At 65.1% G+C, this 115,343-nt stretch carries 102 protein-coding genes and 2 tRNA genes (1 of these 104 only partly in view); 58 read left to right on the top strand and 46 right to left on the bottom strand.

The features are described from left to right. Positions 1 to 480: the 5' portion of a helix-turn-helix transcriptional regulator gene (locus tag C477_RS20155; RefSeq protein WP_008896409.1), read on the bottom strand. It extends 171 nt beyond the left edge of the window; the window shows 480 of its 651 coding nt (coding positions 1–480); the start codon lies at positions 478 to 480; the stop codon falls past the left edge of the window. Between the two features lie 349 nt (positions 481 to 829). Here C477_RS20155 and C477_RS20150 point away from each other — a divergent pair, with 349 nt between their 5' ends. Genes C477_RS20150 through C477_RS20135 form a run of 4 tightly spaced genes read left to right on the top strand, consistent with a single transcriptional unit; the run spans position 830 to position 6,276 of the window. After that, positions 830 to 2,224 (top strand): nucleotide sugar dehydrogenase, encoded by a 1,395-nt coding sequence (locus tag C477_RS20150; RefSeq protein ID WP_008896408.1) that lies wholly within the window; start codon positions 830 to 832, stop codon positions 2,222 to 2,224. Beyond that, positions 2,221 to 3,330: a DUF354 domain-containing protein gene (locus C477_RS20145; RefSeq protein ID WP_008896407.1), complete on the top strand. Its 1,110-nt coding sequence runs from the start codon at positions 2,221 to 2,223 to the stop codon at positions 3,328 to 3,330. Before C477_RS20150 ends, C477_RS20145 begins: the two co-directional genes overlap by 4 nt. Continuing rightward, positions 3,327 to 4,286, top strand: coding sequence for a glycosyltransferase (locus C477_RS20140; RefSeq protein ID WP_008896406.1), 960 nt, complete (start codon positions 3,327 to 3,329; stop codon positions 4,284 to 4,286). Before C477_RS20145 ends, C477_RS20140 begins: the two co-directional genes overlap by 4 nt. Further along, the gene (locus tag C477_RS20135; protein ID WP_008896405.1) at positions 4,276 to 6,276 is read left to right on the top strand and encodes a hypothetical protein; all 2,001 of its coding nucleotides are present in this window, start codon (positions 4,276 to 4,278) and stop codon (positions 6,274 to 6,276) included. The genes C477_RS20140 and C477_RS20135 overlap by 11 nt, the downstream gene beginning before the upstream one ends. Positions 6,277 to 7,260: 984 nt before the next feature. On the opposite strand, the gene C477_RS20125 is transcribed toward C477_RS20135, so the two are convergent. Continuing rightward, positions 7,261 to 8,253 carry a DUF1616 domain-containing protein gene (locus tag C477_RS20125; protein ID WP_008896403.1) on the bottom strand — a complete coding sequence of 331 codons (993 nt, stop codon included), beginning with the start codon at positions 8,251 to 8,253 and terminating at the stop codon, positions 7,261 to 7,263. Between the two features lie 390 nt (positions 8,254 to 8,643). Between C477_RS20125 and C477_RS20120 the strand changes: the two genes are divergently transcribed. After that, positions 8,644 to 9,246, top strand: a complete 603-nt coding sequence (locus C477_RS20120; RefSeq protein ID WP_008896402.1) for a DUF7344 domain-containing protein — start codon at positions 8,644 to 8,646, stop codon at positions 9,244 to 9,246. 46 nt (positions 9,247 to 9,292) lie between these two features. Here C477_RS20120 and C477_RS20115 read toward each other — a convergent pair whose 3' ends face one another. Together C477_RS20115 and C477_RS20110 are read right to left on the bottom strand one after the other, a co-directional pair. After that, positions 9,293 to 9,796: a hypothetical protein gene (locus C477_RS20115; RefSeq protein ID WP_049914706.1), complete on the bottom strand. Its 504-nt coding sequence runs from the start codon at positions 9,794 to 9,796 to the stop codon at positions 9,293 to 9,295. A 141-nt stretch (positions 9,797 to 9,937) separates the two neighbouring features. Beyond that, positions 9,938 to 11,629 (bottom strand): asparagine synthetase B family protein, encoded by a 1,692-nt coding sequence (locus tag C477_RS20110; protein ID WP_008896400.1) that lies wholly within the window; start codon positions 11,627 to 11,629, stop codon positions 9,938 to 9,940. 248 nt (positions 11,630 to 11,877) lie between these two features. Here C477_RS20110 and C477_RS20105 point away from each other — a divergent pair, with 248 nt between their 5' ends. After that, positions 11,878 to 13,215: a polysaccharide deacetylase family protein gene (locus tag C477_RS20105; protein WP_008896399.1), complete on the top strand. Its 1,338-nt coding sequence runs from the start codon at positions 11,878 to 11,880 to the stop codon at positions 13,213 to 13,215. Positions 13,216 to 13,314: 99 nt separating this feature from the next. Here C477_RS20105 and C477_RS20100 read toward each other — a convergent pair whose 3' ends face one another. The 3 genes from C477_RS20100 to C477_RS20090 form a co-directional block, all read right to left on the bottom strand. Further along, positions 13,315 to 14,658, bottom strand: coding sequence for a succinylglutamate desuccinylase/aspartoacylase domain-containing protein (locus C477_RS20100; RefSeq protein WP_008896398.1), 1,344 nt, complete (start codon positions 14,656 to 14,658; stop codon positions 13,315 to 13,317). A 150-nt stretch (positions 14,659 to 14,808) separates the two neighbouring features. After that, a complete protein-coding gene (locus tag C477_RS20095; protein WP_049914705.1) occupies positions 14,809 to 15,975 on the bottom strand; it encodes a sugar-transfer associated ATP-grasp domain-containing protein in 1,167 nt (388 codons plus the stop codon). Positions 15,976 to 16,111: 136 nt separating this feature from the next. Continuing rightward, a complete protein-coding gene (locus tag C477_RS20090; RefSeq protein WP_008896396.1) occupies positions 16,112 to 17,110 on the bottom strand; it encodes a glycosyltransferase family 2 protein in 999 nt (332 codons plus the stop codon). Between the two features lie 195 nt (positions 17,111 to 17,305). Here C477_RS20090 and C477_RS20085 point away from each other — a divergent pair, with 195 nt between their 5' ends. Together C477_RS20085 and C477_RS20080 are read left to right on the top strand one after the other, a co-directional pair. Further along, positions 17,306 to 18,565, top strand: coding sequence for a polysaccharide deacetylase family protein (locus C477_RS20085; protein ID WP_008896395.1), 1,260 nt, complete (start codon positions 17,306 to 17,308; stop codon positions 18,563 to 18,565). Further along, positions 18,565 to 19,620, top strand: coding sequence for a glycosyltransferase family 2 protein (locus C477_RS20080; RefSeq protein WP_008896394.1), 1,056 nt, complete (start codon positions 18,565 to 18,567; stop codon positions 19,618 to 19,620). Before C477_RS20085 ends, C477_RS20080 begins: the two co-directional genes overlap by 1 nt. Before the next feature lie 263 nt (positions 19,621 to 19,883). On the opposite strand, the gene C477_RS20075 is transcribed toward C477_RS20080, so the two are convergent. The 8 genes from C477_RS20075 to C477_RS20040 form a co-directional block, all read right to left on the bottom strand. Beyond that, on the bottom strand, positions 19,884 to 21,524 hold the full coding sequence (locus tag C477_RS20075) for a flippase (RefSeq protein ID WP_008896393.1): 1,641 nt from the start codon (positions 21,522 to 21,524) through the stop codon (positions 19,884 to 19,886). Between the two features lie 178 nt (positions 21,525 to 21,702). Next, a complete protein-coding gene (locus C477_RS20070) occupies positions 21,703 to 23,217 on the bottom strand; it encodes a hypothetical protein (protein WP_008896392.1) in 1,515 nt (504 codons plus the stop codon). A gap of 437 nt (positions 23,218 to 23,654) precedes the next feature. Then, on the bottom strand, positions 23,655 to 24,311 hold the full coding sequence (locus tag C477_RS20065) for a helix-turn-helix domain-containing protein (protein WP_008896391.1): 657 nt from the start codon (positions 24,309 to 24,311) through the stop codon (positions 23,655 to 23,657). A 103-nt stretch (positions 24,312 to 24,414) separates the two neighbouring features. Continuing rightward, a complete protein-coding gene (locus tag C477_RS20060) occupies positions 24,415 to 26,103 on the bottom strand; it encodes an alkaline phosphatase family protein (RefSeq protein WP_008896390.1) in 1,689 nt (562 codons plus the stop codon). A 386-nt stretch (positions 26,104 to 26,489) separates the two neighbouring features. Then, positions 26,490 to 26,562, bottom strand: a tRNA-Gln gene (locus C477_RS20055). A gap of 1,011 nt (positions 26,563 to 27,573) precedes the next feature. Next, positions 27,574 to 28,719: a pyridoxal phosphate-dependent aminotransferase gene (locus C477_RS20050; protein ID WP_008896389.1), complete on the bottom strand. Its 1,146-nt coding sequence runs from the start codon at positions 28,717 to 28,719 to the stop codon at positions 27,574 to 27,576. Between the two features lie 8 nt (positions 28,720 to 28,727). Further along, positions 28,728 to 29,159 carry a 6,7-dimethyl-8-ribityllumazine synthase gene (ribH, locus tag C477_RS20045; protein WP_008896388.1) on the bottom strand — a complete coding sequence of 144 codons (432 nt, stop codon included), beginning with the start codon at positions 29,157 to 29,159 and terminating at the stop codon, positions 28,728 to 28,730. A 130-nt stretch (positions 29,160 to 29,289) separates the two neighbouring features. Then, positions 29,290 to 31,323, bottom strand: a complete 2,034-nt coding sequence (locus C477_RS20040; RefSeq protein ID WP_008896387.1) for a methyl-accepting chemotaxis protein — start codon at positions 31,321 to 31,323, stop codon at positions 29,290 to 29,292. A gap of 182 nt (positions 31,324 to 31,505) precedes the next feature. On the opposite strand from C477_RS20040, the gene C477_RS20035 reads away from it, so the two are divergent. The 18 genes from C477_RS20035 to C477_RS19955 all read left to right on the top strand — a co-directional run bounded on the left by C477_RS20035 (position 31,506) and on the right by C477_RS19955 (position 49,286). Continuing rightward, on the top strand, positions 31,506 to 32,669 hold the full coding sequence (locus tag C477_RS20035; RefSeq protein ID WP_008896386.1) for a 5-(carboxyamino)imidazole ribonucleotide synthase: 1,164 nt from the start codon (positions 31,506 to 31,508) through the stop codon (positions 32,667 to 32,669). Between the two features lie 56 nt (positions 32,670 to 32,725). Continuing rightward, on the top strand, positions 32,726 to 33,358 hold the full coding sequence (locus tag C477_RS20030; protein ID WP_008896385.1) for an AIR carboxylase family protein: 633 nt from the start codon (positions 32,726 to 32,728) through the stop codon (positions 33,356 to 33,358). Positions 33,359 to 33,707: 349 nt separating this feature from the next. Continuing rightward, positions 33,708 to 34,121: an NADH-quinone oxidoreductase subunit A gene (locus tag C477_RS20025; RefSeq protein WP_008896384.1), complete on the top strand. Its 414-nt coding sequence runs from the start codon at positions 33,708 to 33,710 to the stop codon at positions 34,119 to 34,121. Continuing rightward, a complete protein-coding gene (locus C477_RS20020; protein ID WP_008896383.1) occupies positions 34,118 to 34,825 on the top strand; it encodes an NADH-quinone oxidoreductase subunit B in 708 nt (235 codons plus the stop codon). Before C477_RS20025 ends, C477_RS20020 begins: the two co-directional genes overlap by 4 nt. Beyond that, positions 34,822 to 36,483, top strand: coding sequence for an NADH-quinone oxidoreductase subunit D (locus C477_RS20015; RefSeq protein ID WP_008896382.1), 1,662 nt, complete (start codon positions 34,822 to 34,824; stop codon positions 36,481 to 36,483). The genes C477_RS20020 and C477_RS20015 overlap by 4 nt, the downstream gene beginning before the upstream one ends. Positions 36,484 to 36,485: 2 nt before the next feature. Continuing rightward, positions 36,486 to 37,580 (top strand): complex I subunit 1/NuoH family protein, encoded by a 1,095-nt coding sequence (locus C477_RS20010; RefSeq protein ID WP_008896381.1) that lies wholly within the window; start codon positions 36,486 to 36,488, stop codon positions 37,578 to 37,580. Next, positions 37,577 to 38,038: a NuoI/complex I 23 kDa subunit family protein gene (locus C477_RS20005; RefSeq protein ID WP_008896380.1), complete on the top strand. Its 462-nt coding sequence runs from the start codon at positions 37,577 to 37,579 to the stop codon at positions 38,036 to 38,038. Before C477_RS20010 ends, C477_RS20005 begins: the two co-directional genes overlap by 4 nt. Positions 38,039 to 38,040: 2 nt before the next feature. Then, a complete protein-coding gene (locus tag C477_RS20000) occupies positions 38,041 to 38,322 on the top strand; it encodes an NADH-quinone oxidoreductase subunit J (protein WP_008896379.1) in 282 nt (93 codons plus the stop codon). Then, a complete protein-coding gene (locus C477_RS19995; RefSeq protein WP_008896378.1) occupies positions 38,319 to 38,789 on the top strand; it encodes an NADH-quinone oxidoreductase subunit J in 471 nt (156 codons plus the stop codon). Before C477_RS20000 ends, C477_RS19995 begins: the two co-directional genes overlap by 4 nt. Beyond that, on the top strand, positions 38,786 to 39,091 hold the full coding sequence (nuoK, locus tag C477_RS19990) for an NADH-quinone oxidoreductase subunit NuoK (protein WP_008896377.1): 306 nt from the start codon (positions 38,786 to 38,788) through the stop codon (positions 39,089 to 39,091). The genes C477_RS19995 and nuoK overlap by 4 nt, the downstream gene beginning before the upstream one ends. 1 nt (position 39,092) lies before the next feature. Further along, entirely contained in the window at positions 39,093 to 41,138 is a 2,046-nt protein-coding gene (nuoL, locus tag C477_RS19985; RefSeq protein WP_008896376.1) for an NADH-quinone oxidoreductase subunit L, read from the top strand. Then, positions 41,138 to 42,664 carry a complex I subunit 4 family protein gene (locus tag C477_RS19980; protein WP_008896375.1) on the top strand — a complete coding sequence of 509 codons (1,527 nt, stop codon included), beginning with the start codon at positions 41,138 to 41,140 and terminating at the stop codon, positions 42,662 to 42,664. The genes nuoL and C477_RS19980 overlap by 1 nt, the downstream gene beginning before the upstream one ends. Then, positions 42,664 to 44,199 carry an NADH-quinone oxidoreductase subunit N gene (locus tag C477_RS19975; RefSeq protein ID WP_008896374.1) on the top strand — a complete coding sequence of 512 codons (1,536 nt, stop codon included), beginning with the start codon at positions 42,664 to 42,666 and terminating at the stop codon, positions 44,197 to 44,199. The genes C477_RS19980 and C477_RS19975 overlap by 1 nt, the downstream gene beginning before the upstream one ends. A gap of 60 nt (positions 44,200 to 44,259) precedes the next feature. Beyond that, positions 44,260 to 45,801 (top strand): DHH family phosphoesterase, encoded by a 1,542-nt coding sequence (locus C477_RS19970; RefSeq protein ID WP_008896373.1) that lies wholly within the window; start codon positions 44,260 to 44,262, stop codon positions 45,799 to 45,801. A gap of 91 nt (positions 45,802 to 45,892) precedes the next feature. After that, complete coding sequence (locus C477_RS19965) at positions 45,893 to 46,699, top strand: CBS domain-containing protein (protein ID WP_008896372.1); 807 nt, start codon at positions 45,893 to 45,895, stop codon at positions 46,697 to 46,699. 99 nt (positions 46,700 to 46,798) lie between these two features. Continuing rightward, the gene (locus tag C477_RS19960; protein WP_008896371.1) at positions 46,799 to 47,206 is read left to right on the top strand and encodes a hypothetical protein; all 408 of its coding nucleotides are present in this window, start codon (positions 46,799 to 46,801) and stop codon (positions 47,204 to 47,206) included. A gap of 110 nt (positions 47,207 to 47,316) precedes the next feature. Next, positions 47,317 to 47,472: a hypothetical protein gene (locus tag C477_RS24245; RefSeq protein ID WP_008896370.1), complete on the top strand. Its 156-nt coding sequence runs from the start codon at positions 47,317 to 47,319 to the stop codon at positions 47,470 to 47,472. 113 nt (positions 47,473 to 47,585) lie between these two features. Next, entirely contained in the window at positions 47,586 to 49,286 is a 1,701-nt protein-coding gene (locus tag C477_RS19955) for a methylmalonyl-CoA mutase family protein (protein ID WP_008896369.1), read from the top strand. A 37-nt stretch (positions 49,287 to 49,323) separates the two neighbouring features. On the opposite strand, the gene C477_RS19950 is transcribed toward C477_RS19955, so the two are convergent. Then, positions 49,324 to 50,148 carry a hypothetical protein gene (locus tag C477_RS19950; RefSeq protein ID WP_008896368.1) on the bottom strand — a complete coding sequence of 275 codons (825 nt, stop codon included), beginning with the start codon at positions 50,146 to 50,148 and terminating at the stop codon, positions 49,324 to 49,326. Between the two features lie 155 nt (positions 50,149 to 50,303). On the opposite strand from C477_RS19950, the gene C477_RS19945 reads away from it, so the two are divergent. Genes C477_RS19945 through C477_RS19930 form a run of 4 tightly spaced genes read left to right on the top strand, consistent with a single transcriptional unit; the run spans position 50,304 to position 55,072 of the window. Next, on the top strand, positions 50,304 to 52,364 hold the full coding sequence (locus tag C477_RS19945; protein ID WP_008896367.1) for an AMP-binding protein: 2,061 nt from the start codon (positions 50,304 to 50,306) through the stop codon (positions 52,362 to 52,364). Positions 52,365 to 52,419: 55 nt separating this feature from the next. After that, positions 52,420 to 52,926, top strand: a complete 507-nt coding sequence (locus C477_RS19940; RefSeq protein WP_008896366.1) for a DUF4212 domain-containing protein — start codon at positions 52,420 to 52,422, stop codon at positions 52,924 to 52,926. Then, on the top strand, positions 52,923 to 54,611 hold the full coding sequence (locus tag C477_RS19935; RefSeq protein WP_008896365.1) for a sodium:solute symporter family transporter: 1,689 nt from the start codon (positions 52,923 to 52,925) through the stop codon (positions 54,609 to 54,611). The genes C477_RS19940 and C477_RS19935 overlap by 4 nt, the downstream gene beginning before the upstream one ends. A 2-nt stretch (positions 54,612 to 54,613) precedes the next feature. Then, complete coding sequence (locus C477_RS19930) at positions 54,614 to 55,072, top strand: universal stress protein (protein ID WP_008896364.1); 459 nt, start codon at positions 54,614 to 54,616, stop codon at positions 55,070 to 55,072. Between the two features lie 174 nt (positions 55,073 to 55,246). Here the strand turns inward: C477_RS19930 and C477_RS19925 are convergent, their stop codons facing one another. Together C477_RS19925 and C477_RS19920 are read right to left on the bottom strand one after the other, a co-directional pair. Then, entirely contained in the window at positions 55,247 to 55,462 is a 216-nt protein-coding gene (locus tag C477_RS19925) for a hypothetical protein (protein WP_008896363.1), read from the bottom strand. 164 nt (positions 55,463 to 55,626) lie between these two features. Next, positions 55,627 to 56,127, bottom strand: a complete 501-nt coding sequence (locus C477_RS19920; RefSeq protein ID WP_008896362.1) for a cupin domain-containing protein — start codon at positions 56,125 to 56,127, stop codon at positions 55,627 to 55,629. A 275-nt stretch (positions 56,128 to 56,402) separates the two neighbouring features. Here C477_RS19920 and C477_RS19915 point away from each other — a divergent pair, with 275 nt between their 5' ends. Next, positions 56,403 to 56,951: a tRNA (cytidine(56)-2'-O)-methyltransferase gene (locus C477_RS19915; protein WP_008896361.1), complete on the top strand. Its 549-nt coding sequence runs from the start codon at positions 56,403 to 56,405 to the stop codon at positions 56,949 to 56,951. Positions 56,952 to 56,958: 7 nt separating this feature from the next. On the opposite strand, the gene C477_RS19910 is transcribed toward C477_RS19915, so the two are convergent. Together C477_RS19910 and C477_RS19905 are read right to left on the bottom strand one after the other, a co-directional pair. Then, on the bottom strand, positions 56,959 to 57,615 hold the full coding sequence (locus tag C477_RS19910) for a hypothetical protein (RefSeq protein WP_008896360.1): 657 nt from the start codon (positions 57,613 to 57,615) through the stop codon (positions 56,959 to 56,961). Between the two features lie 95 nt (positions 57,616 to 57,710). Continuing rightward, the gene (locus C477_RS19905; protein WP_008896359.1) at positions 57,711 to 58,385 is read right to left on the bottom strand and encodes a hypothetical protein; all 675 of its coding nucleotides are present in this window, start codon (positions 58,383 to 58,385) and stop codon (positions 57,711 to 57,713) included. A 208-nt stretch (positions 58,386 to 58,593) separates the two neighbouring features. Between C477_RS19905 and C477_RS19900 the strand changes: the two genes are divergently transcribed. From C477_RS19900 to C477_RS19880, 5 genes are all read left to right on the top strand, one after another. Continuing rightward, positions 58,594 to 60,177, top strand: coding sequence for a class I adenylate-forming enzyme family protein (locus C477_RS19900; RefSeq protein ID WP_008896358.1), 1,584 nt, complete (start codon positions 58,594 to 58,596; stop codon positions 60,175 to 60,177). A 69-nt stretch (positions 60,178 to 60,246) separates the two neighbouring features. Then, positions 60,247 to 60,480: a hypothetical protein gene (locus C477_RS19895; RefSeq protein WP_008896357.1), complete on the top strand. Its 234-nt coding sequence runs from the start codon at positions 60,247 to 60,249 to the stop codon at positions 60,478 to 60,480. A gap of 108 nt (positions 60,481 to 60,588) precedes the next feature. Further along, a complete protein-coding gene (gene tfe / locus C477_RS19890) occupies positions 60,589 to 61,107 on the top strand; it encodes a transcription factor E (protein ID WP_008896356.1) in 519 nt (172 codons plus the stop codon). After that, complete coding sequence (locus tag C477_RS19885; protein WP_008896355.1) at positions 61,107 to 61,808, top strand: DUF2110 family protein; 702 nt, start codon at positions 61,107 to 61,109, stop codon at positions 61,806 to 61,808. Before tfe ends, C477_RS19885 begins: the two co-directional genes overlap by 1 nt. A gap of 1 nt (position 61,809) precedes the next feature. Then, positions 61,810 to 62,589, top strand: a complete 780-nt coding sequence (locus C477_RS19880) for a DUF5803 family protein (RefSeq protein WP_008896354.1) — start codon at positions 61,810 to 61,812, stop codon at positions 62,587 to 62,589. A gap of 61 nt (positions 62,590 to 62,650) precedes the next feature. Here the strand turns inward: C477_RS19880 and C477_RS19875 are convergent, their stop codons facing one another. Further along, entirely contained in the window at positions 62,651 to 63,109 is a 459-nt protein-coding gene (locus tag C477_RS19875; RefSeq protein ID WP_008896353.1) for a chemotaxis protein CheW, read from the bottom strand. Positions 63,110 to 63,254: 145 nt separating this feature from the next. Here C477_RS19875 and C477_RS19870 point away from each other — a divergent pair, with 145 nt between their 5' ends. From C477_RS19870 to C477_RS19830, 9 genes are all read left to right on the top strand, one after another. Continuing rightward, positions 63,255 to 64,055 (top strand): chemotaxis protein CheW, encoded by an 801-nt coding sequence (locus tag C477_RS19870; RefSeq protein WP_008896352.1) that lies wholly within the window; start codon positions 63,255 to 63,257, stop codon positions 64,053 to 64,055. Between the two features lie 144 nt (positions 64,056 to 64,199). Further along, complete coding sequence (cheY, locus tag C477_RS19865) at positions 64,200 to 64,562, top strand: chemotaxis protein CheY (RefSeq protein WP_008896351.1); 363 nt, start codon at positions 64,200 to 64,202, stop codon at positions 64,560 to 64,562. Beyond that, the gene (gene cheB / locus C477_RS19860; RefSeq protein ID WP_049914702.1) at positions 64,559 to 65,767 is read left to right on the top strand and encodes a chemotaxis-specific protein-glutamate methyltransferase CheB; all 1,209 of its coding nucleotides are present in this window, start codon (positions 64,559 to 64,561) and stop codon (positions 65,765 to 65,767) included. Before cheY ends, cheB begins: the two co-directional genes overlap by 4 nt. Then, a complete protein-coding gene (locus C477_RS19855; RefSeq protein WP_008896349.1) occupies positions 65,760 to 69,767 on the top strand; it encodes a chemotaxis protein CheA in 4,008 nt (1,335 codons plus the stop codon). Before cheB ends, C477_RS19855 begins: the two co-directional genes overlap by 8 nt. A 34-nt stretch (positions 69,768 to 69,801) precedes the next feature. Next, positions 69,802 to 70,407 carry a chemotaxis protein CheC gene (locus C477_RS19850; protein ID WP_012942163.1) on the top strand — a complete coding sequence of 202 codons (606 nt, stop codon included), beginning with the start codon at positions 69,802 to 69,804 and terminating at the stop codon, positions 70,405 to 70,407. Beyond that, positions 70,404 to 71,657, top strand: coding sequence for a chemotaxis protein CheC (locus C477_RS19845; RefSeq protein WP_008896347.1), 1,254 nt, complete (start codon positions 70,404 to 70,406; stop codon positions 71,655 to 71,657). The genes C477_RS19850 and C477_RS19845 overlap by 4 nt, the downstream gene beginning before the upstream one ends. Beyond that, entirely contained in the window at positions 71,654 to 72,175 is a 522-nt protein-coding gene (locus C477_RS19840; RefSeq protein ID WP_008896346.1) for a chemotaxis protein CheD, read from the top strand. Before C477_RS19845 ends, C477_RS19840 begins: the two co-directional genes overlap by 4 nt. Next, positions 72,172 to 73,017 carry a CheR family methyltransferase gene (locus C477_RS19835; protein WP_008896345.1) on the top strand — a complete coding sequence of 282 codons (846 nt, stop codon included), beginning with the start codon at positions 72,172 to 72,174 and terminating at the stop codon, positions 73,015 to 73,017. The genes C477_RS19840 and C477_RS19835 overlap by 4 nt, the downstream gene beginning before the upstream one ends. Before the next feature lie 91 nt (positions 73,018 to 73,108). After that, a complete protein-coding gene (locus tag C477_RS19830) occupies positions 73,109 to 74,395 on the top strand; it encodes a hypothetical protein (RefSeq protein WP_008896344.1) in 1,287 nt (428 codons plus the stop codon). A 23-nt stretch (positions 74,396 to 74,418) separates the two neighbouring features. Here C477_RS19830 and C477_RS24865 read toward each other — a convergent pair whose 3' ends face one another. The 8 genes from C477_RS24865 to C477_RS19795 all read right to left on the bottom strand — a co-directional run bounded on the left by C477_RS24865 (position 74,419) and on the right by C477_RS19795 (position 83,470). Further along, positions 74,419 to 74,616 carry a hypothetical protein gene (locus C477_RS24865; protein WP_008896343.1) on the bottom strand — a complete coding sequence of 66 codons (198 nt, stop codon included), beginning with the start codon at positions 74,614 to 74,616 and terminating at the stop codon, positions 74,419 to 74,421. Then, a complete protein-coding gene (locus tag C477_RS25075) occupies positions 74,613 to 75,212 on the bottom strand; it encodes a DUF7289 family protein (protein ID WP_008896342.1) in 600 nt (199 codons plus the stop codon). The genes C477_RS24865 and C477_RS25075 overlap by 4 nt, the downstream gene beginning before the upstream one ends. Then, positions 75,212 to 75,724, bottom strand: a complete 513-nt coding sequence (locus tag C477_RS19820) for a DUF7266 family protein (RefSeq protein ID WP_239641907.1) — start codon at positions 75,722 to 75,724, stop codon at positions 75,212 to 75,214. The genes C477_RS25075 and C477_RS19820 overlap by 1 nt, the downstream gene beginning before the upstream one ends. After that, on the bottom strand, positions 75,721 to 76,263 hold the full coding sequence (locus tag C477_RS19815; RefSeq protein WP_049914701.1) for a hypothetical protein: 543 nt from the start codon (positions 76,261 to 76,263) through the stop codon (positions 75,721 to 75,723). Before C477_RS19815 ends, C477_RS19820 begins: the two co-directional genes overlap by 4 nt. Next, the gene (locus tag C477_RS19810) at positions 76,257 to 76,904 is read right to left on the bottom strand and encodes a DUF7288 family protein (protein WP_008896339.1); all 648 of its coding nucleotides are present in this window, start codon (positions 76,902 to 76,904) and stop codon (positions 76,257 to 76,259) included. The genes C477_RS19815 and C477_RS19810 overlap by 7 nt, the downstream gene beginning before the upstream one ends. Before the next feature lie 4 nt (positions 76,905 to 76,908). After that, entirely contained in the window at positions 76,909 to 77,445 is a 537-nt protein-coding gene (locus tag C477_RS19805) for a DUF7287 family protein (protein ID WP_008896338.1), read from the bottom strand. Positions 77,446 to 77,447: 2 nt separating this feature from the next. Next, complete coding sequence (locus C477_RS19800) at positions 77,448 to 79,529, bottom strand: type II secretion system F family protein (protein ID WP_008896337.1); 2,082 nt, start codon at positions 79,527 to 79,529, stop codon at positions 77,448 to 77,450. Next, on the bottom strand, positions 79,526 to 83,470 hold the full coding sequence (locus C477_RS19795; protein ID WP_008896336.1) for an ATPase, T2SS/T4P/T4SS family: 3,945 nt from the start codon (positions 83,468 to 83,470) through the stop codon (positions 79,526 to 79,528). Before C477_RS19795 ends, C477_RS19800 begins: the two co-directional genes overlap by 4 nt. A 296-nt stretch (positions 83,471 to 83,766) precedes the next feature. Between C477_RS19795 and C477_RS19790 the strand changes: the two genes are divergently transcribed. Next, positions 83,767 to 84,531 (top strand): SDR family NAD(P)-dependent oxidoreductase, encoded by a 765-nt coding sequence (locus tag C477_RS19790; protein WP_008896335.1) that lies wholly within the window; start codon positions 83,767 to 83,769, stop codon positions 84,529 to 84,531. Between the two features lie 182 nt (positions 84,532 to 84,713). Then, entirely contained in the window at positions 84,714 to 85,955 is a 1,242-nt protein-coding gene (locus C477_RS19785; RefSeq protein WP_008896334.1) for an acyl-CoA dehydrogenase family protein, read from the top strand. A 365-nt stretch (positions 85,956 to 86,320) separates the two neighbouring features. Here the strand turns inward: C477_RS19785 and C477_RS19780 are convergent. Together C477_RS19780 and C477_RS19775 are read right to left on the bottom strand one after the other, a co-directional pair. Then, positions 86,321 to 86,393 (bottom strand) — tRNA-Arg (locus C477_RS19780). Between the two features lie 12 nt (positions 86,394 to 86,405). Then, the gene (locus C477_RS19775) at positions 86,406 to 86,711 is read right to left on the bottom strand and encodes a twin-arginine translocase TatA/TatE family subunit (protein ID WP_008896333.1); all 306 of its coding nucleotides are present in this window, start codon (positions 86,709 to 86,711) and stop codon (positions 86,406 to 86,408) included. A 250-nt stretch (positions 86,712 to 86,961) separates the two neighbouring features. Here C477_RS19775 and C477_RS19770 point away from each other — a divergent pair, with 250 nt between their 5' ends. Together C477_RS19770 and C477_RS19765 are read left to right on the top strand one after the other, a co-directional pair. Further along, positions 86,962 to 87,441, top strand: coding sequence for a redoxin domain-containing protein (locus tag C477_RS19770; RefSeq protein ID WP_008896332.1), 480 nt, complete (start codon positions 86,962 to 86,964; stop codon positions 87,439 to 87,441). A gap of 123 nt (positions 87,442 to 87,564) precedes the next feature. Further along, complete coding sequence (locus C477_RS19765) at positions 87,565 to 88,380, top strand: HD domain-containing protein (RefSeq protein WP_008896331.1); 816 nt, start codon at positions 87,565 to 87,567, stop codon at positions 88,378 to 88,380. Between the two features lie 358 nt (positions 88,381 to 88,738). Here C477_RS19765 and C477_RS19760 read toward each other — a convergent pair whose 3' ends face one another. Beyond that, positions 88,739 to 88,963 carry a hypothetical protein gene (locus C477_RS19760; protein WP_008896330.1) on the bottom strand — a complete coding sequence of 75 codons (225 nt, stop codon included), beginning with the start codon at positions 88,961 to 88,963 and terminating at the stop codon, positions 88,739 to 88,741. Between the two features lie 265 nt (positions 88,964 to 89,228). Between C477_RS19760 and C477_RS19755 the strand changes: the two genes are divergently transcribed. Further along, positions 89,229 to 89,423 carry a XapX domain-containing protein gene (locus C477_RS19755; protein WP_008896329.1) on the top strand — a complete coding sequence of 65 codons (195 nt, stop codon included), beginning with the start codon at positions 89,229 to 89,231 and terminating at the stop codon, positions 89,421 to 89,423. A 25-nt stretch (positions 89,424 to 89,448) separates the two neighbouring features. Here the strand turns inward: C477_RS19755 and C477_RS19750 are convergent, their stop codons facing one another. The 6 genes from C477_RS19750 to C477_RS19725 form a co-directional block, all read right to left on the bottom strand. Further along, positions 89,449 to 89,637, bottom strand: a complete 189-nt coding sequence (locus C477_RS19750) for a hypothetical protein (protein ID WP_008896328.1) — start codon at positions 89,635 to 89,637, stop codon at positions 89,449 to 89,451. Between the two features lie 83 nt (positions 89,638 to 89,720). Beyond that, on the bottom strand, positions 89,721 to 91,559 hold the full coding sequence (locus tag C477_RS19745; protein ID WP_008896327.1) for an FAD-binding protein: 1,839 nt from the start codon (positions 91,557 to 91,559) through the stop codon (positions 89,721 to 89,723). Positions 91,560 to 91,561: 2 nt separating this feature from the next. Next, the gene (locus tag C477_RS19740) at positions 91,562 to 92,443 is read right to left on the bottom strand and encodes a succinate dehydrogenase/fumarate reductase iron-sulfur subunit (protein WP_012942141.1); all 882 of its coding nucleotides are present in this window, start codon (positions 92,441 to 92,443) and stop codon (positions 91,562 to 91,564) included. Between the two features lies 1 nt (position 92,444). Beyond that, on the bottom strand, positions 92,445 to 92,810 hold the full coding sequence (locus C477_RS19735; protein WP_008896325.1) for a succinate dehydrogenase hydrophobic membrane anchor subunit: 366 nt from the start codon (positions 92,808 to 92,810) through the stop codon (positions 92,445 to 92,447). After that, a complete protein-coding gene (gene sdhC / locus C477_RS19730) occupies positions 92,810 to 93,205 on the bottom strand; it encodes a succinate dehydrogenase, cytochrome b556 subunit (RefSeq protein ID WP_008896324.1) in 396 nt (131 codons plus the stop codon). Before sdhC ends, C477_RS19735 begins: the two co-directional genes overlap by 1 nt. A gap of 193 nt (positions 93,206 to 93,398) precedes the next feature. Beyond that, positions 93,399 to 94,505, bottom strand: a complete 1,107-nt coding sequence (locus tag C477_RS19725) for a succinylglutamate desuccinylase/aspartoacylase family protein (protein WP_008896323.1) — start codon at positions 94,503 to 94,505, stop codon at positions 93,399 to 93,401. A 173-nt stretch (positions 94,506 to 94,678) separates the two neighbouring features. Between C477_RS19725 and C477_RS19720 the strand changes: the two genes are divergently transcribed. The 4 genes from C477_RS19720 to katG all read left to right on the top strand — a co-directional run bounded on the left by C477_RS19720 (position 94,679) and on the right by katG (position 101,146). Beyond that, positions 94,679 to 95,428: a GNAT family N-acetyltransferase gene (locus tag C477_RS19720; RefSeq protein ID WP_008896322.1), complete on the top strand. Its 750-nt coding sequence runs from the start codon at positions 94,679 to 94,681 to the stop codon at positions 95,426 to 95,428. Between the two features lie 370 nt (positions 95,429 to 95,798). After that, a complete protein-coding gene (locus C477_RS19715; RefSeq protein WP_008896321.1) occupies positions 95,799 to 97,268 on the top strand; it encodes a flippase in 1,470 nt (489 codons plus the stop codon). 150 nt (positions 97,269 to 97,418) lie between these two features. Next, complete coding sequence (locus C477_RS19710) at positions 97,419 to 98,804, top strand: RimK family alpha-L-glutamate ligase (RefSeq protein WP_008896320.1); 1,386 nt, start codon at positions 97,419 to 97,421, stop codon at positions 98,802 to 98,804. Between the two features lie 203 nt (positions 98,805 to 99,007). Beyond that, on the top strand, positions 99,008 to 101,146 hold the full coding sequence (katG, locus tag C477_RS19705) for a catalase/peroxidase HPI (RefSeq protein WP_008896319.1): 2,139 nt from the start codon (positions 99,008 to 99,010) through the stop codon (positions 101,144 to 101,146). A gap of 91 nt (positions 101,147 to 101,237) precedes the next feature. Here katG and C477_RS19700 read toward each other — a convergent pair whose 3' ends face one another. The 3 genes from C477_RS19700 to C477_RS19690 form a co-directional block, all read right to left on the bottom strand. After that, complete coding sequence (locus C477_RS19700) at positions 101,238 to 102,617, bottom strand: hypothetical protein (RefSeq protein ID WP_049914700.1); 1,380 nt, start codon at positions 102,615 to 102,617, stop codon at positions 101,238 to 101,240. Between the two features lie 246 nt (positions 102,618 to 102,863). Further along, positions 102,864 to 103,454, bottom strand: coding sequence for a DNA-3-methyladenine glycosylase family protein (locus C477_RS19695; RefSeq protein ID WP_008896317.1), 591 nt, complete (start codon positions 103,452 to 103,454; stop codon positions 102,864 to 102,866). A gap of 75 nt (positions 103,455 to 103,529) precedes the next feature. Further along, a complete protein-coding gene (locus tag C477_RS19690; RefSeq protein ID WP_008896316.1) occupies positions 103,530 to 105,410 on the bottom strand; it encodes an L-aspartate oxidase in 1,881 nt (626 codons plus the stop codon). Positions 105,411 to 105,553: 143 nt separating this feature from the next. Between C477_RS19690 and C477_RS19685 the strand changes: the two genes are divergently transcribed. Together C477_RS19685 and C477_RS24240 are read left to right on the top strand one after the other, a co-directional pair. Beyond that, positions 105,554 to 106,078, top strand: a complete 525-nt coding sequence (locus C477_RS19685; protein ID WP_008896315.1) for a metal-dependent hydrolase — start codon at positions 105,554 to 105,556, stop codon at positions 106,076 to 106,078. Positions 106,079 to 106,163: 85 nt separating this feature from the next. Beyond that, complete coding sequence (locus C477_RS24240) at positions 106,164 to 106,322, top strand: hypothetical protein (RefSeq protein ID WP_008896314.1); 159 nt, start codon at positions 106,164 to 106,166, stop codon at positions 106,320 to 106,322. A 14-nt stretch (positions 106,323 to 106,336) separates the two neighbouring features. On the opposite strand, the gene C477_RS19680 is transcribed toward C477_RS24240, so the two are convergent. Both C477_RS19680 and C477_RS19675 read right to left on the bottom strand, forming a co-directional pair. Next, the gene (locus C477_RS19680) at positions 106,337 to 108,943 is read right to left on the bottom strand and encodes a heavy metal translocating P-type ATPase (protein ID WP_008896313.1); all 2,607 of its coding nucleotides are present in this window, start codon (positions 108,941 to 108,943) and stop codon (positions 106,337 to 106,339) included. Between the two features lie 422 nt (positions 108,944 to 109,365). Continuing rightward, positions 109,366 to 110,112, bottom strand: coding sequence for a helix-turn-helix domain-containing protein (locus C477_RS19675; protein ID WP_008896312.1), 747 nt, complete (start codon positions 110,110 to 110,112; stop codon positions 109,366 to 109,368). Positions 110,113 to 110,174: 62 nt separating this feature from the next. Here C477_RS19675 and C477_RS19670 point away from each other — a divergent pair, with 62 nt between their 5' ends. After that, positions 110,175 to 110,702 (top strand): hypothetical protein, encoded by a 528-nt coding sequence (locus tag C477_RS19670; RefSeq protein WP_049914699.1) that lies wholly within the window; start codon positions 110,175 to 110,177, stop codon positions 110,700 to 110,702. Positions 110,703 to 110,870: 168 nt separating this feature from the next. On the opposite strand, the gene C477_RS19665 is transcribed toward C477_RS19670, so the two are convergent. The 3 genes from C477_RS19665 to C477_RS19655 all read right to left on the bottom strand — a co-directional run bounded on the left by C477_RS19665 (position 110,871) and on the right by C477_RS19655 (position 113,169). Further along, positions 110,871 to 111,074, bottom strand: coding sequence for a helix-turn-helix transcriptional regulator (locus C477_RS19665; protein WP_008896310.1), 204 nt, complete (start codon positions 111,072 to 111,074; stop codon positions 110,871 to 110,873). Positions 111,075 to 111,076: 2 nt separating this feature from the next. Next, on the bottom strand, positions 111,077 to 111,460 hold the full coding sequence (locus tag C477_RS19660; RefSeq protein WP_152423356.1) for a hypothetical protein: 384 nt from the start codon (positions 111,458 to 111,460) through the stop codon (positions 111,077 to 111,079). Positions 111,461 to 112,017: 557 nt separating this feature from the next. Then, the gene (locus C477_RS19655) at positions 112,018 to 113,169 is read right to left on the bottom strand and encodes an acyl-CoA dehydrogenase family protein (RefSeq protein WP_008896308.1); all 1,152 of its coding nucleotides are present in this window, start codon (positions 113,167 to 113,169) and stop codon (positions 112,018 to 112,020) included. Between the two features lie 115 nt (positions 113,170 to 113,284). Between C477_RS19655 and C477_RS19650 the strand changes: the two genes are divergently transcribed. Next, positions 113,285 to 115,258 (top strand): 3-hydroxyacyl-CoA dehydrogenase/enoyl-CoA hydratase family protein, encoded by a 1,974-nt coding sequence (locus tag C477_RS19650; protein WP_008896307.1) that lies wholly within the window; start codon positions 113,285 to 113,287, stop codon positions 115,256 to 115,258. Positions 115,259 to 115,343 lie beyond the last annotated feature (85 nt).

Genomic DNA, 115,343 nt, shown 5'->3' with positions numbered 1-115,343 from the left:
GATCCGGTGCTGACGGAGCCGACCGTCGTTTGCGACGAGCAGGCGGACGACCTCCCCCTCGTCGCTCAGCAGTACTGATGGTGTGTCAGGTGCGATATACCGATCGAACGACTGGTGATCGTCGGTGGGTGAGCGGTCCGTTCCTCGCCGTTGATCCGGTTCTGACGACCCGTTTGCGATCGCTGATCGCGACTGGAGTGCGGCCAGATTGATGTCTCGGTCGGACAACCCCTCGGCGACGCGGATCGCGACGAGGCTACTGACCAGCAAGAACAGCACCGTGATCAGGGCCACTTCCAGAGCCGACGTCCGCCCCAAGAGTGACGTCCCGGACGAGAGCACATCGTTATCGCCGACGAGAGCCGAGACGATTGCACGCGTGTCGAGTCGGTAATCCGGCGTGCGGATCGCACCGAGCCGAACTGGCGCGTGCATCGACGCGAGCGGGACGGAAACTCCGAACTGGGGCAGTGAGACCATGGGTATTCGGTTCTGTGACGGTCGGCGGTGGCCTATCGACGTTGGAACGTCATGGAATCTCGCCGACCGTATTGGTGCGTGGGCGCTCTTCCCTCTTCATTATAGATCCGTATAAGTCCGTTTAACACCCTTCTAAGCCGCTGTCATCCCAGTTCCCGTGAGCGGCGGTTCGTCGGCGGGAAGAGGCCCAGCAAACGGGTCGCTCGTCGGATGTGGCTGTTGCAATCGTTTATCTCGGCTATAGTAAACCGCCCCAGCCGTCTTGGTTCGCTCGAAGACCAAGAGCTGTACAGGTCCTGACAGCCACCGTTTCACGCAGTCGTGCAACGGTCCAGAACCCGTCTCAATCATGACTACGACACTGAGCGACACGACGAACCGAGCGGACGAAGCACGCAGCGAGTACTCGTTCTCGGACAGCGAGGGCGCGACCGAGGAACACGCCGACGAACAGTCCAGTCGAGCGGCGACGATCTGCGTCGTCGGCCTCGGCTACGTCGGCCTTCCGCTCGCGGTCGGTTTCGCGCGGTCGGACTACCGCGTTATCGGCTACGACGTCGACGAGTCGACGGTCGAGCAGCTGCAGGCCGGCGTCGATACGACCGGTGATCTCTCTGACGAGGCGGTCCAGAACGACGACATCTCCTACACGACCGACGCCAGCCAGATCGGCGACGCGGATTACGTCATTATCGCCGTCCCGACGCCCATCGACGAGGACGATCGGCCGGACCTGAACTACGTCGAGAGCGCCGCGACCACCGTCGGCTCGAAGATGAAACCCGGGACAACGGTGATCCTCGAGTCGACCGTCTACCCGGGGACGACGCGCGAGGTTCTCGTACCCACACTCGAGGACGCCTCCGATCTGACCGCCGGCGAGGGATTCTTCGTCGGCTACTCGCCGGAGCGCGCGACGCCCGGCGACGAGGAACACGGCCTCGCGGACGTCGTCAAGGTCGTCGGCGCTCAGGACGAGAAGGTCCTCGAGGACGTGGCGGCGCTCTACGAATCGGTCGTCGACGCCGGCGTCCACCGCGCGCCGTCGATCGAAGTCGCCGAGGCCAGCAAGGTCGTCGAGAACACCCAGCGTGACCTCAACATCGCCTTCGTCAACGAGCTCTCGATGGCCTTAGAGCGGATGAACGTCGACACGCAGGCGGTCCTCGAGGCCGCGGGAACGAAGTGGAACTTCCACGACTACCGGCCGGGACTGGTCGGCGGCCACTGCATTCCGGTCGATCCGTACTTCCTGGCCCACCGCTCGGCTCGCGAAGGGTTCGAACCCGAACTCGTGCGCACGAGTCGGACCGTCAACGAGTCGGTCCCCGACCACATCGCCGATCTGACGATCAAGGCGCTGAACAACTGCCACAAGACGCTCCGGGACAGTCGCGTGCTCGTCCTGGGGCTGTCGTACAAGTCGGGCGTCGGCGACATCCGGAGTTCGAAGGTCGCGGATGTCGTCGATCGCCTCGCGGAGTACGATATCGACATCGCCGGCTTCGATCCGTTCGCGGACGACGATGCGGTCCGCGACGCGTTCGATCTGGACGTCCAAGAGCGTCTCTCGTTCGAGGGATTCGACGCCGTCGTGGTCACGACGCCGCACGCAGAGTTCGAGGAACTCGACCTCGAGGCGGTAGCCTCCGAACTCGCCGAGGACCCGGCGCTGGTCGACGTGACGGGATCGTTCGACGAGGATGCGGCCTGCGAAGCGGGGTTCGTCTACCGTCGGTTATGACGGCACACTCCCACCCGACCTCGACGGGGACGAAGCGGATCATCGTGACGATCCAGCACCCGGGTCACGTCCACTTCTTCCGTCACCCCATCACGGAGCTTCGGGCCCGCGGCCACGAGGTCCACGTCTTCGCTCGCGAGAGCGACGTGGCGATCGACCTCCTCGAGGCCTACGACATCGACCACGAGGTGCTCGCCGGCGCGTCTGACTCGTTAGTCTCGATGGCCGCGGTCCAGGCGACCTACGAGGCGAAACTACTGGCCCGGGCCCGTCGGATCGATCCGGACGTAATCACGGCTATCGGCGGCGCTGCGGCCGCCCACGTCGCGTCGGTGTTGCGGACGACGAGCGTCGTCTTCTACGACACCGAACACGCGACGCTCGTCACGAAGCTCGCCTACCCGTTCGCGGACGTGATCTGCACGCCGTCGTGCTATCGGGGGGAAATCGGGTCGAAACAGGTTCGCTACCCGGGCTACCACGAGCTCGCCTACCTCCATCCCGACCGGTTCGAGCCGGATCCGACCGTCCTCGAGTCGCTCGGACTGTCGCCCGACGATCGGTTCGCCGTCGTTCGACTCAGCAGTTGGGAGGCGTCCCACGACGTCGGCCACGGCGGGTTCGACGACCCCCGAGCGGTCGTCGACCGGCTCGAGGACGCCGGCGTAGAGGTCCTGCTCTCGGCCGAAGGCACACCGCCCGCGGAGCTCGCGGACTACGCGTTCGAGACGGCCCCCGAGCGGCTACACGACCTGCTCGCGTACGCCGACGTCGTTCTGAGCGAGGGCGCGACGACCGCGGCGGAAGCCGCTGTCCTCGGTACGCCGGCGGTCTACGTCAATCCGCTCTCGCTGGGATACACGACGGAGCTCGAGTCGGAGTTCGGCCTCCTGTTCGAGTACACCGGCGAGCGGCGACACGTCCGCGGGCTCGAGCAGGCCGTGTCGGTCCTCGAGGAGCCGTCCGAAACGTGGACGCAACGCCACCAGCAGTTGTTGTCGGAACGGATCGACGTAACCGAGTTCGTCGTCGCCCAGTTAGAAACGCACGCGAAAACGCCCGAACCGGGCCGCTCGACCTCCACAACGAATCCGACCGAATCATGAATGTACTCCAGTTGGTCACCTCGCCGCGGCCGTTTTTCGACCACCAAGTATCGGTCCTCGAAGCGCGCGGCGTCGACTGCACGGTCTGTACCGTCCCCGGAGTGGACGACGCCGGCGGCCGATCGCCGTCGGACTACGCCCGGTTCTATCCGGCCGTCCTCTCCGAGATCCGATCGGGAGAGTACGATCTGATCCACGCGAACTACGGACTCACGACGCCGTTCGCGTTCACCCAGCCGGTCCGACCGGTCGTGGTGAGTCTCTGGGGCACGGACCTGATGAGCGACCACTCGTGGCTCCGGTGGCTCAGTCGACGCGCGGCCCGCAGCGCCGACGCTACGATCGTTCCGAGTCAACCCATGTCCGACGCGCTCGAGACCGACCACCACGTGATCCCGTTCGGCGTCGACACCGAGCAGTTCAGACCGATTCCACAGGCGGAGGCTCGCGAGCGCATCGGCTGGGAGACCGACCGACCGATCGCGCTCTTCCCGTACGACACCGAGCGCGGAGTCAAGGACTTCCCCCGGGCGCGTCGACTCGTCGAACGAGCCGACGCCGATCTCGAGTTGCGCCCGGTCTGTGGCGTCGACTACGAGGAGATTCCCTACTACATGAACGCCAGCGACGTCCTCCTCGTCACGTCGAAACGCGAGAGCGGACCGATGGTCGTCAAAGAGGCCGCCGCGTGTAACCTGCCGATCGTCTCGACCGACGTCGGCTTCGTCCGCGAGACGATCGACGGCCTGGCCAACTGCGTCGTCAGCGACGACGACGACGACCTGGTCGCCGGACTCGAGCGGGTCGCCGCCGATCGCGGGCGGTCCGACGGCCGCGACGTCATCGACGGACTGCGCCTCGAGGCGCTGGGGGACCGTCTTCACGAAGTGTACCGGCGCGTCCTCGAACGCCCCGACCGCTCGGGGCAGCCCACGGGGGTGAGCCATGGGACGTAATCCGGTCGAGCGGCTCTCGGAGCTCCGACCGCTGCGACTCGACACCGTCGCGGCGATCGGCGGGCTCCTGATCGCACTGGTGTTGTTCCCGCTGCGATTTTTCGCGTCGCAGGTCTACCTCAACACCGTTCCAGTGGTCCTCGGGACGGCGTGTATCCTGTATCTCGTCCGCCTGTATTACCAACAGCAGGCGATCGACGACGTCCGCTTGACGCTCCCGTCCCGGGTGACGATGGCGCTCCCGACGGCCGTCCTCCTCGGGCTCGCGGCGCTGGTCGTTCTGGCGGTCCACCAGGGCGCCCGAACGATTTCGTTTTTCGTCCTCGCGAGCGTCGTCGGGACCCTCGTGGTCGGCCAGATCTGCTTCGCGAGCGACCGGGATTTCAACGCCCGACTGTTGTTGCTCCAGATCGTCCTCTTCGCGCTGGTCGTTCGCGGCACCGCGCTGTACGTAACGCCGGGGTTCATCGGGATCGACGTCTGGACGCACATGGGGGAGCTGACCGAGCAGATCGTCTCGGAGGGGCGAGTCGGCGCGATTTCCCACGACAAGCACTACGCCTCGCCGTTCTATCACCTGCTGGTCACCGCCTCGTCGATGCTGTTCGACGTCTCGCTGCGGAGCGCGCTGTACCTCACGCTGGGTCTCGTGATGCCGATCTCAGTGCTGCTCGTCTACGCCGGGGGGAACCTGCTCGTCTCGCAGCGATGGGCGACGCTGGCGGCGGCGCTGTACGCTCTCGCCAGCCACGTCTCGATGTGGGGGGTGCACCTCATCCCCACGAGCATGGGACTGGTCTTCTTCCTCGCGATGCTGTACGCGTTGCTCCGGGTGATGCGCATCGAGTACACGACCCGGGACTTCTCGCTGTTGCTGCTCTCGAGCGTCGCGGTGATCCTCACCCACCAAGTGTCGACGTTCATCATGCTCGTGTTGTTGCTCGCGGCGTTCGTCGCCCAACTGGTCTTCGAGATCGGCCCGCTCGGGTTGACGCGCCTCGATGCGAGCGTGTTCCGGACGAAGAAACCGGTCAACCTCCTCGGCCTCGTCGTCTTCAACGTCGGGCTGACGATCTTCGTCTGGTCGCTGACGCCGTACCGCGACGACTCGTTCCTCGAGACCGTGCTGAGGTACTTCAGTGAAACGGTCAGGGAGAGCGCCGGCTTCCTCAACATCGCGAGCGGCTCCAGCGGGGACGCGGCCGAGGGCGGGGCCGCGGAAGCGGCGACGACGCTGCTCGACGAGCTCGTCCCCTACATCGATGAGCTCGGCTTCCTCATCCTGCTCGGGGCGACGTTCGTCGGCTGCCTGTACATCGTCCACCGGCGCCGGGCCGAGCAGTCGGTGTTCACGCTGCTGCTGGCGACGGCGTTCATGCTCGTGTTCGTCATGGGCTTCCCGATGTTCGGGATCCACTCGTTCATCCCGAACCGCTGGTTCGCGTTCCTCTATGCGCCGATGGCGATCCTCGGCGCGATCGGACTGCGGACCCTCGACCGCGGACTCGCGCCGGCGCTCGTCGTCGCCGTCCTATTGCTGTTCACGCTCGTCTATCCGGGCGCGATGCTCTTCGCGACGGAGAGCAACATCGACAACCCGGTCTTCGAGGAGCACCACGAACAACTCGCCTACACGGAGTCGGAACTGGCTGCGGTCGGCTCGATCGGCGAGATGACCGGTTCGCCCGACGGCGACGAGATCCGACCCGACCAGGGGCTGTACACTGACCATCCGTATCAGACGCTGTTCAGCCGCACAGGAGCCTATCCGTCGACGGACATCGCGACGGTCCCAGAGGGCGGGACCGCCGATCACAACTACGCGGTCTATCGGACGACCGCCGCGAACGAGGCGGTCTACTTCAATAACGCCGACGGGCAGGGTCGGATCGAACAGGCCACCGTGGACCGCCTCTGTCGCCCGGACCAAGCCACCGTGTACACGAACGGCGACGTGACGATGTGTACGCCCTCGCCGGCCACCGAGTAAGCGACCGACGTTACCGCGACTCTCGCCGTCCCTTTTTTCGACCGAACCGACATCGACGTCACAACGGAAGCGAGCGTTGGCATCTCGAGGCAAGCGAGGACGGACGACACCGGACGCTCATCGAGTGTCGGTAGGATTCGATCGCAACGAGCACCCACGGCGACCTCGAGTCCGTCCATCCTCCGGTCGCTTTGCTCGTATCCGTTCGAGGGAGCGAGTGGCGTCTCCCGGACGCGGCCACCAGATACGGTTCCGGTGATCCGCTGTGTAACTCGAGTCACGATCGACTACGCTGAGTCGCGGACTCTCGAAAACGGCGTCCCCGATCAAACCAATCGCGGCGATCGCAGCGCGGTCAGCGCTCGTCGACGACCGACGGAGCACGACTGTTTCGGCGTCAGGGTGAGGCGCCTGTTACGATTCGTGATAGCCGTACAGCTAGCACCGGATTCAGCGATGGTCAACACCCATTCGGACAGCCACAGCACGGTGAGGGCAATCACGAGCTCGATCTGACGGAGGAGCTGCGACGTCAGTCCGCCCGTGACGAACCGGCGGACCTTTCGGAGAGATAGACGACGTGGTCGAAACAGCCGCCGTAATTGGCCGGCGGCGCCGAGGCGAACGCCCGCAGGACGACCCGAACCACGATCCCGTGTTCCGGTCGCGTCGACGTACACGTCAGTAATCAGGTGAACGGTGAGCGAGCGCAAACGCACCCGTGCGCCGCGGCTCTCGGCGCCACGCCGGCCGGCGACGGCGGCGAGAGCGAGCTAGAACAGCGGCGCGACGAACAGTAAGTGGGCGATTCCCGTAGTTAGTCTTCGTGACGCCAGCCGTCCGGAACGGTGGCTTGTCGACAAGAACGGACAGCAGAGCGCCGACGACAGTACCGATCGCCTCTGGCGCCGACGGCGATCGGTGATCGATCACGCACGTTCGTAGCGCGTACGCGAGGTGAGTGCTCCCGGGGCTACACCTACTCTACTCAACCACGACCGGGAGGTGCATCGTTCGGTAGGCGTCTCCTGCTGCGGGCTCCGACGGCGCCTCCCCCTGGTAGAGCAACACCGTGATCCGAAGGTCGTCGCCGGACATCGTCGGCGTGATTTCGAGCGACTGCTCGCGTGTCTCTCCGTCAGCGACCGTCGCGGATGCTCGAGCGAGTTCGTCGCGGTCCGTAACGTTCACTTCGTCACCGTCACCCTGTTCGATTCGCTCGAGCAGGACGACCGTCGTGTAGTCGCGCTCGGCGTTCTCTTGATTCGTGATCGACACCGTCAACGGCTCGGTCTCGCCGGCGGCGTACGTCGACTCGTACATCGTGTCAGTGTCGCCCGTGACGTTCTCGGTTTGGACCGACAGTTCGGTGAAGCTCTCGCCCTGTGGCGGGTTGGTGGCAGCGAAGCCGGCGCTCGCGAGCAGTACTACCAGTCCGATGACGATCGCGACGTTGTACGGCCGCGGATTGACTCGCTCGTAGACGTTCGGTCGCTCCCGGGAGAAGAACAGCGATCCGATCGAGAGCGACGGCGCGAACCGTTGCTCCGCCGGACACCGGTAGCGAGACACGACCGCGAGCAGCGACAGCACGACGGTCAGCGATGCAAGCCCGAGGAGCACCGTTTCCGGGGTGATACCCCGTGGGGTAACGGACGCGAAAAGGGTGACCGTCGGAACGAGGGCGATACTGAAGACGACCGACAGGACGAACCGTTCGACAGACTCGAGTCCGCCGGTTACCAGACGCGGTGTCTCGAGCCCGCTTTTCAGCGCATCGAACGACTGGTACTCGTCGCTCGGTTCGGACGGAAACAGGATCGAGACGAGCGCATACCCGGGAAAACAGAGAATCATCGGGAGTGCTATCGCGGTTCGTATCACGCCGCCGACTCCGGAAACAATGCCGAACGTGAAGGCGCCGGTGAACGCGATCACCGCTGCCAGGTCGAGGAACCACCATTGACTGTCGCTCATTACCGGCGTTATTCGACCGTCGTGCGGTTTATTATCGTCCCGATAAGCCGCTTTGACCCGGTCGATGGGGTGGTTCCTACCCCCTTACCTACCAGATGTAGGACAATAATTTGCAATAAGTATCTTTCGTCGGTTCTAGAACGTCCTATCCGACACAACAGTGAGAAATTTATCGTAACCCGCCAGATATATTTACGGAATTAAATACGAGTAACAAAATAATCGTCTATTCGTGAATGGCCCGAATTATGACCTGAATCTCCCGATATTGCTATTTTAAAATAACGTAAAAAGATCGATCCCGTCTATGAAAATAGTTAAAACGAATTCGGTTGAGAGATACGGTTTCCACCCTTTATTACACACTTCTGATTAGGGGAGATTGGCGCAATGAACGCAGCACATATCAGCTCCGAAGGAGATACTACGGAGGAGACGGCCGATGCGGACCGCTCGTCCGCTGACGAGCGGCCCGCTGACGAGGAGGACCTCTCTAAGGACGAGATCTTCCACCTCCTGCAAAACGAACGCCGTCGGCTGGTTCTCAGGTACCTTCGCGACACTACCGAGCCCGTGCGTATGCGAGATATCGCTGAGCAGGTCGCGGCGTGGGAACACGATACGACTGTCGAGGAACTCACGTCGAAACAACGCCAGCGCGTCTACATTCCGCTCTACCAGTCTCACCTCTCGAAGCTCGACGAAGCGGGACTCATCGACTACCAGAAGAACCGCGGCATCGTCGAACGGCAACCGCGCGCAGATATGGTTGATCAGTACCTGCAGGACGCCCCTGAGACGGACTCGAGCGACGGGGACGAGTCCAACGCGGGGCTGGACGATTACTACGTCGGCTCGACGGTCCTCGGCTTCGCGCTGCTGCTCGGCGCGGTGCTCGAACTGCCGTTCACGACGTTCCTCTCGGGAATCGCACTGAGCGCCTGTATCCTACTGCTGTTTACGGTATCGACGATCAAACGGCTTCTTGAGTAATATCTGACGTCGCCCCAGTGCGATACGGCGTGTTTCTCGAGTCGGTTCAGACGAGCAGTACGACCGCGAGGAGCGCGACCGCCAGCCCCGACGTAACCAGTGCTGTGAGTCCCGCGAGTCGAACCAGTCTCCGGAGTCCCAGCCCGTTCGAGCCGTTCCTGTTAGCGGCGTCCGATCGGACTGTTCGACGCTCGACGATCCCCTGTTCCGCGTCGAATTCGACGTGGCCCGTCGCGTCGAGTTCCGGAAGGCGATACTGGTGGAGTTGCTCGTGCACGGCCGCCCACGTTTCCACTGAGGGCCGAGCCGGATGGATCAGTTCGTCGGCGACTTCGTCGACGGTGACGGGCGTCTCCATCCCGTCCAGAACGGACAACAATTCGGTATTGGAGTCCGGGACAAACTCGGTCGCGGAGTCGGCGTTCGAGAGGTCGGTCGATGGGTCCCGGTAGATGGTGACACCCGAAACCGTCTCGGCTTCGGCGTCGTCGGGCCCGTCTTCGGACGGCTCCGACGGTGTCGCGAACAACCAAGACGGCGTCAGACGCATATTCCGCGGTAGTCTTGCGTGGTATATAAGTATTGTTACGGTTGAGCTGGGCAAACGATTTGTCGTAGGCCTAAATGAGTGGAAACGACTGTTCGAGTCGTTAAAAGTGAGGGTACCAGCGGCCGAAATCTGTGCCAACAGTCAAACAGTCGCGAATTCCGGCGGGGCGAGCCACGGAAGCGACGCCTCGGACGGCGCGGTCCAGCACTCGAGCCACGTTCGGAGATCGACGAGCCGCAGCTTGTGTCTGACCGGCAGGTCGTGGACGTGCTCGAGGTCGTCCAGGTACCGCTGGTCGAACTCGTAACGATCGAACAGCGTCCGGCGATCGGGCCACGGCGGCTGGAACGACTCGAGAAGCGGCGTCTTCCGACGGACGAAGCGTTCGACCTCGTTGAGAATCGTTTCGTCGTGTGGCCGGTCCGGCGGTCTGTGTCGCAGGATGTCGTCGTCGATCCGCGTACAGGCCTCGAGGAACGTCTCCGTCGTGCGGTGTTCCGGCGGCGCTCGAAGGTGCCAGTCGAGTAGCTCGCGGTCGATGGCGGGAAACGACGCCACGAACTGGTCGGCCAAGTGCGTGTGAAACGGCATCGAGGGCTGGTTCGAAATCCCGACGCAGGTCAGCGCGTTCTGGACGGAGTCCGCGCGGGCGTCCTGTGCGTCGAGTTCGTCGGCGATCGCGTCCCTGACGAACGTCTCCGGATCGACGCCGAACGACGTTCGTTCGGCGAGGTCGCGACTGGCATCTCGGCTGTAGCCGAAGGTCGCGAGCAGTTCCTCGACCGGATCGGGATCGGATTCGAGTCGACCGGTCGGAATGCGCTTGTCGAGGACGTCGACGGTCTTCTCGGCGGTGAAGTGACCGCGAAGGAACGTATCACAGAGCAGTCCGTGATACATCGTGTCGACGGCCATCTCGTCGGCGTAACCGGCGTGGTGGATGTGCAGTGATTCCTTGATTCCCTGCGAGTAGCGGACCTTCGATTCGTCGGGACGGAGATACCGTTCGTCCGGCGGAAACGCCGTGTGTGTCGCCCCGTACTGGTCGGCGAGCTGACCCGCGACCTCGACTTCCCGGGCGTCCGGTGCGCCGACGGTGAAACTCCGCTCGATCTCGGGAATCCCCGTGAGAAGGACCCGCGAGTCGTAGCCCGCCGACAGGAGGAGACCTTTGGTTCCGGGTAGCATCGAACGCCGCCGGAACGCCCGCTCGAGGCGCTCGGCGAGCTCGCCGACGTAATCGAACGACTCCGAACGGTAGACGAACCGCTTGAGAGGTTCGATCGAGTCGGCCTCGAGCACGCTGTCGATGGGCAGTCGACGCAGTTCCGAGACGGCGGTCTTCTCGCCGAGGGCCACGCCGAGGTGGAGGAATTCGAGAACGCCGTCTCGATTAACCGTCGGATCGGGGACCGTGCGCCCGACTTCGGCGGCGTCGGTTCCGAAGACGCGAGTTCCCGGCGCGTCGGTGTAGAAGCACTCGCGAGACCGGACGGGATCCGTCGCGACGAACGTGTCGCCCCTGTCGGCGTCGACGAGGGCTAGATACGATCCGTTGAGCAAGTCCAAGGCATCGCGACCCACGTTCTTGTAGCGCTCGAGCAGCCAGCGCGCGGCGTTTGACTCGTCGCCCGGGACGTACGCTTCGCCCCAGACGACACACCGGTCGTCGCCGTCCGCGTAGCTGGCGGTCCAACCGGGCGCGCCGAGCGCGTCGTCTCTGATGCCGACGGTGACGAACGGCCCCGTCAGTACCCGATCGAATTCGTCGCTCGCTCTGTGTCGCTCGAACGTCTCTCTGTCGCCGAATACGCCGAAGAGTTCCCTGTTCATCGAAGACCACCGTCGCGACCCACGATCGAGGGGACGACGCCGAGTCGACCGATCGGCGGTCGACCAGCGGTTCGCTCGTCCACATCGCCTCGACCGCGCACGCGGCTCTCCTCTCTTCTACCGAGACGACAATTACTATGCCATTGTTAAGGGCTGAAACGTCTGTATAGCGGCGATCTAGGCAACCGGAGATTTCGGCCTATCGGATCCATAATAATGGGCTGACTGTCAGTAACTTCGGGTCGACAATGTCACAGCAGCGACCAACCCGCCGACGAGTTCTCGCCCTCTCGAGTGCAGCCGCGGCCGCCGGCCTCGCGGGATGTACCGATCAGCTCAGTTCGGTCCTCGGCGGATCGGACGACGACTCGGAGGAGGAAGAAGAGACGGACGACGAATCGTCCGGACAGGCGGCGGCGCTAGCCGACGGCGTTCCGTCGCTCGAGACGGAGTACAACAGCCGCGAGAAGTACAGCCAGCCCGGCGAGTCGCTCGACGACTTCAGCGACCTCTCCGAGTGGGAGGTCACCCGTGGGTCGGGAAGCGCCGACCAGGAAACCGTCTTCACCGGCGACCAGAGCTTCAAACTGGAGTCGAACGGCGAGCAAAACGTCGTCGCCCAACTGGACGTGTCGGACAAGGACTTCACCGATACGGACTTCTCGTTTGCGATCCGAACGACGACTCCACAAAGCATCACGATCAACCTGCGGCTGGTCGACCAGTTCGGCGGCTGGAAAGCGTACTCGCTGCGGGAGATCACCTGCCGGAGCCCGGACGTCGCCTGGTTCCGCTCGAGTCCGGGCGTCTTCTCACAGAGCGACTACGAGCCCTCGCTCGACGCCCTGGATCGCCTCGAGATTCAGGTTTTGCACACCATGGACCAGGCCGAGGTCTGGATCGACGACCTGCGGACCCACGACAAGCCCGAAAAGGGGTACGTCATGCTGACCTGGGACGACGGCACCCGCGACTATTACGAGACGGCCGCGCCGATGCACGACGAGTACGGGTTCCCGGCCGTTCAGGCCCCGGTACCGCGCTGGGTCGAACGAAGCGACGGTGGCAGCGTAACGGCTGCGGAGCTTAAGGAACGTCAGGACGCTGGCGACCAGATCGTCGTCCACGGGACCCACAGCCCGCTCCACGAACTCGACGACGAAGAGCGGATCCGGAACCGCTTCAAGCACGACAAGCAGTGGTACATCAACAAGGGGTTCGAGGGTGCAGACTACATCATCTACCCGAACAACAGCTACGATAAGGCGAGCCTCGAGATTGCGTCCGACTACCACTACTGCGGCGGCTTCAACCAGGCCGGTAACATCAACACGACCAGCGTCTACGGCTTCGACCCGCTGGCGTTACCGCGGACGATCGGCCACGATCTGGACATCGCGAAACAGTGCGTCAATCGCGCCGCCCAGCACCGCCAGTGTACGATTCTGAACTTCCACGCGTTCTCCGAACAGAACACGATGCCCGAATCCAACTACGCGGAGCTGCTCGAACACATAGACAACGCGAACGTCGAGGTTATCACGTTCGACGAGCTCTGGAAGCACCGGACCGAACAGTTCTACTGAGTCCGCGTCGTCTGTTGATTCCATTCTTGCGGTAACGAACGGTTCTATCGCATCCCTCGTCCGGAGAGGAAGCCCGCAGTAGCGCGAGTTCCGGACCGATCAGTTCGTCGAGAGCGTGATCGAGTCGGTGTCGGTCGCACCGTCAGCGGTAGTCACGCGCAACACGATCGTGTCGCGGACGTTCGTACCGACCGTCACCGTGATCGTCTCACCGGTCTTGTCGAACTGCGCCGTCTGGCCGACGTCCCACTCGTAACGGACGATCTCGCCGCCGCGCGCCTCGGATCCCGACGCGTCGAGTTGAACCGTCTGCCCGGACTCGAGCGCCGACCCGATGAAGTTCCGGGGACAGGCGGTAATGGACGCGACGGGCGCGTCCGCCGCCGTCTCGTCTTCGGCGGACTCGTTCTCGTCGGCACTGTCGTCCGTCTCGTTCTCGTTGGCACCGTCGTCCGACTCGCTCTCGTCGGCACCATCGTCCGACTCGCTCTCGTCAGCACTGTCGCCCGACTCGCTCTCGTCGGCACCATCGTCCGACTCGCTCTCGTCAGCACTGTCGTCCGACTCGCTCTCGTCAGCACTGTCGTCCGACTCGCTCTCGTCAGCACTGTCGTCCGACTCGCTCTCGTCGGCACCGGAGTTCGCATCGGCTGCCTCGAGTCGGAGATCGTCCGTCAGGAGCCGCTCGACGATCGCCGAGTGCCACTGCACGCGGGTCTCGAGGGGGACGCCGGTCGAGAGCGTCTCCGCGAGGAACGCGTCGGCGCCGAGGTCGCGAGCGGCCTTGTGGACGAGCAGTCCCCTCGGGTCATTGTCGGGACTGGAGAACGGCCCGGTCTGAAACGCGAGCGCCTGGTCGTCGATGTAGTTCCGGGTGACGTACTCGGCCGCATCGGCCGCGGCCGCAGCGGCTTCGCCGTCGGAGTGGAAGATCGCCTGCCCGACGCCGTCGACGGGATCGTTTGCGTAGATGCCCGTCGACTCGTGGAGGTCGATCACAACGTCCGGATCGTACTCGACGACAACACTCCAGAGCGCCCTGGCGAGGTCGGTCTCCGGCTCGCGCCCCTCCAGGAATTGTCGATTGAGGTCGACGCCGTCGTCGGCGGTCCGCGTCCCGTTCTCGACCGCGGCCGCGTTCGCTTTGGGGATGGTAACGAGGGTTCCGGCGCCGATCTCCCAGTCGGCGATCGAACCCGTCGCCGTATAGCCCGCGACCTCGTTGCCGTGGACGCCGCCGATGACGACGACCGTTGGGCCGTCGACGTCCGCGCTCGTGACGTAGACCGTCGTCTCCTCGGCCGTTCCCTTGCGAATCGTGAAGGACTCCCGTGATGTTCCGTCTGCCTGTGCCCCATCGACTGCCGTCGCGCCGGCGCCAGCGATCGCGCAGGCGCCCGCGAACGACAGTACCGATCGTCGTGAAAGCGCATTCCGCTGCATTCCACCGCCCGATTCGGAATAGGATGTGTTTACTATCGCGAGAATAACGTCAGCAGATATTCTTTTTCTTCTTTCGAAACCGTCATGAAACGGTTGTAGAGAGCGAATCCATCCGGAAGACCCGAGGTAGTTGCGCCCCGTTCGACGCCGTTACCGAACACCGTGTTGCTCGTAGAACCGCCGGATGCGGTCGTCAGTCAGCAAGGGTCCGTGGACCTGAATGGATTTGAGGCCGGGATAGCTGTTGGCTTCGATGACGGTGAAGCCGCCGTCGTCGTCGGTTACGATAACGTCCCAGCCGACGTACGGGAGGTACGAGCACGCGTCGGCCATCTCGAGGACCCGCGATCGAATCCGCTGCCAGCCGGGGATCTGTTTCCCCTCGATTGCCATTCCGGTATCCGGGTGCTCCGAGTGCCACTCGACACCGTCGCCGTCGCCGTCGCTGTCGGGGGGTTGCGCGCCCGGGCCGAGTTCGCCCGTCCTGCGGTCGATCGACGCGGAGAGGCCGCCCTGCGTGAAGTTGTCCAGCGGCACGGAGTCCGTCGTGCCGATCCGCTGGATCGCCGCGGCGATGAACGGTTCGTCGAGGACGTCGTCGTACATCGTGATCAGCCGGATCGTGTTCGGCGTCGCCGGGTACAGCGCGGCCGGGAACGTTCCTTGGTCGACGAACTCGCAGACGAGGTAGTCCTCGAGGTCGGCGACCAGCGATCGGAACTCCGCCTCGGCGTAGTGGTCGCCGTCGACCCGGTAGCCATCGTCGGCGCGCGAACACAGCATAACGTTGTTTCCGCCGCCGCCGTGGACCCACTTGAGGACCAGCCGCCCCTCGACCTCGAGTCGATCGACGACTCGCTGGGCGGCGTTTCTCGTCTCCGTCCGCGGCGACGACCGGGCCGGCTCGGACGCCGGTCCACCGATGCCGATCGGCTCCGGGACCGTCGGCCCCCCGTCGGCCATCTCGCGGCCGCGTCGGCCGTCGACGGGGTGGTAGGTCCCGTCGCGGAGCAGCCCGTAGACGGTCATCTGCTCGGCGTCGAACGACTGCATGAACCGGTGAAAGAGGAGCTTGTTCGAGAGGGCCACCGACCACGTTCCGTTGATCTGTTTCGTGCCCACGAACCGCTCGTAGTCGCTCACGTAGTCGCGGTAGTTCTCCGAGTCGAGGTCGTAGACCGCGTCGGATCTGCTCAGGAAGCCGCGCCGCCAGAGCCAGAGGCGTCGGCGAAGCGGTCGCGAGACGTCCGACTCGTACTCGGACCCGACGAGTCCCTGCACCGCCCTGGCCGTGTGGTAGAGCGTTCTGACGTTCACGAATGAGCCTGCCACGCGGATCCTGTTAGTTATCGAACTACCAAGACAGTTGCAGTCAGAGCGCGGACGATATGACCAACAGAAATCGTGCAAATCGGGCGGGCTCGCCGCTTGAGAAGCGGAGATACGGTGACGGCTATTCGGTCAGTACGCGACGGACGATCGCAGTCCGCTCGAGTGCCGTCACGGCGAGGACGCCGAAGACGAGCGCGACCGTTGCGACGATCGGGAGCGGACGCCGTCGGACACCGCTCCCGGCGGCCCAGCAGAGGCCGGGGTACTGCCGAGCGGACGCGGCGGCGCCGCGCAGGTACCACAGCCCGCGGAGGAGACGCCCCTCGGAGAGGTAGGCCTTCGCGATGACGAGCCGGTGGGCGGCGCGGATCTCGTACCCCTCGGCTTCGAACCGTTCGACTTCGTCCTCGTAGATCGAAAGGTACTGCTCGCTGGCCGTTCGGATGACGGCCGCCGGCGGCTGGCCCGTCTCCTCGCGGACGACCAGTGGTTCGTCGACGTACGCGAGCTTGCCAGCCTTGAGCACTCGCAGGCAGAATTCGGGGTCCTGGAACCGGTCGAGTTCCTCGTCGAAACCGCCGATCTCGCGGACCACGTCGGTCCGGACGAGTAGGGTCGAGCCGGCGTCCGGCTGCACCTCGTCGGACAGGATCGGCCCGATCAGTTCCTCGCCACCCTCCCGGACGGGTTCGTCGTCCGACCGCGCGAGCGCGGACGCGGCGACTCCGCGGAGGCGGTCGTTCGCCCCCGACAGTTCGTAGGTCGAGTCGCAGTAGACGCCGACCCACTCCTCGGATCGCCCCTCGAGGGCGGCGAGCTGGCGCTCGAGTTTCTCGGGGCGCCACTCGTCGTCGGAGTCGAGGAAGGCCACGTACTCGCCGCGGGCGTGCTCGATGCCGGTGTTCCGGGCCACGTTGGCCCCCTGGTTGGTTGCGTGGACGACGGGACGGACCCGGGGATCGTCGTAGTCGGCGAGCACGGACGGCGTCTCATCGGTCGAACCGTCGTCGACGACGACCACCTCGAGGTCGTCGATCGTCTGCGCGAGCGCACTATCGATCGCGCGCGGAAGCGTCTCGGCTCTGTCGTAGGTCGGGATCACGACGCTGACTCGTGGCATTTTTCCCACCTCCGAACGGTCGAGCCATTATTATCGCGTCGCTAAACGCCGGGGACGACGCCGCGAGGGATCGACTCGAATCGATTGCCGGCTGCGACCGACGCGGAGCGCGGCTCCGGTCGCGACCCCTGATCTGACGTCGCTCGTGGGCTAATAGCTGTATAAGAAAGGTAGAACGGTTCGTCGCCGCAGCCAATGACCCACCGGAACCGACGAACGTTCGTGACGACGATCGGCACCGCCGGAGCGATCGGGCTCGCCGGCTGTCTCTCGAGCCTGCGCGGCGACGACGATGACGAGTCGACGCCGTCACAGGAACAGGAGGAAAACGGTGGCGGCGCCGAGACCGACGGACTCGACCTGCCAGGTGAATCGATCGACGACTTCGAAGCCCTCGACGACTGGTCGGCAATGATCGACGCCGGCGACCTCGAAGCCACCGCGGACGACCCCTACGCGGACTCGCAGTCGGCGCGGCTAACGGCCGACGAGGGCACCGAGGCCGCGTCGATCTATCGGTCCGTCGCCGACGGACTGGACCTCCGTGACCGGAACCTCTCGCTGGCGGTCTCCTTCTCGGAGCGCGACCAGTTGCGACTGACGCTCGAGCTGTACGCGCCCGACGCGCGCAGCGCCGTGCGGATGCACCGGACGCTGACCGGCCCGACCGATCGCTGGGTGCGCGTCGACTTCGGGACGATTGGCGTCGACGGAACGCCGGACCTGAGCGACGTCCGCGAGATCCGACTGACCGCCCGCCGCCGAGGCGACCAGACCGGCCCGATCGACTGTCGGATCGACGACCTCCGAACGGTCGACCGCCCCGACCGCGGCGCAGTGATGCTCCTGTTCGACGCCACACTCGAGGATCACTACAAACGCGCGCTCAAGTACCTGGACGCGTTCGAGTTCGCGGGCGTCGAGGCCGTCATCCCGGAGGCCCTCGGTGAGTCCGGTCGCCTCTCGATGGGGCAGCTCGAGACGCTGGGCAACGCCGGCTGGGAGGCCATCGCACGCCCCCGGACCGGCGCGCGGTTCCTCCACGAGTTCCCCCGCGAGCAGCAGGCGGAACGCATTCAGCGGACGAAGCGCTTCCTCGAGAGCCGTGGCTTCGAGGACGGCGCGAGACACTTCATGACGCCGCGGAACATCCTCGGATCGGAGACGCTCGACCTCGTCCGGGAGCACCACGAGACGGCGTTCCGGTTCGGCAGCGCCCCGAACGGGCTCCCGCTGACGGACTCCCACGACGTCGGGTTCTTCTCGGGAACCGCCGGCCAGACGACGCGGGACTACGTCGACTACGCGGCCGAATACGGCCAGTTGGCGGTCCTGCACTTCGAACACATCGGTGACGACGGGATCTCGGAGTCGGCGTTCGCGGACCTGCTCGCACACGTCGATGCCGCCGACGTCGACGTCGTTACCCCGTCCGACCTGCTGGAGGGGTACTGATGTACCGCGGTGCCTCGATCGGCGTCGTGGTGCCGGCGTACGACGAGGAGGGGTTCGTCGGCGACGTGATCCGCGAGATGCCCGACTACGTCGATCGGATCTACGCCATCGACGACCGCTCGACCGACGGGACCTGGGACGAGATCCTCGAGGCGGCCCGCGACGACGCCAATGCGAACGCGGGACGCGACGCGGCCGACGACGCGGCGCTCGTGACCGACGGCGGCGCGTCCATGCTGACCGAACGGGCGTCCGTCCGGGACGCGATCGGACGGGTCGTCCCGATCCGCCACCGCGAGAACCGCGGCGCCGGCGGAGCGATCAAAACCGGTTATCTCGCCGCGCGCGCCGACGGCGTGGACGCGACCGTGACGGTCGACGCCGACGGGCAGATGGACCTCTCGCAGATGCCCCGGCTGCTCGACCCGCTCGTCGAGAACGAGGCCGACTACGCGAAGGGGAACCGCCTCCTCTCGCGGGAGTACCGCGCGGCGATGCCGCGGTTTCGGTTCGTCGGGAACGCGATCCTCTCGTTCCTGACCAAGATCGCCTCCGGCTACTGGAAGACGATGGATCCCCAGAACGGCTACACGGCCGTCTCCGGCGACGCCCTCGAGGCGATCGACTTGGAGAACCTCTACGAGTACTACGGCTACTGTAACGACCTCTTAGTGAAGCTGAACGTCCACGGGATGCGCGTTGCCGACGTGGCTATGCCGGCCGTCTACGGCGACGAGGAGTCGAGCATCACGTACTCGGAGTACATCCCGAAGGTGTCGACGATGCTCCTGCGGAACTTCCTGTGGCGGCTGAAGACGAAGTACCTCGTGCTCGATTTCCACCCGCTGGCGTTCTTCTACCTCGTCGGCGCCGGACTGGCCGCGACCGGCATCCTCGCCGCCGTCGTGACGCTGTTCGCGACGCTCGCGACGGTCGGTCCGTCGGTGCAGGGGTCGACGACCGTGTTCCTGCTCGTCGCCGGCATCGCGTTCCTCCTGTTCGCGATGGTGTTCGACATGGCCGAGAGCGAACACCTCGAGCGCCAGGTCCGCTAGTCCCGCGTTCGTCGTCGAGATCGCTCGTCGCGTCTCCAGTTCCGTTGTCGCGATTCGCCCAGCTGTCCGGTTTCTGCTTTCATCGACTTTCGCTGTTCTCGAGTTCACTTCGCGTCAGGTTCCGACCCGTCGGTCGCAGCGTAACTAGCTCTCACTCGGCCTAAGGGTCAGCGTCAACTCGAGCGGTTCATTCGAGGAACAGCAACGGCGTTCCGTGTGAATCGAGATCGAACCCGATCGGTCGCATTCACTCCGCCGATCGATCAGGGAAGGAGACTCTGGATGCCGGTGCCGAGAATGCCCAGCGCGAGTCCGGAAACGAACAGCGACAGCCCGGCGACGAACAGCAGGCTCTGAAGCCAACTTCGCGTTTCGCCGTCCTCGTCACCCTCGCCCTCGAACGACACCTGTATCGCGGCCGCCCGGGAGCCGATCGGATCGGGAAACACCGAGAGGATCTCGAACGGTTCGGACGAGTCCAGCGCGCCGACTAGCAGCGCGAAGCCGACGAAGATCACGAACCCGACCGGCGGGACCACCGCGAGCGCGAGCCATGGATTCGTGATTACCGTCGCGAGGGCGATGATGGGACCGGCCGCGAGGACGGTCGTCAACGCCGCTCGAGCGAGTCGCGCGTCGGCGAGTGGATCGAAACCGACGCGACGGGCGCTCCAGCAGTGACAGACGAACATCGTTCCGTAGCCGATACTGGTCGCGACGGCCGCACCGTGCATGCCGTAGCGCGGAATGAGCGCGGCGTTGAGGACGACGTTGAGCAGCGCCGCCACGCCGGTGGCCGCGATCGGATACCGGAGGTTCCCTTTGCCCTGCGAGACCGCGAGGATCGGTCGTGCGAGCGCGAATCCGAGCGCCCCCGGCAGCAACAACAGGAGGGGTTCGATCGCCGGAACGGCTTCGTCGCCGAAGTAAATCGGCACGGCGACGTCGGCCAGCGCCGCCAGCCCGACCGCCATGACGGCCGTCAGGAGGAACGTGTACCGCGTCGCCCGCGACGCCAGTTTCGAGATCTTTCGGCGGCGGTTCTGGGACCACAGCTCCGACGTCGAGTGGACGAAGACGGTCTGGATCGCCAGCGGGACGAACCAGAGGAACTCGGCCAGCGTCAGCGCCGCCTTGTAGTTCCCCACGTCCGCGCTCGTCCGGAACCGCTGGAGCATCACGATGTCGATGTGGTACAGCGACATCAGCAGGAACACGAGCACGATGCTCATCGTGTTGAACGTGAGCATCTGCTTGCGCGGGAACCGTTCGGTCGGCGTACTCGAGAGACACGTCAGCGGAACCCGGCGGTTGACGATGGTCAGTCCGGCGACGGCCACGAGCAGACTCGCGACCAGATGGCCCGCGAGGACCCCCATCACGCCGACCCCGACGTACGCCAGCGGGACGGCGACGACGATGAACGCGACCGTATCGAGAATCTTCAGCGGCTCCGAGTAGCGCTCGAGACCGAAGCCCATCAGCGTCTTTCGGGCGTAGTCGCGAAACTGCGCCGTCACGACGAGGGCGGCGAGCGCGTAGAAGTAAATCGCGAACCCGTCGCCGAACGCGCGGTCGACAATTCCCAATCGGGCGGCGAGTATCAACAGGAAGGCGCCGACAGCGGCGAGACCGATGGCCAGCCGAAAGTAGAAGCCGACGACGTGTTCGCTCCAGTTCGCGTCGTTGCGATCCTCCGCGAGGAACTTCCGGACGCCGTCGGTGACGCCGGAGCTCACGAAGATCATGTAGATGGCGAACACGGACAGCAGGAACGCGTAGTCCCCGTACTTCGACGGGCCGAGAAACCGATAGAGGAGCGGCGTCGAGAGGGCAGTGAGGAGCTGCACGACGACCTTCACACTGACAACCGAGAAGACGCCGCTCGCGATACTTCGATTCACGCTCTCACCGGGGAGCGTCCGTGCTGAGGGTCGGCGGCTCCCCTCGCCGACGCCCGTTCAGCATCCAACGTGCTCACAGTAGTGCGACGTAGCGACGGCGAAGACTTATTATACGGGTGTTAAACCCCGGTGAGTGGCCGATACAGTCGATCTCGTCTCGCAGGGGAGACCGTCTCGACTATTCGATCGTGTTCTCCCAGGTCGTGACGCCACTCGCGCCGAGGTCGCGGATCCCGCCCGCGAGGCGATTCTTCTTGAAGGTCGGGTTCTCCGAGGACGCGTAGAGACAGACGGCTTCCTCACCGCCCGTCGACTCGAGGTCGGAGTCGCGAACCAGCGCGTCGGTCCCGACGTCGAGGTACGGATACTGGCTGGCGCGCAGCTCGCTCTTGTAGACGGTCAGGTCCGCGCCCGTGTTGACGATGGCGTTCCGGTCGGTCCCGTCACGACCCTCCTGGGTGACCGAGATGTGGCTGAACCGGCAGTTGTCCCGTTCACAACGGATCCCGTCGCGGAAGCCGCTGGCGTCGCCGGATCGGCCCGAGATCGTGAGGTGTTCGGCGAGGATCCGATCGGATCTGTCGCTGTCGCGGATCCACAGCGGATACCCGCCCGCGGTCTCGTGGCTGATCGACGTGTCTGCGATCGTCGTCTCGCCGGAGTCGGGCGAGAGGACGATACCGTGGTTGACGCTCGACCCGCTGATCCGAATCTCAGTGTTCTTGATCCGAGCCTTTTCGCAGGTGTTCATCACCGAGATCGCGTGGCTCGTCGGCATCGGCGAGGTGATATCGACGAGTGCACCGTAGATTTCGATGTCTCGACCTTTCTCGATTCGGATCCCACGCTGGGATCGATCCTCCGGTCGCGACTCGTCGACCTCGACCGTCGGCCACTGGATCACGCTGTTCGCGCCACCGACGCGGATGTTCGCTCCGTTACTGTTCCGGTAGAGACCGCCGCTGACTACGATCTGTCCCTCGCTGCCCGCCGCGTAGAGCCCGTTGTTCGGGAAGCCGCCGAGCCAGCAGTGTTTGAACTCGAGGGTACCCGCGTTCTGGTTGGCCTCGATCCCGATCGGGCCACGCCAGCGCTGGCCCGCGTTCGGCGTGTTCTCGACCCACGCACCGCCGTCCGGTGCCCGAAACCGCTCAACGAGTCCCGTCCCGTCGGGATCGGTGATGTTGAACAGTCCCGGACCCCACGTCCCGCTGTCGTGCTGGCCGCGAACGGTGATGTCGCGCACCTCGAGCCGATCGGAGACGTAGGCTTCGATCGCTCGGATCCCGGTATCGGGGGCCGTCTGATCGACCTTGAACCCCTCGAATCGGAGGCGACTGCCGGGGTTGTAGGTGACGCCGAGACGGAACAGCCGAAACTGCGGGCCGTCGAAGGTGTGGTAATCCGCCGGGACGAGCGTCGCGCCGTCGCCGACGAAGCCGATGTTCTCGAAGCCCGTGTATCTGAACTGCTCGTCCATGTAGTAGCGCCCCTCCGGGAAGACGAACAGCGTGTCGTCGGCGCGCAGGTCCTCGAGGACGGGCGTGATCGATTCCGTTCCGGTGTTGTCCGCGCCGGCCTCGACGACGTCGACGACGTTCTCGTACTCGTCGTGGTATTCCTCGTACGGGGCCGCCGCGCTCGAAGCGCCGGCGGTCGTCGACAGACCGAGACCAGCTGCACCCGCAGCCACGAGCCCACCGAGCACCGTGCGTCGTGTTTGTCCTGTATCTGTTCGTCCGTCGTCAGTAGATCGATCGGCACCGTTCCCATCCGACTGAAACTGCGGCGAGTTCATCCCATCCGAACGCCGCAGATCGCTTCGTTCCACCATTGATATTCACTTCTTTCTGAGTGATGACGGGGTCCAGTAACTATGGCTTCGGATAGCAAGCTTTTAAGTCCGAAACCCTATGGGATAGTGGTAGATTACCCAACACTTGCAGCAGCCACAACTGATTGCCGGGGTAATAATCTCCGGTTTGAAGCGCACTCGTGCCGATATTCGGCGCCTCCCTGAATTACTAATTCGTTCAGCAATGCTGTCAATAAGATATCTAATACCCCGTCTGACGCTCGTCCGACATCGATAGAACACCTCCTCGAGTGCCCGCTCATTTCGTTCCCCAGTTACTGGTTCGGCATCCGATCGTTCTCGATCGTCGCCGCGATCAGTTCCGCAACGGCGCGTCGGATTCGCTGGGAGACCGCCGAGTCCGAAATGCCGAGCCGTTCGGCCAGATCGTCCTGCGTGATTCCGCGGGGAATATCGAAGTAGCCACCGTAGTAGGCCATCATGAGGATCTCGTGTTGCTGGTCGGTCAGGTGGAAGGTGCCGCTGTCGGAGACCGACGTGTCGTACAGCTGCGTCACGCGAAAGGAGATTCCGCGGTCGCGACACCGCGCTCGAAACGCGATCAGCGCGTCCCGGTTCGGCAGGTAGATGCGAGCGACCCAGCCGCGTTCGCCGCTCGTGACCGTGAACACGAACAGTCCGTGCTCGCCGCCCCAGTCGGGGAGGACCGCGAGGTCGGTCTCGAGTGCGACGCGGAAGATCGTCCGGTTCTCGAACGTCGCGATGCGGGTCGGGTCCGAGACCGTCGGGTCCGACGCCATCGAATCCTCGACGGCCGTCTCGTCGTCGCTGAACACGGAGACAAACTGGTATCGACGGTCGTCGGTCGACGCCTCGTACTCGTACCGGAACGTCGTCTCGGGATGGTTTGCGATCGTCGATGCCAACGCGAGCTCGTCGTGAACGAGATGAACTTCAGCGATAAATCCCATGCGATGCCCGTTTCCTATCGCGTGGTCGGGAACGGCGTCCAAACCTATACGGAGACTAAGCGACCGTTGCAGTACCCGGGACGACCTCGAGCCGGTCGGCGACTCAGTTCAGATACCCCAGATCGGCAAGCCGGTCTGTCACGTCTTCGTCGGGCTCCGACCGATCAGAACCGTCGCCGTCGTCCTCGTAGGTTGCATACGATATCGGGTCGACCGGATCGGCGACGGGCGCGACGCTCCCGTCCATGCGATCGCTGTACGGGACGCCCATCGAAGACAGGACCGTCGGTGCGACATCGAAAATGTGGACGCGATCGAGCGCCGCCTCCTCGTCGATCCCCTCGCCGGCGGCCACGAAGATCCCGTCGAGCTTGTGGTTCCACGGTTCGGCCGGGCCGAAGTACTCCCCGTCGCGTAGCTGTTCGGAGATCATGTGGTCGAAGCCGTTGGGGATCGTCACGATATCGACGGTATCCTCGACGCGGTCACCGTGGAAATACCGCTCGCGCGGTGCGACCGTCTCGAACAGCGCCTCGCCGTCGGGAGTCTCGACCGACTGCAGGCGCCGGATCAGCTCCTCGCGAAGCGACTCGTACTCCTCGGGCGGGACGACCCCGTTCGGATCCCGCCCCTCGAGGTTGATCCGAACGCCGAGTTCGGTTCGGGCCCGGACGTAGGCCGCGGAGTTAACGAAATCGACCTGCTCGTTGGCCGTCCGCGAGACGCCACTCGGCGCGTACTCCCTCGCGAGATCGGCGAGGCCGACCCGCTCGAGGGCGACTCTGATGCGACTGGCAGTGATCCCGAACCGGGCGGCGATCGACGCCGCGCGCGCCGTCGCGCCGGGTTCCCAGGACTCGCACTCCTCGCCTTCGCGGAGCCGCCTGCGCATCGGCGTCCACGACGGCATCCCCTTGCCGCCGGTCGTCGTCTCGAGGTAGCCTTCGTCCCGCAGAAACTCGTTGATCCGGAACTCGTAGCCGTCGTACGGCCCCATCCCGTGATCGCTCACGAGGAAGACGCGATTCGGATCGCAGTCCTCGAGCACCGCCGCGAGCTGGTCGTCGGTCGCCTCGTAGACCCGGTTGACGAGTTCCTCGTCGCCGGCGAACTCGTGGAAGACCGTGTCCGTCTTCTGGAACTGGAGAAAGCCGAGATCGGGATCGAACTCCTCGGCGAGGTACCGAAACGCCTCGCCGCGCATCTGAATTAGGTTTCGGTACTCCGCGATCTTTTCGTCGTCGGACAGCGAGTCGTCGCCGCGCGTATAGGCGGGGTAGACGCGGTACTCGCCGATTTCGTCGCGGACCTCCTCGAGGAGCCCCTCGGGGTGGCAGGGCGGATCCTCCGGGCCCAGAAAGCCGGGGATCACCGCGCCGTCGAACTCGTCGGGCGGGTGCGTCACCGGCGCGTTGACGACGACGCTCGAGCGGTCGTGTCGGTCCAACAGCGTCCACAGCGGGTGCGCCTGGATGTCGTCGTTGCTCGTCACGTGCCAGTCGTAACCGTCGTAGCCGACGAAGCCGACCACGCCGTGTTTGCCGGGGTTGACGCCCGTGTAGATCGATGGCCAGGCGCTCGGCGTCCACGGCGGAATCTGGGACTCTAACGGCGCGGTTGCGCCCTCGGTACACAGCCGCTCGATGGTCGGAATCCGGTTCTCCTCGAAGAGTCGCTCGAAGACCGGTCGACACCCCGCGTCGATCCCGATGACGAGCGTATCTAGCCCATCCGCTTCGCCCTCGGTACGCTCGGTCGGTGTGGTGTCGTCACGGTCAGACGTCCGTGTCATCGTTGCAGTAAATTTGGTTGTCGTCGGTCGCTTCGGTCGACCGCTGCCGACTTCCTCCCGGCAGCGGTTTCAGTCGATACGGCACAGCTATCTACTTACTGAAAGAGTGATCAACCACTTCATTATCGTTCCGTTAAACGGTCGGAGACGCCCGAAATGCGGAGAATTCCCGTCATGTCTCTTACGGGTGGAACCGTCGGAATCGACGGGAGCAGATCGGCAGTTCCAGCGACCGCAGCGAACGGCGATGCTCTCACGAGGAGAGACGTCCATTGGGATCGGACAAACTCTCGAGTTCAGTGCTTGTCGTTTCGTGGTATCTAATTCATATCGGACTGGGACTCGAGATGTCGTATTGCCGGCCGCGAAGTGCGAAATTATTTATATAGTCCCGGGCGGATTCGAACCGCCGTCCTGAGCTCCAAAGGCTCAGATGATTGGCCACTACACCACGGGACTTGATCGGCAGATGTAGGTTGACGACAGAACGGCTTATGAGTTATTGTTTACTCCTGCTCGACTGGCGAGATGCTATCGATCGATTCGATTTCGGCATATCGATGACAACTACGACAGAGGCAGATCACGTTGTCGAGTGTGTGTGTGTGTGTGTGTGTGTGTGTGTGCAAGTTGTGGGTCATTGAATTCTCGTACCGGAGTTATATGATGAACGTCCNGTGTGTGTGTGTGTGTGTGTGTGTGTGTGTGCAAGTTGTGGGTCATTGAATTCTCGTACCGGAGTTATATGATGAACGTCCGGTTCATGGCCTATTTCCTCACGAGTCTTTCCACAGTGCTGGCACATGTGATCGTCTCGGTCTAGCGCTTTGCGTTTTACTTTTCTCCATTTTCCATTGTAGGGATTATCGGTGTTTCCCCACTGTTCAGACAACCAGATCCGAAGACAATTTTGACTGCAAAACTTCACCGGTTCCCGTTTTGCTTTAGATTTGAGAACCGTTCTAATCCTTCCACAAACCTCACAGACACGTTTCACGCGTTCAATATCGTGAACCTCGTAGTATGGCGTCCCGAGAAATTCGTCGGCTTCTTCGACGCAACCCGGCCAATATATCCCGGGCTTGTCGGATAGATAGTATTCGAACGTCGAGTCACATCGTTTACACGAGGCCGTTTCGGTTCCACCGTTTCAGTTCCCGTTATGTTTTCCACCGTTTGCGTTACAGTCATCACAGAACTCCCGACGTGATTTCGGATCGTAAAAATTCGCTCTACATCCCTTGCATGTTCGGTTTGGGAGAGGTTCGTCGTGGATTTTCGTATGATGTTGACGCATACCTTGTTCCGTATTCAGCGACTTTTCACACGTCGGACAGTCCATAAATACTGTTTCTGACCAGATCCAAATAAGAGGCGGGTAACCGCAGTGAAAGTAATCAGCGCATCAAATCTAAACGGCCGACGACCAGTTCGCCAAAGAAATCCCAGACAGTTCGTTACTGTCTTAATCTACAGGTAGCCTTCGTCGGCCAGCCGCTCGATGCCTTCCTCAAGTCGCTCCTCGCTCGCCGCGTACGAGATCCGCGCGTAGCCGGGGGTGCCGAACGCGCTGCCGGGGACGGTCGCGACGTGGGCGTCCTCGAGCGCGCCCTCGCACCAGGCCTGGTCATCGTCGTCGACGGGGACCATCATGTAGAAGGCGCCCTCGGGTTCGGCGACGTCGATGTCGTGCTCTTCGAGCAGGTTGATGACGAGGTCGCGGCGGTCCTCGAAGGCGTCGACCATCTCGGCGACCGGGTCCTCGGTCTCGAGGGCCTCGAGACCGGCGTGCTGGACGAAGTTCACAGCCGAAGAAACCGAGTGGCTGTGGAGTTTGCCGGCCTGGTTGATCAGGTCCTCGGGGCCGGCGAAGTAGCCCAGCCGCCAGCCGGTCATCGAGTAGGCCTTCGAGAAGCCGTTGACCGTGATCGTGCGGTCGGCCATCCCCTCGAGCGTGCCCAGGCTGGTCGGCTCGACGCCGTAGGTGATCTCCTTGTAGATCTCGTCGGAGATCACGGTGATGTCGTGTTCGACGGCCAGATCGCGGACGCCCTCGAGGGCGGCGTCGGAGTAGACGGCGCCGGTGGGGTTCGACGGCGAGTTGACGATCAGCAGTTCGGTCTCGTCGGAGACGGCGGCCTCGAGGTCGTCGAGTGCGGGCTCGAGTTGGAAGTCGGTCTCGGAGAGGTCGACGCGGGTCAGGTCGCCGCCGGCCATCTTGACCATCGCCTCGTAGGAGACCCACGCGGGATCGAGCAGCGCGACCTCGTCGCCGTCGGAAATCAGCGCCTGGATGATCTCGTACAGCGCCTGCTTCGCGCCGGGCGTGACGATGATCTCCTCGGGGCCGTGGTCGAGGCCGTCGTCGGCGAGTTTCTCCGAGATGGCCTCGCGGAGGTCGATGATCCCCGCCGAGGTGGTGTAGCCGGTGTGGCCGGCGTCCATCGCGTCCTTGCCCGCTTCGACGATGTTCTCGGGGGTCGGGAAGTCGGGCTCGCCGACGGAGAGGTCGACGACGTCGACGCCGTCGTTCTCGAGCTCGGTGGCGAGCGCGGAGATGGCAAGCGTTGCGGACGGTTCGACTCGGGTCAGACGGTCGGTGAATTCCATGGTCATCGCTGGTATTACGCTGAATCTGTAGTCGGATCGGAACCGGGAAGCTGGTCGACGAGGTCGAGCGCGCCGTCGACGGCTTTGCCCGCGTTCTCGACGCGTTCGCGCGCTTCGGCGGCGGACATCCCGGGGCCCGTCACGCCGAGCGTTACGGGTGTATCACGCTCGAGACTGACGTCGGAGAGCCGCTGTGCGGTCGCGTCGGTGATCACCTGATCGTGGTCGGTGTCGCCGGTGATGACCGTCCCGATGACGGCCACGGCGTCGACCGCGTCGCGGCGGGCAAGCCGATCCGCGGCCAGCGGCGCGTCGTACGCGCCCGGGACGCAGACCGTCTCGTACACCTCGGCGCCCGCGGCCTGGGCCGCCTCGAGGGCTTCCTGCTCCATCTGCTCGGTGATCGGCCGGTTGAACTCCGCGACCACCAGTCCGAGCGTGGTCATACGCCAGCGGTGGAGAGGGTGGGTAAAAGAGGTACCGTTCTCGACCGCTCCGCGACCCGGCGTTCGGCGTCACCCGCCGTCGAACGGCGACTCGACGCGAGCGACGCGTCGCGTACTCCCGCGGTCGACCCTACTGGCCGGCCGACAGTTCGTGGATGCGATCGGTGAGTTCGATGACGGCCTGCTCCTGTTTCTCGAACTCGACGACGATTTCGTCCGTCGTCTCCGCGACCGTGTCGGCGTGCCGTTGGACCTCCTTGACCGTGGCCATCACCTCTTCGACCGTCGCCGCCTGATCGTCGTTCGCGTCGGCGACCTCTTGGATGCCGTCGGCGGCGGTCTGGACGCTATCGGAGATGGTGCTAAACGACTGGACCACGTCCCGAATCTCCGACTCGGCGGTGCGAACCTGTTCGTGGGAGGTTTCGACCTCGTCGACGGTCTTGCGGGCCTGCTGCTGGACGTGTTCGATCCGCGTCGCGATCTCCTCCGTGTGCTCTTGGGTCTCCTCCGCGAGGCGTTTCACCTCGTTGGCGACGACGGCGAAGCCGGCCCCGTCGTCGCTGGCCTTGGCCGCCTCGATGTTGGCGTTGAGCGCGAGCAGGTTCGTCTGGTCGGCGACATCGGCGATGACCTCGGCGACGTCGCCGATCTCGTCGACCGACTCGTCTAAGGTCTCGACGGTCTCGACCAGTTCCGCGCTGCTCTCGAGGATCTCGTCGGTGACGTCCGTGGCGTCTTCGATGGCCGCGACGCCTCGATCGGCCTCCGAAAGCGCCTCGTCGGCGGCGTCGGCGACCTCGCCCGAGGACGCCGCCACCTCTTCCATCGTCCCGGAGAACTCCTCGAGTTCCGTGGCGACGGCCTCGAGGGACTGGTTCTGGCTGGTCACCTGGCCGTCGATCTCATGGGCGGACTCGGTCGTGCGCTCGATCGAGGCCGCGAGCCCGTCGGTCTGCCGGTTGACGCGTTCGACGAGCTCCTCGAAGTCGTGGGCCATGTCGTTGACCTCGCCGGTCAACTCGAGGAGCGTCGGATCGACGACCCCGTACTGGTCGTGGAAGTCGGCTCGGGCGGACAGGTCGCCGTCGCCGATGCTGCGGAGCGTGCCGGTCACTTCGCCGATCAGCTGCTCAACCGACTGCTGGCGGCGCACCGCGTCGGTCTGGTCGTAGATGAGTTCCAAGACGGTCGCTAGTTCGCCGTCGGCATCGAACAGCGGCATCGCGAGGAACTCGATGTGGGTCTCCGCGCCCGTGTGGTCTTTCATCGTGCTCTGGTCTCCATAGACGATGCGATCCGCGAAGCCGTAGTCGTCGTCGACGCGCTCGACGTCCCAGGCCGCGTCCGCGTCCCGCGGGTTCTCGGCGACCTTGTCTGCGAGGGTGTGGTGGCGTCGCCCGTCCGAGTACGTCGCCGCGGCCAGGGTCTCGCGGCAGTCGTCGCCGAGGAAGTCGCGGTGATCGGCGTCCAGATTGAGCAGTCGCCTGTAGGGCCGATTGTAGTACAGCACCGTGTTCTCGTCGTCGATGAGGAAGGCCGGGTTCGGAATCGCGTCGAACACCGTCTCGAGGCCGACCGACTCGAGGTGTTCGTTGTCGGCGTTCTCGTCCTCGTCCGACGCCTCGTTCGGATCCGACTCGGGCTCCGTCGCGGCGAACTCGTCGACGCCGATCTGGACGTCGACCAGCGTCGACTTGAGACCGGCGCGAAGCGTCTCCCGGACGGTCTCGAGGTCGGCGTCCGATTCGTCTTCGCCGTCGATCGACGCGAACGCGTCGTCGATCAACTGATCGATCGCGGGGGCGTACGTCGCGACGTACGCTGATGGGGCGATCTCGTGGTCGGCGTGGTCCCTGGCGGCCGCTGTGACGTCTGCCGCCCGGTCCGCCGCGGTGGGATCGAGCAGCCCGGCCGTGAGATCGGCCTGTGTCGCGACGAGGGCGTCCGGCACGGCCGTCGCCTCGCCGTCGGTGTCGCCGTCGCCCGCGGCATATGCAGCCTCGAGATCGGTCGCGGTGACGTCGAGCGTCGGAGATTCCGTCTCGTCGGCGAACGATTCGAGTCGATCGATCGTCTCGGACGTGTATTCGACCCGTCGTTCAGCCGACTCAGTCCTCGATACTCCGGGTTCGGGTTCATCTCGAGAGATCCGCTGTGCCATGTGGGTTGGCGGACCAAAGCACCCCTCTGTAAATTTGTTATTGGCCGCCAAGTGACACGTATCGGGAACCCGCCGATTCGCCGGGTTCCGCCGGATGCATCGACGGGGCTGCGACCGGACGGTCAGGACCGCGGGTAGCGGAGTGAGAACCCTTAAGCGGGGCGAACGTCAACCGCCGCGCAATGACAACGCTACGGACGCCGGGACCGACGCTCGGGGTCGTCGGCGGCGGACAACTCGGACGGATGCTCGCCGAGGCGGCCTCGCCGCTGGGGGTCGAGGTCGTCGTGCTCGATCCAACGCCGGACTGTCCGGCGGCGCCGGTCGCCCGCGACCAGATCGTCGCCGACTTCGACGACGAGGCGGGGATCCGCGAACTCGCCGCGCGCGCGGACGTGCTCACCTTCGAGATCGAACTCGCCGATCAGGACGTCCTCGAACGCGTCAGCGAGGACTCCGGGACGCCGGTCCACCCGAAGCCGTCGACGCTGCGGACGATCCACGACAAACTCGTCCAGAAGCGCGAACTCGAGGACGCGGGCGTTCCGGTGCCACCGTTCCGCGAGGTCGAGGGCGCCGACGACATTCGCGACGCCATCGACGACTACGGCGCGCCAGTAATGTTGAAGGCTCGTACGGGCGGCTACGACGGCCGCGGCAACGTCCCGGTCGAGTCGAAAGCCGACGCCGAGGACGCCCTCGAGTCGGTCGCCGGCCCCGCGATGGTCGAGTCGTTCGTCGACTTCGAGCGCGAGGTCTCGGTCATCGCCGTCAAGGGAGACGACGAGGTTGCGACCTTCCCGCTGGGCGAGAACGTCCACGTCGACGAGATCCTCCGGGAGACGATCGTCCCCGCGCGCTCGAGCGAGGCCGCTGCCGAACGCGCCTATGACGTCGCGCGGGACGTCCTCGAGGTAATGGACGGCCGCGGCGTCTACGGTATCGAGTTATTCGAAACGCCCGACGGCGAAATCCTGCTCAACGAGATCGCGCCGCGCCCGCACAACTCCGGCCACTGGACGATCGAGGGCGCCCAGAGCTCGCAGTTCGAACAGCACACCCGCGCCGTGCTGGGCTGGCCGCTCGGCTCGACGGAGCTGCGCTCGCCGACCGTCCTGACGAACCTGCTCGGTGACGTCGACGAGGAACAGCGCGCGGAGCTGGGCGATATCGACCGTCTTCTCGAGACCCCCGGCGCGAACCTCCACTGGTACGGGAAGCGCCAGGTTCGGCCGCTGCGCAAGATGGGTCACGTGACGGTGTCGGCCGAAGACGAGGACGCCGACGTCGAGGCGCTCCTGGAGACCGCGCGCGAACTCGAGGACGCGGTAACGTTCCGGAACTGAACCCCGATCGGCTCGTTTACCACCGTTTCAAGTCATCCGCCCGCACACCACCACGCATGAGCGATAGCGTCAGCGACCTCATCGACCGCCTGCACCGCGAGGCCGACCAGGACCGCCCGGACGCGGAGACGCCAGACGTCGGCATCGTCATGGGCAGCGACTCCGACCTCGAGACGATGATGACCGGCGGCCGGCGTCGCGGCGCCTACGACGCCTTCGTCGACGAACTCGGCTTCGCCGAGCAGACCGATTACGAGGAACCGCCCGAAGAGCGCTTCACCTTCGAAACCTACGTCACTTCGGCCCACCGGACGCCGGACTTAATGACCGCTTACGCCGAGACGGCGGCGGACCGCGGCCTCGAGGTCATTATCGCGGGCGCAGGCGGGAAGTCCGCGGACCTACCGAACATGACCGCCTCGATCGCCTACCCCCTGCCGGTGATCGGCGTTCCCGTCCAAGAGAAGTCGGTCGACAGCGTCATCGGCATGCCGACCGGCGCGCCGCTCGTGGCGGTCGACGCCGGCAAATCGTTCAACGCCGCGCTGTCAGCGGCCCAGATTCTCGCCCGCCAGCACGAGGCCGTCCGCGAGCGACTCGTGGACTACCACGACGGACTCCGAGAGGGGGTCGGCGACGTATCGCGACGGCTTCACGACCAGGGTACCGCGAACTTCTCGAGCGAGTAATTGGCCATCGAATTGTACAGCCGTCATTACAGACGGGACGCCGTTCGTTTTTCTGCCAAATTATCATTCTGATAGTATATTTAGTGCCGGAATAGTGACCGTTCGGTCGACTTTGAAGTCGATTATCAGCCGTTGATACCGTCGAAAACGACCGTCCCGTCTCTCGAGCGCGAGTGGTCGTAATCAGTTACTACCGATTCGTACAGCCTTCATATGCAGAACTATCACATACGATTCCGATTTGCTGTCGGAATTCATCACGAACGTCGGTGGAAGATACCTGATTTTGCCGAAAAACGAACAATCAACCCTTATATGCGTGCGGTTGGAACCCTCGAACGTTACGGAGATGAATGACTGGATCGCTATCGGGGCGCTGGCGCTCGTGGGACTGTTGATACCGCTCGGAATGATGGCGGTATCCTACCTCCTGCGGCCGACCGTTCCCGAAACGAGCAAACGCGCCACCTACGAGAGTGGCGAGATCCCCACCGGCGGGACGCGCGTCCGGTTCAACATCCAGTACTACACGGTTGCACTTCTGTTCCTCGTCTTCGATATCGAGACCGTCCTTCTGTTCCCCTGGGCGGTCGTGTACCTGGATGCCGTCGAATCGGATTCCGTCTCGCTACTCGAGATTCTCGGGCCAATGTTGCTGTTCGTCGCCATCCTGTTGGTCGGACTCGCGTGGGCGTGGCGCAACGGCGCAGTACAGTGGGCACAGACACCCCGTCAGGCAGCGGCCGACTCTGACCGACAATGAGTAGCAACAATCCACGGCAACAGATCCACGGCAGCACCGCACCGTCGACGGACACCCGCGACTCGCGGATCGGAGAGGGGCCCGACGACCGGTTCAACTCGAAGCTCCGGGAGGCGTTCGGTTCGACGCCGTTCATCCTCACCAAGTTCGACAAGTTCATGAACTGGGTGCGGGGCAACTCGATGTTCATGCTGCAGTTCGGGATCGCTTGCTGCAGCATCGAGATGATGCACACCTACGCGATCAAACACGACCTGGATCGCTTCGGCGCCGGCGTCCCCCGCGCCTCGCCGCGACAGGCCGACGTGATGATCGTTCCGGGAACGATCGTCTCGAAGTTCGGCCCCCGCATGAAGCGGGTCTACGACCAGATGCCGGAACCGAAGTTCGTCGTCGGGATGGGCTCGTGTACGATCTCCGGCGGCCCCTTCCAGGAAGGGTACAACGTCGTCAAGGGCGCCGAGGAGATCATCCCGGTCGACATCCACGTCCCGGGCTGTCCGCCCCGCCCCGAGGCGCTGGTCTACGGCATCGCCAAACTGCAAGAGCGGATCCGGAACGGCGAGTCGTCACCCGTCGTCGTCAAACCCTACGAACTCGAGGAGTTCGGCGACCTGCCACAGGACGAACTCGTCCAGAAACTCGCGAGCGAGATCGACGAGGAGGACCTCGTCATGCGATACAACTGGGCTGATTCGCCATGAGCACGGGACTCGAACGCGATCGAGTGCCGGTCGAGCTCTCCGAGGACGATCTCGAGGCGATCGTCGGTGATCGCGCGCTCGCGCGAGACGATCACCTGAACGCGCCCGGATTCGTCGTCCGCCCAGACGACGTCCAGAGCGTCCTCTCGGATCTGAAAGAGCGGGGCGGGTTCGATCACCTCTCGAACCTGACCGCCCAGCAGTACGAGGATCGGTACGAGTCGGTCTACCACCTGAAGAAGTACGCCGATCCCACCCAGGAGGTCTCGATCGTCGTTCCGACGCCGATCGACGACCCGGTCAGCGAGTCCGCCGCGCCGGTGTTCTCGACGGCCGACTGGCACGAGCGGGAGGCCTTCGACCTCGTCGGCATCGACTACGAGGGCCATCCGGATCCACGACGGATCCTCCTGCCGGAAACCTGGCAGGGACACCCGCTCTCGCAGGATTACGACCAGGAGAAACCGCAGCTGGTCACCCTCACGGACCACGCCAATCCGATCCAGCCGGACCACCACGACGCCGAATCGGACACGATGTTTCTGAACATCGGTCCCCACCATCCGGCGACCCACGGCGTGCTCCACCTCGAGACGGNGGTACTCGACGGGGAGACGGTCGTCGACGTCGACCCCGACATCGGCTACCTCCACCGCTGCGAGGAGCAGATGTGCCAGAACGGAACGTACCGCCACCAGATCATGCCCTACCCGGACCGCTGGGACTACGTCTCGGCGGGGCTGTTAAACGAGTGGGCCTACGCGCGCGTCGCGGAGGATCTGGCCGACATCGAGGTGCCCGACTACGCCCAGGTCATCCGAACCATGGGCGCCGAACTCTGTCGAATCGCCTCCCACATGCTCGCGCTGGCGACGTTCGCACTGGACGTCTACGGCGACTTCACCGCTATCTTCCAGTATGGCATGCGCGATCGGGAGGTCGTCCAGGACATCCTCGAGGACCTCACCGGCCAGCGACTCATGTTCAACTACTTCCGGCTGGGCGGGGTCGCCTGGGATCTGCCGGAACCCCGCGACGAGTTCGTCGCGAAGACGCGGGACTTCCTCGACGAACTGCCGGCCAAGGTCGACGAGTACCACGACCTGCTCACCAGCAACGAGATCTTCCAGGTCCGGACCCACGACACCGGGGTTCTCGAGCCCGAGGTAGCGAAAGACTACGGCTGTACGGGTCCCGTCGCCCGCGGCTCGGGCATCGACTACGACCTCCGGCGCGACGACCCCTACGGCTACTACGACGAACTCGAGTGGGACGTCGTCACTGAGCCGGGCTGTGACAACTACAGCCGCGTCCTCGTGCGCATGCAGGAGGTCGAGGAGTCGGCCAAGATCATCGAGCAGTGTCTCGACCTGCTCGAGGACTGGCCCGAAGACGAGCGAGAGATCCAGGCCAACGTGCCGCGGACGCTGAAGCCGGACGCCGACACCGAAGTGTACCGCGCCGTCGAAGGCGCGAAGGGCGAACTCGGCATCTACATCCGGGCCGACGGCACCGACAAGCCGGCCCGATTCAAGATCCGCAGCCCGTGTTTCCACAACCTCTCCGCGCTGCCGGAGATGGCGAACGGCGAGTACGTCCCGGACCTGATCGCGTCGCTCGGTAGCTTGGACATCGTTCTCGGAGAGGTGGACCGATAGCCATGGTGGGTGGATACGCGACGGCACCGCTCCAGAACGGCGACACGATCCTGCTCCCCGAGCGGATCGGCGAGCTAACGGGGCTGGACGGCTTCGGCGTCGGGGGCGAACTGCTCGCGACGTTCCTCGCCGCGTTCGTCATCGGGAACCTAATGCTGGCAATGACCGGCGTCGCCGGCCCGTGGGCGAAGCGGAAGATCACCGCCGCCTTTACCGACCGGATCGCGGTCAACCGGCTCGGACCGGGCGGAATCTTCATCATCCTCGCCGACGCCGTTCGCCTCCTGTCGAAGGAGTTGGTCGTTCCCGAGAACGCCGACCGACCGGCCTACGACCTCGCGCCGATCGTCGTCGCGGGCTCGGCCCTGCTCGGCTTCGCTGTGATCCCGATGGGCAGCGGCGTCCACCTCGCCGATCCCGAGGTCGGGCTGGCGTACGTCTTCGCCGTCTCGGGGATCGCGAGCCTCGGACTGGTGATGGCCGGCTACTCCTCGGCGAACAAGTACTCGCTGATCGGCGGACTCCGCGCGGTGGCACAGAACATCGCCTACGAGATCCCGCTGGTCGTCACCGGGATGTCGGTCGTGATCTTCGCCGGCACCCTCCAGATGAGCGAGATCGTCGCGGCCCAGGCCGAGCCGCTGGTTTCGTTCGCCGGCCTGGACATCCCGCGGTGGTACGCGCTGGTCAACCCGTTCGCGTTCGTCCTCTTCCTGGTCGCGAACTTCGCGGAAGTCGGCCGTAACCCGTTCGACACGCCGGAAGCGCCGACCGAGATCGTCGCCGGATACCAGACCGAGTACTCCTCGGTCTACTTCGTGTTGATCTACCTCGGGGAGTTCCTCCACATCTTCCTCGGGGGCGGGATCATCGCGACGATCTTCCTCGGCGGTCCGGCCGGGCCCGGGCCGGCGGCACTCGGCATCGTCTGGTTCATCGTCAAGATCTGGGCGATATTCCTCCTGACCCAGTGGCTCCGCTCGGCGGTGCCCCGGGTCCGGATCGACCAACTGATCGAGATCGGCTGGAAGGGACTGCTCGTCCTTTCCTTCGCGAACCTCATCCTCACCGCAGTGATCGTGGGGGTCCTAGCATGATCGGAATTCTCAAATCAATGGCCACGACGATGAAGCACGCACTGGACGGGTCGACCTTCACGGTCGAGTACCCCGAGACAGCACCGGACGTCTCCCCGCGGTTCAGGGGCGTCCACAAGTTCAGTCAGGAGCGATGTATCTGGTGTCGGCAGTGTGAGAACGTCTGCCCGAACGACACGATCCAGATCGTGACGAACGACCAGCGACAGGGCGAACAGTACAACCTCCACATCGGGCAGTGCGTCTACTGCCGGCTCTGCGAGGAGGTCTGCCCCGTCGACGCCATCCTGCTGACCCAGAACTTCGAGTTCACGGCGGACACGAAACACGACTTCGTCTACAACAAGGAGCAGCTGAAAGCGGTACCGTGGTACAAGGACATCGACCCGCTCGAGTCGCGCGAACCCGACCGGGGCGCGTGGATCGGCGAGGGTGAAGGAGAGGTCGACTACCAGTAACCATGTTGGAAACGATCGCCTTCGTGGCCTTCGCGTTCGTGACGATCGCCAGCGCGCTGGGCGTAGTCCTCATCGAGGAGCCCTGGCACGCGGCGTTGTTACTCGGCGTCGCGCTGATGAGCATCGCGGTCCACTTCGTGATGCTCGCCGCCGAGTTCGTCGCGATGATGCAGATCCTCGTCTACGTCGGCGGGGTGTTGGTCCTCATCACGTTCGCCGTGATGCTCACCCAGCGCGAGGACACGGCGTCCGATTCAGACTCCGAGGAGGTGGTGCGGACATGACGAACCGACCGCGACTCCGACTTGGGAAGACGCTCGTCCCCGGGCTGCTCGCCGTCGGGCTGTTCGCGCTGATGGCACTGATCGTCCTCAACACGCCGTTCGAGTCGATGGCCGACGGCGGCTTCGAAGCCGAATCGATCACCGCTGCCATCGGCTACGCGCTGTTCGACCTCGAGGCGCTCCAGCAGGACGCGGGCGTGGTGGGCACCGAACCGTTCCTCGCGGCGTTCCTGCTGATCGCGGTCGCGCTCGACGCGGCGCTGGACGCCTCCCTGGTCCTCGCGAAACGCGAGGAGTCGGGCGAACCCGTCTCGCCGCTCTCGAGTACGAGCCCCGACGACGCCGGCACCGGCGCCCGTCCGGCGACCGACTCGAGCGGGTTCGGCGACTCGGAGCCGACGGCGACCGATGGCGGCCGATCCGAGACCGCGGCAGGCGACGACTCGAACGGAGGTGACCGTCAGTGACGGTCGCCGTCGAGTACTACGTCCTGCTGTCGATGGCCGTCTTCTGTATCGGACTCATGGGAGTCCTGACGCGTCGGAACGCACTGCTGTTCCTGATGTCCGTCGAACTCATGCTGAACGCAGCGAACATCAATCTGATCGCGTTCGCGTTCTACCACGGCAACCTCACCGGACAGGTGTTCGCGCTGTTTACCATGGCGCTGGCCGCCGCGGAGGTCGCCGTCGGACTCGGGATCATCCTGGTGCTGTATCGCAACTTCCGTGACGTCGACGTCACGGTCCCAACGACGATGAGGTGGTAAGATGGTAGGAACTGGTGCAGGCCCATTCAGTTACGCTCCGGCGATCGCACTGTTCCCGCTCGCGGCGTTCGTCATCTCGCTCGTCTTCGGCCGACAGTTGCCGAAGAAGGGCGCGATTCCGGGTATCTTCGCGACGGCAGCCTCGCTGCTGTTCTCGCTGTGGATGTTCGCGACGGTCGCGGGCGGCGAAACGTATCACGAGACGCTCTACGAGTGGTCGGCCGGCGCGGTCACGACCGAGGTCGGCGCCGAGGAGATCGCCTTCTCCTTTGGCCTGCTGATCGATCCGCTGTCGGCGCTGATGTTGGTCATCGTCTCGCTGGTCGCCTTCCTCGTCCACGTCTTCAGCCTCGGGTACATGAACGACGAGGGAGAGACCGGGCTGCCGCGGTACTACGCCAGCCTCGGGCTCTTCACGTTCAGCATGCTCGCGTTCGTCTACGCGGACAACCTGCTGATGGCGTTCATGTTCTTCGAACTCGTCGGCCTCTGTTCGTACCTGCTGATCGGGTTCTGGTTCCGGACGAAGTCGGCCCCCTCGGCCGCGAAGAAGGCGTTCCTCGTCACCCGCTTCGGCGACTACTTCTTCCTGATCGGGGTCGTCGCCATCGCGTCGACGTTCGGGACGGTCGCCTTCGCCGGCGAGGAATCGTTCGTCGTCGCCGCCGAGACGGCCATCGAGGACGGAACGACGCTGTTCGGCTTCGACGCCCAGACGTGGGTGACGATCACCGGGCTGCTCGTGCTCGGCGGGGTCATCGGCAAGTCCGCGCAGTTCCCGCTGCACACCTGGCTGCCCGACGCCATGGAGGGCCCGACGACCGTCTCCGCGCTCATCCACGCGGCGACGATGGTCGCGGCCGGCGTCTACCTGGTCGCCCGGATGTTCGGCTACTACGCGCTGTCCCCGACTGCACTGTCGATCATCGCCTTCGTCGGCGGCTTCACGGCGCTCTTCGCCGCGACGATGGGCGTCGTCAAGGACGACATCAAGCAGGTGCTGGCGTACTCGACGATCAGCCAGTACGGCTACATGATGCTGGGGATGGGCGTCGGCGGCTACGTCGCCGGGGTCTTCCACCTCATGAACCACGCCTTCTTCAAAGCCCTACTCTTCCTCGGCTCCGGCGCCGTCATCGTCCTCATGCACCACGAACAGGACATGTGGAAGATGGGCGGCCTGAAGGACAAGGCGCCGATCACCTACTACACGTTTCTTGCGGGCGCGCTCGCGCTCGCGGGAATCGTCCCGTTCTCCGGCTTCTGGTCGAAAGACGAGGTGCTGTTCGACGCGCTGATCGTCGGCTTAGAGGAGCCGGTCATCCTCGCGGCCTACGCGATGGGGCTGCTCGCCGTCTTCTTCACCGGCTTTTACACCTTCCGGATGGTCTTCCTGACCTTCCACGGCGAGCCCCGCACCGAGACGGCCGAGGACCCACACGGCGTCGGCTGGTCGATCAAGGCGCCGCTGGTCGTCCTCGGACTCCTCGCGGCCCTCGTCGGCTTCGTCAACCTCGCGCCGATCGCCAAGGTCGCGGGGATGGACATCACGTTCCTCGAGTACTGGCTCGACGGCGAGTACGGCTACGTCGAGGGACTGACCTACCACCACTACCACGAGATGGTGGCCTTCGAAGAGGGGTACATCGGCTCCGAGACGACGACGATGCTGCTCAGCGCCGGCCTCTCGCTGGGACTGGCGCTGGCCGGCGCGTTCGCGGCGCACACGCTGTACAACGTCCCCGAACCGAAGCGACACACGACGAAACTCGGCGGCGCCTACACCGTCCTGCGGAACAACTACTACCAGGACGAGTACCAGGTCTGGCTCGCCGAGGGACTCACGCTGCCGCTGGCCCGAACGGCCGACCTGTTCGACCGGTCGGTTATCGACGGCGCCGTCGACGGCGTCTCGGGCGCCAGCCTGTTCGGCAGTAGCTGGGTGAAACGCATCCAAACCGGACTCGTGACGAACTACGCGGCACTGATCGTGGCCGGGTTCATCGCGTTGCTCCTCGGTCTCGGACTCTACGGAGGGTGGTTCTGATGATGATCGAAGCACTGATCGCGGTCGCACTGATCGGCGCGCTCGTCACGTTCGTCGCGCCGAATCGCGTCGCCGGCAAACTGGCCTTCGCCATCAGCCTCGTGCCGGCCGCGCTCAGCCTGTGGATGTTCACCGCCTTCGACGGCAGCGGCAACGCCTTACTCGACGGCGACCTCGCCTTCGAATCCCACCTCGAGTGGATCCAGCTGGGCGAGTACTCGATCGAGTGGTTCGTCGGCCTCGACGGCATCAGCCTGCCGCTCGTGGTCATGACGACGATCCTCTGCTCGCTGGCGATCCTGAGCTCGTGGACGCCGATCGACAGCCGCGAGTCCCAGTTCTACGGGCTCGTGCTGTTCATCGAGGCGAACCTGATCGGCGTCTTCTCGGCGCTGGACTTCTTCGTCTGGTTCATCTTCTGGGAGGCCGTCCTCATCCCGATGTACCTGCTGATCGGGGTCTGGGGCGGTCCGGACCGGAAGTACGCCGCGATTAAGTTCTTCGTCTACACGAACGTGGCGTCGCTGGTGATGTTCGGGGCGTTCATCGCGCTCGTCTTCGGCCTCGGCGACGCTGTAACGAGCTTCGCGATGCCGGAGATCGCCGACGCGATGGTCAACGGCGGCGTCCAGTCGAGCGTCTTCGGCATCGATCCGGGCACGTTCACAGCGCTCGTGTTCATCGCGATGTTCCTCGGGTTCGCCGTGAAGGTGCCGGTGGTCCCGTTCCACACGTGGCTGCCCGACGCCCACGTGCAGGCCCCGACGCCCGCCTCCGTGCTGCTGGCGGGCGTGCTCCTGAAGATGGGGACCTACGCCCTGCTGCGGTTCAACTTCACGATGTTCCCGGAGCAGGTCGAGACCTTCGCCGTGCCGATCGCGGCCATCGCGGTCATCAGCGTCATCTACGGCGCGATGCTGGCGTTGGCTCAGACGGACCTCAAGCGGATCGTCGCCTACTCCTCGGTGTCTTCGATGGGGTACGTGATCCTCGGACTGATCGCCTACACCCAGTTCGGGGTCGGCGGAGCGACGTTCCAGATGGTCTCCCACGGGCTGATCTCCGGACTGATGTTCATGTCGGTCGGCGTCATCTACAACGTCACGCACACCCGCAGCGTCGAGGAGATGTCCGGGCTGGCCGACCGGATGCCGATCGCCGTCGGCATCCTCGTCGCCGGCGCCTTCGGTTACATGGGGCTGCCGCTGATGTCCGGCTTCCACGGCGAGTTCACCATCTTCTTTGGCGCCTTCCAGGCCGACTTCGCCTACGCGCCGCTGTTTACGGCGCTGGCGATGTTCGGCATCGTCATCGTCGCCGGCTACCTGCTCTTCGCGCTCCAGCGGACCGTCTTCGGCCCGTATCACCTGGAAACCGACTACGACGTGGGCCGCGCGCCGCTGCACGACGTCGCGCCGATGTTCGTGTTGCTCGCGCTCATCATCGCCCTCGGCGTAGCTCCCGAACTGATATTCGACATGATAACCAACGCAGTCGATCCGATCCTGAACGGAGGTGACCTGTAATGGCGGCCTACCAACTCCCACAGTGGGCCGCGCTGGCCCCGGCGCTACTCTTGGCGCTGACCGGGCTGGTGTTGTTCCTCATCGACAGCATCTCGCCGCGGTCGACCGATCGAACGCTGCTGGCCGGCACCGCCGCCGTCGGCGCGCTGGCCTCGCTGGCCGTCGCCGTCTGGTTTACCGCCGCCGGTGTCGGCACGCCGACCGTCGACGGCGGCGAGGGCGTCATCGAGATCTTCGACGGCCAATTCGTCGTCGACCAGTTGGCGCTGTACTTCATGATCGTCGTCACCATCGTGACGGCGCTGATCGTCGTCGCCAGCTACGACTACCTGGCGGGCCACACCTACCAGGCCGAGTACTACTCGCTGGTCGTCCTCGCGGCGACCGGGATGGCGACCGTCGCGGCCGCCAACAGCCTCGTGACGATCTTCATCGCCCTCGAGCTGACGAGCCTGCCGTCCTACGCCCTCGTGGCGATCTTGAAGGACAACCGCGGCAGCGTCGAGGCCGGGCTGAAGTACTTCCTGATCGGCGCGCTCTCCTCAGCGATCTTCGTCTACGGAATCTCGCTGGTGTACGGCGCGACCGGCGTCCTCCAGTTGGACAGCATCGCGGAGGTCATCGCCGACGGCGGCGCCGACGGCTTCGGTGGCCTGCTCGGACTGGGCATCCTCATGTTGCTCGGCGGAATCGCGTTCAAGACCGCCAGCGTGCCGTTTCACTTCTGGGCGCCCGAGGCCTACGAGGGCGCGCCCGCGCCGATCAGCGCGTTCCTCTCCTCGGCCTCGAAGGCCGCCGGCTTCGTGATCGCGTTCCGCGTGTTCAACGTGGCCTTCCCGCTCGGCGAGATCGGGAACGTAATCGGCTTCGACTGGACGGTTGCCTTCGTCGTGCTCGCGATCGTCACCATGACGGTCGGGAACTTCGCGGCGGCGACCCAGGAGAACGTCAAGCGGATGCTCGCCTACTCGTCGATCGGCCACGCCGGCTACGCTCTGATCGGGCTGGCGGGCCTCTCGGCCGACGGCGGCGAACTCGTCATGGGCGCGGCGCTGATGCACCTGCTGGTCTACGGCTTCATGAACACGGGCGCGTTCCTGTTCGTGGCCCTGGCCGAGCACTGGGGCGTCGGCCGCACCTTCGAGGACTACAACGGCCTCTCGTCGCAGGCGCCGGTCGCCTGCGGCGCGATGGCCGTCTTCCTCTTTAGCCTCGCGGGGATCCCGCCCTTCGGCGGCTTCTTCAGCAAGTACTTCCTCTTCACCGGCGCCCTCCAGGCGGCGACGGCGAACACGGCGATGCTGGCCGTGGCCGCCGCGCTGGTGGTCAACAGCGCGCTCTCGCTGTACTACTACTCGCGGCTGGTCAAGGCGCTGTGGATCGAGGACCCGCCGGCGACGCGCGACCGGCTCGGACAGCCGACGGGGCTCTACGCAGCGATCGTCGTCGCCGCCGTGATGACGATCGTCATCCTCCCCGGCTTCGGTCCGGTCGCCGAGGCCGCCACCGGCGCCGCGGAGGCACTCGTCAACTGATCGCCGGGCCGTCGCTGGCGACCCGGTAGCTTTTCCCGCTCGGAATCGCAACTGCGATACATGGTTTTCCGGCTCGTGCTCGGCTGTGGAACGGTCGGCCGACAGGTCGTCGAACGGTTCCCCGAGCGCGACGCACGCACCGGCGATCGCCTGCTCGTCGTCACCGACGACGAGAGCGTCGCCGAAACACTTCGCGACGAGAGCCTCCCGGCGCGGCGAGCCGACCCGACCGACCCGTCCGTGATCGCGAACCTCGAGACGCCGGACGTGATCTTCGTCGCCGGCGACCGGACCGATCGGAACCGGCTCGCGCTCGTCCAGGCTCGGGAGCGGTTTCCGACGAGCTCGATCGTCGCCTACATGGGCGGGAACGCGACCGAAGCGGACCGAACGCGGTTCGAGGAACTCGCGGATTGGGTCGTCGACGCCCGGCAGTCGATGGTCGATCACATCCTCGAGGGGGCCGTGAGTCCGTCGGCCGGCGCCGCGATCGGACTCCGGAAACAGCTGGCGGAAATCGACGGCCGGCTGGCGGTGGTGATGCACGACAACCCCGATCCGGACGCGATCGCAAGCGCCGTCGCGCTGGTCGATATCGCCGCGGAGATGGACGTCGACGCCGACGCCTGCTACTTCGGCGAGATCTCCCACCAGGAGAACCGCGCGATGGTCAACCTGCTCGATCTCGACTTGCGAAACCTCTCGTCGTCCGACTCTCTCGACGACTACTCGGCCTTCGCGCTGGTCGATCACTCCCGACCCGGCGTCAACGACCAACTACCCGAGGGGCTCCACATCGACATCGTCATCGACCACCACCCGCCCCGTGGTCCGGTTCCCGGCGAGTTCGTCGATCTGCGCGAGGGGGCCGGAGCGACCAGCTCGGTGCTGACGGAGTACCTCGACCGGTTCAGTCTCGAACCGCGGCGGCCGACAGCGACCGCGTTGCTGTACGGGATCCGGATCGACACGAACGACTTCACCCGCGAGGTCTCCCCGGCAGATTTCAACGCCGCCTCGGTGCTGTGGCCCCACGCCGATACGTCGATGCTCGAACAGATCGAGCAGCCGACGGTCGAAGGCGACACGCTCGAGACGATCGCCCGGGCGATCAAGAACCGCATTCAGCGGGACTCGGTCGCCGTCGCGAGCGTCGGCGAGATCACCAACCGCGACGCCCTCCCGCAGGCGGCCGAGCAGCTGCTGTCGATGGAGGGGATCGAAACGACGCTCGTCTTCGGTTTTCGCGACGAGATGGTCTTCGTCTCCGCGCGCTCGCGGTCGGGCGACGTCGACCTGGGCGAGACGGTCCGGGACGCGTTCGATCGGATCGGCAGCGCCGGCGGCCACGCCGATATGGCCGGCGCCCAGCTCGAGCTCGGCATCCTCGGCAACGCCGACGACGCCGACGAGGTCGAATCGATCGTCAGCGTCGTCGAGGAGGTCATCACGAACCGGTTCTTCGAGGCGATCGACACCGGCCCGGGAACGTCCGTCGGCGTCTACACCCAGACCAGCGAGCGGCTGTTCTCGGTCGACGACGAGTCTGAGTCTCCCTCGAGGAACCGAACGTCGGCCGACGAGAACGGGGAGTCGGTCTAGGGTCAGGGGTCGTCTCGAGACCCGCGCCCCGCGAGTGGTCCGAGCGGTCGCGGAAGACACGTTTTTGCGCGCGGGGCTCGTTGACCCGCCTATGGAGGTCCTGTCGGACCGGAGCAAGCCGAAGGTCAAGGAGTACATGACGCGCGACGTCGCGACGGTCGCTCCCGACGAAACCGTCGGCGACGTCGCCACGCGGATCGCCGAGAGCGAGGAGCACAGCGGCTTTCCCGTCTGCGAGCGGCGCCGCGTGGAGGGCTTTATCAGCGCCCGCGACCTGCTGTTGGCCGACGACGACGATCCGATCTTCAAGGTGATGGCCACCGACCTGCTCGTGGCCCATCCCGATATGAAGGTGACCGACGCCGCCCGCGTCATCCTCCGGTCGGGCATCCAGAAACTCCCCGTCGTCGACGACGCCGGCAACCTCGTGGGGATCATCTCGAACGCCGACGTCATCCGCAGCCAGATCGAGCGCGCCACGCCCGAGAAAGTGGGGAAACTCGTCCGGACCCTAGAGGAGATCCACGACACCCACCTCGAGCAGGAGCGCCGAACCGTCGCCCTGGCGGAGCTGACGCCCACGCAGGGCCGGGTCTACGCCGACGAACTCGAGGGGCGGCGATACGAACTCGAGCACGGGCTGGCCGAGCCGCTGGTGGTCATCGACAACGGCGGCACGCTGTTGCTGGCCGACGGCCACCACCGCGTGCTCGCGGCCGATCGGCTGGGGATCGACGAGATGGACGCCTACGTCATCGTCGTCGATCAGACGATCGAGCTCGGGATGGCCAAGACCGCGGAGAAGGAGAACCTAGAGCGGATCGACGACATCGAGGTCGTCGACTACGCACACCACCCGCTCGTCCAGACGACCGAGCGGCTGCAGTCCAACAACTGAGGGGAGCCGACGGCTCGCCGGCGACGGGTCCGATCAGCGTATCAGATCTGATAGCCGCGGCTGAATAGTTACAAGTACCGTGGGAAAAGACCGCAATATATGACAACGAAGGTAGTAGAACGGACGGACGACTACACCGTGGAACTGGAGCCGGAGCTCGGTATCCCCGTTTTCACGTACAACCGGTTCGTCACGGGCGAGGAGTTACGGGAGGCCGCGCTCAGGTGGGCCGAGGTTATCGAGGCGGAGGGCGCCGACCGCTACGTCGTGAACACGGCGGAGTTCATGGCGCACAAAGACGAGGATAAGGAGTGGCTCGGGGAGACCTGGATCCCGAAACTGCTCGACCTCGGCGTTCGGGTGGGTGCCGGCGTACACGCGGACTCGGCCGTCGCGTCGCTCGAGAAGCGACGCATCGAGACAGCGCTGAACGAGATCGACCCCCGATTCGAGTACCGGACGTTCACGAGCGACGCGGATGCGCTGGCGTGGCTGGCCGAGCAGTAGCGGACGTCCGGCTACCGATCGAGTCGTTTCGAGTCCCCGGTCCGTCGAGCGCGGACCCACTGTATTTTGGAGACGGGTTCAACCCTGCCTAGACCCTTCGAGCGGATACGATGAAACGCGCAAACGTCCAGCGGAAGACCGCCGTTCGGTGTGGCGACTGTCAGTCCATCTTCACGGCCGAAATCGAAGACGACGGTGCGGTCTTCCTGATCGGGATGGGCGACCGCTGTGGCTGTGGTGGCACCGAATTCTCGAGTTTCGCCTGATCGTCCCGTCCGGATCCGAACCTGACCGGTCGTCGGTCGCTCTCGCGACCGCCTTCGTCACACGCTACCATTCCCCGGAATCCTTAATGCCGCGTCCGGCAAATCGTGTGCGTATGTACGACGAGGAGGACCTCGAGTCGATCCGGGAGGCCACAGAGGAGTGGGAACGGGAGACGCTCGAGCCAGCCCTCGACGCCCACGGGGAGCGCAGCGAGCGGTTCGCGACCGTCTCGAACCTCGAGGTCGACCGGCTCTACACGCCCGCGGACGTCGCCGACCTCGACTACCTCGAGGACCTCGGCTTTCCGGGCGAGAAGCCGTACACCCGCGGCCCGTATCCGACGATGTACCGCGGGCGGACGTGGACGATGCGGCAGTTCGCGGGCTTCGGGACGGCCGAGGAGACCAACGAGCGCTTTCACTACCTGATCGACGAGGGGCAGACCGGCCTCTCGACGGCGTTCGACATGCCCTCCCTGATGGGACTCGACTCGGACGACCCGATGAGCGAGGGCGAGATCGGCAGGGAAGGGGTCGCGGTCGATACACTCCGGGATATGGAGATCCTCTTCGACGGGATCGACCTGGCGGAGATCTCGACCTCGTTTACGATCAACCCCTCCGCGCCGGTGATCTACGCGATGTACGTCGCGCTGGCCGACCAGCGGGGCGTCCCCCGCGAGAACCTCCGCGGGACCCTCCAGAACGACATGTTCAAAGAGTTCATCGCCCAGAAGGAGTGGGTGATTCCCCCGGAGCCGTCGCTCGATCTCGTCACGGACGTCGTCGAGTTCAGCACCGAGGAGACGCCGAAGTTCCACCCCATCTCGGTCTCGGGCTACCACATCCGCGAAGCCGGCTCGACCGCCGTGCAGGAACTGGCCTTCACTCTCGCGGACGGCTTCGCCTATGTCGAGGACGCGATGGAGCGAGGGCTCGACGTCGACGCGTTCGCGCCGCGGCTCTCCTTTTTCTTCAACTGCCACAACTCCTTCTTCGAGGAAATCGCGAAGTATCGGGCGGCCAGACGGATCTACGCCCGCGTGATGGACGACTGGTACGGTGCTGAGAGGGACGAGTCCAAACGGCTCAAGTTCCACACCCAGACCGCGGGCCAGTCGCTGACGGCCCAGCAGCCGCTGAACAACGTCGTCCGGGTGACGATTCAGGCGCTTGCGGGGGTACTGGGCGGCACGCAGTCCCTGCACACCAACAGCTTCGACGAGGCGCTGGCGCTCCCCTCGGAGAAGGCGGTCCGGGTCGCCCTGCGCACCCAGCAGATCATCGCCGAGGAGTCCGGCGCGGCGGACATCGTCGATCCGATGGGCGGCAGCTTCGCCGTCGAGGCGCTGACCGACGAAACCGAGCAACGTGCCATGCGCTACATCGAGGAGATCCGCGAGATGGGCGACGGCTCCGTCCGGGACGGCATCCTGAAGGGTATCGAGGACGGCTACTTCCTGCGGGAGATCCAGGACGCCTCCTACGAGTACCAAGAGCGCGTCGAGCACGGGGAGGAGGTCGTCGTCGGCGTCAACGAGTACACCTTGACGGAGGACACCAGTCCGGACACCCTCCAGATCGACGAGACGACGGCCGAACGGCAGCTCGCGCGCCTCGAGGACGTCAAGGCCGACCGCGACGACGCGGCCGTCGAAGACGCGCTCGAGAATCTCCGCGAGGCGAGCGAGCGCGGGGAGAACACGATGCCGTACATCGTCGACGCGGTGAAGGCGTACGCGACGATGGGCGAGATCATGCAGGTGTTCGAAGCACAGCACGGCGCCTACAGCGAGGAGATCGGACTGGCGTAAGCGGCGCTCGAACCGAGAGTCGGGTCACGGCGGCCACTCAGAGCACGAACGTCGACACCAGGCCGACGATCCCGGCGAGCGTAAAACCCAGTCCCGGGATCGCGAGCAGCCCGCCGAAGATCACGTAGAGCGAGCCCGATCGGTGGCGATCGGGGATCACCGTCGATCGCTCGCCGGCCGACACCTCGAACCAATCGTCGCCGCCGACGGTGACGGGAGCGTCGTCCGGGCGACCTCGAGCGTCGTCGACGACGGAGCCGCCGAAGACGTGGACGTCGGTTCCTGGCTCGAGGCGAAGCTCGCGGTACTGGGTGGCCGCGTCGCTCGAGGCGGACGGATCGTCCGTCGGCTCGGCGTCCGTACCGGGGAGACCGACCGCCGCGAGCCGATCGCGCGCTCGAGCGGAGAGGTCGGCGCGGTCCGTCCACGCCGTCGCGTCCGGCTCCCAGTCGGCGAGCGAGAGGACGGCGTTGCTCGGGTCGACCGCGACGCGGTCGCCGCCGTCGGCGACCACGAAGGGGACGCCGGCTGAGACGCGTCCGTCGTGGGTCCACGTCTCGTCCGCATCCACGTCCGCGTCGGCGCGGGTCCGGGAGCGAGACTGCACTGCGTAGGCCAGACAGTCGGTTTCGGAGAGCGGCGCCTCGAGGGCCCCCTCGGCGCCCGCTCGCGCGATTCCGTCGAACGCGACGAGTCCGGTCGCGTCGGGAACCTCGCCGAGCGGCGTCGGCCCGGCCTGCCGGAGCCGTCGGGCGAGGCGGACGCGGCCGACGCCGATCGAGGCGACGAACAGCCCGGCCCCGAGGATCGCCAGTCCGACCAGGAGCGCTCCGCTCATGACGAGCAGATTCGTCGGCGGCATATCGGTCGATTACGGATCTGGATGGATAATACCCGCGACCCGTCGGCTCTCACACCATGCGCGGGAACTGAGGGGACGGTGGACCCGCGAAACCGCCGGACGGGACGCCGACAGGGGAACGTTTATCCCGATCTTGTCCGATGGTAGCAGTGTTTATGAGCGACGACACCGGCGAGCCCGAAGTCGAACTCGAGGCCCGCCTCGAGGAACAGGAGACGTTCGAACCGCCCGAGTCGTTCGTCGAGCAGGCGAACGTCTCGGATCCGGACGTCTACGAGGAGTTCGAGGAGAACTGGCCGGACTGTTGGGAACGGGCGGCCGACCTCCTCTCGTGGGACGAGGAGTACGACACCGTCCTCGAGGACGGGGACGCGCCGTTCTACGAGTGGTTCACGGGCGGGGAGCTGAACGCGTCGTACAACTGTCTCGACCGCCACGTCGAGGAGGGCGCCAAGAACCGCGCGGCGATCAAGTGGGAGGGCGAACTCGGCGAGACGCGAACCTACACCTACGGCGATCTGTTGAACGAGGTCGAGGCGTTCGCGGCCGCGCTGCGCGACCTCGGCGTCGAGGAGGACGACGTCGTCACGCTGTACATGCCGATGATCCCGGAGCTGCCGATCGCGATGCTCGCCTGCGCTCGCATCGGCGCACCGCACAGCGTCGTCTTCGCCGGCTTCTCGGCCGACGCGCTGGCGACGCGGATGAACTCGGCCGACAGCGAGTACCTCGTCACTTGCGACGGCTACTACCGCCGCGGCGACGCCCTGAACCACAAGGAGAAGGCCGACAAGGGGCTGCGCGGCGTCGAGAACGACGTCCAGACGGTCGTCGTCGACCGACTCGGCGACGAACTGACCCACTTCCTCGGCGCCGACGCCCACGACTACGGCGAACTCGTCGCCGAGCACGAGGGAGCGAGCGTCGAGCCGGTCTCGCGGGACGCCGAGGACATGCTGTTCCTGATGTACACCTCGGGAACGACCGGCGAGCCGAAGGGCGTCAAGCACACCACCGGCGGCTACCTCGCTTACACGGCCTGGACCTCCCACGCCGTCTTGGACGTCAAACCCGAGGATACCTACTGGTGTACGGCCGACATCGGCTGGATCACTGGCCACTCCTACATCGTCTACGGCCCGCTCGCGCTCGGGACGACGACGATGATGTACGAGGGGACGCCGGACTACCCCGAGAAGGACCGCCTCTGGGACCTCGTCGAGAAGAACCGCGTCGATACCTTCTACACCGCACCGACGGCCATCCGTTCGTTCATGAAGTGGGGTACCGAGTACCCCGAGCGGCACGATCTCTCTTCGCTTCGCCTGCTCGGCACCGTCGGGGAGCCGATCAACCCGCGGGCCTGGAAGTGGTACTACAAGCACATCGGCGACGAAGAATGCCCGATCGTCGACACCTGGTGGCAGACCGAGACCGGCGGGATGATGATCACGACGCTGCCCGCGATCAACGAGATGAAGCCCGGCTCGGCCGGGCCGCCGCTGCCGGGNGGGATGATGATCACGACGCTGCCCGCGATCAACGAGATGAAGCCCGGCTCGGCCGGGCCGCCGCTGCCGGGCGTCGACGCCCGCGTCGTCGACGCGAACGGTGACGAGGTCGAGGCCGGACAAGCCGGCTACGTCACGGTGAACAACCCGTGGCCCGGTATGCTCCGGACGCTCTATCAGAACGACGAGCGCTTCATCGAGGAGTACTGGACCGAGTACTCCGATGAGGAGGCCGACGAGTGGGTTTACTTCCCCGAAGACGGCGCGAAGATCGACGAGGACGATTACATCACCATCCTCGGCCGGGTCGACGACGTGATCAACGTCTCCGGCCACCGGCTCGGAACCATGGAGATCGAATCGGCCGTCGTCGGCGTCGAGGGGATCGCCGAAGCCGCCGTCGTCGGCGGCGACCACGACGTCAAGGGCGAGGCCGTCTACGTCTACGCCATCCCCGAGGACGGCTACGAGGACCGCCACGCCGAACTCGAGGAGAAGGCCATGGAGGCCGTGCTCGACTCGATCGGCCCGATCGCCCGGCCCGAGGAGATCGTCTTCACGCCCGAACTCCCGAAGACGCGCTCGGGCAAGATCATGCGCCGCCTGCTCGAGAACATCGCCAGCGGTGACGAGCTGGGTGACACCTCGACGCTCCGGAACCCCGAAATCGTCGACGAGATCGCCGATCAGGTCGCGGGCGACTGAACACTTCCTCGATTTTCGAACGATACCACACGATATCGACACACTGCACCAAAATATGGCAGACAATAACACTCAAGATTCGACGGACGAACGGACCGCAACGGACGGGGGGGTGGCCGGGCATCACGGTCAGTCCCACCGAGACACCGACTATCTCAACGCGGAGGTAAACCTCCTGAATCCGAGTACGCCGTTCATGCGCGATCACCTGCGCATCATCTGGACCGGATTCGTCACCTGGGCCATCCTCGTGTTCGGCCCCGTGCTCCTGACGGCCGCGATGCCGGACCTCATGACGACGACGATGCCGGTCATCGAGTTCCCGCTGCACTACTTCCTGGTGGCCGTCTGCGGCCCGAGCGGCGCGCTGATCCTCTCGGCGTGGTACGCTCGCAAGCGCGACCAGCTCGACGCGAAGTACGGGATCGATCACACGACGACGACGGAATCCGGCGGCGGCGGTAGCGAGGACGCCGCGGCGACCGACGGGGGCGAGCGATCGCAGAGCGATCGCGATCCGCGTCAGGACGCGGAGCGGTCTGACGGAGGTGTCTCCGAATGACGGGACCGGCGACCGTCCTGCAGTCCGAGCTGTTGCCCCAGGGGATGGACGTCTCGTTCAAGCTCGCGCCGGCCATCCTCGTTCTGGGGATGCTCGGCACCTTCCTCCTGATCGGGTTCGTGTTCCGCGTGGCCGACACGGAGGACATGTGGGTCGCCGGCCGCTCGATCGGGAACATCGAGAACGGGATGGCGATCGGCGCCAACTGGATGTCCGCCGCGTCCTACCTCGGGATGGCGGCGCTGATCGCGCTGTCGGGCTTTTACGGCCTGGCATTCGTCGTCGGCTGGACGACGGGGTACTTCATCCTGCTCATCTTCATGGCCGCGCAGATGCGCCGGTTCGGGAAGTACACGGCGCCGGACTTCGTCGGCGACCGCTTTAACTCCGACAGCGCCCGCGCCATCGCGGCGATCACGACCTTCCTCATCGCGTTCGTCTACGCGATCGGACAGGCTCGCGGGATGGCCCTGGTCGGCCTCTACATCTTCGGCGACCTCGGTTTCGCCGGGTTCAGCGGCTACCAGGCCATGGTCATCTTCATGATGACGATCACGGTCGGCTACCTGACGCTCTCGGGCATGTTGGGCGCGACGAAGAACATGGCCGTGCAGTACGTCATCCTCATCAGCGCCTTCCTGGCCGGCATGTACGTGGTCGGCTGGACGCAGGGGTACTCGACGGTGCTCCCGCAGATCGAGTACGGGATGCTCCTGAACGAACTCGGCAACGAGTTCACCGAACCCTTCGCGAACTCGAGTCCGTACCTGTGGATCGCGACGTGTTTCTCGCTGGTCGTCGGGACCTGCGGGCTCCCGCACGTGCTGGTCCGGTTCTACACGGTCGAAAACGAGCGGACCGCCCGCTGGTCGACCGTGACCGGGCTCTTCTTCATCTGCCTGCTGTACCTCGGCGCCCCCGCCTACACCGCGTTCGGGACGCGCCTCTACGACCTCAACTCGGCGACGGGGACGACCTACGGCGACCCCGGCATGTCCGGCTCGACCGCCGACGTCCTCGTCGTGATCGCGGCGCAGTTCGCGAACCTGCCCCAGTGGTTCGTCGGCCTCGTGGCCGCCGGCGGGATCGCCGCCGCGATCGCGACGACCGCCGGCCTCTTCATCACCGGCTCCTCGGCGGTCTCCCACGACATCTACACGAACCTCATCAACGAGGACGCGACCCAGCGCCAGCAGATCCTCGTCGGTCGCCTGGGCATCGTCGCCCTGGGCGTGCTGACCACGCTGGCCGCGCTCGACCCCGCGGCGCCGATCGCCGCGCTGGTCTCCTACGCGTTCTCGCTGGCCGGCGCGGTGCTGTTCCCGATGTTCTTCCTCGGTCTCTGGTGGGAGAACACGAACCGCGAGGGCGCGCTCGCCGGGATGCTCACCGGGCTGACCATCTGGATCATCCCGATGATCAACGAAGTCGTTCCGACGTACACGACCAGCTCCGGCGATCCGTACGTTCCGGTGCTGGCGCAGTGGGTGCCGGCCATCGGCTCGGCGCTCGTCGCCGTCCCGATCGTCTTCGCCGTCACGATCGGCGTCTCGGCGATGACCGACGAGCCGCCGATCGAGACGAAACGCGTCGTGCGACAGTGTCACAGCCCCGAACCGATGGGCCAGCAACAGGCCGCGGAAGACGTCGTCACCGACGGGGGCGAAACCCCCGCGGATGACTGATCATGTACGAACGCATCCTCGTTCCCACGGACGGTAGCGAAACGGCCGAGGCGGCCGTCGACCACGCACTCGAGCTCGCCGAGCGATACGACGCCGTCGTCCACACCCTGTACGTGGTCGACACCGACTCGATGAGCCTCACCCTCGGCGCCGAACAGCTCGATCGCATCGAACAGGGCAAGTTCGGCGAGATGGACGAAGTCCGGGAGCGCGCCGAGCGCGCTACCGACTACGTCGCCGACCGCGCTCGAGAGCGCGGCCTCGAGGTCGTCGAGCACGTCTCGGCGGGGAAACCTCACTCGCTGATCGCCGAGTACGTCGAGGACAACGACATCGACCTCGTCGTGATGGGATCGCACGGACGGTCGGGCATCCGACGGACGCTGCTCGGCAGCGTCACCGAACGGACGCTCCGATCGACGCGCGCGCCGGTCCTCGTCGTCGACACGGACCGAGAGTAACGCGGCGCGGACGCGGACTGCGACGTTTTTCGGAGCGCAACGACCGATAGCGGTGCCCACGACGATCGATCCTCGAAATCGAGCCTTCGACTCCGTCGGCGGGCCGACGACCGGTGCAGAAGGAAAAAGTACGCTGTTACTCTCGAGGCCGGGCGAGGTTGCTCTCGTGTCGGCCTACTGCTCGGATCTCGCCAAATCGAGACTCGCGAAGAAGCCGAAGTAGGCGACGATCCCGGCGAACATGAACAGGTAGTACGCCCACTGGGGGCCCTCGAGGAACCGGAAGATGACGTCGACGAGCGTCACCCAGACGATGGCGAAGACCAGATCCGCCAACATCCCCCACCGCTCCTCGCGAAGCGCCTCGAGTCGCTCACCGAGCCCCGTCATCGGCCGGTCACCCGCCCGGATTCGAACGCGTCCATGACATACCGTCTCGTGCCCGGCGAAAAAAGCCTATCGTCGCCGGTTACCGGTCGTCGATCCCGCGACCCGTCCCGCGCGAGAGCGTTGGAGTCGCTGGGAGACAACGAACTCGCCATCGCGGCGACCGGCTACTCGTCGTCGGGGTCGTCCCCGTCCCAGTAAGGTACCTCGTCGTCGATGCGGTAGTAGCCCTCGAGCGACCGTTCCTCGCGGCCGCCCGGCGGCGAGCCGACGTAGACGCCGAACGTCTCCATCTCGGGGTAGACGGTGATATCCGGCTCGTTCATCGTCGAGACCATCAGGTAGCGCAGGGGCTCGTTCCCGTCGTTGACGATCCGGTGACCTCCGCTCTCGTCGGCCGAGAAGCTCGCGAAGTCCCCCTCCTCGAGCGGTGTCTCGCCGTCGGCCGCGACGAGCAGTCCGTCGCCGGCCAGCACGTACACTGCCTCCTCGTTGGCCGTGTGATAGTGATAGGGCCACGAGCGCCTCCCCGGCGGGAGTTCGTAGAGGCTACAGCCGAGGTCGTCGGCGTCGGCGGCGGTCGAGAGTTGCTTGCGGCGAAACGCGACGTCGTCCGGTTCGGGGTCGTACTCGTTCCACTCGAGGTCCGACTCGTTGATTTTCCCCATACCCAGTTACCGACATCCGTCAACGGTATAAGATTTCTCGAGGCCGAATCGTTTCGGTTCACTGCTGATCGGGGCACGAGAAGTGAGTGAACCGGCCGTCGGGGCAATTCAGCATCCGCGAACGAAGTGAGCGGTTCACCGAGCGCGCCGTTGGCGCGCTCGGCCTTTTTCATCGAAGTTTTTGCGCCGAGCGGTTCGCCTACGGCGAACCCGAGGCGGAAAAAGTTCGGTCGGAAAACGAAACCCCCTAACCCCGTCCGAGAGTGACTTCGAGCATGCACGACGACAGCGAGGTCGCCGTCCTCCGACTCGGCCACCGCCCCGGCCGGGACGAGCGGATGACGACCCACGTCGGCCTGACCGCGCGGGCGCTGGGCGCCGACCGCGTCCTCCTGCCCGATAACGCGGGCCAATCGAAGGAGACCGTCGCAGACATCACCGACCGCTTCGGCGGCCCCTTCGGGGTCGAACTCACCGACTCGCCCCAGGGGGTCATCCGCAACTGGGAGGGTCGGGTCGTCCACCTCACGATGTACGGCGAGCGCGTCCAGGATGTCGAGGACGAGATCCGGGCGGCCCACGGCGACGAGGGCCGGCCGCTGCTGATCGTCGTCGGCGCCGAGAAGGTCCCCTTCGACGTCTACGAGGAAGCCGACTGGAACGTCGGCGTCACCAACCAGCCCCACTCGGAGGTCGCCGGCCTCGCGGTCTTCTTAGACCGGCTGTTCGAGGGACGGGAACTCGAGCGCGACTGGGAAAATGCCGACCGTCACGTCATGCCGATGGAGACCGGCAAGCGCGTCGAGTCGACCGACGAGGAGTGAGACCCCGCTAGCGGCCCGGGATCAGCACCGAAAACGGTCGGCAGAGCCGGCGGATCGCGTCGCGCACCAGCCCCGAAACGCCCATCTTCGCTTCGTTCACGGTGTATCGATCGTCGCTGACCCGTTCGATCGGGACGTCGTCGCCGAACTCCTCGAGGAGTCGTTCGACCTCGTCGACCGAGAACTCGCTGCGGGCGGCGATAGCTGCAGGCGAGAGGGCGACCGACGACTCGCGGAGGACCCGGCCGATAGCGCCCGTGTCTGACACGACCCGCACGTTCTCGCGAAACGAGCGGTCGTCCATGGGGTCCTCGAGCGGGCCCGACCGATCGATCCCGTGGCGGCGGTCGTACAGGGAGTCGAGACAGAGCCACCAGCCGACGGCCGAGAGGGCGACGAACATCCACGAGAACCAATTGACTGCGGCGATAGCGGAGCCGACGCCGGCCCCGCCGCCGATCAGGACTCCGGAGAGGTAGTCGGGCGCCTCGAGGGTCGCCAGGATCGCTCTGAAGACGGCCAGTCCGACGATCGCGGCCGGAAACGCGGCGACGGTCAGCCACGACTCGGTCAGCAGATAGACGGCGGCGAGCGCGACCGCGAACGAGATCGGGTTCCGCGGCTCGAGTTCCGTCCGGAGCGTCCGAACGAACGGGTGGGTCATACGGTTCGCTTCGCGACGACAGTACAAAATACCAGTGATATAGTTGACACTATTCCAGATCGCTCGACGGTGGTGGTGTGTCGATACCGGAGCCGTCACCCGGCCAGCCGGAACAGTCGGAACGGACGGAGAAGGCGACCGCCGACCGTGCGGACCAAGTTCCGGACGAACGCGACGGCGCCCAACTCGTTCTCGTCGAGCGCGTAGCCGTTTCCGACGCGTTCGATCGGTCCGGACTCACCGTGGCTCTCGAGGAGGCGTTCGAAGTCGTCCTCGGTGAGTCCCGTTCGCGACTGGATCTCGTCGGCGGTCAACGGACGGTCGGCCGCCCGGAGTTCCTCGAGCAGCCAGCGGTTGTACTCGCCGTAGCGAAACACGTCCGCTTTCGACATGTCGTCCTCGTCGGCCGTCGAATCGCCCGCGTCGGCGGAGTCACGGCGCCGCCACTTGTCGACCCCGTCGAGGAGGATCCACGCGCCGATCGCGACGACTCCCCAGCCAACCCAACGACCGCCGTCGAGGAGGAGGGAGGCGCCTGCGGCGACGACCAGCGTCCCGAGGGCGACGCCGGCGGGACCGGGCTCGGGGTCCAGTCCGAGGGTGTCGATGAGGGCGGTGAGGAACGGAACGCCAACGAGGAGGCCGACGACGACGCCGATCGCGGTCGACTCGTTACCGGAGAGCGCGAGGACGGCGCCGAAGCCGGCGGCGGTGGTGACGTCGGCGCGGTCGATCTCGTCCCGGAATCGGGCGGCGAATCGACGGATCATCGTGTATTAAATCGTACACCACCGGTATTAATACTATTGTTTGGACGGACGATCGACCGAAGACGCGTCCGGCTCCGGTGGGCTGGCGCCCTCGAGCGCCCCAGCGAACACCCGATCGACTGAGCGAGCACGAACGGACCGTCCGGCGATTCGCGGCGAAGGTGTAACCGGGCCGAAATTTTATACGCGATCTTCGGTATCATGTACCATGGACCTGGACGACGTCGATCCGACCGCGCGGGCGGGGAACGTCGCGAAGCTGTTCGACGAGACGGCCGCACACCACGGGGACGCACAGGCGATGGAACACTACGGCGAGCGGACGACCCACGCCGAGTTACGGGACCGGACCGCCGCTTTCGCCGGAGGACTCCACGAGCTGGGTCTCGAGCCCGGCGATCGACTGCTACTCTTTTTGCCGAACTGTCCAGAGTACCTCGTGGCCTCGCTGGGTTCGTTCAAGGCCGGCGTCGTCTTCTCGCCGGTCAACCCGCAGTACAAGCGCCGCGAGGTCGCCTACCAGCTCGCGGACGCCGACGCGACGGCGATCGTCACCCACCCGCTGCTCCGGGAGGTCGTCGACGAAGCGCTCGAGGACGCCGATCGGGAGCCCGCGGTCATCACTATCGAGAGCGAGATGGCGGATCGAGACCCCGACGACGTCTTTTTCGAGGACGTCAGCGGCGAGCCGACGCTGGTCGAGCGGGCCGACGACGACGTCGCCTTGCTCTCCTACACGTCGGGAACGACGGGCGATCCGAAGGGCGTCCAGCTCACCCACCGAAACACGCGCGCACAGATGAGCTGGCCGCTGACCTCCTCCAACGTCGACGTCGAAGGCGAGGACGTCCGCAGTCTCATCTGGCTGCCGCTGTATCACATCACCGGATTCACCCACACCGCGCTCCAGCCGCTGGTCGGCGGCGGCGGCCTGTACTTCCGCAGCGCCCTCGAGTGGGACGCCCAGGAGTGCATGGAACTCATCGAAGCGGAGGGGATCACCCACTTCGTGGGCGTGACGACGATGTACGCGGACATGGTCGAGGCCGACGGCTTCGGCGACTACGACCTGACGAGCCTCGAGTCGGCCTCGGAGGGAGGCGCGAAGCTCTCGCCAGCGGTCCAAGAGCGGTTCGAGGAGACCGCCGGCGTCGACATCTCCGAGGGGTACGGGCTCACCGAAACCCATGGCGCTACCCACACCCAACAGGGCTCGTCGTTCGGCCTGCAACACGGGACCATCGGCCAGCCGCTGCGGATGACCGACTGCAAGATCGTCGACGAGAGCGGCGACGAGGTTGCCCCCGGAGAGGAGGGCGAACTCCTCGTGCGCGGTCCGGCGGTCATGAAGGGGTACCACGGGATGCCCGACGCGACCGAGCGGGCGTTCACCGAGCGCGGCTACTTCCGGACCGGCGACGTCGCCCGACGGGACGAGAACAACTACTACGAGATCGTCGACCGCAAGAAACACGTCATCGTCAGCGCCGGCTACAACGTCTACCCCAGCGAACTCGAGACCCTGCTGTTGGAACACGAGGCCGTCGCGGACGTCGCCGTCATCGGCGTCCCGGACGACCGCCGCAACGAAGTCCCCAAGGCTTTCGTCGTTCCCGCGGTCGGGGTCGACCCGGGAACGGACGTGACCGCCGACGAACTCAAGCGGTACAGCCTCGACCGCGTCGCCGAGTACAAACACCCTCGGGAGGTCGAGTTCGTCGACGAACTTCCCCGGACCACCAGCGGCAAGGTGCAAAAGTACAAGCTCGAGTCCTGGGACGACGACGCCTGAGGCCGCGACGGTCGATTCGGCGCGGCCGCGAACGGCTAGTTTTTCACCCCTCGAGGTCCCAAATCGAGTATGGATTCGGACGCGCCGCTTCAGCGGACGCCGATCGAGTACTACATGTTCGCCGCGGTGCTGGTCGTGCTCAACATGGTCGTGTTGGTCGCGACCGGCCACAGCCTCCTAGTGGCGATTCCGAGGGGGCTGTTCTTCGGGCTCTTCGAGGCGACCATGCTCCTGCTGATCGTCGCCACCCTGCGTCTGGTGCTGGGGCGAACAGGCCGGTCGGACGACGAACCGACAGAGTAGCGGGGACGCCCATCGGGCGACGGTTCAACGATCCGGAGACTCTGCCGCGGGCCCGGCACGCGAGGCAGTTAACAAGACTTAATGGCCACATGCCGTTACACGTAGGTAATGGCTTTTGAGGACCTGCTCGAGGATCCGGTCATCCAGAAGTACTTGCACGAGCTGGTCGGTCCCAAGGGGATGCCCGTCGCGGCGGCGCCGCCGGACGGGGAAGTGACCGACGAGGAGCTCGCGGAGGAGCTGGATCTCGAGTTGAACGACGTGCGGCGGGCGCTGTTTATCCTGTACGAGAACGATCTCGCGACCTACCGACGGCTGCGCGACGAGGACTCGGGGTGGCTCACCTACCTCTGGACGTTCGAGTACGACAACATCCCGGAGAACTTAGAAGACGAGATGTACCGCCTTCACGAGGCCCTCGAGGAACGCCGGGAGTACGAGCGCAACCACGAGTTCTACCTCTGTGAAATCTGCTCGATCCGGTTCGAGTTCGGCGAGGCCATGGACTTCGGCTTCGAGTGCCCCGAGTGTGGCTCGCCGCTCGAATCGATGGACAACGATCGGCTCGTCAACGCGATGGACGACCGCCTCGACGCCCTCGAGGACGAACTCAACCTAGAGGCCTGATGGTCGTACTCGCAACCAAACTGTACGTCGAAGGTGACGCCCGCGAGCGGGCGCTGGACTCGCTTCGCTCGCTGGTCGCCAACGAGATCGGCGAGCTCGAAGTCGAGTTCGAACTCGGCGTGCGCCACGACGACTTTCCGTCGGTGACCATCGAGGGCGAGGACGCCACCGTCGCGCGCAACGCCCTCCGCGAGGAGTTCGGCGAGATCGTCCCCGATCTCGAGCCCGGCGAAACGTACGTCGGCACCCTCGAGACCTGGGACGACGACGGCTTCGTCCTCGACGCGGGACAGGGCGAGGGCGTGCGGATCCCGACCGACGAACTCGGACTCGGTCCGGGGTCGCCCGAACAGCTCCGCGAGCGGTACGGGCTGGTCCAGCATCTGCCGCTGCGGTTCGTCTACGGCTCGGCTGACGCCGGCGAGGACAGCGAGGGCGAGCCGTCCCGACTCGCCGACGCGGAACAGGACCGACTCTACGACTGGACCCGCGGCGACGGTCGGCTCAACGTCAACAGCGCCACCCGCGCCGAAGTGCGGGCGACGCTGAACCGCGCCGGCCACGCCCAGGACTACGTCACCGTCGAGCGGCTGGGCCTCCTCGAACAGAGCGTGATCTGTACCGAAGATACCGACCCGCCGGGACTGCTCGCGAGCGTCGGCGAGTACCTCCCAGCGGAGCTCCGCTGTGTCGTTCCGTAACATGAATCGACGGCTCGTTCTGGCGGTGATCGCGGTCGGGTTGCTCGTTACCACGGCCGGCTGTTCGGGCGTCTTCGGCGGGATTTCCGACGAGCAGCTCGATCGGGACCAGGAGTACGACGACCTGCGAGGCGACGCGTCCGACGCCGACGTCACCATCGACGTCGAGGGCGGCAACATGCTCAACAGCGGCGAATTCCGCGCCGTGTACGACCTCGACGGAACGGAGGAGTTCTCGCTCTCCCGGTCGACGCTCTTCAGCGAGGAGGCCCTCGACATCCACAGCGTCCGCTACTGGTACCCCAACGGAACCGAGGTGACGGGGTCGGAACTGGACATCGAGCAGAGCCGCTCGAGCACCGAGATTCGCGTCCCCGACGAGAACGGAACGCTCGCGTTTTCGGGCGAGGCGGGCCGGAAGACGTTCAGCCTGCCGGCGTACGTCGAGGGCTCCCACGAGGTCCGGCTCCCCGAGGGTCACCGGACGACGAACTTCATCTTCGGCGACGTCAGCCCGAACGGCTACGAGCGGGAAATCGTCGACGACGAGGAACGCCTCTACTGGGAGGAACTCGAGAACGAACTCTCGGTCCGCTACTACCTCAGCCGCGACGTCCCCCTGTTCATCGGACTGATCGGCGCCGTCGCGCTCATCGGGGGCGCCGGCATCGCGTACTACTATCGGGAGGTCAAGCGACTCCGCAAAGAACGCGAGGAGATGGGCCTGAACGTCGATATCGACGACGATTCGAACGACGGTCCGCCGCCGGGAATGGGCTAACCCGGCTCGAGGACGCCGTACTATCGGCGCGTCGATTTTCGCGACCGATCGAGACGGATCGTCAGCCGTGAATCGCTCGCTCGTCGAGCCAGAGTACTTCGTCGCCGTCGATCTCGAGTCGCCCCTTGACGTGGGCGATCCGAGCGCTGGTCGGCGTCGGCTCGAGGTCGCTCGTCCGCACGGTTCGCGTGACGTCGACGTCGTCGACGAGCCAGCCGACGTACGCGTCGTCGGCGTCGGTCAGCCGAAAGACGAGCAGTTTCGGCGTCTCGATCCGGTTTATCGTCCGGACCGACGAACTGAACGCTCGGGGGAGGTCGACGACCCGAATGCGGTCGCCGGCGACGGAGACGGTCCCGGCGTTCCACGGGTCGTCGGCCGTCGCGACGGACTGGTCGTCGCCGACACCAAGAACGGAGTCGACCGAGGCGGCCCGGACGCAGTACCGGTCCCCTTCGAGGGTAAACGTCAGCACGGAGATCCGATCGTCGTCGCGGTCCCTGTTTACGGACGATGCCATACTGCTGCGAAATTTAACTGTGTAAAGATAAGGATTTCGGTCGACATTCGAACAACAAACGATGGACGGCGGATCCGCGTCGGCGGCGATTCCCGGCGGCGGGAGTCAACGTTTTAGTGTTGGAATGTGATGCTCGAGCAAGAACATGACCCCGGATCTCTCCGAGAAGCTTCTCGGAATCGATATCGACGACGCCGACGAGCGACGGCAACGCGACGGTAGCGAGACGGACGAACCGCGGGCGGAACTCGAACAGTTCGTCGTCTTCGGACTAGGCGACCACCGGTTTGCGATGCCGGTCGCGACCGTGCGCACGCTCGCAGAGGTCCCCGACGACGTTACCCGCGTTCCGCGGGCGCCGCCGGCGATCGAGGGGATGGTGGACCTGCGCGGGGATATCACGGCCATGGTCGATCCGGGCGTTCACTTCCCGACCGTCGAGCGCGAGGCCACCGCGGGGCGCGAACGGTTGCTCGTGCTCGACCGGCCGTCCGACCAGCAGTCAGCCGCGATCCACGTCGACGACGTGATCGGCGTGGAGACGGTTCCCGAGGACGATATCGTCGACGAAACGACCGTCGAGGAGAGTCGGTTCTCCGGCGATGCGCTCGACCATCCGCTCGTCGTCGCGCTCTTCGAAACGGAGCGCGAACTCGCCGCCGGGAGGGCCGGCCGCGGTTCCCAGCGGAGCGCGAGCGCAGTCGATGCCGACCGCGGCGCCGAGGGGAGTGCGCTGTCAGCCGTGCAGCGGTCGGGTTCGGACGGGGCAGACGACGCGGTTGGGAATCCGTTCGAACTCGAGTCCGCGGACGCGGGAGCGCCGGACGACGCCGACGAGGGGGACGACCGAACGGCGGACGCGAGATCGACTCGAGAGGTCGTCATCGAGGCGACACCCGTAGTAGATATCGAACGTCTCCTGTTGGCGTCCGGACAGGGAGAATAGGGCGACGGAGCCGCCGATTACGGGGTCGACGATGTCGCATTCTGGGTGACGTCCCCGTCCCGTATATATCACTTATCATGACTGATAATCGAGAGACAGCATTTATGGTAGTTGTATTGTTATCAGCGGTTGGTGTACTACTGAATGTCGACAGGGGTGCTCATCGTGGACGACTCTCATTTTATGCGGAACTTACTGCGCCAGATCTTGGAACAGGATTACCGCATTCTCGGAGAGGCGTCCAACGGCGCCGAAGCAGTCAAACTGTACAAAGAACACGACCCCGATATCGTCATGATGGACATTGTGATGCCCAAGTGTAACGGCATCAAGGCGACCGCGGCGATCAAGAAGATCGACCCGGACGCCCGCGTCATCATGTGTACGAGCGTCGGACAGCGTGAGAAAATGAAACTCGCCGTGAAGGCTGGTGCGGACGGCTACGTCACGAAACCGTTCGAAGAACCCAGCGTCAGAAAGGCCCTCACAGACGTCGCTGCGGCATGACGAGAGTACTCGTTGTCGACGACTCGGGGTTTATGCGGACAGTCATCGGCAACGCGCTTACCGGGGCTGGCTACGAGGTCGAGACGGCCACGAACGGTTCGGAAGCGATCGAAGCGGTGGCGGCGTACGACCCGGACGTCGTCACGATGGACGTCGAAATGCCCGAACTCGGCGGTATCGACGCCGTCGAGCGAATCATGGCGACGAATCCGACGCTGATTCTCATGCTCAGCGTTCACACTGAGGAGGGCACGGAAGCCACGCTCGACGCGCTCGAGCGCGGCGCCGTCGACTTCCTTCACAAACCCGACGGCGCCGACGAGCGAACGGTCACCGACCTGACCGACGACGTCGTCGCGAAGGTCGACGAACTCGCCGACGCGAACGTCTCGTCGATCGCCCTCGCTCGCGCGTCCGCCTCCGCCTACGCGACGCGATCCAATCAGGAGGCGGCCGCCGGCCGGGCCGTCGCCGGCTCCGGAAACGATGCACAGGTCGGTTCCGGTGGCGGTCCTCAGGCATCGCCGGACGGTCCGGCGGTCGGGCCCCGCGCCGCCGCCGGAACCGAGATCGGCGACTTCCCGCCGGTCGATCTCGAGGGCGAGTACGCGGCCGATCCGGTCGTCGTCCTCGGCGCCTCGACCGGCGGTCCGAAGATCGTCGAACGGCTGTTCGAACGGCTGCCGATCGAGCTCGACGCGAAGGTTCTCGTCGTCCAGCACATGCCCGCTGGCTTCACCGAGCGCTTCGCCGACCGCCTCGATACGCGCAGCGAGTACGACGTCCGCGAGGCGACCGACGGCGAATCGATCCATCCCGGCGAGGCGGTGATCGCCCCCGGCGACGCCCACCTCGAGGTCCTCAGCAACGTCAACGGGCGCCTTCGCGTCCGACTCGACGACGGCGAGCGGCTTCACGGCGTGCGTCCGGCGATCGACGTGACGATGCGGACCGCCGCCGAGCGGGTCGACGACCCGCTCTGTGGCGTCGTGCTGACCGGGATGGGACGGGACGGGGCGGACGGAATCGAAGCGATCCACGCCGCGGGCGGACGAACCATCGCACAGGACGAAGCGACGAGTCCGGTCTTTGGCATCCCCTGTCAGGCGATTCAAACGGGCTGTGTCGACGACATCGCGCCCGCCCCCGAACTCGTTGCGGCGATCGTCGACGCGTTCGATACGGACGGTGAGACCGATGACTGACTATCTAACCGACTTCGTTCAGGAGAGCGAAGAACGAATTACGGAACTGAACAACGCGTTGCTCACGCTCGAGCGCGATCCGACCGACGACGAGGCGATGGAGAACATCTTCCGGGTCGCACACACGCTCAAGGGCAACTGTGGCGCGATGGGACTCGAGCCGGCGAGCGATCTCGCTCACGCGATCGAGGATCTGCTCGACGCCGTCCGGCAGGGCGGCCTCGAAGTGACGCCCGAACTGATGGACGTCGTCTTCGACGCAGTCGACGAACTCGAGACGATGATCGACGAGGTCGCGACCGGCGGCGAGATCGAGACCGATCCGTCGGCGACGATCGCGGCCCTTCGGGACCAACTCGAGGCCGCCGACGGGCACGCCGCGATCGCGACGCCCTCGACCGACGAGATCGACGCCGTCACCGAGCGGTTCGATCCGCCGGCCGACGACGAACACCGCGCCTATCTGGTGCGGCTCGCGATCGCCGAACGGGACGGCGTCAACAGCGGCAAACTCGTCGTCGACGCGTTGATCGACGCGTTCGATCTGATCGGGACCCAGCCGCCCCGAGACGAGATCGAGGCCGGCGAGTACGACGGCACGTTCGACGCCGTCTTCGGCAGCGCGGTCGGAAAATCCGCGATCACGTCCGGCCTCGAGCCGGTCGAGGAGGTCGACGACTTCGAACTCGTCGACATCAGCGACCGGTTCGACGCCCGTTCCGACGGGTCGGACGCGGCGACCGAGCCGGGCGACGGGATCTCCACGGAAGACGCCGCGGACCTCGAGGTCGACGATCTGCTCGACGAGTTCGACGAGTTCGACAACTTAGACGAGATGGTCGACGACGTCGACGACGACGAACTCGAGGCCTTCGAGGAGATGGGCGAGGCCGGCTCGTTCGACGATCTCCTCGACGACGACGACCTCGAAGTCGACGGCGAACTCGGGGAGCCGGCGGTCGATCCGATCGAGGACGACGCGACAGCCGACGACGACGCGAGCGAGCAGGCGGCCGACGACGCGTCGGCCGACGCGGACGACGTCGACGACGCCAACGCCGTCTTCAACGAACTCAAAGACGAGGTCGAGATGGTCGGCTTCGACGAGTTGCAAGACGAACTCGAGGAACTCGAGTTCGACGAGTTCGACAGCGACGACGAGGTCGATATGGACGAACTCCTCGGCGAGGATGCCGACGCCGACGACGCGTTCCTCGCGGGGCCGGAACCGACCGATGACGCGGTCGACGACATTCTCGTCGACGCCGGCGACGACGAACCGGCGGCGGCCGACGCCGTAACGGACGACGAACTCGACGAGTTGCTGGCCGGAGACGAGGACGAATCAGCGCCAGACGATGCAGTGGCCGACGAGGAGGTCGACGATCTGCTGGCAGGCGGCGACGAACCTGTCGGCGCGGCGACGGACGACGAACTCGAGGACCTGTTCGCAGGCGACGAGGAAGCGTCCGCCGACGCAGCGACGGATGATACCGCCGACGCAGCGACGGATGATACCGCCGACGCAGCGACGGATGATACCGCCGCTGCAACGACGGACGAACCCGCCGACGCGGCGACGGACGACGAGTTCGGCGACCTGTTTGCAGGCGACGAAGAGACCGCCACCGCGTCGACCGACGAGGAAGACACGGCGGTCGAACCGTTCGAACCCGAAGCCGAACCGGAATCCGCCGAGGCGATGGCCGAGGACGCGACGGCCGAGTCGGGATCGGACGCCGCCGTAGAGTCCGAGCCCGCGCTCGAGGACGACGAGGACATCGTCGACGAGCCGTCGACGGACGATGACGTCGAAGCGGTCGCCGAAACGGATCCGGACGCAGAACCGGAGTCGGCGACCGAATCGGAGTCAGCTGCAGACTCGGAACCGGCCGTCGAAGCGGAGCCGGCTGCCGAAGCAGAGTCGGCCACGGAATCGGCGTCGCCCGCAGTCGAAACAGAGACACGGACCGACGCAGACGACGGTCTCGAGTCCGCGACGGCTGCGGAAAGCGATCTTGACGGCGAGGATGGAGACGCCGCACTACCTGACGAGGACGAACCCGCGGTCGACGATCCGTCGACGGCGGAGTCGGACGACGCGATCGAAGCGGCGCTGGAACCGGGAGACGACGGCGACGCGCTCGAGGACGAGTCAGACGCCGAGTCGACCGACCTCGAGACGCCCGAGACAACCGCCGAGACCGACGGTACGGACGACGGATCCGTCGAGGCGAACTCCGAACCCGAGGAGGCGACCGACGACCGCGACGAGACGTTCGGCGACGACGCCGTCACGGCCGACTCCGCCGGCGACGGACAGACCGCGGACGACGCCGAGGGCGAACTCGACGATCTCGAGACGGGTTTCGAGGACGGGTTCGATTCGACGGCGTCGGCCGACGCCTCGAGCGACGACCCGTTCGCCGCTGACGATGGCGAGAACGATCCGTTCGCTGTTGACGATGAGGATCCGTTCGCCGACGACGCGGCGGACGATGCCTTCGGCGAAGACGACGCGTTCGCGGCAGACGATCCCTTCGCGGACGAGTCGTTCGACACCGAGTTCGAGTCGCCGGACGACGAGTTCGACGACGTGACTCCCGCGACCGACGCCGACGCGGAGTCGGTCAACGAGGTCGACGAGGTCGTCGACGGCTTCGACGATTTCGGTGACGAGGACGACGAGGCGGCGACCGACTCGAGTGCGGAAACGCCGTCGTTCGACGACGACGCCGGGGCCGACGACAGCGACGAATCGGCAGCGGAGGTCGTCCACCGGATCGAGGAACCGACCTTCGAGAACCCCGGGCTGACGGTTCCGGAGTCGACGGACCGACCGGACGCCGACGAGCAAACCGACGAGATCCAGTCGGTCAGGGTCGACATCGACCAGATCGACTCGCTGCTGACCCTCGTCGAGGGGCTGGTCACGAGCCGCGTTCGGCTCCGCCACACCGCGACCGAAAGCGAGGCGACCGACGCGCTCGAGACGGAACTCGACGACCTGGAGGACCTGACGACGGACCTCCAGGAGACGGTGATGGACATCCGGCTGGTCCCCTTGCAGACGGTCGCGAGCCGACTGCCGCGGGTCGTCCGCGACATCGCGCGCGATCAGGACAAGGAGGTCGCCTTCGAGATGACCGGCGAGGACGTCGAGCTCGACCGCAGTATCTTAGACCGGATCGGCGACCCGCTGATCCACCTGGTTCGCAACGCCGTCGACCACGGGATCGAACCGCCCGCGGAGCGCGAAGCGGCCGACAAACCGCGCGAGGGATCCGTCGAGGTCCACGCCGACCGGTCTCGAGATCAGGTGCGGATCACCGTCGAGGACGACGGGAGCGGCCTTGATCCGGACCGGCTTCGCGACGAAGCCGTCGAGGCCGGCGTCCGCTCCGAGGACGAGGTCGCGAACATGTCCGACGACGAGGCGTACGACCTCATCTTCCATCCCGGGCTCTCGACGGCGGACGAGGTGACCGATGTCAGCGGCCGCGGCGTCGGCATGGACGTCGTCAAGCGGACGATCGAGGACCTCGACGGCACGGTCGCGATCGACAGCGAGGCCGGCGAGGGGACGACCGTGACGATGACGCTCCCGGTGTCGGTCGCCATCGACGACATCCTGTTCATCGAGTGCGGCGGCGAGGAGTTCGGGGTGCCGACGAAGGCCGTCCAGGACATCGAATCGGCCGCCACCCTCGAGATCGTCGACGGACGGCGGGTCCTCACCGACGGCGACGACACCTACTCCGTCATCGAACTCGACGACGTCCTCGAGACGCCGCGAGCGAGCGCCAACGGCGACGGAATGGTCGTGCGGATCCGCGACGACGTCCGGTCGGTCGCCCTTCACTGTGACCACGTGTACGGCCAACAGGAAGTCGTCGTCAAGCCCTTCGAGGGCTTCATGAGCGATATTCCTGGACTCAGCGGAGCGACGGTGCGAGGACGGGGGGAAGTGGTCAACATACTAGACGTAACAACACTATGACAACTAACGACTACCCACACCCACGGAGGAACCCATGACGCTAATGGTCGATATTCGAAAGCTGAGTTTCATCAACGAAATGGCGAAGGTCGGGACGAACGGCGTCGCCGACAACATGAGCAAGCTTACCGGCGAGGACGCACAGATGGAGGTGACGAAGACGAACTTCATCGACGTCGACGACATCGAGTCCCAGCTGGACTCGGGCAAGCGAGTCGGCGTCCGCGTCCGGCTGCTCGATCCGCCACACGGCCACATCCTCATCCTCTTCCCCGAGGCCAGCGCCAAGAAGATCACGGCGATCATGCTCCGAGACGTCGTCGACGACATGTCCGACGTCTCGGGCAAGATGGCCAGAAGCGCCGTCGAGGAGATGGGTAACATGATGGCGAGTGGCTTCATCGACGGCTGGGCCGACGTGCTCGGGCGCGCGATCGACATCGCCGCGCCGCAGCTCGTCTACGCACCGACGGGCGATATCGTCACCCGAACCGCCGGGCTCGGCGGCGACGATCTCGCGCTGTTCTTCGACTCGGATCTGACCGTTCCGAGCTACCAGATCGAAGCCGAAATCTACGCCTTCCCCGACTTGGAGGAGTTCGTCGAGATGGTCAACGGCATCGAAGTCCAGCACGCATGAAACTCGACGTCAACGCACTCGGAACCTTCTACCGAATGGCCCGAGAGGGCGCCGGACTGGCCGCGGGGCGGCTGACCCACATGACCGGGGTCGAAACGCAGGTCGGCGTCACGAAACTCAACTTCATGCGCGGCCGCGAGATCCAGCGGGATTTCGAGGATTCGACGGAGAAAGTCGGCGTGCGAGTCAAGCTCACCGGCGCCATCGAGGGCTACTCGATGATCGTCTTCGAACGCGAGAACGCGTTCCGGATCGTCGAGACGCTGCTCGCAGAATCCGACGAGGCCGAAATCGACGTCGACGGCGAGTTCGACGAAATGACGCGCAGCGCCGCGACCGAGGTGGGCCACATCATGAACAGCGGCTTCATCGACGGCTGGGCCGACGTCTTAGAGACCGTCATCGACGTCTCGACGCCCGAGTTCGTCCAGGGGGCGACGGCGGAACCCTTCTTCGGCGACGTCAGCGAGGCGCCCGACGACGATGACCTCGCCTTGCTCTTCCAGAGCCGGATCGAGACCGTCGGCACCGAAGTCGGCTTCAGCCACTACCTCTTCCCGAAACGGGAGTCGATGTCGGCGCTGCTCGACCGCCTGCGGACCAGCGGCGGTATCGAGTACGACAAACTCGACGGCTTCGACCGCATGGCCGAGCGCGGCGCCGAGGAGGTCGCCAAGACGGCGACGACGCTGACCGGCATCGACACCAGCGTCGAGATCCGGCGGCTGAACTTCGTCTCGCTCGAGGCGATCCCCGAGCAGGTGGCCGACCAGAAACTCGTCGGCGTCGCCTTCGAGTTCGACGGCATGCCCAGCGGCTATCTGCTCTTCCTGTTCGACGAGGAGTCGGCCCACGAGATCGTCGACGCGATGGTACCGATGGAGGTCGACGAGGACGGGTTCGGCGAGATGGGCACCAGCGCGATCAAGGAACTGGGCAACATCATGGCCAGCGGCTTCCTCGACGGCTGGGCGAACGTCCTCGACACGACGATCGACCACTCGACGCCGGAGTTCATCCACGACATGGGCGCCGCCGCTGTCGACCCCGTGATCATCCAGCTCGGAGAGAACCAGGAGTTCGCGTTCGTCTTCGACACGGTCGTCGTCGCCGACGGTCGGGAGTTCGACTGCGAGGTGTACGCGATCCCGGACGAAGCCGACCTCGAGCGGGCGCTGAACAACCTCGACGTCGATCGGATCGAAGAGACGCCGACGACGGCCGAGTTCCAGGAAGTCAACAACTCATGAAGACGTACGGAACCGAACCGGGCGCGCCGACGCCGGTCCAGGTCGGAATCTCCGAACTGGTCGTCAGCGACGGCGACGATACGCTCAAATCCTACGGGCTGGGCTCGTGTCTCGCGATCGCCCTCTACGACCCCGACAGCGACATCGGCGGACTGGCCCACGTTATGCTCCCCGACGGCGACACCGCCGACAACAGTGACCGAAAACCCGGCAAGTACGCCGACACCGCGATCCGGGCGCTGTTGCGACGGATGGTCGAGCAGGGAGCAAGCTACACCACCGTCAAGGCCAAGATCGCCGGCGGCAGCGACATGTTCGAATTCGAGAGCTTCGGCGACGGTGTCGGCCAGCGCAACATCGCCGCCGCCAAGGAGGAACTCGAGAAGCTCGGCGTTCCCCTGATCGCCGAGGACGTCGGCGGCGAGTACGGCCGGACCGTCGAGTTCACGCCCGGAACGGGGACGCTCCTCGTCAAAACGGCCGACGAAAGCGCCGAGAACGGACGGGTGGAGCTATGAGCGACGCGGCGTTCGACGAACTCCTCGAGTTCGTCGAGGACGAACTCGCCTTCGCGACGAGCCACTACAACGACAGCTACCTCGATCGGCGCGTCTCCTCGCGAATGCGCCGGACCCAGTCCGAGACGTACGCCACGTACCTCGAGACGCTCCGGGACGATCCAGAGGAACAGACCGCGCTGCTCGAGGCGATGAGCATCAACGTCACCGGGTTCTTCCGCAATCCCGACGTCTGGGACGGGATCCGAGAGGTCCTGCAACGGCTGACCGCGACTAACGAGACCGTCCGCGTCTGGAGCGCAGCCTGCGCCGACGGGCGGGAACCCTACTCCGTGTCGATGCTCGCCCACGACGACCCCAAGATCGACGAATCGTCGGTCTCTATTCTCGGCACCGACATCAGCGAACCGGCGCTCGAGACGGCCCGGTCGGGCGTCTACGAGGAATCCCGGACCGTCGACCTCGCCGACCAACTCGACTTCCTCAACGACTACGACGCGTACGTCGAGCGCGACGACCGAACCTTCCGGATCGATCCCGCCGTCAAACGGAACGTCACGTTCGCGTGCCACGACCTGATCAACGACGACCCCAAGACCGGATTCGATCTGGTCATCTGTCGGAACCTGTTTATCTACATCGACAACGAGTACAAGCAGCCGATGTTGGCGACGATCGCCCAGTCGCTTCGGCAACAGGGGTACCTCGTCATCGGGAAGGCCGAGACGATCCCCCCGAACCTCAAATCCGCGTTCACCGTCCGCGACGCTCGGCTTCGCATCTACCACCGAGACACGCTGGAAACGGCCTCGCTGACCGGCGAACGGACACCGTCGAAGTAAACCGCGGCCGGTAACCGCGGGACGGTTCGCAATCCGTCTTCTGTAACACATAGCGACGCTTACGTATCGGGGCCGCGAAAACGGAGTCGAGATGAGTGCATTCGATCTCGACGCGTTCGTCGGTCGCTCTCGAGCGCTCGTCGAGTCCACGCCGCCCGCGACGCGCCGGGAAACGCGTACTTGGCTCGTCGATCCCCTTCTCGAAACGCTGGGCTGGGACGTCCGCGCCGATACCTGTCTGCACGAGACGACCGTCGACGGTACCCGACTCGAGTACGTCACCGCCGTCGGCGGGGTCCCCGCACTGTTGGTCGCCGTCGAACCTTACGGGGAGTCGCTGGACCGAGACCGCGCCGTGTCCCTCCTCGAGACGATGGCGTGGACGGGGATCGACCGCGCGATCTACACCGACGGCCGCGACTTCCTCCTGCTGGCCGGAACGACCGACGCCAATCGGCTGGCCTGTCGGCTCGCCGCGTTACCCGACCACGAGTCGGCGCTCGCCCACTACACGCGCGAGACTATCGGCCAGCGACTCGAGCGCCACTCCCGGCCGTTCGTGGCCCGCCAACTCGCCGTCGCACGCGACGGGATCGTCGCGTCGATCGTCGACGAACTGACGGCCGTAACCGATCAGGGCGACGCCTACCGCGCGGAGTTCGACTCCGCGGCCGACCGGTTCGTCGAGCGACTCGTCGCTGCCTTCAGCGACGACGGACAGCGACCCGTAGCCGGCGAGCTGGAGGCCGCCGACGCCGACGTGTCGTTCGAGTTCTCCGAACCCGGTTCCTCGAGCGACGAGAGCGAAGCGACCCGGCAGTCGATGTCGACGGATGAGAGCCGGCCAAACCACCCTTCGACCGGCGACCCGGACGCCTCGACGGACGAGACGAGCGCGACCGAGGAATGCGAGACTGACGCCGACGCCGGCGCAGACGCTGCAGACGGGGACGAGTCACAACCGGACGGGGGCGGCGATGCCGCCCGCGCGAGTGCCTCGAGACCCGAACGAAGCGACTCCGGTGCCGACGAGGGCGGGGGCGAGTACGTCGTTCGCTTCTTCAACGAGCGGGGCTCGATCGGCGCGATCGGCCACTCCAGCTCCGATCGGGCGCTGGTCGCCGCCGCGGAGTACCTCTTCGAGCGCGGCCTCTCCGGGCTCTCGGTCCCCTGGTGTCCCGACGACGGCGACGATACGCGAGCCGTCCTCCACGAGTCCCCGACGCATCCCGACGGGACCCCGATGACCGCTCCCCGGCAGCTCTCGAACGGACTCTACCTCGAGACCGGCGGCGACGTCGCACAACGGGCCGACCGCGTCGAGGCGCTCACCGCTCGAGCGGGGTTTCGAGCGATGCTGACCGGCGATTGGGACTAAAAGAGACCGTCGGGTTCGACCGCTCAGTAGTCGATATCGGCTTCGACGATGGTGACGACGACGCGACCGTCGCCGCCGAAATCACCGCAGCCGCCGTCGCCCTCGCTCCATCCAGAAAGGATGTCGTTCCACGCGTTTTCGTACGCGCCGTCGTCTTCGCGCTCGATAGTCACGTTCTCGACGCCAGTGTAGACCTTACTGCTGCGATCTTCGACGGTCATCGCCACGCCGAGCCCGCTGCTAGCTTGTACCGAACGGTCCTCGGCGGAGACGGCGACNAGATAATCGCCGTATTCTGGTCCGGATTGCACCGCAGCTGCGGTTCGCGGAGGACGACGCTTCCGGTCTCGTCGCCGCGAACGAGACCGCCGCCCTCGTACGCGATCGTGCTGTCGTCCGATTCGTAGGCGAATTCGCCGAGTTCAGCGGTGACGTCGTCGCCGTAGCCGGCGAACCGATCGGCGGAACTCACTCCGACCGTCTCGGCGCCGCCGCTACGGTGGATCGTGATATTCAGCTTCGTCCCGCCGTCTCCGGTCGTAATGCTCCCGTCTCGAAGCGAGAGTTCACCGTACCGCTGATTGGCGCCGTTGTTCCGCAGCACGTCGTTGAAGTTGTCCGTCAGCGAATCCATCGCGCGCACGGCGTTGGTCTCCTGTTCGTTCTCCTGGTAGTCGTGCATCGCCCCGAACGCGGTCGTGTACAGCAGGCCGACCGAGCCGAGGATGATCGCGAAGGTGAGGATAAAGGCGACGACTTCGGAGACCCCGCGGTCGTCGAGTCCCAGGCCCGACGTCGAGTTCGATCGTCGATCCATTATCCGTCCGCCTCCGTGAGCTCGATTCGGGGGCCGGAGCCGTCGTCGACATACGCGATCTCGATCTCGCCGCTTTGAACCGTTCCCTCGAGGTCGACTCCGTCAGTGACCTTCACCGGAACGTAAACCGTTACGTCGGTACTCGTGGCGTCCAACTCGAGGCAGGGATTCGAACCGTTGAGCAGCGGTGCTTCCTGACACTGGTCTTCCGGTAACGCAGCGATAGTATACCCCGTGCTCGCGACTGTCCGCGGCCGGTCGGACGTAAGCGATACGTTGGCTCCGCCCGTTCCGCCGGCGGCCATCCGATCGACGTTGTCGATATCGCCCGCCAGTCGCTCGCCGACGGTCTCGAGGGCGGCTTCGGTCGACCGCTCGGTTTCGGACTCGAGCATCGTGCTGCCGGCCATTAACAGCATGGCGATGAGGATTGTCGTGATGCCGATCGTGAGGACGTGGGTGAGCGCGATGGACATCCCGCGGTCGGACGTGTGGTCGGGTCGGCGAATCACGACGGACACCCCTCGGAACGAACGTCTATCGTCCGATCGTAGCTCTGGTCGGTCGAGTCGACGGAAATCGTGACGGTCACGTTCTCGATGGAGACCGTACCGCCAGATTCGGTGATGTCGAAGACGGATTCGGGCTCGATATGTACGGCAGTCGGCTGCGAGTGGGCCGTAGCGTTTCGATACAGTACCGAGTAGTTCTCGATATCGTTCTCCAGATTCGATTCCACTAACGACGGTTGTACATCGCCGCCGTCGACCAATTCGTCGTTCCCCGTTTGATCGCCTTCGTACTCTGCGATCAGACAGCCGACTCCCTGCCGGACCTCGAGTTCGGTCGCCTCGGCACTGCTCGCGCTCTGGCTCGTCTCGCCCGACGACAGCGTCTCGGTGTAGAGGACGCCGTTGAAGACGACGACCACGCCGAGCACGATAAAGGCGAGCGCGACCGCGCCGATGAGCATCACCTGTCCCCTGTCTGGTCGGTCGTCCGATCGATCGCCGCCTCCGTTCGGCCGGTTGCGAGTGATGTCTGCTACCATACTGAAACACGTACCTCCACGACGTTGTAGAGTTCAGAGCCGTCCGCCGAACCCGCCTCCGGGATCGGGTAATTCGTCGACTCGGAGAGTTCGCGGTCCCGATACCCGGGTGCCGTGAGATTATCCGAGTCGTACAGCGGCACGGTGTAACTGGCCGTGACGGCCGCAGATTTACCCTGATCGACAAAATACCTGCTCTCGTGTTCGTTGCTCTCGTTCTGATAGATCAGTTCGACGTTGTAGCTTAACCCCCGTTCGGTGAACCGCTCCCGAAGGATTTGGCCGAGAACCGTCTGTTGATAGAATTCCGAGTCGTTCGACGTGTTGTAGGCACCCTCTCCCGCCTCCGGATCCGCATTGTGGAACTCGCCGTCTCCGCCCTCGTTCCAGTACCGGACCATCTCCGAGAGCGTCATGCTCTCGTTCGCAGCGGTCCCGTTCGCAGCGATCACCAGCGCGTCCTGTGCCTCCTGTTCGAGTTGCGCCTTCGACGTCCGGTCGGCGAGCCCGCCCGTCGTCGGCGTGATGACGACCGACTGGAGCGCGAACAGGACCGCCATCAGGACGATCATCGCCGAGACGAATCCCTCGAGGGTGTAGGCCTGTCCGCGGTCGGTTTCGGAGTGGGGTGTGTCTCGCATCGTATCACCACATCCTCACGACGAGTCGACAGGCCGGATCGCAGCCATTCCTCGGCCCCGTTCCATCGGCGAACGTGACGATCCGCGCGGAACTGGCCGCCGACTGGTTTTCGTAGCCGTCGCCGACCGTCCACTCGTCCCCGAGCGGTTCGCTTTCGTTGAGCGGTTCGAGGCGGACGTCGATCCGATCGTAGCGGGCTTGGTCTTCCCTGAGACCGAGCCGTTCGGACAGTCCCTCGTCATCGTCGACGAACTCCTCGAACGCGCTGCCGTTGAGTTCGGTCTCCGGCCCCGTCTCTGTCGACAGATCGTACACGACCCGGTCGGCGACGCGGTCGGCCTGAGCCGTCTGCCCGCCGGAAACCGACGAGTCGAACGGAGTCAGGATCGACGGGAGAAACGAGAAGACGAAGGCCACAGCCAGGATGAACACGCCGATCCCGATGGCGAAGTCCTGCGTGGTCTGGCCGCGCTCGCGCAGGGAGATCGACACCGTCTTCGAGCGGCGGTCGCGGTCGGTTCGGGTCCGTTTTCGGCTCATGGTTATGCCACCAGCGTCCAGCCGACGAGTGCGATCGTCGCCAGTATGACGGCGTATTTCAGTCCGCTCAAGATGTCCGCATCGCGGATGTACCCACAGATAATCCCGGAGAGAATCGCCTGCATCGTCACGGCGTGGAAGAACAACACCGACAGCATATCGACGTCGATGTTGTCGCTCAGGTCGGCCTCCCCGAGGCCGCCACCACCGCCGCCGCTGGCCGCGTCGGTACCGCCGCCGGTCGAACTCGAGAGGCCGGCCATCGTGTCGATGAACTGCGTCTTGAGGATCGCGATCACCGCGAGAACGGTCATGAACGTCATGATGATGATCACGACCTGCATCCGGGTGCGGGACTTGCGCTCGCGCTCGATATCGTCGTGGTTCTCGCTTGCGCGGGCGGCCGTCCGGAGCACGTCCGAGATCTGGTTCGAGGCTTCCTGGGCCTCGGTGATCAGCCGCGTCGTCCGAGCCAGCCGCGGGATGTGGTACTTGTTGTTGAACTCGATGAGCGCCTGCTTCAGACTGGTCCCGTAGTTGACCTTCGTGTGCATCATCTCGAACTCGCGAGCCAACTTCCCGCTCGTGGTGTCGGAAACGGCCTTCAACGACTCGAGCAGCGTCAGTCCGGTGTCGTTCGAACTCGAGAGCTTGCGCAGGTCCTCGGAGAGCTGACTGACGACGGAGTTGCGGTATCGAACGTTCCACTCGCGGAAGACGGCGAGCGGGATCGCGATGACGTACAGCGGGACGTAGACGTAGATGAACGTCCCCCAGACGGCGTTCTCGAGGAGGCCGTCCCACGACGTGGGCGCCGAACCGTTCATCATTGCCGTCGTAACGATCACGAGCGCCGCCGGAACCGTCAGCGCGAGCGTGAGCAACGGGTTGTCCCGGAAGAACAGGTGGGGTTTCTGCAAGACCTCCATCGTCTCGTAGGTCCCTTCGCGGTTCTTGATCCGGTCGAAGACGCTGTGATCGCCCGTGAACTTCTCGATCAGCCCGAGATCGAGCAGGCCCTGTTCGCCCTGGTTCTCGAGGCGGTCGTCGGTGTCCCCCATCGAGAGGTAGCCGTCACCCGGTTCGTCCTCTTTGACCGTCGAAACCATGATGAGAAAGCCGACCCCGGTCAGCGGGATCAGTGCGTAGACGGTCATATAGAGCATCGTGTTCGTCACGCTCGCCTGCGGGATCATCTGCATGACGACCATGATGATGATCAGGAGTAGCGGGAACAGCGATAGCGTCATGTACATCTCGCCGAACAGCTCGAGCGTCTCGAGGGTCAGCTCCTGCTCCTGTTTGGCGGTCCGCATGTGTTTTTCCTTCTTGTCCTCGAGGAAGCTCTCCATGTCGCCGCCGCTGTTGACGATCGAGAGCATGTCGGTCAGGAACTGGGAGAGTTCGTCGCTGGGCGTCTCAAGCGCCTGCTTTCGAATGGCGGTTCGGTAGTCGATGTCGAAGTACTCGGTCTCTTTGACGATGCTCTGGAACTCCTTTGCGACCTCGCCGTAGGTGTCGTCGGCCTGGGCCATCGCCTCGATGATCTCGAGTTGGTTCAGACCCCCGACCGACAGCGCGTACATGAACGAGACGGAGTCGGTCAGGAGCATGTTGATCTGGCGCTTGCGGGTCGAGGCACGCGAGTAGGGGATCGCGACCAGCGATCCGAACCCGATCGCGAAGCCGATCGAACCGAAGACGAGCCCGGTGAAGAAGACCAACGCCGGGATGCGGAGCGTGTCGATGATCTGGAGCACCAACTCGCTGCTGACGGGGAAGCCGAGGATCTCGTCGACCTGAATGATGCCGGTGGCAAACAGCGTGTAGCCGAGCAGGAGGCCGAGCAGCCACAGCGCCAGGCCGCTGATGAAGCCGATCCCGAGGGCTCGAGAGAGGTAGAGTTCGACCGTGTCGGTCATTCGAGCCTGGGCCAACTTCGTCTCGACGTCGCCGACGAACTCGCTATCGTCGGTGAACAACCAGTCGTAGAGGGGGTAGAACGTCTCGCCGAGCACGTCGGAGCCCCCCGAGAGCCCGCCGGAACCGCCACCGCCGCCGCTGCTGTCGGTCTGGAGGCTCATGCGTCGGTATCCCCGTTATCGTCGGCGGGATCGGTTTCGCCATCCGCCGGTCCGTCGTCCTCGCTCTCGGCCGGTTCGAAGATCGAATCGTCAGTCTCGGCCTGCGCCTGTTCGCCGTCGAACAGCGATCCGTCGTCGCTATCGTCCACCGCCGACTCCTCGGAGAAGATCGAGTCGGACTCGGTCCCGAAGATCGACTCCGATTCGTCGGTATCGTCGACTTCCGCTGGCTCCGTCGGATCGTCTCGATCCTCGCCGGGCGGATCGGCCGCGGTCGCCGTCGGCCCCTCGTCGGTCGGCTGGTCGACCGGAGCGTCGTCGCCATCGCCCTCGAGACGCCCGTCGCGTTCGCTTCGGTCGTTCGCCGAGGACGTGGCGTCCGACGCCGACGCGTCGGCGGTCGGTTCGCCGGCCACGATACCGTCGCCGTTCTCGCCAGCGGCGCTCTCATCGCTGCCGTCGTCGATGATGCTCGAGGAACCGGCGTCAGCTTCCGGCTCGACAACCTCCCCGGCGTCGTCCGTCGCGGCGGAGTCGTCGGCCGCCCCTCCGAGGTCGATCGTCGGCGTCTCGTCGGGTTCGTCGGCGGTCTCGAGTCCGTCGCCGACCGGCCCGTCGGCGGTCGCCGGCTCGAACTGATCGCTGAAGTCGCCGGCCGTCTCCGCGTCGGATTCGGGATCGAAGATCGACTCGAGGTCGTCTTCGGGGAACATCGAATCGAAGCCGGAGGTGTCGGGCTTGGCCGTCGACGCGGCGACGGCCTCCGTTGGCGGTTCCGGCTGGCCGTCCGCGTCGAGCCGATCGATGGTGTCGCCCATGTCGTCGAACAGCCCGCCGAGATCCGCGTCGTCGGCGTCGTCGGTCGGCATGACGGTGGTCTCCGTCTCGTCGGCGGCCGCCGGCTGCGGAGTTTCGGTCTCCGCGTCCGCGCCGTCCGCGCTCGCCGCCGGCGCGGGCGGGCCGCTGACGCCGCCCGTCTCGTCGTCGATCTCGAATCCGTCGGACGTCTCGTCCGCGGTGCCGGCATCGGGCGACTCGGCCGCGATCCCGTCGCCGCCCGTCCCGGCGGTCGTTCCGTCACCGACCGTCTCGGCGGCGGCTCCCTCGCCGGCACTCGAAACCGCTTCGGCGCTGTCGGCGGCAGCCTCGCCCTCGTCGCCGCCGATATCGAAGCCGGTGTCGTCGCTGAGCCACGCCGGCTCCCCGGCGTCCTCGCCGGCGCCGAACCCGCTCGAGCCGTCGCCGAGCTCCCACTCGTCGTCCTCGACCGAGTCGTCGACGTCGCCGGCGAAGTCGAACTCGTCGGCGTCGGCGCCGTCGACCTCGATCGCGTCCGCCGCCTCGGGTCCTCCGAGGGCGCTGTCCAGTCCGCTCGGCGTTTTGCCGCGGTACTCCTCGAACAGCGACTCCTCGGCGCGCTCCAGGAGGTCCATCGAGGTGTTGTACGTCTCGTCGGTCGCGTCCGGTCGCGGGACGAGTTCCTCTTTCTCCGGATCGACGTCGATCAGGACGCTCTCCATCTCCCGGAGGTCCTCGAGGCTGTCCTCGAGTTGGCCGTTCGCGATGAGCGTGAGGATCGTGTCGGGATCGTTGATGAACGCCTGCACCGTGGCGGCGACCTCCGCGTACGTGTTGAGTCCGTTCTTGATGAGGTAGGCGAGGATGACCTCGCGTTTGAACAGTTCCTCCTCGAGTTTCTCGCGGCTCCAGCCGCGGTCGAACTGGATCTCCTCTAAGGTGTTCGAGTCCCCCATCTTGAGGAACTCGTCGGTCTCGGCCTGCCACTGGTAGACGTCCTGGACGTTGATTTCGTCGTGTTCGGCCTCGTAGTGGTTGATCTCGGTCAGCGACTTGTTCCGGCGGACCTTCCGTCCCTGGACCCGCGTCTGAGTCTGGATCGAGACCAGGTCCAGCGCGGTGAACATCGTCTTCGAGACGTTGATCGGATCCGTCGTGAACCGCTTGAGCACCTCGTCGACGGAGTCGGCGTGGAACGTGGTGTAGGTCGTGTGACCCGTCGACATGACCTGGAACAGCGTCCGCCCCTCCTCGCCCCGGATCTCACCCATGACGATGTAGTCGGGACGCTGGCGGAGCGCGGCCTCGAGCAGGTCGAACTCGTCGACGTCGCCCTGCTCGTCGTCGGCGAAGGACGGTCGCGTCACGCTGGCGATCCAGTTTCGCTGCGGGAGTTCGACCTCCCGGGTGTCCTCGATGGAGACGATCTTGGCGCTCGAGGGGATAAATAGCGAGACCGCGTTCAGCGAGGTCGTCTTCCCGGAGGCGGTACCCCCGGCGAAGATCAGGCTCTTGTGGTTCTCGATGCAGAGCCAGAGGAACGCCATCTCGTCGAGCGAGAAGGTGTTCCAGTTGATGAGGTCGATCGGGGTAAAGGGGACGTCCTTGAACTGACGGATGGTGTAGTTGGTCCCGTGGTCGGACACCTCCTCTCCCAGCGTCAACTGGGCGCGCGATCCGTCGGGGAGGGTCGCGTCGACTTGCGGCAGCCGTTTGCTGATACCCTTTCCGGAGCGCTGGGCGAGTTTGACGACGAAGTCGTCGAGTTCGTCCTCGCCGTGGTAGACGTTCGAGATGATCTGCTCGTACTCCGAGTGATAGACGAACACCGGCGAGTTGTAGCCGTCGACGGAGATGTCCTCGACGTTGATGTCGTGTTTGATGCCGTCGATTCGCTCGTAGCCGATGAAGTTGCGCTTGAGCAGGTAGAGCAGTTTCTCGACCTGATACTCGCTTAGCGTGTCGGGGTCGTCCTCGAGGATCGCCGGCTCGGGTCGGACGGAGAGCCCCTCGAGCGGGTCGGGGCCGTCGTTCTCGACGTCGCCGTCGCCCTCGTCGTCGTCGAGTAGATTCCGCAGCGTGTCGAGGATACTCTCCTGGGACCCGCTGGCCGTCTTCTCGAACAGGTCGTAGCGCTTGAGCAACTGGCGGGTCTCGTCCTCGATAACCGTCCGGCGTCCGTCCTCGGTCGCCTTCTCCTTGATCCCCTCGTCGGAGTACTTGATCGCGGTTCGCAGTTTGCCCGAGAGGAACTCCTGTAACTCGAGTTCGATCTCGTTCAGGTAGGGCTCGATCAGGTAGTACTTCTTCTCGTTTTCCTTCTCGGAGTGGAAGATGACGACGCAGGCGTAGGGTTTGTTCACCCAGTAGCGCTCGACTTCCCTGAAGTGGGTCTTCTTGTCCATCGGGACGGCCTTCTCCAGGTCGTAGCGGTTGGTGACGGTCGTGTTGCCCGCGGCCGTCGAGAAGAACTCATCCTCGTCGACCTCCTCCTGGACGTTGACGGTTCGTTCCTCGACGAGTTCGTCCAGCTCCATCGCGGCGTCATCGGCCGCGGACAGGCGCTGTTCAAGTGTATCCGGATCGAAGCCGAGCGACTCCTCCTTATCGTGGCGGACGATGTCGCCGTCGCTATCCCGCGGCCGGGAACCGTCGTCCTCGTAGTAGTACTCCCACTTGTAGTGTTCCCAGGTCCAGGTGTCTTTGACGACCGGCGTCGTCTCCGGGTCGGCGTACTCCCGAAAGACGTCCCAGAGTTCCTCGGCGTTGTCGCCGGCGGTCGGCACGACCGTCGAGTCCAGATCGTCGGGGTGATAGCCGAGGTAGGACTCGGGATCGAACTCGACTCGGGTCCAGTCCTCGCCGGACGGGGCCGTGCGTTCGGGTCCTTCGTCGGTATCTAATCCCAGTTGGTCGTCCGACGCCGCCTCAACAGGATCGTCGGGATACAGAACCGACGCGTCGTCGCCGTACCCATACTCTTCCATGAAATTCTCCCACGTGTAGTCGCCGACGCGAACTCCCCCGTCCGAGTTCGCATCGCCGTCCGACCCGCGAGATCGATTCGCCTCCGACGCAGACTCGGACGCCTCACCCTCAGAAAAGTCCCCGGCATCCGACTGGTCGGCCTCGTCAATAGCCATTGACTTCACCCAAACTCTCACCCTTCAAAAAATTCATCCATACATTACCACTTCTGATAATTCCCCGAACACAGTCTCCTTCCCGACGTATCCGTACGTGTACCCTCGGTATCACAAACCAGTTCACGTTACTGTCACTCTCAGATACACTCCCGTTTTCAGATCCATCCTACATATATTGTCGGACTACGTTATCTATTTCTAATGGAAACCCGCCCGCATTTGTGAGGCGTTCTGAGCAGCGCGGTCCCGACGGGAGAACAGCTATGGGTTCGGCACCGGTATCGGTCGAGTAAATGAACGACCAGTTCAGTCTCGAGGATCGCGTCGCGGTCGTCACCGGCGGCGGGAGAGGGATCGGCCGCGCGATCGCGATCGAACTCGCCGACGCCGGAGCCGCAGTCGTCCCGTCGGCACGCTCGAGCGACGAGATCGAGGCGGTCGCCGACGAGATCGAGGCCGCGGGCGGCGACGCGGTCGCTGTCCCCGCGGACGTGACGGATCCCGACGCGGTCGAGGACGTCATCGACCGGGCGGACGACGCCTTCGGCGGGGTCGACGTCGTCGTCAACAACGCTGGATTCAACCCCGACGACGCGCTCGGCCAGCCGGAAGACGTCGACACGGAAAGCCTCGATCGGGTGCTGGACGTCAACCTGAACGGCGCCTACGAGGTCACCCGCACCGCGGCCGACCACCTCCGCGACGACGGCGGGTCGGTGATCAACGTCGCGAGCGTCGGCGGACTGGTCGGCCTGCCGCGTCAGCACCCCTACGTCGCCTCGAAACACGGCCTCGTCGGCCTCACGAAGAGCCTCTCGCTCGACTGGGCCCCCGAGGTGAGGGTCAACGCCGTCGCCCCCGGCTACGTCTCGACGGCCCTGACCGACGACCTCGAGGCCGACGACCGACTTCGGCAGTCGATCATCGACCGCACGCCCCTCGAGCGCTTTGCCGATCCCGAGGAAATCGCCGGCCCAGTGGTCTTCCTCGCGAGCGACGCCGCGAGCTACGTAACCGGGGCCTGTCTGGCCGTCGACGGCGGTTGGACCGCCCGATAGCGCGCGGTGTTCGACTGATCCGTCGGAGCTAGTGGAGATTCCTCGGAGGATATATTTCACGGAACATTTCTTCCGGAATTGAAACCCGCAACTATATTTTCCATCGTAAATACAATTGGGGGAGTTCCACAGCCACGGTAGTTTCCACCGGCACCTATCGCCGCGCCGGACCCAGTGGCCGTATGGACTACGCCGACTCCGACCGCGCACGGGAGCTCGCCGACCGCGCCCGCGAGTTGATGGAGGAGGTCGTCCTCCCGATCGAGCGGGAGCGAGCCGGCGGGATGGCCGTCTCGAGTGGGACGATCGCGGAGCTTCGGGACGCCGCCCGCGAGTACGACATCTACGCGCCCCAGATCGCCGCGGAGTACGGCGGCATGGGCGAACGCTTCCGGGACGCGTTGCCCGTCTTCGAGGAGGCCGGTCGCAGCCTCCTCGGCGCCGCCGCGATGCGCGTCGACGCCCCCGACGAGGGGAACATGCACCTGCTGGAACTGGCGGGCGACGAGCTACAGAAGGAGACCTACCTCGAGCCGCTCGTCGAGGGCGAGATCGCGTCGGGGTTCTCGATGACCGAACCGCTGGACGGAGCCGGCTCGGACCCGAAGATGATCCGGACCACCGCGCAGAGAGACGGCGACGAGTGGGTCATCGACGGCCACAAGTGGTGGACGTCGAACGGCGTCGAGGCCGACGTCCTGATCGTCCTCGCGCGCACCGACCCCGACGTCCATCCCTACGAGGGCTGTTCGCTCTTCCTCGTTCCCGCCGACGCAGACGGCGTCGATATCGTTCGCGACGTTCCCCACATGGGGGGCGGCGCTCGCGGCGTCTCTCACGCCGAAATCGTCTACGAGAACGTCCGAATACCCGATGAACACCTGCTCGGCCATCTGAACGAGGGATTTTCCCACACCCAGGCGCGACTCGGCCCGGCCCGCCTCACCCACTGCATGCGTTTTTCCGGAATGGCCCGGCGCGCCCTCGAGATCGCGAAGGCCTACACCAGCGAGCGCGAGGGGTTCGGGTCGACCCTGTCGGACAAACAGTCGCTGCGCCACCGGATCGCCGACGCCGAGACGCGGCTTCACGTCGCCCGCACCGCGATCCGCGACGCGGCCGACCGGATCGAGGACGGCGACGACGCCCGCGTTCCCGTCTCGATGTGCAAGGTCTTCACCGCGAACGTCACGCAGGAGGCCGTCGATCTCGCCGTCCAGTGCTGTGGCGCCAACGGCATCGGGAAGGACCTCCCGCTGGCGGACTTCTACGAGGCCGTCCGCACGTTCCGCATCGTAGACGGCGCCGACGCGGTCCACCGACGGGTCATCGCCCGCGACGCCTTCGCGGACGTGAATCGCGAGGAACTCGAGCCCCTGACCCGATTCGGCGATCCGAACACGCGACGCGGCAGCGGCCACTAACCGAGTACGGTATCCTCGTCCGAGTCTGTTGTCCCGTCGCTCGTAGATGGATGAAGAGACGGCTCGATCTCCGGAACTCCGCTCGCTACAGCGAACGACACGCGGCGGTGGCTGTGTGCGGGTAGTGCTGGTTCGCTCGCCACACTGCGGCTCGCTGCACGGGCGTGACGGGATTTGAACCACCTAACCGTCACTCGCTGCGCTCGTTCGTTTCGTAATTCAAATCCCCCAACCCGTTTTCACTGCTCGCCGCCGCTCGCAGGAAACGGGCGTGACGGGATTTGAACCGCGGTCGTTCCGCTTCGCTTCACTCCCTGATTCGAATCCGCTATGCCGGTTCGCTCGCCACTCCGTGGCACGCTACACGGGCGTGGCGGGATTCGAACCCACGATCAGAAGGTTAGGAACCTCCTGCCCTCTCCGCTAGGCCACACGCCCGCAGAAAAAACGTCAGTTGGTCTCGGTTTCCGTCTCCGCCTCCGTCTTCGTCTCGCCCTCCTCGGTGACGGGCTCGGTGTCGACGAAGTCGTCGTCCTCGTTTTCGATCTCCTCTTCGAAGCCGGATTCGCGCATCTCCTCGAGTTCGGTCTCGACCTTCTCACGCCCCTTCTGGAACTCGCCCATGGCCTCGCCGGTGGACCGAGCCAGTTTCGGGATCTTGTTGGCCCCGAACAACAAGATCGCGACGAAGAGGATGATCAGGAGTTCTGGTGCCCCCGGGGTAGGGACGAACAACGGTGCGGTTTCGATTGCCATCTCTATACGTGGCTTACCCGCTGGCAATTATAACCTTTTTGGACCACTAAGTATAGCAAGTTTCAGCGAAAGTTCAGTTACGCCCCATGAGTTTCCTAAGAACAATCGACGGATAGAGGGGAATGTACCCCCGCTGAACAGCAACTGACCGTCCGTCCCCGAACGTCCGTACCCCGGTTCGACCGTCGCCGGACGGACGATTCGTCCGCGAACGAAACTGTCTTTCCCGGTTACCGACAAAGGGAGGACGATGCCAGAAACTGGAGACGCCGCACCCGACTTCACGGCACCGCTCGCAAACGGCGACATCGAGGAGTTCACGCTTTCCGACCGCCTCGAGGACGAGGCGCCGATCGTGCTCGCCTTCTTCCCAGGGGCGTTCACCGGCGTCTGTACCACCGAGATGTGTACGTTCCAGGATCGAATCGCCGCGTTCAACGACCTCGACGCCAGCGTCTACGGCGTCAGCCGCGACTCGCCGTTCACCCTGAACGAGTTCCGCGAGCAGAACGACCTCGAGTTCGGCCTCATCAGCGACTACAACAAGGAGATCATCGGCGACTACGGCCTCTCGATGGACTTCGCCGACCTGGGCGTCCACGGCGTCGCCAAGCGCTCGGTGTTCGTCGTCGACGCCGACGGCGAAATCGCCTACTCGTGGGTCAGCGACGATCCGGGCGTCGAACCCGACTACGACGAGGTCGAGGCCGCCGTCGAGGAGTTGGCCTGAACGACCGTCGATACCGCACCCGACAACAGCGTCCTCCGGCATCGACGCCCCGTCGACCGCCGGTTTGGGACTGACAGCTCGGTCCGTCGCAGGGCTTTTTTAGCACGCAAGCGATGGCTACCTATGAGCGATTCTACCGGCGACGACACCGCTCGCCGCGTCTACTCCCCCGATGCCGATCACGACTTTCCGGACGCAAAACTGAACCGAGTTCTCGAGTTCATCACTAGCGACGAGGAGATCCAGACCTACCTCGAGGCCCAGAACGTCAACGCCGTCGACCGAATGCGGTACAACGACCACGGCGCGAAACACATCGAGATCGTCCGCAATCGCGCGCTGTGTCTCTACGACCTGCTCAAGGCCGGCGGGGTCGACTTCAACGGCGCTCGCCAGCAAGACCTCGAGGAGGCCGACGAGGCGGTCATCATCGCGCTCGCGGCGACGCTTCACGACGTCGGCCACGTCGTTCACCGCGACCAGCACGCCTACTACTCGATCCCGTTGGCCGCCGACATCCTCGACCGAATCCTCCCCGAGTTCTACGACGTCGCCGAAACCGTCCGCATGAGGGGCGAGGTCCTCCACGCGATCCTCTGTCACCACCGCTCGGAGACGCCGCTGACGACCGAAGCCGGCGTCATCCGCGTCGCCGACGCCCTGGACATGGAACGGGGCCGCTCCCGGATTCCCTACGAACACGGCGGTCGCGGGATCAACACCCTCTCGAGTCAGGCGATCAGCAGCGTCTCGCTCCAGGAGGGCGAGGACAGCCCGGTCATGGTCGAAATCGCTATGACCAACGCCGCCGGCGTCTACCAGGTCGACAACCTGCTCAAGGCGAAACTCGAGGGCTCGGGCCTCGAGGAGGAGATCCGCATCGTCGCCGTCAACACGAACGAGAACCGCGACCAGTTAGTCGAGCGGATCGAGCTCTAGAAACAACCTTTTGCTCTGTCGTTCGAGAGAGCGAAACTCTCTCGTGATGACGAGACGCCGAAGGCGTCTCGAACCACGTGCGGTCGCTGCGCGACCGCACTCGGCAAAATCTCGAGAGAGAGAGAGCAAAGCTCTCTCGGACCTCGCGGGATCGAAGATCCCGCTTAGCGTTGATGAAAAGCACTCCTCCCTCCGTGCCTCACTCCTTTCAGTCGTTCGTTCACATCGGTCGTCGGCCCGCTCGCGGTAATCGACCGTGCAACTGCCTTCCCTCCCCCGAGTCACGGAGTCGACGTCATTTCGGCAACCCCGCTCCCGGCCAGTTCGCTGAGTTAGAGAGAGTGAGAAATCCGCGTCTTTAGGCCAGTGTGAAGCCGGAATCGGTCCGCTCGAGGTGGCCGCGGTCCCGAAGGGTGCTGGTGATCGAGAGGACCGTTCCCTTCTTGACGCAGAGATCGTCGCAGAGGCGTTCGGCCGACGCGGTACCGCTCGCGGCGACGTAGAGGTAGACCAGTTTCGCCTGTGCAGAATCCAGACTCGTCGGTATCGAAACGTCGATCCCCTGTGGTGACTGTGACGCCATACGCCAGAGTCTGTATTTCGACGATAATAAATCTCAGCTACAACGATCGTCGAAACACAGCGGGCAATGCGGAGACGGTTAGCAGTTCGACAGACCGGATACGGCTGGAAACGGTCTGAACGGCTCGATACCGACCGCCCTCGAGATGAGACGATCGACGTGACCGAGATTTCGCATGTGATCTGCCAGCACACAGCTCCAATCGGCGGAACGCGGAGGGGCTAGACGCATCGCTTTTGTAGATACCGGAGCAAACCAACACGAAATGTCGACCCAGCTCGCCGTTCTCGCCCTGCTAACCGGAGCGGTCACCGGTGCGCTCTTTCGCCTCCTCAACGTTCCGATCCCCGCACCGCCAGAGCTCCCCGGGATCATGGGGATCATCGGAATCTACGTCGGCTACAGGGTGATCGACCACTTCGGCGTCGGCATCGATCTCCTCGAGACGCTGAAGCTGTGAGACTCGTCCGGGACAGCCCCGCCGTTCAGGAGTTTTGGCCGAACGTCTCTAGCTGGGAGAGCAGCCACGTGACACAGATGATGCCGGCAAAGATGCAGTATCCGGCAAGGGGAATGTACACAATTAGGGGTATCGAGTCGCGTAACAGGTAGCCGCTGGTCACGAGCACCGGGAGGAGAATTAGATTCAGACGGACGAACCGTTCGAGACCCATCTACGTACACCAAACGGGACCGCACATATAGCAGTATTGTTATGCCTCGACGGGCGACGGCGGCCGAAATCGCAGCGGACGCGTTAGTAGCTGCGCTCTTTCGGCTCGTAGGTCTTGTCCTGGCCCTCGAGGATGACCGGCCGGTAGAAGATGTCCGGCTGGCCGTCGTTCCAGGAGATCAGCGTGTGCTTGAGCCACTCGTCGTCCTTGCGCTCCTGGTGTTCCTTGCGCCAGTGGGCGCCGCGGAACTCGTCGCGGACGAGCGCGCCGAGCGCGATGGTCTCGGCGACGTCGATCAGGTTGCGCGTCTCGATGGTCTGCTGGAGGTCGGTGTTGAACGTCCGCGAGGGGTCGTCGACGTAGACGTTCTGGTACTCTTCGCGGCACTCGCGGATGATCCGCAGCGCCTTCTTGACGCCCTCTTCCGTCCGGAAGACGTTCACGTAATCCGTCATCGCGTTCTGGAGCTTCTGACGGATCTCAGCGTGCTGGACGCCGTCGTCGCGGTCCATAAGAGTGTCTACGCGCGTGCGGGCTTGCTCGACCTTGCGCTCGACGATCCCCTGGGCGTCGGCTGCGACGCCGCCATCGGCCGCGACGCCGCTCGAGGTATCGAGACCGGCGTCGCCGGGCTGGACGGGCAGTTCGGTCTCGGTCTCGTCCTCGACGTCGTCGCCGTAGCCCGTCCTGATCTGGGGCTCGCCCAGGTCCTCGCCGGCGGCGTGGCGGCCGGCGCGCTTGCCGAAGACGATCAGTTCCGGCAGGGCGTTGCCGCCGAGGCGGTTGCCGCCGTGGACGGAGACGCAGGCGCACTCGCCGGCCGCGTAGAGGCCGTCGACGCAGGTCTGGCCGTTCTCGTCGACCTCGATGCCGCCCATCGCGTAGTGCTGGCCGGGCTTGACCGGCATCGGCTCGACGAGGCCGTCGACGCCTTCGAAGTCCTCCGCGAGGTGGAGGATGTTCTCGAGGCGGTCGAGAATGCGCTCCTCGCCCAGATGGCGCATGTCGAGGTGGACGTACTCGTCGTCGACGCCTCGGCCCTCGTTGACCTCGGTCAGTTCGGCGCGAGCGACGACGTCCCGGGAGGCGAGCTCGCCGGAGTTGTTCGCGTAGCCGTGTTCGAACATGAACCGCTCGCCCTCGCTGTTGTAAAGGATGCCGCCTTCGCCGCGGACGCCCTCGCTGATGAGGACGCCCGTCGAGGGCAGCGAGGTCGGATGGAACTGGATGAACTCCATGTCCTCGAGCGGCGCGCCCGCGCGGTAGGCCATCGCGTGGCCGTCGCCGGTACAGGAGACAGCGTTGGTGGTGTGGTCGAAGGCCTGCCCGGGACCGCCGGTCGCGAGGATGACGCCGTCGTTGGCCTTGAAGCCCTCGACGTTGCCGGACTGGACGTCGTAGGCGACGACGCCGTGACAGCTTCGGTCGTTGGGCTCGTCCTCGTCGGAGGTGGCCAGCTCCATGACGTACCACTCGTCGTAGACCTGAATGCCGCGCTTGACGACCTGCTCGTACATCGTGTGCAGCAGGTGGTGGCCCGTCTCCGCACCGGCGTAGGTGGTCCGCGGGTAGGAGAGGCCGCCGAACGGTCGCTGGGAGACGCGTCCGTCCTCCTCGCGGGAGAACGGCATTCCCCAGTGTTCGAGGCGCATCGTGTCCTCGGGGGCGTCCTGGGCGAGGGTCTCGACCGCGGGGGCGTCCCCGAGGTAGTCCGACCCCTTCATCGTGTCGTAGGCGTGGAGTTCCCAGTCGTCGCCCTCCTGGAGCGCGGCGTTGATGCCGCCCTCGGCCGCGCCGGTGTGGCTGCGGACCGGGTGGAGTTTCGAGACGATCGCCACGTCCGATCCCGCCTCGTGTGCTGCGATCGCTGCCCGGAGGCCGGCGCCGCCGGCGCCGACCACGATTACATCGTGTTCGTACATGGTTACCAGAACTTCAGGTTCTTCTTGACTGCTTCCCGCTTGAGCTCCTGAATGTGCTCGGTGAGCGGAATGTCCTTCGGACACACCTCGGTACAGGAGAACTGGGTCTGGCACCGCCAGACGCCGTGTTCCTGCTCGAGAATGCGGAGTCGGTGCTCCTTGATCTCCTCGCCCTCGCGGTCGTCCATCGCGAACTTGTAGGCCTTGTTGATCGCCGCCGGGCCGAGGTAGTCGTTGTCGCCGGCCGCGATGTTACACGAGGACATGCAGGCGCCACACCAGATACACCGCGAGGACATCTTGATCTTCTCGCGGTTCTCGGGACTCTGGCGCTGCTCCTCTAGGTCGGCCGGGTTCGGCGTGTCCTCGTCCTGGAAGTACGGCTCGACGGTGTGCATCTGGTCGTAGAAGTGGTCCATGTCGACGACCAGGTCCTTGACGACCTCCTGGTGGGGCAGGGGCTCGATGCGGATCGGCTGTTCCAGATCCGCGATCTGAGTCTTACACCCCAGTCGCTGCTTGCCGTTGACGAAGAAGGCGTCCGATCCGCAGACGGCCTGCCGACAGGAGTGTCGGAAGGTCAGTGAGGAGTCGTAGGTGTCCCGCGCGTACATGACCGCGTCGAGGACCGTCATCCCCTTCTCGAAGGGGACGTGGAAGTCATCGAACCGCGGTTCCTGTTTGCCCTCGACCTCGGGGTCGTAGCGGAACACCTTGATGTGTACCGTCTCGCCCTCGAGTTCGTCCTCGGGGGTCGTCTGCTGGTCGATATCGCCGCCCTGCTTCTCTTTCTCGTCGACCGGCGACTCGGCCCCTCGCATTTCGGGGTCTTCCGGTGCCTCTTGACTCTGCGGTTCCTCCGGTTGTTGTTGTTGAGTACTCATATTAGGTCCACCCCGCCATGGTAGTCGCAACGTAGATTCCCTGCGCGATGAGTGCAAGGCTCGCGATAACAAGCACTGCGAGGACGACTTTCTTCTGCGTTCCGTCCAGCCCCTGGTTGATCAGAGCGTTGTAGACGCCGTTGACGCCGTGAAAGGTCCCTGCGACCAGGAACAACACCATCGTCAGGAAGTAGCCGACGTTCTCCATGCGGGCCTGGGTGCCGGCGAACTCGATCTCCGCGGCGTGGTTGACGAAGTGCAGGAGGAAGAAGTGAAAGGCAAGTACCACGACGAGAAATGCCGCCGTGATTCGCTGGAGTAGCCACGCGGTGCCGCCCGGCGCGAAGGAGGAGTATCGTTCCGCCATTAGAGGGTCACCCCGTCGAGGAAGGTCGGCACGCTCGCGACGGTGATGATCGCCGTCAACACCAGCGAGGCGTAGAAACTCTTGTCTTGGGCCTCCAGGCCGACGCCGAGGTCGACCATCAGCAGGCGAAGCCCGTTGAGGATGTGGAAGACTGCGACGGCGAGCAGTCCGACCTCGAGCACTCGAACGATAAACAGCGACTCGAGGCCGCCGATCGTGTTCGTGTACGCCTCCGGCCCGGTTAGCGAACTACTCAACACGGCGATGTGGGTAAACAGGTAGCCGATCAACATCCACCCGGTGAACTTGTGGAAGATCCACGCCCACATGCCCGCCGAGAACTCCTTCCAGCGACCGAAGTCCTCGATGAGACCGCGATTGTAAGACTGACTCATGCGCTCATGTTGACCGTTAGACCGCGGGGGTATAGAAGTTACTTTTATCTCTCTTGCCAAACCTTCCCTGCGAATAATAGTTAGAAGAAATAAATCGTCATCGGCCACAAATCACGAATTCGTTCGGGACGGGAGCGATCGTGTGACCGTTTGCCACAGACCGCCGCCGACGACCGGCGATCGGAGGCGCGGGTTACGCGCCGTAGTCGTCCGGACCGGCCGAGCGGAGTTCCGACCGCGAACTCGCCGTGGTCCGCTCGCGCTCTAGGGCCGTCCGCGTGTCCGGCGACAGCCCGACCAGGTGACATAGCGGGTTTCCGGGGTAGACCACGGGGTTCTCGAGGACGCCGACGATGAGGCCGGTAAACGGCGCCTCGACGGTGACGATGTCGTCTTCCTCCTTGAACGGGTTGGTGATCGTACAGATGGTTTCGCCCTCGCGGACGAACTCGCCGCGGCCGCGTTTCATGTCGACGATGCCGCCGGCATCGGCCCGGATCCAGGTCTTCTCGTTGTCGTCGTCGATGATGGTCCGCCAGCCGGGCCAGTGGACCGACGAGTCGAGGTGGCAGCCGAACTCGGCGAAGACGCTGGCGACGCCGGTCAGCGCGCGGTCGATCAGCCGACGCTGGAACCGGTGGGCTTCGCCCATCTCGACGGTGATCGTCGGGATGCCGGCCAGGGTCGCCTCGCGGCGCAGCGTCCCCGAGGGGCCCTCGCCGGCGATGATGACGTTCGAACTGAACGCCTTCGCGAGTCGGCCGACCGTCGGCTCTTCCATGTTGGCCCGCACGTGGAGCATGTTCGTCCGCCCCCGCGTCGACGTGTGAAAGTCGATGCCGAGGTCGCAGGGCTCGATGAAGTTCGTGAAGATCTGGTAGGCCATCCGCCGGGCGCTCGTCGAGCCCTCGCGACCGGGAAACGACCGGTTCAGGTCCCGGTCGTAGATCGGGAGGTACCGCTCCTGAGCGAGAAAGCCGGGGACGTTCATCACGGGCAGACAGATGAGCGTCCCGTGGAGTTCCGAGTGGTCCCAGTCGTGGGCCACCTCGCGGACCACCTCAATGCCGTTGAGTTCGTCCCCGTGAGCGGCCGCGGAGAGAAACACCGTCGGCCCGGGTCGTTCGCCGTTGACGACCGTGACCGGAATCCTGACGGGATCGCCGAGATACGTCTCGCTGATTCCGTACCGGATGTTAGCCGACTCGCCGGGATCGACCCGGCCGCCGTTGTACGTGAACGGCTCGGCCGTGCGGTCGGACGGACCGTCGTCGGGCGGTTCGTCCGTAACGTCGCTCATAACGATGGCTCGGCGGGTGGCAATGTGAATCTTCCCCTCGAGACCGGACGGAACGGTGCCGGAAACCGCCGGTGTAGATTTTACGTCGAGACGGCTCGTTCCGCTGAACTGAAGACGGGGAAAATCTCTCCCCGTGGGCATACGTTTTGTATGAAGACATGGTAGCATCGGGCATGGAGATTCGCGAAGCGACAGCCGACGATATCGACGCGATCCGATCGATCGCCCAGCGCTCGCTCGAGTCGACCTACACCGAGTTCCTCGACGAGGACACCGTCGCCGACGCGATCGAGCAGTGGTACGGCGACTCCTTCGACGACGTGCTCGAGGACGATCACGCGCTGATCCTCGTCGTCGAGAGCGACGGCGACGTCGTCGGCTTCTCGCAGAACGACCTGATCGGCCAGCGTTACGACACCGGCCGGATCCTCTGGCTCCACGTCGATCCCGATCACCGCGGCGGCGGCACGGGCGTTCGGCTGCTCGTCCGCACCCGCGAGCGGTTGCTCGACGAGGGTGCCGATCACGTACAGGGGCTCGTCCTCGAGGACAACGAGGGCGGCAACGAGTTCTACGCCGACAACGGCTTCGAACGGGCCGGCCAGCGGGAGGTCGAGATCGGCGACGAGACGTTCACGGAGAACGTCTACGCCGAAGACGAGATCGGCGAGGAGGGGTGGGGCGCCGTCGACGAACTCGAGAGCGACGGCGAGACGATCTACGTGAGCTACGGCGAGGCCGCTCGCGGCGCCAAGGCGCCGTTCTACAGCGCCTACAAGAGCGAGGGTCGTCAGGACCTGTACGGCTGGTTCTGTGGTAACTGCGACTCGCTGGAAAACACGATGGACACGATGGGCCGAATCGAGTGTAACAACTGCGGGAACCGCCGGAAGGCGACCCGCTGGGACGCGTCGTATCTTTGAGGGGCGGCCGTCGATACCGCACGGTCGCACCGTCCCCGTCTCGTACCGGACGGACTCGTTCGGTCGGGCTGTCGGGTGACCGCCGCACTGGCGATACGCCGGCGAACTGACCGGATCGAAGACAGTATGCGATCCGTACTCGGCTGGACGGTCGATCGGATGCGTCAAGCCGTCCGTTCGCTGCGGTGTCCGTCGACTGATTCCGATTCAGAGATACAGACTTAAGACGCCGTTTCAGCGATGGTACCGGGACGTTACACCTGTTGTCCCCGCATTACAATTGCCGACTCAGTCATCGGCGTAGAGACGACGGGTTCCCACGGTCGAGCGGCTGATCGACCGCGCGCAACCGAATACTCTCCCCTATCACATGAGTCGAGAGGACCACATCGTCCGCGGGTTCAAGGCAACGCTGCTCGCTCGAGCGATCTACATGCTCTCGAGCGCGCTGTTGATGTTCGTACTGGCGCGCTATCTCCTCGATCCCGACGGCTACGGGACGTTGTACTGGGTGATCGGGATACTGGCGATGGTCCGACTGGTCGCGGATCTCGGGATCGGCAAATCCGCGGCGCGATATCTCTCGGAGTACCGCGAGGACGATCCGGGCCAGATCCCGCACCTGCTCAGATCGACGATCACGTTCAAGATCGTCATCATGGCGCTGGTCGGCTACCTCCTCTTGGTGTTCCACGAGCAGCTCGCGGCCGCGCTGGGTCGGCCGGACGCCGCGCCGTTTCTCGCGGCCGGCGTGCTCTACATCGCCGTCTTCTCCTTTAGCACGTTCACGGAGATCGCCTTCCAGGGGTTCAACCACCTCCCGTACAGCGCCGCCGTCAGGGCGATCAGCGGCTTCTCCAGACTGGTCTTCGCCGTCGGCTTTGTGCTCATGGGACTGGGGGCGCTTGGCGCGTTCTTCGGCTACGTCGTCGGCTACGCGCTGTCGGCCGCAGTCGGGCTGGCGGTCCTTTACTACGCCTTCTACGCGCGGTACGACGCCGCAGAGACCCACGAAGAGGGGCTGACGCGACGGATGATCGAGTACAGCGTGCCGCTGACCGCGACGCGAAGCGCGAACGTCATCGACAAACAGGTCGACACCGTGCTCGTCGGCGTTATCCTAACTCCGACCGCGGTCGCGTTCTACACGCTCGGCAAGCAGATCACCGACTTCGTGCTCGCGCCCGCCGAATCGCTCGGCTTTACGATCTCGCCGAACTTCGGCGAACAGAAGGCCTCGAACCAACTCGAGCAGGCCAGGCAGATCTACGAGACGGCGCTGACGAACACGATGATGGTGTATATCCCCGCGGCCGCCGGGCTCGTGATCGTCGCCGACCCGTTCATTCCGATGGTCATCGGCGCCGAGTACGCGGGTGCGGTGCCGGTCCTGCAGGTCCTGGCCGCGTTCATCATCCTGCAGGCGATCACGAACCTGACCAGCGACAGCTTAGATTACCTCGGGCGTGCCCGCCACCGGGCGATCGCGAAGGGGGGGACGGCCGTCGCCAACTTCCTATTGAACCTCGTCCTCATCCCGACGGTCGGCGTCGTCGGCGCGGCCATCGCGACCGTCGCGACGCACTCAGTGTACGTGGCGGTGAACCTCTACATCGTCCACTTGGAACTCGAGCTCCGGCTTAAACGACTCGCCCGGTCGATCGGCGTCATCTGCGTGATCACCGGGATCATGGCCGGCGCCGTGTTGCTCGTGACGCCGCTGGTCTCGAGTCTCGTGATGTTGGTGGGTGCGATCGCACTGGGCACGGTCACGTGGGCCGTCCTCGTGGTCGCGAGTGGACTGGTCGATCCCAACGAGGTTCGGGCGGCGATCACGTGACGGCGCGGCGATCGCTCGTCCAGACTGCACGCTGATCGCATGCCCGACTTTCAGCTGGTACGAGTCCGCAAATCCGCGAGCGACGACCGGACGCCGGCGGTGACTGCTGCTGACAGTACCCTTTTCCCACCCGTCGTCGTGTGTTCGGGTATGGCTGTTTCCGATCCTGTCACCGTCGGGGTACTGAGTCTACACACGAGCAAAGAAACGAAAGCGATTCTCAACGCCGTCGAGGATCTGGGCCACGACACCGAGTGGCTGCGATCGGAGAACACGTCCATCAGCGTCACCGACGGCAGCGTCATCCTGGAGCCGGACGTCGACGTCATCGCGAACCGGATGCTGCTGTCGAACACCGAACAGCCCGCCGAGGAACTCGGGCTGGCGAACACGTTCGCGCAACTGGTACCGACGCTCAACGAGCCGTCGACGGTGTTGACGGCGATCCACAAGCTCTCGACGGCGACGACGCTCGCGGCCAACGACGTCCGAACCCCCGACGTCACCCTCGCGCTCAGCGGCGATCAGCTCAACGCGGCACGGGATCGGTACGGCGAAGAAGCGGTCTACAAGACGGCGATCGGCACCCACGGCGGCGGAACGTGGAAGGTCGGCCCCAACGATCCGATCAACGCGAAGGTCGGCAACCGCTACGCCTTCCTGCAGGAACTTATCGATCGCGAGGACGTCCGCCACCGCGACGTCCGCGTCTACGTCGTCGGCGGCGAGATCATCAGCGCGATGTACCGCTACGCGCCGGACAACGACTGGCGGACCAACGTCGCGCTCGGCGGCAGCGTCGAGGACGCGACCGACGACCTCCCCGAGGAGGCCCGCGACATGGCCCGCCGCGCGGCCGACGCCATCGGCCTCGACTACGCCGGCGTCGATCTCGTCGAGGGCGACGAGGGCTGGTTCGTCCTCGAGGTCAACCCGACGGCCGGGTTCAAGGGCCTCTACGAGGCGACCCAGGTCAGTCCGGCCCCCTACATCGCGAAGTTGGCGATCGAACGCGCCGGCGGCGAGGTCGACGAGGACCGCGTCAGCGACATCTCGAACGTCCTCGACGACTCCCGGCCGACCGCCCAGCCCGTCGAGACGTCGGCGCCGGACACGGAACCGAGCGTGATCGGCTACACCGAGGAGATCGTGCTCTCGGGGACCAGCGGCTCGAAGACCGTCCTCGCGAAGTCCGACACGGGCGCGACGCGGACGAGCATCGACACCGCCCTCGCCGCCGACATCGGCGCCGGACCGATCAAGTCCATCACCCGCATCCGATCGGGCAGCAGCAAACAGTCCAAGAGCCGCCCCGTCGTCGACGTCGTCGTCGGCGTCGGCGGCACCCAGCACACCGTCACGGCCAGCGTCGAGGACCGCAGCCACATGGACTACCCCGTCATCCTCGGCCGGGACATCCTCGGGAACTACCAGGTCGACGTCGGCCGTCGCGCGGACCGGGACGCACCGGACACGCCCGAAGAAGAGGAAGAAGAGGAAGAAGAAGCGGAAGTCGACGAAGCGACGGACGCGTAACGGACGCGCTCGAGTAGTGGCCGATAGCGATATTAACGAGGTTTGTTTTCAGTATCGGAAATAATATGGGGCGAATCGTGAATCGGAAGTCGCGATCGGTACATATATTATTCTCTGATCCCATCTTCCCTTTGTAGAGAAATCATGGCAGACGAGCATGCGGAACGCGGCGGCAACGGTGGTATTGTTGAGGTGACTCGAGCATGACTGAGTACGAGCGCAATCGAAACCACGAGTGGTGGCCGAACAAGCTGAATCTGGAGGTCCTCGACCAGAACGCCGAGGACGTCGGCCCGTACGACGACGACTTCGATTACGCCGAGGAGTTCCAGAAGCTCGACCTCGAGGAAGTGAAGGCGGACCTCAAGGACCTGATGACGACGTCCCAGGACTGGTGGCCGGCGGACTACGGCCACTACGGGCCGCTTTTCATCCGCATGGCGTGGCACAGCGCCGGCACGTACCGGACCACCGACGGTCGCGGCGGCGCCTCGGGCGGGAACCAGCGCTTCGCGCCGCTCAACAGCTGGCCCGACAACGTCAGCCTCGACAAAGCGCGCCGGCTGCTCGAGCCGATCAAGCAGAAGTACGGCCGCAAGCTCTCGTGGGGCGACCTGATCGTCCTGGCCGGGAACACGGCCCTCGAGTCGATGGGCATGCAGACGCTCGGCTGGGCCGGCGGCCGCGAGGACGAGTTCGAACCCGACGAGGCCGTTTACTGGGGTCCCGAGGACGAGTGGGAAGCCCCCCAGCACGACCGCGTCGACGAGGAGGGCGAGCTCGACGAACCGCTCGGCGCCACCGTGATGGGGCTCATCTACGTCGACCCCGAGGGGCCGAACGGCAACCCTGAGCCGCTGAAATCGGCCGATCGGATCCGTCAGGCGTTCGGTCGGATGGCGATGAGCGACGAGGAGACGGCCGCCCTCATCGCGGGCGGACACACGTTCGGCAAGGCTCACGGCGCCACCGACGACGACATCGGCGCCGAGCCCGAAGCGGCGCCGATCGAGAACCAGGGCCTCGGCTGGGCCGGCTCCGACACGGGCTCGGAGACGACCACCAGCGGCATCGAGGGCGCCTGGAACGCCTGGCCGACGATGTGGGACACCTCCTACCTCGACAACCTGCTCGACTACGAGTGGGAGCTGACCGAGAGCCCCGCCGGCGCCAAGCAGTGGCAGCCGGTCGAGGAGGAGGCCTACGACACCGTTCCGGACGCTCACGATCCCTCGGAGAAGCACGCCCCGATGATGATGACGACGGACGTCGCGCTCAAGCGGGATCCCGAATTCCGGGAGATCATCGAGAACTTCCGCGACAACCCGCCGCAGTTCCTCGACGCGTTCGCCCGGGCGTGGTACAAGCTGATCCACCGCGACATGGGCCCGTCGGAGCGGTTCCTCGGTCCCGACGTGCCCGACGAAACCTTCGTCTGGCAGGATCCCGTCCCGGACGCCGACTACGAACTGATCGGCGACGAGGAAGCCGCCGAACTCAAGGCCGAGATTCTCGAGACGGAACTCTCCGTCTCGCAACTGGCCAAGACCGCCTGGGCGGCGGCGTCGACCTACCGCGACAGCGACAAGCGCGGCGGCGCCAACGGCGCTCGCATCCGCCTCGAGCCCCAGCGTAGCTGGGAGGTCAACGAGCCGGCCGAACTCGAGACGGTCCTCGAGACCCTCGAGGAAGTCCAAGAGGACTTCAACGGCTCGCGCTCCGACGACGTGCGCGTCTCGCTGGCCGACCTCATCGTGCTGGGCGGCTACGCGGCCGTCGAGCAGGCCGCGGCGGACGCCGGCTACGACGTCGAGATTCCGTTCGAGCCCGGACGAACCGACGCCTCCCAGGAGTGGACCGACGAGGAGTCGTTCGAGGCGCTCAAGCCGAAGATCGACGGGTTCCGCAACTACTTCGGCGGCGACCACAACGAGCCGCCGGAGGACCTGCTGGTCGACCACGCCGACCTGCTCGACCTGACGGCCTCGGAGATGACCGTTCTGGTCGGCGGCATGCGCGCGCTGGACGCGAACTACCAGGACTCCGACCTCGGCGTCTTCACCGACGAGCCGGAGACCCTGACCAACGACTTCTTCGTGAACCTGCTCTCGATGGACTACGAGTGGGAGCAGGTCTCGGAGGGCGAGGAAGTCTACGAACTGATCGACCGCGAGACCGGCGAGGTCGAGTGGAAGGGGTCCCGCGTCGACCTCCTCTTCGGCTCGAACTCCCGACTTCGCGCCATCTCGGACGTCTACGCGGCCGAGGAAGAGAAGTTCGTCGAGGACTTCGTCGACGCGTGGCGCAAGGTCATGACCAACGACCGTTTCGACCTCGAGTAGGGACTCGAGCCGTCACCACTGACTTCGTCTCACCCTCGCCTTCTCGTTCGACGCGCCGTTCGCATTGTGATCGGTCCGCGATCAGTCGTCCCTACTCGATGCCGGTGGTGTCCTCATCGTCCCGGTGCTGGACGATCACTTCGCGGTCGGTGATCTCGTTGATCTCCGACGCTTCGATGGGGTAGTCCTCGTCGTCGTGGCCGCCCCAGTTCATCCGCGCCTTGAGCCGATCCGTCAGTCCCGGCTCGGGATCGACGTAGGCGGTCTGGCCCTCGACTTCCGCGACGATACCGATCTGTTCGCCCGTCTCGTCGACGACGTCTTTTCCTTGATCGTCTTCGGAGAGCTCGACCCGTCCCATGTCGCCCGCGTCGGCGGACGAGCCGCCGGTTCCGGACTCGACCTCGACGTCCGGAGTGGGGTCGCCGGCCCCTTCCCCGCCGGTCCCGGCGCCGCCACCGGCTCCGGCGCCCATTCCGGCACCGGTGCCCGTACCGGCCTCATCGACTTCGGCCGACGTCTCGATCGCGCCGTACTCCTCGACGTCGATGATCTCGCCCTCGATGACGTCGCTGCCGATGACTTCCGACTCGAGCAGGTCGGTCTCTTCTAGGGTGAAGAGCATGCGCGTTCGCTCGTCGATCTGCTCTTCGACCGTGCGCCGCTCGAGCAGTTCGCTCCGGACGACGTCACCTTCGGCGCGCTTGCTCTGGATGACCTCCTGATCGATGACGTCGTCGGCGGTTACGTCCGTGCGGACGACATCGCTATCGAGAATCGACCGCTGGACGCTTTCGAGTTCGATATCGGTCTCGATCTTGTCGCTCTCGAGTTCGTCGTGCTGATCGACGTCGACGTCAACGACCCGGCTCTCGATCGTGTAGCGTTCGACTTCCTCGACCGTATCGAGGCGGCTCTCCTCGGTGATGACCTCGATCTCGTCGGCGGTGACGAACTCGGTGTCGACGATCTCCCGGTTCAGCAGCTCCGAGTCGACGACGTGGCGCTCGGCGATCTCGGTATCGACGACCTCGCTCTCGATCGTGTCCCGTTCGACGACCTCCGTCTCGACGACCTGCGTTTCGACGATCTCGGTCGTGACCGTCTCGCCCTCGCGAAGCTGGTCCTCGAGTTCCTCGCGGCCGAGGTCGGCGCGTTCGAACGCCTGCTCGCGTTCGACGAGTTCGAAGTGGCCCAGCCCCTCCTCCGTGGGCTCGTCCTCGTGGTAGACGAACACCAGATCCTCGTCTCGGAACGTCTCGATGAACTCGTCCCACGTGTACTCCTCGTGGTCCGCGCCGAGGTCGTCCCGACGGGCGAAGGAGTGGCCGTGTCCCTCGCTGTCGCGGATCGTTACGGGGACGGCGTCGCGGGCTTCGGCCCACTCCTTGATGCGCTCGGGGTCGGTGGTCATTCGCCGCTGTGATGAGTCTCCTGTCGACGGTTCGTCCGCGGGCCTATCGTTTGCCATACGTTCGTTCCCGGTCGAATCACACTTGAGTCAGCGGGGCCTTCTCATCGGTCAGTATCTCGTTTCTCGAGACCCCTGTACGGGCATGAATTATCGGGCTCGTAATCGCCGGTTAGTCGTCGCGTCGGGTCGATCCCCACCGTTCGGGGGCGCGGATAGGAGCGTATTACCGCGTCCGGTCGGTTCACGAAGGTCAGATCAACAACCGTTTCTCTCCGCGAAACAAGCGTTTGCGTGCTCGAGCCGTCACTCCGACTCGTACTCGGCCCACAGATACCGCGTCGCGGCGCTCCGATAGGGGCGCCACCGCTCGGCGATCTCCCGCATCTCGGCGCGGCTCAACTCCTCGCCGTCGCCGTAGAGTTCCTCGATCGCGCGGCGGATCGCCAGATCGCCCAGCGGCAACACGTCCTCGCGTTGCAGCACGAACAGGAGGTACATGCGGGCGGTCCACTCGCCGACGCCTTTGATCTCGGTCAGCAAATCGATAACCTCGTCGTTCGAGTAGTCGGCGAGGCCCGCTCGAGTGTAGTCGTTCTCCCGGAAGGCTCGCGCGGCGTTGCGCATGTACTCGATCTTGCTCTCGGAGAGGCCGGCCGCTCGCAGGGCCTCGTCCTCCGCCTCAAGGACGGTCTCCGGCGTCACCTCGTCGCGGAGCAGTTCGAAGACCCGCTCGCGGACGGCGGTCGCGCTCGCGGTCGATAGCTGCTGGTTGATGATGGAGATACAGAGCCGTTCGAACTCGTTCCAGTCGGGTTCGACGTAGGGGTCGTGTCGCTCGATGAGTTCCGCCATCACGGGGTCGGTCCGGATAACGGGTTCGGCCTCGTCTAACATCTACGTAGAGGAAGGGGAGGGCTCGAGGGCTGAAAGGCCTCTCGGTCGTCGGGTTCGCGGTTCGGTCGCGGTCCGTCACTCGAGGTGGTGGTAGTCGAGTTCGTACCCTTCCGCGAGCGCCTCGCGGACCGGGTCGCTCGGTTCGGCGACGCCGCGACGGTCGATCGCGAGGCCACCCTCGTCGGCCGAGACGAGCAGGTTCACGCGCCAGTCCGGGTCGGTCTCCGGATAGTCCGTTCGGTGATGTGCGCCCCTGGATTCGGTCCGAGCCAGGGCCGTTCGGAGCATCGCTTCGGCAACGGTGAGGCTAACCGAGAGGTCGACGGCGAACTCGAACGATCGCGAGGTGAGTCCGCCCTCGACGCGCAAGTCCCCCGTTCGATCGCGGAGCGCCTCGAGTTCCTCGAGGCCGGTCCGAAGCCCGGCCTCGTCGCGGAGGATGCCCGCATGATCCCACAGCAACTCGCGGAGCTCTTCCAGCAGGATCGTCGGCGTAACCTCGCCGTCGGCGGCCGCGAGCGACTCGAGGGCCCGAAACTCCCGTTCGGCCAGGGCTCGCTGTTCGTCGGTCACCGCTGGCTCGGCGTCCGATCCGTCGACCGCGGTTGCGACGTGCTCGCCGACGAGCTTGCCGATCGCGACGGTCTCGGCGAGCGAGTTGCCGCCGAGACGGTTCGCGCCGTGGACGCCGGCGACGGCCTCGCCGACGGCGTACAAGCCGTCGACGCCGGTCTCGCCGGTGCGGAAGTCGATGTCGACGCCGCCCATCGTGTAGTGGGCGGTCGGCGCGACCTCGATCGGTTCCGCGGTGATGTCGACGCCGAGCGACGCGAAGCGCTCGACCATCCGCGGCAGCCGTTCCCGGACGTAGTCGGCGTCCCGGTGCGAGATGTCGAGATAGACGCCGCCGTTCTTGGTTCCTCGGCCCGCTTCGATCTCTCGACCGATCGCCCGCGCGACGACGTCGCGCGCGTCGAGTTCCATCTGATCCGGCGAGTACCGTTCCATGAACCGTTCGTTCTCGGCGTTGTAGAGCCGTCCGCCCTCGCCGCGCACGGCTTCGGTGACGAGTCGGCCGTCCCACTCCTCCCCGTAGCGTTCGCCGACCATCCCCGTCGGGTGGAACTGGACGAACTCGAGGTCCATCAGTCGAGCGCCCGCCTCGAGAGCCAGCGCCTGGGCGTCCCCGTTGTTCTCGTCGTCCCGCGAGGAGTGGCGGTCGTAGAGTGCGGCGAAGCCGCCCGCGGCGAGGACGACGTGGTTCGACCGGAACAACAGCCCGCGACCGGTCTCCATGTCGAAACCGGCCGCACCGAAGACGCGGCGCCCGTCCGAGAGCAGCCGCGTGACCATCACGTTCTCGCGGTAGGGGATCTCGAGGTCGCGAGCCCGTCCGATCAGCGTTTCGAGCATCGCCTCGCCGGTCCGGTCGCCGACGAAGCAGGTCCGGCGGTACGACTGGGCGCCGAAGTACCGCTGGTTGATCGCCCCGTCGTCGGTCCGGTCGAACGACATCCCCCACTCCTCGAGTTCGCGAATTCGCTCCGGCATCTCGCGCGCGGTCAGTTCGACCGCCTCGGAATCGTTCAGGTGGTGCCCCTCGTTCAGCGTGTCCGCGGCGTGGATCGTCCAGTCGTCTTCGTCGTCCAGCGAGCCGAGCGCGGCGTTGATCCCGCCGGCCGCCCAGGTAGTGTGCGCGTCGCCGTGGTCTCGCTTCCCGATCACCAGCGGCTCGAGGCCGGATTCGGCGAGGCCGATCGCAACACGGGCACCCGCCGCCCCCGCGCCGACGACGAGGACCGGCGTCGTGACGACGTCGTACTCGAGGCCGTCCGATGACGCCGATCGGTTCGTTCGCCCGATTCGGTTCGCTACGCCGCCGATGTCGGCTGCCGCGGCCGATTCCCGACGCGCGTTCTCCGCCGGTCGACGGTCGTCAGCGGATGTTTCTGTCATACGACTAATGTATGGGCCGCGCGTATTTAGGGGTCGCCCCAAACGATACAATTCGGCAGAGGAAACGGCTGTAGCGTACGTTTCGGCGTTAGTCGTCGGCCTATCCTTTACCCGACTCGAGGCCGTCGGATCCATCGAAGAGGATGCAGCCGATCGTCCATCTCGCCGTCGGCTACCTCTGTTACGCCGGCTACGTCCGCTGGAGCGAGGGGACGCCCCCGGGAGAGCGGGCGACGGTCGTTGCAGCCGTCGGCGCGGCCCTGCCGGATCTGCTCGACAAACCGCCGTGGCTGCTCGGGCACACGGTCGGCCGAACGATCGGCCACTCGCTGCTGTTCGCCGTCCCGCTGGTCCTCGTGGGCTGGTTGCTGGCGCGCTCGAGCGGTCGACCGCCGCTCGGGACCGCCTTCGCGATCGGCGTCGTCTCCCACTTGGCGACCGACGTCCCGTGGCACGTGATCGCCGGCGACTACGACGAACTCGGGTTTCTCCTGTGGCCGATCACGCCCATGCCGCCGTACAGCGGAACGAAGCCGCTGGCGACCGTCGGCGGAGTCGAGGTGACGACGCTCTGGCTCGAGGCCGTAATTCTGGTCGCCGGCGCCGCGCTATGGTGGGTCGACGGACGACCGGGACTCGGTCCGATCAGGCGACGCTCCGACGGATAGCAGCGGTGAAGCGGCGCGTTCTCCCGCTCCGGATACCGACGTGATTCGGCGAGCCAGTTTTCGTTTCGGACCGTCTACTACGAGTATGTCGACGACGTCCGCTGTCTTCTGTTACGTGTGCAACGAAGAGATGGTCCTCGACGAGGACCTCGAACACCACCTCGTGTACCAACACAAACCGCGGGAGTTGGCCAAGCAACTCGTCGCCGAGTGGGAAGCGGACGAACTCGGTGAAGCCGTCTGAGTGGCTCGCTCGCCTCACTGATCGCCGCGTGGGCGCTCGAGTCCCTCGGGCGTCTCGGGTTCGACGTTCGCCAGCCGCATCGCGTTGCCGGTCACGCCGAGGCTCATCCCCATGTCGCCGATGACGACCGCGTGGATCACCGTGACGAACCCGAACGGCGTCCCGGCCGCGAGAGCGGCCTTCACCGCGAGGCTCGCCCAGATGTTCTGACGGATGACGCCGGTGGCGGTGTGAGAGAGCTCGTAGAGGTACGGCAGCCGGGTGAGATCGTCGCTCATCAGCGCCACGTCGGCCGTCTCGAGGGCGGTGTCGGTCCCCGCGGCGCCCATCGCGATGCCGATGCCGGCGGTCGCGAGCGCGGGGGCGTCGTTGATACCGTCGCCGACCATGGCGACGGTGGCCTCGGCGTCATCGTCGGTTTCTTTGGCGTCACCCTCCGTCTCGCCCTCTAACCGACGAATCCACTCGAGTTTCTCGTCGGGCAGCAGTTCGGCGTGGTACTCGTCGATGCCGACTTCCTCGGCGATGGCGCGGGCGGTCCCCTCGTTGTCGCCGGTGAGCATCACGACGCGGACGCCCTGGTCCTGCAATTTCGAGACGGCCCACTTCGCCTCCGGGCGAACCCGGTCGGCGACGCCGATGACGCCCAGCGGCCGGTCCTCGGTTCCGACGATCACGACGGTCTTCCCCTCGGCCTCGAGGTCGGGGACGACGTCCGCGAGGACGTCCAGACAACCCTCGCGCCCGCACTGCGGGCTCGAATTGTACCCCATCTCGGCCAGCGAAACACCGCCGTCGGTCGTCGCGTGCGTGTGCGCTAGGTCCGCGAGGCCGTCGAACAGGTCCGGCTTGCCGACGTAGTGGGTCGCGCCGTCGATCTCGGCACAGACGCCCTTTCCGGTTAGCGCCTCGAACGCGGAGACGTCGGGCCCGTCGTCGTCGGTCGCGACGCCCCGCTCCTCGGCGTAGTCGACGATGGCCCGTCCGATCGGGTGTTCGCTGCGGTGCTCGAGGGCGCCGGCCCGCCGGAGGACGTCGTCCTCGTCGGCCCCCTCGAGGGGGATTACGTCGGTCACCGAGAGGTCGCCCTCCGTCAGGGTGCCGGTCTTGTCGACCGCGAGCACGTCGCTCTCGCCGACGGCCTCGAGGTAGCGCCCGCCCTTGATGAGGACGCCGTTGCGGGCGGCGCTCGTGATCCCCGAGACCACGCTGACCGGCGTCGAGATGACGAACGCGCAGGGGCAGGCGATCACCAGCAGCGTCAGCCCGCGGAGGAACCACACGTTCCACGAGGCGCCAGTGAGCAGCGGCGGCGCGACGGCGATCGCGATCGCGAGGATCACGACGATCGGGGTGTAGACGCTCGCGAAGCGGTCGACGAACCGCTCGCGCTGGGTCTTCTCCCGTTCCGCGTCCTCGACCATGCGGACGATCCGAGCGATCGTCGAGTCGTCGGCCTCGCTGGTCACCTCGACTTCGAGATAGCCCGACTCGGGGATGGTCCCGGCGTACACCTCGTCGCCCGCCGTCTTGTCCTCGGGGACGCTCTCGCCGGTGATCGGCGACTGGTCGACCGCGCTCTCGCCCTCGAGGACGACGCCGTCGGCGGGGATCTTCTCCCCCGGTCGAACGACGACCGTGTCGCCGACCGCGAGTTCCTCGGCGGGGACCGTCTCCTCGCTGCCGTCTTCGCGCTTGACCGTCGCCGTGTCGGGCGAGAGATCCATCAGCTCTCGCAGCGAGTCGCGGGCCCGGTCCATCGAGAACTGCTCGAGCAGTTCGGCGACGCTGAAGAGGACGGCGAGCATCGCCCCCTCGAAGGGATGGTGGGCTGCGACACTGGCCAGGATCCCGACCCCCATCAGGAAGTCGATGTCCAGGCTCCGGTTGCGCGCGGAGTAGTAGCCGTTCCGGAGGATCGGCGCGCCGGCGATCGCAGCGGTGACGAGGAAGAGCCCTGTCGAGAGGTAGTAGGTCCGATCGACGAGGTCGCCGGCGGCGATCGAGAACAGCGCCGGGTTCGCGCTCGGCAGGACGAACTCGAGGAGCATTCCCAGACCCAGAAGGGCGGCGCCGACGCCCGTGGTGACGGCCCGGCGACTCTTCCAGATCGGCTCGTGGTCGCCCATCGGTTCGCCGTCGGTGTCGTCGCCCATCGGCGTCGCGTCGTAGCCGGCCGACCCGATGGCCTCGACGACCGTCTCCGAGCCGGTTCCGTCCGCGACCGCGACGGTCACGCGACCCGACGCGGGCCGGGTCTCGATCTCGCGGACGCCCGCGGTCCCCTCGAGCGCGTTCTCGACCTTCGACGCGCAGGAGGCACAGTCCATGTCGGGGACCGAGAACGTCAGCTCCGACGCCGCGCCGACGATCTCGTAGCCGGCCGCGCGGACCCGCTCGCGGATCTCGTCCTCGTCGGTCCGCGTCGGGTCGAACTCGACGACGAGGCGACCGCTGGTCACCCGCGCGTCGATCGCGTCGATCCCCTCGAGTCGCTCGACGCTGTTTGTCACCTTGCCCGCACAGGAGGGACAGTCCATGTCGGGGACGCGGAGCTCGAGGCTCCGACTCGTGCTCGCGTCCGGCGGCGCGTCGGGAGCAGATGGGGAGGTGTCGCTCATTATCTCACAGTAGTCGCCCCGCTACTATACGGGTTATTTGGCGTGCGCCAAATGGTGTGTCGATCTGGTCGCTGGATCGGCTCCCGAGAATCGACTTCGACCGATGGTGTCAGCCCGACCACGCACCAACCGACAACTCGCCTCACTCAGTACGGGTAGGCGTGGTATCAGCCGAATTGACGTACTGTAGTACGCGATAGACGACATAGAAGAATACACTGATAAGTAACAGAATAACGACAGCTATGAGTATGAACGCTGGACTTGCGATTACCTGAAGCGATACAGACATCTATTTAGTTATATAATTCCTGAGATATAATAGTTCTTTTCAAGATTCAAAACGATGTGCGTTCCAGACTGGATAACTACCTACTCATATACCGAATTTGGAGTCTAGAGGGTCCAATCGAACTGGTCTGTCACAACCCAGCAGCTAACGTCTCGAGCGAATCGTCCGCTTCCACGAAACTCGTTGCGAGACTCGATTCGGCCCGCCGCAGTCGGTAGGAGAGCGTCGAGCGTGGAATCTCCAGCTGTTCCGCCAGCTCTCCGAGTTCGATCCGTCGAGGCGTCTCGTAGTAGCCGCGTTCGACGGCCGCCCGCAGCGCCTCGCGCTGCTCGTCCGGGAGCGCCTGCTCGGGTTCGATGTGGTTGCGATCGGGATCGAGTTCCGTCAGCCGCAGCATCTCGATGCCGGTACACTCGCCGACCTCGTCGCCCAGCGCGTCGAAGAACTCGTGAATCGGCGCGTCGCTGCCCAGCACGATCCGCCAGCGGTAGCGCCGCTCCTCGCGGTAGGTTTCGAACAGCAGCCCCTCGCCGAGATACTCGAGGGCGACGTGCGGAACGGACGTACAGACGTCCGTGCGGTCCCAGTAGGTGTAGACCACGAGCGTGTCGTTCGATCGATCCAGCACCTGGACCTCGCAGTCGGCCCCGCAGTCGTCCTTCACCAGACAGTCGGCGAAGAAGGCCGCGTTCTTGTAGGCGTCCTCGAGGGCCTCGAGCGCCTCGGCCGACCCCTCGGCGTGGTCGACCCGCCAGAGGCTGTCCCGAGTGACGTGACACGATAGCGAGCGGATCGACGCGTCCGGGTAGTCGGCGAGGACGTCCGCGACGGGGTTCGTGCCCGGTTCGTACTCGAGGGCGAAGACGAACTCTCTCATTACCCAGTCGTAGGGCGCCACACGACAAAGGGGTTTCTCGCTGGAGCGCGTACGGTCACGCAATGCCAACGCCGGTAGTGATCTCGACCGTCAGCGGACAGATAAGCCAGTTCTGGGCATTCTATCGCCGCTACACGGACACGACGATCCACACGGCCGCGACCGCGGCGCTGACGATATTCGGCCTGCTGATCTTCCTCGATCCGTGGTTCGCGGTGCTGGCTATCGGCTCGTACGTGCTTCCGCCCGTCGCTCTGTATACTCTCGCCGACGAACGGGTTCCCAGTGCCGCCGACGGCTCTCCACAGCAGGGCCGTCCCGCGGATCACACCGCGCGAACCGTCGACTCGACGAAACGGCGGTCGACCGCTGGTCGCTCGAGCGGCGGCGACTCGAGGACGAACTCGAGTCCCCGATTCGGAAACGGTGACACTGACAGCGATAGTGACGACGGCGACACGGATTCGGACAGCGACGGTACTGACACCGATTCGGACAGCGACGGTACTGACACCGATTCGGACAGCGACGGTACCGACACCGATTCGGACAGCGACGACGGCGATACCGACTCAGACAGCGATAGCTGACGGACGAGGCGGAGGCCGGATCGGAAACGGCGACGACGGGGCGACTCGAGGCGACCGTGCCGGCCCACGTCTTCGCACGCGTGGCGTTCGTCGCGCTGTCGCCGGAGGTCGCCGTCTCGTGAGCGACGGGAGACCGAACGGGGCGATCCAGCGCGTCTGGCTGCCGGCTCACTCGTTCTCGGCCTCGTAGTCGAAGAGGTCCTCGATCCGACAGTCGAAGAACGCCGCCAGCTCGAACGCGAGCTCGAGGCTCGGGTCGTATCGCCCGCGCTCGATCGCGTTGATGGTCTGTCTCGAGACGCCGACCTCGTCGGCCAATTCGCCCTGCGTCACGTCCCGCTTCGCTCGCCAGACCTTCAGGTCGTTCTCCATCGTTACATCCGTCGGCTATACCACGACCAAGTAGTTCCGAAAACGACCAACCCGGCCAGCAGCAGCCACGTGTAGTGGCTGAAGACGGGATAGGTGACGTCGGCGCTTCTCTCGATGTTACCGACCGTCATCAGACCCACGAGGAGCGCCCAGAACGAGAGCGTCGAGGCACGGAATCCGATCTGGAGGAATCGCTCGTCGGTCACGTCTCGGTCGTCGAGGTGCTGCAGCCACCACAGGCCGCCGACGAGAAACGCCACTCCACCGCCGATGGCCAGCCCGAGCCCGAGCGTTCCCGAACCGACGATATCCGAGAGCGGACCCATACTGAGGAACCCGACGGCCATCAATACGACGCTGGCAACCGATCGACGTTCTGACATCATGTGTAAAGTGTACTTTACAAAGTGTACAAATAACTTTCTAACCTGTCGACCGTAGTTGTCACCCCGCAGCGCGAATCGGTCGCACTCGAGCGATAGCGATACCGCCGGGAGTAGCTATCGTAGGACTCGAGCGGCGGCACAGCTACTCGCCCAACGCCGAAGACGGGAACTAATGGCCGGGAGCGGACGCGGCGAACCTCGCCGTGTCCGCGACTCGGGGGAGGGCAGGCAGTCACCCGATAGTCACCGCGAGCGAAGCGAGGCGGCGAAGCCGCCTCGGATACGCGAACGGCGCAGCCGTGAGCGAGGCCGAAGGCCGAGCGAGCGGGCCGACGACTGACCCGGAAGCCGCGTTCACGCGGCTGGAGGGAAAGGTGGAGTGTTCTCGTGAACGACGTGAACGAGGGCTCGGAAGACGCGAAGCGTCTTCCGGTACTTTTCATCGAAGCTAAGCGGGAGCGAAGCTCCCGCGAGGTCCAAAAGAGCGCGTAGCGCTCTTTTGAAGATTTTACCGAGTGCGGTCGCGCAGCGACCGCACGCAGAGTAAAAGTTCGTTCCTAGAACCCTTTATCTAGCAGTTCCCGCGCAATGACGTTCTTCTGAATCTCGGAGGTGCCCTCGTAGATCTGGGTGATCTTCGAGTCGCGGTAGAAGCGCTCGACGGGGAAGTCGTTGACGTAGCCCGAGCCGCCGTGGATCTGGACGGCCTCGTTGGCGACGTCGACAGCGATGCGGGAGGCGTACTCCTTGGCCATCGAGGCGCCCTTGGTGATGTCGTTGCCCTGGTCGACGTTCCAGGCGGCCTTGTAGGTCAGGTTGCGCGCGGCCTCGGTCTTCGTCGCCATGTCGGCGAGTTTGTGCTGGATGGCCTGGAACTCGCTGATGGACTTGCCGAACTGCTCGCGGTCCTGAGCGTAGTCGAGCGCCGCGCGAAGGGCGCCCTTCGCGATGCCGACGCCCTGTGCGGCGACGCCGGTTCGGGTGGCGTCGAAGAACTGCATCTGCTGGAGGAAGGCGGCGCCCTGGTCGCCGATGAGGTTCTCCTCGGGGATGCGGACGTCGTCGAGGATGAGTTCGGCGGTGTCGGAGGCGCGGATCCCGAGTTTGCCGGTGATCTTCTCGGACGTGAAGCCGTCGCGGTCGGCCTCGACGACGATCTGGCTGAAGCCGTCGTAGCGGCCCTCGGCGTCCGGATCGGTCTTACAGAGCATGACGAAGAAGTCGCCGACGGTGCCGTTGGTGATCCACATCTTGTTGCCGTTGATCACCCACTCGTCGCCGTCCTTCTCGGCGCGCGTCGAGACCGAAGAGACGTCCGACCCGGTGTCGGGTTCCGAGATGGCGGCCCCGGAGATCTTCTCGCCCCGCGCGACGGGCTCTAAGAAGCGCTCCTTCTGGTCTTCGTTGCCGAACTCCCGGATGGCCTCGGTCCCGAACGAACAGGCGAGAATCGAGAGCGCGATGCCGGGGTCGTAGGAGAACAGCTCCTCGGCGATGATCGCCGACTCGAGGGTCGAGTAGCCGGCGCCGCCGTACTCGATCGGGATCGAGGCGCCGACCAGTCCCATCTCGGCAGCCTCGTCGACGATGTCGTGGGGGAACTTCTCCTCGGTGTCGTACTCCTCGGCGTGGGGAACGATTTCGTTCTCCGCGAACCGCGCGACTTCGTCGCGAATCTGTTCCTGTTCTTCTGAGAGCCCGAATTCCATGTGACGGTATTCCTACCCCATCGATAAAGAGGTTTGTAACCGGAAATAAACCGAACTATAGTTTCATGTGCGAATGAGGGAAACGTTCAAACACGTGCACATTGCAACTGTGACCATGGAGCTGGAAGACATCAACACCGTCGCAGTTCTCGGCGCAGGGAATATGGGCCACGGCATCGCGGAAGTACTCGCGATGGCGGGCTACGACGTGAACATGCGGGATATCAAAGACGAGTTCGTTCAGAACGGCTACGAGCAGATCGAGTGGTCGCTGAACAAGCTCGCCGAGAACGACCAGCTCACCGAGGACAAAGCCGAGGCCGCCCTCGAGCGCGTCACGCCGCTGGTCGACATGGCGGAGGCCTGCGGCGACGCCGACGTTGTCATCGAAGCCGTCCCCGAGCAGATGGACATCAAGAAGGACGTCTACGCCGAACTCGAGGAGGTCGCCGACGACGACGCCATCTTCGCGACCAACACCTCGAGCCTCTCGATTACGGACCTCGCGGAGGTCACCGAGCGCCCCGAGCGGTTCTGCGGGATGCACTTCTTCAACCCGCCGGTGCGCATGGACCTCGTCGAGGTAATCTCGGGCGCCGACTCCGCCGAGGAGACCCTCGAGACGATCGAGGCGCTGGCCGAGGACATCGGCAAGACGCCCGTGCGCGTCCACAAGGACTCGCCCGGTTTCATCGTGAACCGCGTGCTCGTTCCCCTGATGAACGAGGCCTGCTGGCTCGTCCACAACGACGAGGCGACCATCGCCGAGGTCGACTCGACGACCAAGTACGGGATGGGGCTGCCGATGGGGAGCTTCGAACTCGCCGACCTCACCGGCATCGACGTCGGCTATCACGTGCTCGACTACATGAACGAGGTGCTCGGCGAGGCCTACGAGCCGAGCCCGCTGTTCGAGCGGAAGGTCGAGGACGAGGAACTCGGCAAGAAGACTGGCAAGGGGTTCTACGACTACGAGGACGGCGAGGGCGCCCAGATCCCGACCGACGAGCAGTCCGAACTCGTCGAGAAGCGACTGATCGCGACGCTGGCAAACGAGTCCGCCAAGCTGATCGGCAACGACGTCGCGCCGCCCGAATCGATCGACGAGGCGACCAAGCTCGGCGCCGGCTTCCCGGACGGCCCCGTCAAGATGGTCGACGAGTTCGGGATCGAGAACGCCCTCGAGGCCCTCGAGGAGGCCTACGAGGAGACCGGCCATCCGCGCTACGAGCCGGCCGACTACCTCGAGGAACGCGCCGAAGCGGGCGGGTTCTACGAACAGGGCGGCGACGCCGAAGCGACCGAGTTCGAGACGATCCGAATCGAGTACCCCGGCGACATGGTCGGCCACGTCGTCCTCGACCGACCCCACCGGATGAACACGATCAGCGACGACCTGCTCGAGGAACTCTCCGAGGCCGTCGACCTGCTCGAGGACGACGACGAAGTTCGCTCGATTCTGCTCACCGGCGAGGGCGGGAAGGCCTTCTCCGCGGGCGCGGACGTCCAGAGCATGGCCGGCAGCGGCGCCGACCCGATCGAGGGCCAGGAGCTCTCGCGGCTCGGCCAGCGGACGTTCGGGAAGCTCGAGGCCTGCGATCTGCCCGTCGTCGCCGGCATCGACGGCTTCTGCCTCGGCGGCGGGATGGAGCTGGCCACCTGCGCCGACCTCCGGGTCGCCAGCGAGCGCTCCGAGTTCGGCCAGCCCGAACTGAACCTCGGCCTCATCCCCGGCTGGGGCGGCACCCAGCGGCTCAAACACGTCGTCGGCGAGGGCCGCGCGAAGGAGATCATCCTCACCGCCGAGCGGTTCGACGCGGAGACGATGGCCGACTACGGCTTCGTCAACGAGGTCGTCGACAACGACGACCTCACCGAGCGCGCGCTCGAACTGGCGACCGACCTCGCGGGTGGCCCGCCGATCGCCCAGCGGTTCACTAAGCGCGCGATGCTCGCCGGCCGCGACGACACCGAGTCCGGCCTCGAGTACGAGGCCTCCGCCTTCGGACACCTGATGGCGACTGACGACCTCATGGAGGGGATCACGGCCTTCATGGAAGACGAAGAGCCGGAGTTCGAAGGGAAGTAAGCCGATCGCGGCCGAGCGCCACAGGCTCGCTGCGGTCGCGAGCCCGTCGCTGGTACCGAGTCGCGAGGGGCGTAGTGAGACTATA

It is taken from the genome of Haloterrigena salina JCM 13891, assembly GCF_000337495.1.
Classification (GTDB): Archaea; Halobacteriota; Halobacteria; order Halobacteriales; family Natrialbaceae; genus Haloterrigena; species Haloterrigena salina.
The sequence above is the reverse complement of the archived record's forward strand: the minus strand, read 5'-3'. Positions and strand labels throughout refer to the sequence as shown.

Coding starts and splice junctions, on each gene's coding strand:
- C477_RS24245 (WP_008896370.1), top strand. CDS start 47,317: ATGAAACGCGCAAACGTCCAGCGGAAGACCGCCGTTCGGTGTGGCGAC.
- C477_RS19690 (WP_008896316.1), bottom strand. CDS start 105,410: ATGACAGAAACATCCGCTGACGACCGTCGACCGGCGGAGAACGCGCGT.
- C477_RS19695 (WP_008896317.1), bottom strand. CDS start 103,454: ATGTTAGACGAGGCCGAACCCGTTATCCGGACCGACCCCGTGATGGCG.
- cheY (WP_008896351.1), top strand. CDS start 64,200: ATGTCGACAGGGGTGCTCATCGTGGACGACTCTCATTTTATGCGGAAC.
- C477_RS20060 (WP_008896390.1), bottom strand. CDS start 26,103: ATGACACGGACGTCTGACCGTGACGACACCACACCGACCGAGCGTACC.
- C477_RS19795 (WP_008896336.1), bottom strand. CDS start 83,470: ATGGCTATTGACGAGGCCGACCAGTCGGATGCCGGGGACTTTTCTGAG.
- C477_RS19960 (WP_008896371.1), top strand. CDS start 46,799: ATGACAACGAAGGTAGTAGAACGGACGGACGACTACACCGTGGAACTG.
- C477_RS19755 (WP_008896329.1), top strand. CDS start 89,229: ATGTCGACCCAGCTCGCCGTTCTCGCCCTGCTAACCGGAGCGGTCACC.
- C477_RS19900 (WP_008896358.1), top strand. CDS start 58,594: ATGGACCTGGACGACGTCGATCCGACCGCGCGGGCGGGGAACGTCGCG.
- C477_RS19995 (WP_008896378.1), top strand. CDS start 38,319: ATGACGAACCGACCGCGACTCCGACTTGGGAAGACGCTCGTCCCCGGG.
- C477_RS19920 (WP_008896362.1), bottom strand. CDS start 56,127: ATGGGGAAAATCAACGAGTCGGACCTCGAGTGGAACGAGTACGACCCC.
- C477_RS19980 (WP_008896375.1), top strand. CDS start 41,138: ATGATGATCGAAGCACTGATCGCGGTCGCACTGATCGGCGCGCTCGTC.
- C477_RS19665 (WP_008896310.1), bottom strand. CDS start 111,074: ATGGAGAACGACCTGAAGGTCTGGCGAGCGAAGCGGGACGTGACGCAG.
- C477_RS19760 (WP_008896330.1), bottom strand. CDS start 88,963: ATGGCGTCACAGTCACCACAGGGGATCGACGTTTCGATACCGACGAGT.
- katG (WP_008896319.1), top strand. CDS start 99,008: ATGACTGAGTACGAGCGCAATCGAAACCACGAGTGGTGGCCGAACAAG.
- C477_RS19950 (WP_008896368.1), bottom strand. CDS start 50,148: ATGCCGCCGACGAATCTGCTCGTCATGAGCGGAGCGCTCCTGGTCGGA.
- C477_RS20105 (WP_008896399.1), top strand. CDS start 11,878: ATGTCACAGCAGCGACCAACCCGCCGACGAGTTCTCGCCCTCTCGAGT.
- C477_RS19905 (WP_008896359.1), bottom strand. CDS start 58,385: ATGATCCGTCGATTCGCCGCCCGATTCCGGGACGAGATCGACCGCGCC.
- C477_RS19895 (WP_008896357.1), top strand. CDS start 60,247: ATGGATTCGGACGCGCCGCTTCAGCGGACGCCGATCGAGTACTACATG.
- C477_RS19870 (WP_008896352.1), top strand. CDS start 63,255: ATGACCCCGGATCTCTCCGAGAAGCTTCTCGGAATCGATATCGACGAC.
- C477_RS19850 (WP_012942163.1), top strand. CDS start 69,802: ATGACGCTAATGGTCGATATTCGAAAGCTGAGTTTCATCAACGAAATG.
- C477_RS20110 (WP_008896400.1), bottom strand. CDS start 11,629: ATGAACAGGGAACTCTTCGGCGTATTCGGCGACAGAGAGACGTTCGAG.
- C477_RS19810 (WP_008896339.1), bottom strand. CDS start 76,904: ATGCGAGACACACCCCACTCCGAAACCGACCGCGGACAGGCCTACACC.
- C477_RS19840 (WP_008896346.1), top strand. CDS start 71,654: ATGAAGACGTACGGAACCGAACCGGGCGCGCCGACGCCGGTCCAGGTC.
- C477_RS19670 (WP_049914699.1), top strand. CDS start 110,175: ATGCCAACGCCGGTAGTGATCTCGACCGTCAGCGGACAGATAAGCCAG.
- C477_RS19660 (WP_152423356.1), bottom strand. CDS start 111,460: ATGATGTCAGAACGTCGATCGGTTGCCAGCGTCGTATTGATGGCCGTC.
- tfe (WP_008896356.1), top strand. CDS start 60,589: ATGGCTTTTGAGGACCTGCTCGAGGATCCGGTCATCCAGAAGTACTTG.
- C477_RS19855 (WP_008896349.1), top strand. CDS start 65,760: ATGACTGACTATCTAACCGACTTCGTTCAGGAGAGCGAAGAACGAATT.
- C477_RS20090 (WP_008896396.1), bottom strand. CDS start 17,110: ATGCCACGAGTCAGCGTCGTGATCCCGACCTACGACAGAGCCGAGACG.
- C477_RS20150 (WP_008896408.1), top strand. CDS start 830: ATGACTACGACACTGAGCGACACGACGAACCGAGCGGACGAAGCACGC.
- C477_RS20000 (WP_008896379.1), top strand. CDS start 38,041: ATGTTGGAAACGATCGCCTTCGTGGCCTTCGCGTTCGTGACGATCGCC.
- C477_RS19710 (WP_008896320.1), top strand. CDS start 97,419: ATGGCTGTTTCCGATCCTGTCACCGTCGGGGTACTGAGTCTACACACG.
- C477_RS19880 (WP_008896354.1), top strand. CDS start 61,810: ATGAATCGACGGCTCGTTCTGGCGGTGATCGCGGTCGGGTTGCTCGTT.
- C477_RS19835 (WP_008896345.1), top strand. CDS start 72,172: ATGAGCGACGCGGCGTTCGACGAACTCCTCGAGTTCGTCGAGGACGAA.
- C477_RS19715 (WP_008896321.1), top strand. CDS start 95,799: ATGAGTCGAGAGGACCACATCGTCCGCGGGTTCAAGGCAACGCTGCTC.
- C477_RS19830 (WP_008896344.1), top strand. CDS start 73,109: ATGAGTGCATTCGATCTCGACGCGTTCGTCGGTCGCTCTCGAGCGCTC.
- C477_RS19790 (WP_008896335.1), top strand. CDS start 83,767: ATGAACGACCAGTTCAGTCTCGAGGATCGCGTCGCGGTCGTCACCGGC.
- C477_RS20115 (WP_049914706.1), bottom strand. CDS start 9,796: ATGCGTCTGACGCCGTCTTGGTTGTTCGCGACACCGTCGGAGCCGTCC.
- nuoL (WP_008896376.1), top strand. CDS start 39,093: ATGGTAGGAACTGGTGCAGGCCCATTCAGTTACGCTCCGGCGATCGCA.
- C477_RS19785 (WP_008896334.1), top strand. CDS start 84,714: ATGGACTACGCCGACTCCGACCGCGCACGGGAGCTCGCCGACCGCGCC.
- C477_RS24240 (WP_008896314.1), top strand. CDS start 106,164: ATGTCGACGACGTCCGCTGTCTTCTGTTACGTGTGCAACGAAGAGATG.
- C477_RS20040 (WP_008896387.1), bottom strand. CDS start 31,323: ATGGCACAGCGGATCTCTCGAGATGAACCCGAACCCGGAGTATCGAGG.
- C477_RS19735 (WP_008896325.1), bottom strand. CDS start 92,810: ATGGCGGAACGATACTCCTCCTTCGCGCCGGGCGGCACCGCGTGGCTA.
- C477_RS19770 (WP_008896332.1), top strand. CDS start 86,962: ATGCCAGAAACTGGAGACGCCGCACCCGACTTCACGGCACCGCTCGCA.
- C477_RS20065 (WP_008896391.1), bottom strand. CDS start 24,311: ATGGGATTTATCGCTGAAGTTCATCTCGTTCACGACGAGCTCGCGTTG.
- C477_RS20125 (WP_008896403.1), bottom strand. CDS start 8,253: ATGAGCGACAGTCAATGGTGGTTCCTCGACCTGGCAGCGGTGATCGCG.
- C477_RS19750 (WP_008896328.1), bottom strand. CDS start 89,637: ATGGGTCTCGAACGGTTCGTCCGTCTGAATCTAATTCTCCTCCCGGTG.
- C477_RS19935 (WP_008896365.1), top strand. CDS start 52,923: ATGACGGGACCGGCGACCGTCCTGCAGTCCGAGCTGTTGCCCCAGGGG.
- C477_RS19955 (WP_008896369.1), top strand. CDS start 47,586: ATGTACGACGAGGAGGACCTCGAGTCGATCCGGGAGGCCACAGAGGAG.
- cheB (WP_049914702.1), top strand. CDS start 64,559: ATGACGAGAGTACTCGTTGTCGACGACTCGGGGTTTATGCGGACAGTC.
- C477_RS19655 (WP_008896308.1), bottom strand. CDS start 113,169: ATGGAATTCGGGCTCTCAGAAGAACAGGAACAGATTCGCGACGAAGTC.
- C477_RS20135 (WP_008896405.1), top strand. CDS start 4,276: ATGGGACGTAATCCGGTCGAGCGGCTCTCGGAGCTCCGACCGCTGCGA.
- C477_RS19975 (WP_008896374.1), top strand. CDS start 42,664: ATGGCGGCCTACCAACTCCCACAGTGGGCCGCGCTGGCCCCGGCGCTA.
- C477_RS20030 (WP_008896385.1), top strand. CDS start 32,726: ATGAGCGATAGCGTCAGCGACCTCATCGACCGCCTGCACCGCGAGGCC.
- C477_RS19675 (WP_008896312.1), bottom strand. CDS start 110,112: ATGAGAGAGTTCGTCTTCGCCCTCGAGTACGAACCGGGCACGAACCCC.
- C477_RS19685 (WP_008896315.1), top strand. CDS start 105,554: ATGCAGCCGATCGTCCATCTCGCCGTCGGCTACCTCTGTTACGCCGGC.
- C477_RS19800 (WP_008896337.1), bottom strand. CDS start 79,529: ATGAGCCTCCAGACCGACAGCAGCGGCGGCGGTGGCGGTTCCGGCGGG.
- C477_RS20050 (WP_008896389.1), bottom strand. CDS start 28,719: ATGACCATGGAATTCACCGACCGTCTGACCCGAGTCGAACCGTCCGCA.
- C477_RS19845 (WP_008896347.1), top strand. CDS start 70,404: ATGAAACTCGACGTCAACGCACTCGGAACCTTCTACCGAATGGCCCGA.
- C477_RS19940 (WP_008896366.1), top strand. CDS start 52,420: ATGGCAGACAATAACACTCAAGATTCGACGGACGAACGGACCGCAACG.
- C477_RS20140 (WP_008896406.1), top strand. CDS start 3,327: ATGAATGTACTCCAGTTGGTCACCTCGCCGCGGCCGTTTTTCGACCAC.
- C477_RS19765 (WP_008896331.1), top strand. CDS start 87,565: ATGAGCGATTCTACCGGCGACGACACCGCTCGCCGCGTCTACTCCCCC.
- C477_RS19745 (WP_008896327.1), bottom strand. CDS start 91,559: ATGTACGAACACGATGTAATCGTGGTCGGCGCCGGCGGCGCCGGCCTC.
- C477_RS19720 (WP_008896322.1), top strand. CDS start 94,679: ATGGAGATTCGCGAAGCGACAGCCGACGATATCGACGCGATCCGATCG.
- C477_RS19805 (WP_008896338.1), bottom strand. CDS start 77,445: ATGAGCCGAAAACGGACCCGAACCGACCGCGACCGCCGCTCGAAGACG.
- C477_RS20120 (WP_008896402.1), top strand. CDS start 8,644: ATGAACGCAGCACATATCAGCTCCGAAGGAGATACTACGGAGGAGACG.
- C477_RS19815 (WP_049914701.1), bottom strand. CDS start 76,263: ATGGTAGCAGACATCACTCGCAACCGGCCGAACGGAGGCGGCGATCGA.
- C477_RS19910 (WP_008896360.1), bottom strand. CDS start 57,615: ATGACCCACCCGTTCGTTCGGACGCTCCGGACGGAACTCGAGCCGCGG.
- C477_RS20080 (WP_008896394.1), top strand. CDS start 18,565: ATGTACCGCGGTGCCTCGATCGGCGTCGTGGTGCCGGCGTACGACGAG.
- C477_RS19740 (WP_012942141.1), bottom strand. CDS start 92,443: ATGAGTACTCAACAACAACAACCGGAGGAACCGCAGAGTCAAGAGGCA.
- C477_RS19965 (WP_008896372.1), top strand. CDS start 45,893: ATGGAGGTCCTGTCGGACCGGAGCAAGCCGAAGGTCAAGGAGTACATG.
- C477_RS19650 (WP_008896307.1), top strand. CDS start 113,285: ATGGAGCTGGAAGACATCAACACCGTCGCAGTTCTCGGCGCAGGGAAT.
- C477_RS20035 (WP_008896386.1), top strand. CDS start 31,506: ATGACAACGCTACGGACGCCGGGACCGACGCTCGGGGTCGTCGGCGGC.
- C477_RS20100 (WP_008896398.1), bottom strand. CDS start 14,658: ATGCAGCGGAATGCGCTTTCACGACGATCGGTACTGTCGTTCGCGGGC.
- C477_RS19970 (WP_008896373.1), top strand. CDS start 44,260: ATGGTTTTCCGGCTCGTGCTCGGCTGTGGAACGGTCGGCCGACAGGTC.
- C477_RS19885 (WP_008896355.1), top strand. CDS start 61,107: ATGGTCGTACTCGCAACCAAACTGTACGTCGAAGGTGACGCCCGCGAG.
- C477_RS19930 (WP_008896364.1), top strand. CDS start 54,614: ATGTACGAACGCATCCTCGTTCCCACGGACGGTAGCGAAACGGCCGAG.
- C477_RS19925 (WP_008896363.1), bottom strand. CDS start 55,462: ATGACGGGGCTCGGTGAGCGACTCGAGGCGCTTCGCGAGGAGCGGTGG.
- C477_RS20010 (WP_008896381.1), top strand. CDS start 36,486: ATGGTGGGTGGATACGCGACGGCACCGCTCCAGAACGGCGACACGATC.
- ribH (WP_008896388.1), bottom strand. CDS start 29,159: ATGACCACGCTCGGACTGGTGGTCGCGGAGTTCAACCGGCCGATCACC.
- C477_RS19680 (WP_008896313.1), bottom strand. CDS start 108,943: ATGAGCGACACCTCCCCATCTGCTCCCGACGCGCCGCCGGACGCGAGC.
- C477_RS19915 (WP_008896361.1), top strand. CDS start 56,403: ATGCACGACGACAGCGAGGTCGCCGTCCTCCGACTCGGCCACCGCCCC.
- C477_RS20085 (WP_008896395.1), top strand. CDS start 17,306: ATGACCCACCGGAACCGACGAACGTTCGTGACGACGATCGGCACCGCC.
- C477_RS20145 (WP_008896407.1), top strand. CDS start 2,221: ATGACGGCACACTCCCACCCGACCTCGACGGGGACGAAGCGGATCATC.
- C477_RS19875 (WP_008896353.1), bottom strand. CDS start 63,109: ATGGCATCGTCCGTAAACAGGGACCGCGACGACGATCGGATCTCCGTG.
- C477_RS20005 (WP_008896380.1), top strand. CDS start 37,577: ATGATCGGAATTCTCAAATCAATGGCCACGACGATGAAGCACGCACTG.
- C477_RS20020 (WP_008896383.1), top strand. CDS start 34,118: ATGAGTAGCAACAATCCACGGCAACAGATCCACGGCAGCACCGCACCG.
- C477_RS19775 (WP_008896333.1), bottom strand. CDS start 86,711: ATGGCAATCGAAACCGCACCGTTGTTCGTCCCTACCCCGGGGGCACCA.
- C477_RS19700 (WP_049914700.1), bottom strand. CDS start 102,617: ATGGCAAACGATAGGCCCGCGGACGAACCGTCGACAGGAGACTCATCA.
- C477_RS19725 (WP_008896323.1), bottom strand. CDS start 94,505: ATGAGCGACGTTACGGACGAACCGCCCGACGACGGTCCGTCCGACCGC.
- C477_RS24865 (WP_008896343.1), bottom strand. CDS start 74,616: ATGACCGTCGAAGATCGCAGCAGTAAGGTCTACACTGGCGTCGAGAAC.
- C477_RS20025 (WP_008896384.1), top strand. CDS start 33,708: ATGAATGACTGGATCGCTATCGGGGCGCTGGCGCTCGTGGGACTGTTG.
- sdhC (WP_008896324.1), bottom strand. CDS start 93,205: ATGAGTCAGTCTTACAATCGCGGTCTCATCGAGGACTTCGGTCGCTGG.